115 protein-coding genes, 4 tRNA genes, 1 other RNA gene and 1 pseudogene (2 of these 121 only partly in view) are annotated in these 107,919 nt (G+C 67.6%); 58 read left to right on the top strand and 63 right to left on the bottom strand.

Annotated elements, in window-relative coordinates; translation table 11 throughout:
- The 10 genes in view from DEQ92_RS15965 to DEQ92_RS15920 are tightly spaced (at most 8 nt apart) and all read left to right on the top strand, a layout consistent with a single transcriptional unit that may run on beyond the window.
- Window positions 1-694, top strand: partial view of an ABC transporter permease gene (locus tag DEQ92_RS15965; RefSeq protein ID WP_004976505.1) — the 3' portion only. 212 nt of this gene lie to the left of the window's left edge; the window shows 694 of its 906 coding nt (coding positions 213-906); its start codon lies beyond the left edge, outside the window; its stop codon occupies window positions 692-694.
- Window position 695: 1 nt separating this feature from the next.
- On the top strand, window positions 696-1,823 hold the full coding sequence (locus tag DEQ92_RS15960; RefSeq protein WP_115821114.1) for an ABC transporter ATP-binding protein: 1,128 nt from the start codon (window positions 696-698) through the stop codon (window positions 1,821-1,823).
- On the top strand, window positions 1,820-2,884 hold the full coding sequence (locus tag DEQ92_RS15955) for an ABC transporter ATP-binding protein (RefSeq protein ID WP_004976503.1): 1,065 nt from the start codon (window positions 1,820-1,822) through the stop codon (window positions 2,882-2,884). Before DEQ92_RS15960 ends, DEQ92_RS15955 begins: the two co-directional genes overlap by 4 nt.
- Window positions 2,881-3,243, top strand: a complete 363-nt coding sequence (locus tag DEQ92_RS15950; RefSeq protein ID WP_004976501.1) for a hypothetical protein — start codon at window positions 2,881-2,883, stop codon at window positions 3,241-3,243. Before DEQ92_RS15955 ends, DEQ92_RS15950 begins: the two co-directional genes overlap by 4 nt.
- A complete protein-coding gene (locus DEQ92_RS15945; RefSeq protein WP_004976499.1) occupies window positions 3,240-4,409 on the top strand; it encodes a DUF917 family protein in 1,170 nt (389 codons plus the stop codon). Before DEQ92_RS15950 ends, DEQ92_RS15945 begins: the two co-directional genes overlap by 4 nt.
- Window positions 4,410-4,417: 8 nt before the next feature.
- The gene (locus DEQ92_RS15940) at window positions 4,418-5,335 is read left to right on the top strand and encodes a DUF1177 domain-containing protein (protein WP_004976497.1); all 918 of its coding nucleotides are present in this window, start codon (window positions 4,418-4,420) and stop codon (window positions 5,333-5,335) included.
- 1 nt (window position 5,336) lies between these two features.
- Entirely contained in the window at window positions 5,337-5,996 is a 660-nt protein-coding gene (locus DEQ92_RS15935) for an AroM family protein (protein ID WP_115805397.1), read from the top strand.
- 1 nt (window position 5,997) lies between these two features.
- Window positions 5,998-6,945 carry an aminopeptidase gene (locus DEQ92_RS15930; RefSeq protein ID WP_115805396.1) on the top strand — a complete coding sequence of 316 codons (948 nt, stop codon included), beginning with the start codon at window positions 5,998-6,000 and terminating at the stop codon, window positions 6,943-6,945.
- Window positions 6,942-7,865 carry a nitroreductase family protein gene (locus DEQ92_RS15925; protein ID WP_115805395.1) on the top strand — a complete coding sequence of 308 codons (924 nt, stop codon included), beginning with the start codon at window positions 6,942-6,944 and terminating at the stop codon, window positions 7,863-7,865. The genes DEQ92_RS15930 and DEQ92_RS15925 overlap by 4 nt, the downstream gene beginning before the upstream one ends.
- Window positions 7,865-8,524, top strand: coding sequence for an aspartate/glutamate racemase family protein (locus tag DEQ92_RS15920; RefSeq protein ID WP_115821113.1), 660 nt, complete (start codon window positions 7,865-7,867; stop codon window positions 8,522-8,524). Before DEQ92_RS15925 ends, DEQ92_RS15920 begins: the two co-directional genes overlap by 1 nt.
- Before the next feature lie 178 nt (window positions 8,525-8,702).
- On the opposite strand, the gene DEQ92_RS15915 is transcribed toward DEQ92_RS15920, so the two are convergent.
- Window positions 8,703-9,503, bottom strand: a complete 801-nt coding sequence (locus tag DEQ92_RS15915) for a TrmB family transcriptional regulator (protein ID WP_008096652.1) — start codon at window positions 9,501-9,503, stop codon at window positions 8,703-8,705.
- A gap of 385 nt (window positions 9,504-9,888) precedes the next feature.
- On the opposite strand from DEQ92_RS15915, the gene DEQ92_RS15910 reads away from it, so the two are divergent.
- A complete protein-coding gene (locus tag DEQ92_RS15910; protein WP_115821112.1) occupies window positions 9,889-10,683 on the top strand; it encodes a TrmB family transcriptional regulator in 795 nt (264 codons plus the stop codon).
- A 50-nt stretch (window positions 10,684-10,733) separates the two neighbouring features.
- Here DEQ92_RS15910 and DEQ92_RS23250 read toward each other — a convergent pair whose 3' ends face one another.
- Window positions 10,734-11,099: a hypothetical protein gene (locus tag DEQ92_RS23250; RefSeq protein ID WP_147299500.1), complete on the bottom strand. Its 366-nt coding sequence runs from the start codon at window positions 11,097-11,099 to the stop codon at window positions 10,734-10,736.
- A 327-nt stretch (window positions 11,100-11,426) separates the two neighbouring features.
- Between DEQ92_RS23250 and katG the strand changes: the two genes are divergently transcribed.
- Window positions 11,427-13,583, top strand: a complete 2,157-nt coding sequence (gene katG / locus DEQ92_RS15905) for a catalase/peroxidase HPI (RefSeq protein WP_004976488.1) — start codon at window positions 11,427-11,429, stop codon at window positions 13,581-13,583.
- Between the two features lie 177 nt (window positions 13,584-13,760).
- Here katG and DEQ92_RS15900 read toward each other — a convergent pair whose 3' ends face one another.
- Window positions 13,761-15,224: a methyl-accepting chemotaxis protein gene (locus tag DEQ92_RS15900; protein ID WP_233510399.1), complete on the bottom strand. Its 1,464-nt coding sequence runs from the start codon at window positions 15,222-15,224 to the stop codon at window positions 13,761-13,763.
- 576 nt (window positions 15,225-15,800) lie between these two features.
- On the opposite strand from DEQ92_RS15900, the gene DEQ92_RS15895 reads away from it, so the two are divergent.
- Together DEQ92_RS15895 and DEQ92_RS15890 are read left to right on the top strand one after the other, a co-directional pair.
- Entirely contained in the window at window positions 15,801-16,946 is a 1,146-nt protein-coding gene (locus tag DEQ92_RS15895; RefSeq protein WP_115805392.1) for a Fic family protein, read from the top strand.
- Window positions 16,947-17,172: 226 nt separating this feature from the next.
- Window positions 17,173-18,315, top strand: a complete 1,143-nt coding sequence (locus DEQ92_RS15890; protein WP_233510397.1) for a hypothetical protein — start codon at window positions 17,173-17,175, stop codon at window positions 18,313-18,315.
- A gap of 259 nt (window positions 18,316-18,574) precedes the next feature.
- On the opposite strand, the gene DEQ92_RS15885 is transcribed toward DEQ92_RS15890, so the two are convergent.
- Together DEQ92_RS15885 and DEQ92_RS15880 are read right to left on the bottom strand one after the other, a co-directional pair.
- Window positions 18,575-18,904: a type II toxin-antitoxin system PemK/MazF family toxin gene (locus DEQ92_RS15885; RefSeq protein WP_004976484.1), complete on the bottom strand. Its 330-nt coding sequence runs from the start codon at window positions 18,902-18,904 to the stop codon at window positions 18,575-18,577.
- Window positions 18,905-19,276: a hypothetical protein gene (locus tag DEQ92_RS15880; RefSeq protein ID WP_049905178.1), complete on the bottom strand. Its 372-nt coding sequence runs from the start codon at window positions 19,274-19,276 to the stop codon at window positions 18,905-18,907.
- A 361-nt stretch (window positions 19,277-19,637) separates the two neighbouring features.
- Here DEQ92_RS15880 and DEQ92_RS15875 point away from each other — a divergent pair, with 361 nt between their 5' ends.
- Together DEQ92_RS15875 and DEQ92_RS15870 are read left to right on the top strand one after the other, a co-directional pair.
- The gene (locus DEQ92_RS15875) at window positions 19,638-20,153 is read left to right on the top strand and encodes a hypothetical protein (RefSeq protein WP_199522743.1); all 516 of its coding nucleotides are present in this window, start codon (window positions 19,638-19,640) and stop codon (window positions 20,151-20,153) included.
- Between the two features lie 85 nt (window positions 20,154-20,238).
- On the top strand, window positions 20,239-20,598 hold the full coding sequence (locus DEQ92_RS15870) for a hypothetical protein (RefSeq protein ID WP_233510396.1): 360 nt from the start codon (window positions 20,239-20,241) through the stop codon (window positions 20,596-20,598).
- Between the two features lie 167 nt (window positions 20,599-20,765).
- Here DEQ92_RS15870 and DEQ92_RS15865 read toward each other — a convergent pair.
- From DEQ92_RS15865 to DEQ92_RS15845, 5 genes are all read right to left on the bottom strand, one after another.
- Window positions 20,766-20,838, bottom strand: a tRNA-Arg gene (locus DEQ92_RS15865).
- A gap of 62 nt (window positions 20,839-20,900) precedes the next feature.
- Window positions 20,901-22,367 (bottom strand): MATE family efflux transporter, encoded by a 1,467-nt coding sequence (locus tag DEQ92_RS15860; RefSeq protein WP_304999705.1) that lies wholly within the window; start codon window positions 22,365-22,367, stop codon window positions 20,901-20,903.
- Window positions 22,368-22,576: 209 nt separating this feature from the next.
- Window positions 22,577-23,158 carry a 2Fe-2S iron-sulfur cluster-binding protein gene (locus DEQ92_RS15855; RefSeq protein ID WP_049905177.1) on the bottom strand — a complete coding sequence of 194 codons (582 nt, stop codon included), beginning with the start codon at window positions 23,156-23,158 and terminating at the stop codon, window positions 22,577-22,579.
- 183 nt (window positions 23,159-23,341) lie between these two features.
- The gene (gene gnd, locus DEQ92_RS15850) at window positions 23,342-24,241 is read right to left on the bottom strand and encodes a phosphogluconate dehydrogenase (NAD(+)-dependent, decarboxylating) (RefSeq protein WP_004976480.1); all 900 of its coding nucleotides are present in this window, start codon (window positions 24,239-24,241) and stop codon (window positions 23,342-23,344) included.
- 95 nt (window positions 24,242-24,336) lie between these two features.
- The gene (locus DEQ92_RS15845; protein WP_115805390.1) at window positions 24,337-25,209 is read right to left on the bottom strand and encodes a RimK family alpha-L-glutamate ligase; all 873 of its coding nucleotides are present in this window, start codon (window positions 25,207-25,209) and stop codon (window positions 24,337-24,339) included.
- A gap of 141 nt (window positions 25,210-25,350) precedes the next feature.
- Here DEQ92_RS15845 and DEQ92_RS15840 point away from each other — a divergent pair, with 141 nt between their 5' ends.
- Together DEQ92_RS15840 and DEQ92_RS15835 are read left to right on the top strand one after the other, a co-directional pair.
- The gene (locus DEQ92_RS15840) at window positions 25,351-26,445 is read left to right on the top strand and encodes an aminopeptidase (protein WP_004976478.1); all 1,095 of its coding nucleotides are present in this window, start codon (window positions 25,351-25,353) and stop codon (window positions 26,443-26,445) included.
- 116 nt (window positions 26,446-26,561) lie between these two features.
- A complete protein-coding gene (locus tag DEQ92_RS15835; RefSeq protein ID WP_049905176.1) occupies window positions 26,562-27,074 on the top strand; it encodes a high-potential iron-sulfur protein in 513 nt (170 codons plus the stop codon).
- A 4-nt stretch (window positions 27,075-27,078) separates the two neighbouring features.
- Here DEQ92_RS15835 and DEQ92_RS15830 read toward each other — a convergent pair whose 3' ends face one another.
- Window positions 27,079-27,381: a rubrerythrin-like domain-containing protein gene (locus DEQ92_RS15830; protein ID WP_050459214.1), complete on the bottom strand. Its 303-nt coding sequence runs from the start codon at window positions 27,379-27,381 to the stop codon at window positions 27,079-27,081.
- 155 nt (window positions 27,382-27,536) lie between these two features.
- Here DEQ92_RS15830 and DEQ92_RS15825 point away from each other — a divergent pair, with 155 nt between their 5' ends.
- The 3 genes from DEQ92_RS15825 to DEQ92_RS15815 are packed head-to-tail and all read left to right on the top strand — an operon-like array spanning window position 27,537 to window position 28,883.
- Window positions 27,537-27,938, top strand: a complete 402-nt coding sequence (locus tag DEQ92_RS15825; RefSeq protein WP_004976475.1) for a 30S ribosomal protein S6e — start codon at window positions 27,537-27,539, stop codon at window positions 27,936-27,938.
- A 24-nt stretch (window positions 27,939-27,962) separates the two neighbouring features.
- Entirely contained in the window at window positions 27,963-28,400 is a 438-nt protein-coding gene (locus DEQ92_RS15820) for a hypothetical protein (RefSeq protein ID WP_008096630.1), read from the top strand.
- 54 nt (window positions 28,401-28,454) lie between these two features.
- The gene (locus tag DEQ92_RS15815) at window positions 28,455-28,883 is read left to right on the top strand and encodes a DUF5807 family protein (RefSeq protein ID WP_004976473.1); all 429 of its coding nucleotides are present in this window, start codon (window positions 28,455-28,457) and stop codon (window positions 28,881-28,883) included.
- Between the two features lie 63 nt (window positions 28,884-28,946).
- Here the strand turns inward: DEQ92_RS15815 and DEQ92_RS15810 are convergent, their stop codons facing one another.
- The gene (locus tag DEQ92_RS15810; RefSeq protein ID WP_004976472.1) at window positions 28,947-30,185 is read right to left on the bottom strand and encodes a DHH family phosphoesterase; all 1,239 of its coding nucleotides are present in this window, start codon (window positions 30,183-30,185) and stop codon (window positions 28,947-28,949) included.
- 103 nt (window positions 30,186-30,288) lie between these two features.
- Complete coding sequence (locus tag DEQ92_RS15805) at window positions 30,289-30,750, bottom strand: universal stress protein (RefSeq protein WP_004976471.1); 462 nt, start codon at window positions 30,748-30,750, stop codon at window positions 30,289-30,291.
- A gap of 101 nt (window positions 30,751-30,851) precedes the next feature.
- Between DEQ92_RS15805 and DEQ92_RS15800 the strand changes: the two genes are divergently transcribed.
- Window positions 30,852-31,307, top strand: coding sequence for a universal stress protein (locus tag DEQ92_RS15800; protein WP_004976470.1), 456 nt, complete (start codon window positions 30,852-30,854; stop codon window positions 31,305-31,307).
- 27 nt (window positions 31,308-31,334) lie between these two features.
- Here DEQ92_RS15800 and DEQ92_RS15795 read toward each other — a convergent pair whose 3' ends face one another.
- Both DEQ92_RS15795 and DEQ92_RS15790 read right to left on the bottom strand, forming a co-directional pair.
- Window positions 31,335-31,889 (bottom strand): GNAT family N-acetyltransferase, encoded by a 555-nt coding sequence (locus DEQ92_RS15795; protein ID WP_004976469.1) that lies wholly within the window; start codon window positions 31,887-31,889, stop codon window positions 31,335-31,337.
- Window positions 31,886-32,254 carry a universal stress protein gene (locus tag DEQ92_RS15790; protein WP_004976468.1) on the bottom strand — a complete coding sequence of 123 codons (369 nt, stop codon included), beginning with the start codon at window positions 32,252-32,254 and terminating at the stop codon, window positions 31,886-31,888. Before DEQ92_RS15790 ends, DEQ92_RS15795 begins: the two co-directional genes overlap by 4 nt.
- 121 nt (window positions 32,255-32,375) lie before the next feature.
- Between DEQ92_RS15790 and DEQ92_RS15785 the strand changes: the two genes are divergently transcribed.
- A complete protein-coding gene (locus DEQ92_RS15785) occupies window positions 32,376-33,134 on the top strand; it encodes a DUF5806 family protein (RefSeq protein WP_004976467.1) in 759 nt (252 codons plus the stop codon).
- Between the two features lie 49 nt (window positions 33,135-33,183).
- On the opposite strand, the gene DEQ92_RS15780 is transcribed toward DEQ92_RS15785, so the two are convergent.
- Window positions 33,184-33,705 carry a hypothetical protein gene (locus tag DEQ92_RS15780; protein ID WP_004976466.1) on the bottom strand — a complete coding sequence of 174 codons (522 nt, stop codon included), beginning with the start codon at window positions 33,703-33,705 and terminating at the stop codon, window positions 33,184-33,186.
- A 124-nt stretch (window positions 33,706-33,829) separates the two neighbouring features.
- On the opposite strand from DEQ92_RS15780, the gene DEQ92_RS15775 reads away from it, so the two are divergent.
- Window positions 33,830-34,282, top strand: coding sequence for a hypothetical protein (locus DEQ92_RS15775; protein ID WP_115805389.1), 453 nt, complete (start codon window positions 33,830-33,832; stop codon window positions 34,280-34,282).
- A 33-nt stretch (window positions 34,283-34,315) separates the two neighbouring features.
- Here DEQ92_RS15775 and DEQ92_RS15770 read toward each other — a convergent pair whose 3' ends face one another.
- Both DEQ92_RS15770 and DEQ92_RS15765 read right to left on the bottom strand, forming a co-directional pair.
- Window positions 34,316-35,605 carry a dihydroorotase gene (locus tag DEQ92_RS15770; RefSeq protein WP_115805388.1) on the bottom strand — a complete coding sequence of 430 codons (1,290 nt, stop codon included), beginning with the start codon at window positions 35,603-35,605 and terminating at the stop codon, window positions 34,316-34,318.
- A gap of 111 nt (window positions 35,606-35,716) precedes the next feature.
- On the bottom strand, window positions 35,717-36,403 hold the full coding sequence (locus DEQ92_RS15765) for a lipoate--protein ligase family protein (RefSeq protein ID WP_115805387.1): 687 nt from the start codon (window positions 36,401-36,403) through the stop codon (window positions 35,717-35,719).
- Window positions 36,404-36,457: 54 nt separating this feature from the next.
- On the opposite strand from DEQ92_RS15765, the gene DEQ92_RS15760 reads away from it, so the two are divergent.
- A complete protein-coding gene (locus tag DEQ92_RS15760) occupies window positions 36,458-37,369 on the top strand; it encodes a hypothetical protein (RefSeq protein WP_115805386.1) in 912 nt (303 codons plus the stop codon).
- A 221-nt stretch (window positions 37,370-37,590) separates the two neighbouring features.
- A complete protein-coding gene (locus tag DEQ92_RS15755; protein ID WP_004976461.1) occupies window positions 37,591-38,283 on the top strand; it encodes a helix-turn-helix domain-containing protein in 693 nt (230 codons plus the stop codon).
- Between the two features lie 200 nt (window positions 38,284-38,483).
- Here the strand turns inward: DEQ92_RS15755 and DEQ92_RS15750 are convergent, their stop codons facing one another.
- Window positions 38,484-39,611: a hypothetical protein gene (locus DEQ92_RS15750; RefSeq protein ID WP_050459222.1), complete on the bottom strand. Its 1,128-nt coding sequence runs from the start codon at window positions 39,609-39,611 to the stop codon at window positions 38,484-38,486.
- Between the two features lie 83 nt (window positions 39,612-39,694).
- Entirely contained in the window at window positions 39,695-42,283 is a 2,589-nt protein-coding gene (locus DEQ92_RS15745) for a PAS domain S-box protein (RefSeq protein WP_115805385.1), read from the bottom strand.
- 114 nt (window positions 42,284-42,397) lie between these two features.
- Here DEQ92_RS15745 and DEQ92_RS15740 point away from each other — a divergent pair, with 114 nt between their 5' ends.
- The gene (locus DEQ92_RS15740; RefSeq protein WP_004976458.1) at window positions 42,398-42,883 is read left to right on the top strand and encodes a PaaI family thioesterase; all 486 of its coding nucleotides are present in this window, start codon (window positions 42,398-42,400) and stop codon (window positions 42,881-42,883) included.
- Between the two features lie 48 nt (window positions 42,884-42,931).
- On the opposite strand, the gene DEQ92_RS15735 is transcribed toward DEQ92_RS15740, so the two are convergent.
- Window positions 42,932-43,504 (bottom strand): cysteine hydrolase family protein, encoded by a 573-nt coding sequence (locus DEQ92_RS15735; RefSeq protein ID WP_004976457.1) that lies wholly within the window; start codon window positions 43,502-43,504, stop codon window positions 42,932-42,934.
- Window positions 43,505-43,603: 99 nt separating this feature from the next.
- Between DEQ92_RS15735 and DEQ92_RS15730 the strand changes: the two genes are divergently transcribed.
- From DEQ92_RS15730 to DEQ92_RS15715, 4 genes are all read left to right on the top strand, one after another.
- Complete coding sequence (locus tag DEQ92_RS15730; protein WP_115805384.1) at window positions 43,604-45,049, top strand: Hvo_1808 family surface protein; 1,446 nt, start codon at window positions 43,604-43,606, stop codon at window positions 45,047-45,049.
- Window positions 45,050-45,094: 45 nt separating this feature from the next.
- Window positions 45,095-46,525, top strand: coding sequence for an Hvo_1808 family surface protein (locus DEQ92_RS15725; protein WP_115805383.1), 1,431 nt, complete (start codon window positions 45,095-45,097; stop codon window positions 46,523-46,525).
- 36 nt (window positions 46,526-46,561) lie between these two features.
- Window positions 46,562-46,879, top strand: coding sequence for a hypothetical protein (locus DEQ92_RS15720; RefSeq protein WP_115805382.1), 318 nt, complete (start codon window positions 46,562-46,564; stop codon window positions 46,877-46,879).
- Between the two features lie 90 nt (window positions 46,880-46,969).
- On the top strand, window positions 46,970-48,127 hold the full coding sequence (locus DEQ92_RS15715; protein ID WP_004976453.1) for a nicotinate phosphoribosyltransferase: 1,158 nt from the start codon (window positions 46,970-46,972) through the stop codon (window positions 48,125-48,127).
- 88 nt (window positions 48,128-48,215) lie between these two features.
- Here DEQ92_RS15715 and DEQ92_RS15710 read toward each other — a convergent pair whose 3' ends face one another.
- The gene (locus DEQ92_RS15710; RefSeq protein WP_004976452.1) at window positions 48,216-48,818 is read right to left on the bottom strand and encodes a TIGR00296 family protein; all 603 of its coding nucleotides are present in this window, start codon (window positions 48,816-48,818) and stop codon (window positions 48,216-48,218) included.
- Window positions 48,819-48,968: 150 nt separating this feature from the next.
- Between DEQ92_RS15710 and rnpB the strand changes: the two genes are divergently transcribed.
- The 4 genes from rnpB (at window position 48,969) to DEQ92_RS15690 (ending at window position 52,484) form a co-directional block, all read left to right on the top strand.
- An RNA gene (rnpB, locus tag DEQ92_RS15705) (RNase P RNA component) lies at window positions 48,969-49,400 on the top strand.
- An 85-nt stretch (window positions 49,401-49,485) separates the two neighbouring features.
- On the top strand, window positions 49,486-50,604 hold the full coding sequence (locus DEQ92_RS15700; RefSeq protein ID WP_115821111.1) for a matrixin: 1,119 nt from the start codon (window positions 49,486-49,488) through the stop codon (window positions 50,602-50,604).
- Window positions 50,605-50,704: 100 nt separating this feature from the next.
- On the top strand, window positions 50,705-51,016 hold the full coding sequence (locus DEQ92_RS15695) for a hypothetical protein (RefSeq protein WP_004976450.1): 312 nt from the start codon (window positions 50,705-50,707) through the stop codon (window positions 51,014-51,016).
- A gap of 235 nt (window positions 51,017-51,251) precedes the next feature.
- Window positions 51,252-52,484 (top strand): digeranylgeranylglycerophospholipid reductase, encoded by a 1,233-nt coding sequence (locus DEQ92_RS15690; RefSeq protein WP_004976449.1) that lies wholly within the window; start codon window positions 51,252-51,254, stop codon window positions 52,482-52,484.
- A 91-nt stretch (window positions 52,485-52,575) separates the two neighbouring features.
- Here DEQ92_RS15690 and DEQ92_RS15685 read toward each other — a convergent pair whose 3' ends face one another.
- On the bottom strand, window positions 52,576-52,938 hold the full coding sequence (locus tag DEQ92_RS15685) for a hypothetical protein (RefSeq protein WP_004976448.1): 363 nt from the start codon (window positions 52,936-52,938) through the stop codon (window positions 52,576-52,578).
- An 85-nt stretch (window positions 52,939-53,023) separates the two neighbouring features.
- Here DEQ92_RS15685 and DEQ92_RS15680 point away from each other — a divergent pair, with 85 nt between their 5' ends.
- Complete coding sequence (locus DEQ92_RS15680; protein ID WP_004976447.1) at window positions 53,024-54,256, top strand: MBL fold metallo-hydrolase; 1,233 nt, start codon at window positions 53,024-53,026, stop codon at window positions 54,254-54,256.
- Window positions 54,257-54,306: 50 nt separating this feature from the next.
- Here the strand turns inward: DEQ92_RS15680 and DEQ92_RS23945 are convergent, their stop codons facing one another.
- Together DEQ92_RS23945 and DEQ92_RS15675 are read right to left on the bottom strand one after the other, a co-directional pair.
- Entirely contained in the window at window positions 54,307-54,447 is a 141-nt protein-coding gene (locus DEQ92_RS23945; protein ID WP_004976446.1) for a hypothetical protein, read from the bottom strand.
- Window positions 54,448-54,628: 181 nt separating this feature from the next.
- Window positions 54,629-55,003, bottom strand: a complete 375-nt coding sequence (locus DEQ92_RS15675) for an SHOCT domain-containing protein (RefSeq protein WP_004976445.1) — start codon at window positions 55,001-55,003, stop codon at window positions 54,629-54,631.
- A 242-nt stretch (window positions 55,004-55,245) separates the two neighbouring features.
- On the opposite strand from DEQ92_RS15675, the gene DEQ92_RS15670 reads away from it, so the two are divergent.
- On the top strand, window positions 55,246-57,354 hold the full coding sequence (locus DEQ92_RS15670; RefSeq protein WP_049905173.1) for a PAS domain-containing sensor histidine kinase: 2,109 nt from the start codon (window positions 55,246-55,248) through the stop codon (window positions 57,352-57,354).
- Between the two features lie 16 nt (window positions 57,355-57,370).
- On the opposite strand, the gene DEQ92_RS15665 is transcribed toward DEQ92_RS15670, so the two are convergent.
- The gene (locus DEQ92_RS15665) at window positions 57,371-57,646 is read right to left on the bottom strand and encodes a hypothetical protein (protein WP_004976443.1); all 276 of its coding nucleotides are present in this window, start codon (window positions 57,644-57,646) and stop codon (window positions 57,371-57,373) included.
- Between the two features lie 44 nt (window positions 57,647-57,690).
- A complete protein-coding gene (locus DEQ92_RS15660; RefSeq protein ID WP_004976442.1) occupies window positions 57,691-58,179 on the bottom strand; it encodes an Lrp/AsnC family transcriptional regulator in 489 nt (162 codons plus the stop codon).
- Between the two features lie 202 nt (window positions 58,180-58,381).
- Between DEQ92_RS15660 and DEQ92_RS15655 the strand changes: the two genes are divergently transcribed.
- The gene (locus tag DEQ92_RS15655) at window positions 58,382-59,329 is read left to right on the top strand and encodes a DMT family transporter (RefSeq protein WP_115805380.1); all 948 of its coding nucleotides are present in this window, start codon (window positions 58,382-58,384) and stop codon (window positions 59,327-59,329) included.
- A 44-nt stretch (window positions 59,330-59,373) separates the two neighbouring features.
- Here DEQ92_RS15655 and DEQ92_RS15650 read toward each other — a convergent pair whose 3' ends face one another.
- From DEQ92_RS15650 to DEQ92_RS15635, 4 genes are all read right to left on the bottom strand, one after another.
- On the bottom strand, window positions 59,374-60,294 hold the full coding sequence (locus DEQ92_RS15650) for a DMT family transporter (RefSeq protein ID WP_004976439.1): 921 nt from the start codon (window positions 60,292-60,294) through the stop codon (window positions 59,374-59,376).
- Between the two features lie 318 nt (window positions 60,295-60,612).
- Window positions 60,613-60,897, bottom strand: a complete 285-nt coding sequence (locus DEQ92_RS15645) for a DUF6360 family protein (RefSeq protein WP_004976438.1) — start codon at window positions 60,895-60,897, stop codon at window positions 60,613-60,615.
- 85 nt (window positions 60,898-60,982) lie between these two features.
- Window positions 60,983-62,761 carry a nitrite/sulfite reductase gene (locus DEQ92_RS15640; RefSeq protein WP_050459232.1) on the bottom strand — a complete coding sequence of 593 codons (1,779 nt, stop codon included), beginning with the start codon at window positions 62,759-62,761 and terminating at the stop codon, window positions 60,983-60,985.
- 88 nt (window positions 62,762-62,849) lie between these two features.
- The gene (locus tag DEQ92_RS15635) at window positions 62,850-63,173 is read right to left on the bottom strand and encodes a hypothetical protein (RefSeq protein ID WP_004976436.1); all 324 of its coding nucleotides are present in this window, start codon (window positions 63,171-63,173) and stop codon (window positions 62,850-62,852) included.
- 304 nt (window positions 63,174-63,477) lie between these two features.
- Between DEQ92_RS15635 and DEQ92_RS23940 the strand changes: the two genes are divergently transcribed.
- Window positions 63,478-63,648: a hypothetical protein gene (locus DEQ92_RS23940; RefSeq protein WP_004976435.1), complete on the top strand. Its 171-nt coding sequence runs from the start codon at window positions 63,478-63,480 to the stop codon at window positions 63,646-63,648.
- A 191-nt stretch (window positions 63,649-63,839) separates the two neighbouring features.
- On the top strand, window positions 63,840-64,514 hold the full coding sequence (locus DEQ92_RS15630; RefSeq protein ID WP_004976434.1) for a hypothetical protein: 675 nt from the start codon (window positions 63,840-63,842) through the stop codon (window positions 64,512-64,514).
- On the opposite strand, the gene DEQ92_RS15625 is transcribed toward DEQ92_RS15630, so the two are convergent.
- Window positions 64,502-65,746 (bottom strand): M20/M25/M40 family metallo-hydrolase, encoded by a 1,245-nt coding sequence (locus tag DEQ92_RS15625; protein WP_004976433.1) that lies wholly within the window; start codon window positions 65,744-65,746, stop codon window positions 64,502-64,504. The two genes, DEQ92_RS15630 and DEQ92_RS15625, sit on opposite strands and share 13 nt — an antisense overlap.
- An 86-nt stretch (window positions 65,747-65,832) precedes the next feature.
- Between DEQ92_RS15625 and DEQ92_RS15620 the strand changes: the two genes are divergently transcribed.
- Window positions 65,833-65,906, top strand: a tRNA-Lys gene (locus DEQ92_RS15620).
- A 78-nt stretch (window positions 65,907-65,984) separates the two neighbouring features.
- On the opposite strand, the gene DEQ92_RS23455 is transcribed toward DEQ92_RS15620, so the two are convergent.
- Together DEQ92_RS23455 and pepF are read right to left on the bottom strand one after the other, a co-directional pair.
- Entirely contained in the window at window positions 65,985-66,158 is a 174-nt protein-coding gene (locus DEQ92_RS23455; RefSeq protein WP_158546588.1) for a hypothetical protein, read from the bottom strand.
- Between the two features lie 394 nt (window positions 66,159-66,552).
- The gene (gene pepF / locus DEQ92_RS15615) at window positions 66,553-68,352 is read right to left on the bottom strand and encodes an oligoendopeptidase F (RefSeq protein WP_004976432.1); all 1,800 of its coding nucleotides are present in this window, start codon (window positions 68,350-68,352) and stop codon (window positions 66,553-66,555) included.
- 378 nt (window positions 68,353-68,730) lie between these two features.
- Between pepF and DEQ92_RS15610 the strand changes: the two genes are divergently transcribed.
- On the top strand, window positions 68,731-70,068 hold the full coding sequence (locus DEQ92_RS15610; protein ID WP_115821110.1) for a M28 family metallopeptidase: 1,338 nt from the start codon (window positions 68,731-68,733) through the stop codon (window positions 70,066-70,068).
- A gap of 9 nt (window positions 70,069-70,077) precedes the next feature.
- Here the strand turns inward: DEQ92_RS15610 and DEQ92_RS15605 are convergent, their stop codons facing one another.
- From DEQ92_RS15605 to DEQ92_RS15560, 10 genes are all read right to left on the bottom strand, one after another.
- A complete protein-coding gene (locus DEQ92_RS15605) occupies window positions 70,078-70,401 on the bottom strand; it encodes a hypothetical protein (RefSeq protein ID WP_115821109.1) in 324 nt (107 codons plus the stop codon).
- 81 nt (window positions 70,402-70,482) lie between these two features.
- Window positions 70,483-71,130, bottom strand: a complete 648-nt coding sequence (locus tag DEQ92_RS15600; RefSeq protein ID WP_008096568.1) for an HAD family hydrolase — start codon at window positions 71,128-71,130, stop codon at window positions 70,483-70,485.
- Between the two features lie 64 nt (window positions 71,131-71,194).
- Window positions 71,195-72,088: a tRNA pseudouridine(38-40) synthase TruA gene (gene truA, locus DEQ92_RS15595; protein WP_115819760.1), complete on the bottom strand. Its 894-nt coding sequence runs from the start codon at window positions 72,086-72,088 to the stop codon at window positions 71,195-71,197.
- A gap of 98 nt (window positions 72,089-72,186) precedes the next feature.
- Window positions 72,187-72,633 carry a universal stress protein gene (locus DEQ92_RS15590; RefSeq protein WP_008096566.1) on the bottom strand — a complete coding sequence of 149 codons (447 nt, stop codon included), beginning with the start codon at window positions 72,631-72,633 and terminating at the stop codon, window positions 72,187-72,189.
- 117 nt (window positions 72,634-72,750) lie between these two features.
- Window positions 72,751-74,046, bottom strand: a complete 1,296-nt coding sequence (gene hisS / locus DEQ92_RS15585) for a histidine--tRNA ligase (RefSeq protein ID WP_008096565.1) — start codon at window positions 74,044-74,046, stop codon at window positions 72,751-72,753.
- Between the two features lie 121 nt (window positions 74,047-74,167).
- Window positions 74,168-75,073, bottom strand: a complete 906-nt coding sequence (locus tag DEQ92_RS15580) for an EamA family transporter (protein ID WP_004976423.1) — start codon at window positions 75,071-75,073, stop codon at window positions 74,168-74,170.
- Window positions 75,074-75,147: 74 nt separating this feature from the next.
- A complete protein-coding gene (locus DEQ92_RS15575; RefSeq protein ID WP_115805375.1) occupies window positions 75,148-75,738 on the bottom strand; it encodes an alpha hydrolase in 591 nt (196 codons plus the stop codon).
- A gap of 3 nt (window positions 75,739-75,741) precedes the next feature.
- On the bottom strand, window positions 75,742-76,107 hold the full coding sequence (locus tag DEQ92_RS15570; RefSeq protein WP_004976420.1) for a DNA-binding protein: 366 nt from the start codon (window positions 76,105-76,107) through the stop codon (window positions 75,742-75,744).
- 105 nt (window positions 76,108-76,212) lie between these two features.
- Window positions 76,213-76,668, bottom strand: a complete 456-nt coding sequence (locus tag DEQ92_RS15565) for a 30S ribosomal protein S19e (protein ID WP_004976418.1) — start codon at window positions 76,666-76,668, stop codon at window positions 76,213-76,215.
- A gap of 115 nt (window positions 76,669-76,783) precedes the next feature.
- On the bottom strand, window positions 76,784-77,812 hold the full coding sequence (locus DEQ92_RS15560; protein WP_004976416.1) for a lysylphosphatidylglycerol synthase transmembrane domain-containing protein: 1,029 nt from the start codon (window positions 77,810-77,812) through the stop codon (window positions 76,784-76,786).
- A gap of 166 nt (window positions 77,813-77,978) precedes the next feature.
- Here DEQ92_RS15560 and thiL point away from each other — a divergent pair, with 166 nt between their 5' ends.
- Entirely contained in the window at window positions 77,979-78,869 is an 891-nt protein-coding gene (thiL, locus tag DEQ92_RS15555; protein ID WP_115805374.1) for a thiamine-phosphate kinase, read from the top strand.
- Window positions 78,870-78,896: 27 nt separating this feature from the next.
- Here the strand turns inward: thiL and DEQ92_RS15550 are convergent, their stop codons facing one another.
- The 4 genes from DEQ92_RS15550 to DEQ92_RS15535 form a co-directional block, all read right to left on the bottom strand.
- Window positions 78,897-80,036 (bottom strand): site-2 protease family protein, encoded by a 1,140-nt coding sequence (locus DEQ92_RS15550; RefSeq protein WP_050459239.1) that lies wholly within the window; start codon window positions 80,034-80,036, stop codon window positions 78,897-78,899.
- A gap of 452 nt (window positions 80,037-80,488) precedes the next feature.
- Complete coding sequence (locus DEQ92_RS15545) at window positions 80,489-80,734, bottom strand: hypothetical protein (protein WP_008096551.1); 246 nt, start codon at window positions 80,732-80,734, stop codon at window positions 80,489-80,491.
- Window positions 80,735-81,041: 307 nt separating this feature from the next.
- Window positions 81,042-81,863 (bottom strand): molybdopterin synthase, encoded by an 822-nt coding sequence (locus DEQ92_RS15540; protein WP_115821108.1) that lies wholly within the window; start codon window positions 81,861-81,863, stop codon window positions 81,042-81,044.
- Window positions 81,864-81,887: 24 nt separating this feature from the next.
- Window positions 81,888-82,232 carry a hypothetical protein gene (locus tag DEQ92_RS15535; RefSeq protein WP_004976410.1) on the bottom strand — a complete coding sequence of 115 codons (345 nt, stop codon included), beginning with the start codon at window positions 82,230-82,232 and terminating at the stop codon, window positions 81,888-81,890.
- Between the two features lie 93 nt (window positions 82,233-82,325).
- On the opposite strand from DEQ92_RS15535, the gene pyrH reads away from it, so the two are divergent.
- Together pyrH and lysS are read left to right on the top strand one after the other, a co-directional pair.
- Window positions 82,326-83,039: a UMP kinase gene (gene pyrH, locus DEQ92_RS15530; protein ID WP_004976409.1), complete on the top strand. Its 714-nt coding sequence runs from the start codon at window positions 82,326-82,328 to the stop codon at window positions 83,037-83,039.
- A gap of 1 nt (window position 83,040) precedes the next feature.
- Complete coding sequence (lysS, locus tag DEQ92_RS15525; RefSeq protein WP_115821107.1) at window positions 83,041-84,714, top strand: lysine--tRNA ligase; 1,674 nt, start codon at window positions 83,041-83,043, stop codon at window positions 84,712-84,714.
- 42 nt (window positions 84,715-84,756) lie between these two features.
- Here the strand turns inward: lysS and DEQ92_RS15520 are convergent, their stop codons facing one another.
- Both DEQ92_RS15520 and DEQ92_RS15515 read right to left on the bottom strand, forming a co-directional pair.
- Window positions 84,757-85,272 (bottom strand): BGTF surface domain-containing protein, encoded by a 516-nt coding sequence (locus DEQ92_RS15520; RefSeq protein WP_115805371.1) that lies wholly within the window; start codon window positions 85,270-85,272, stop codon window positions 84,757-84,759.
- Window positions 85,273-85,369: 97 nt separating this feature from the next.
- Window positions 85,370-85,909, bottom strand: a complete 540-nt coding sequence (locus tag DEQ92_RS15515; protein ID WP_004976406.1) for a hypothetical protein — start codon at window positions 85,907-85,909, stop codon at window positions 85,370-85,372.
- A 131-nt stretch (window positions 85,910-86,040) separates the two neighbouring features.
- Here DEQ92_RS15515 and DEQ92_RS15510 point away from each other — a divergent pair, with 131 nt between their 5' ends.
- From DEQ92_RS15510 to DEQ92_RS15500, 3 genes are all read left to right on the top strand, one after another.
- Window positions 86,041-86,493 (top strand): hypothetical protein, encoded by a 453-nt coding sequence (locus tag DEQ92_RS15510; protein WP_004976405.1) that lies wholly within the window; start codon window positions 86,041-86,043, stop codon window positions 86,491-86,493.
- 139 nt (window positions 86,494-86,632) lie between these two features.
- Window positions 86,633-88,420, top strand: coding sequence for a site-2 protease family protein (locus DEQ92_RS15505; protein ID WP_004976404.1), 1,788 nt, complete (start codon window positions 86,633-86,635; stop codon window positions 88,418-88,420).
- Between the two features lie 105 nt (window positions 88,421-88,525).
- Window positions 88,526-90,034, top strand: coding sequence for a heme-binding protein (locus DEQ92_RS15500; protein WP_115821106.1), 1,509 nt, complete (start codon window positions 88,526-88,528; stop codon window positions 90,032-90,034).
- Window positions 90,035-90,217: 183 nt separating this feature from the next.
- On the opposite strand, the gene DEQ92_RS15495 is transcribed toward DEQ92_RS15500, so the two are convergent.
- From DEQ92_RS15495 to DEQ92_RS15480, 5 genes and pseudogenes are all read right to left on the bottom strand, one after another.
- Window positions 90,218-90,466, bottom strand: a complete 249-nt coding sequence (locus tag DEQ92_RS15495; protein ID WP_049905183.1) for a hypothetical protein — start codon at window positions 90,464-90,466, stop codon at window positions 90,218-90,220.
- 139 nt (window positions 90,467-90,605) lie between these two features.
- Window positions 90,606-91,073 (bottom strand): SHOCT domain-containing protein, encoded by a 468-nt coding sequence (locus tag DEQ92_RS15490; RefSeq protein WP_004976401.1) that lies wholly within the window; start codon window positions 91,071-91,073, stop codon window positions 90,606-90,608.
- A gap of 49 nt (window positions 91,074-91,122) precedes the next feature.
- Window positions 91,123-91,418, bottom strand: a pseudogene (locus DEQ92_RS15485) (cell surface protein); the annotation flags it as partial.
- A 102-nt stretch (window positions 91,419-91,520) separates the two neighbouring features.
- Window positions 91,521-91,691, bottom strand: a complete 171-nt coding sequence (locus tag DEQ92_RS23935; protein ID WP_004976399.1) for a hypothetical protein — start codon at window positions 91,689-91,691, stop codon at window positions 91,521-91,523.
- Complete coding sequence (locus DEQ92_RS15480) at window positions 91,691-92,764, bottom strand: aldo/keto reductase (RefSeq protein WP_004976398.1); 1,074 nt, start codon at window positions 92,762-92,764, stop codon at window positions 91,691-91,693. Before DEQ92_RS15480 ends, DEQ92_RS23935 begins: the two co-directional genes overlap by 1 nt.
- 174 nt (window positions 92,765-92,938) lie before the next feature.
- On the opposite strand from DEQ92_RS15480, the gene DEQ92_RS15475 reads away from it, so the two are divergent.
- Window positions 92,939-95,116 (top strand): GH32 C-terminal domain-containing protein, encoded by a 2,178-nt coding sequence (locus tag DEQ92_RS15475; protein ID WP_115805368.1) that lies wholly within the window; start codon window positions 92,939-92,941, stop codon window positions 95,114-95,116.
- A gap of 13 nt (window positions 95,117-95,129) precedes the next feature.
- Here DEQ92_RS15475 and DEQ92_RS15470 read toward each other — a convergent pair whose 3' ends face one another.
- Window positions 95,130-96,419, bottom strand: a complete 1,290-nt coding sequence (locus tag DEQ92_RS15470) for a glycoside hydrolase family 68 protein (RefSeq protein WP_115821105.1) — start codon at window positions 96,417-96,419, stop codon at window positions 95,130-95,132.
- A 228-nt stretch (window positions 96,420-96,647) separates the two neighbouring features.
- On the opposite strand from DEQ92_RS15470, the gene DEQ92_RS15465 reads away from it, so the two are divergent.
- The 3 genes from DEQ92_RS15465 (at window position 96,648) to DEQ92_RS15455 (ending at window position 98,208) form a co-directional block, all read left to right on the top strand.
- Window positions 96,648-97,565 (top strand): acyltransferase, encoded by a 918-nt coding sequence (locus DEQ92_RS15465; RefSeq protein ID WP_004976395.1) that lies wholly within the window; start codon window positions 96,648-96,650, stop codon window positions 97,563-97,565.
- Between the two features lie 116 nt (window positions 97,566-97,681).
- A complete protein-coding gene (locus DEQ92_RS15460; RefSeq protein ID WP_004976394.1) occupies window positions 97,682-97,978 on the top strand; it encodes a hypothetical protein in 297 nt (98 codons plus the stop codon).
- A gap of 50 nt (window positions 97,979-98,028) precedes the next feature.
- Window positions 98,029-98,208 carry a hypothetical protein gene (locus tag DEQ92_RS15455; protein ID WP_004976393.1) on the top strand — a complete coding sequence of 60 codons (180 nt, stop codon included), beginning with the start codon at window positions 98,029-98,031 and terminating at the stop codon, window positions 98,206-98,208.
- A gap of 14 nt (window positions 98,209-98,222) precedes the next feature.
- Here DEQ92_RS15455 and DEQ92_RS15450 read toward each other — a convergent pair whose 3' ends face one another.
- Complete coding sequence (locus DEQ92_RS15450; protein WP_115805367.1) at window positions 98,223-98,417, bottom strand: hypothetical protein; 195 nt, start codon at window positions 98,415-98,417, stop codon at window positions 98,223-98,225.
- Window positions 98,418-98,750: 333 nt separating this feature from the next.
- Window positions 98,751-98,821, bottom strand: a tRNA-Gly gene (locus tag DEQ92_RS15445).
- Window positions 98,822-99,091: 270 nt separating this feature from the next.
- On the opposite strand from DEQ92_RS15445, the gene DEQ92_RS15440 reads away from it, so the two are divergent.
- Window positions 99,092-99,922, top strand: a complete 831-nt coding sequence (locus tag DEQ92_RS15440; RefSeq protein ID WP_050459251.1) for an NAD+ synthase — start codon at window positions 99,092-99,094, stop codon at window positions 99,920-99,922.
- A gap of 30 nt (window positions 99,923-99,952) precedes the next feature.
- Here the strand turns inward: DEQ92_RS15440 and DEQ92_RS15435 are convergent, their stop codons facing one another.
- Window positions 99,953-100,648 carry an enoyl-CoA hydratase/isomerase family protein gene (locus tag DEQ92_RS15435; protein ID WP_115805366.1) on the bottom strand — a complete coding sequence of 232 codons (696 nt, stop codon included), beginning with the start codon at window positions 100,646-100,648 and terminating at the stop codon, window positions 99,953-99,955.
- A 60-nt stretch (window positions 100,649-100,708) separates the two neighbouring features.
- Between DEQ92_RS15435 and DEQ92_RS15430 the strand changes: the two genes are divergently transcribed.
- Entirely contained in the window at window positions 100,709-101,386 is a 678-nt protein-coding gene (locus tag DEQ92_RS15430; protein WP_004976389.1) for a hypothetical protein, read from the top strand.
- Window positions 101,387-101,464: 78 nt separating this feature from the next.
- Window positions 101,465-101,536, top strand: a tRNA-Thr gene (locus DEQ92_RS15425).
- A gap of 185 nt (window positions 101,537-101,721) precedes the next feature.
- Here DEQ92_RS15425 and DEQ92_RS15420 read toward each other — a convergent pair.
- Entirely contained in the window at window positions 101,722-102,708 is a 987-nt protein-coding gene (locus tag DEQ92_RS15420; protein ID WP_115821104.1) for a pectinesterase family protein, read from the bottom strand.
- 183 nt (window positions 102,709-102,891) lie between these two features.
- Between DEQ92_RS15420 and DEQ92_RS15415 the strand changes: the two genes are divergently transcribed.
- The gene (locus tag DEQ92_RS15415) at window positions 102,892-104,214 is read left to right on the top strand and encodes an MFS transporter (RefSeq protein ID WP_115821103.1); all 1,323 of its coding nucleotides are present in this window, start codon (window positions 102,892-102,894) and stop codon (window positions 104,212-104,214) included.
- Window positions 104,215-104,243: 29 nt separating this feature from the next.
- On the opposite strand, the gene DEQ92_RS15410 is transcribed toward DEQ92_RS15415, so the two are convergent.
- Entirely contained in the window at window positions 104,244-104,855 is a 612-nt protein-coding gene (locus tag DEQ92_RS15410; protein ID WP_004976385.1) for a class I SAM-dependent methyltransferase, read from the bottom strand.
- Window positions 104,856-105,017: 162 nt separating this feature from the next.
- Window positions 105,018-105,629, bottom strand: coding sequence for a metal-dependent hydrolase (locus DEQ92_RS15405; RefSeq protein ID WP_172795736.1), 612 nt, complete (start codon window positions 105,627-105,629; stop codon window positions 105,018-105,020).
- A gap of 98 nt (window positions 105,630-105,727) precedes the next feature.
- Here DEQ92_RS15405 and DEQ92_RS15400 point away from each other — a divergent pair, with 98 nt between their 5' ends.
- Both DEQ92_RS15400 and DEQ92_RS15395 read left to right on the top strand, forming a co-directional pair.
- The gene (locus DEQ92_RS15400) at window positions 105,728-106,345 is read left to right on the top strand and encodes a hypothetical protein (protein WP_004976383.1); all 618 of its coding nucleotides are present in this window, start codon (window positions 105,728-105,730) and stop codon (window positions 106,343-106,345) included.
- A 41-nt stretch (window positions 106,346-106,386) separates the two neighbouring features.
- Window positions 106,387-107,040: a TrkA family potassium uptake protein gene (locus DEQ92_RS15395; RefSeq protein ID WP_004976381.1), complete on the top strand. Its 654-nt coding sequence runs from the start codon at window positions 106,387-106,389 to the stop codon at window positions 107,038-107,040.
- Between the two features lie 292 nt (window positions 107,041-107,332).
- Here the strand turns inward: DEQ92_RS15395 and DEQ92_RS15390 are convergent, their stop codons facing one another.
- Window positions 107,333-107,919 carry the 3' portion of a phosphate ABC transporter ATP-binding protein gene (locus tag DEQ92_RS15390; RefSeq protein ID WP_115805356.1) on the bottom strand. 280 nt of this gene lie beyond the right edge of the window, so the window shows 587 of its 867 coding nt (coding positions 281-867); its start codon lies off the right edge, out of view; it ends in the stop codon at window positions 107,333-107,335.

Here is a 107,919-nt window from a genome sequence, read left to right as displayed (position 1 = left end):
CCAGGCGAGCGAGCCGCCGAGCGCGACGCACCTGATGGGCACCGACACGACCGGCCGCGACATCTTCAGCCGCGTCCTGTTCGGGGCTCGCCTGTCGCTCCTGATGAGCGGCATCGTCCTCTCTATCGCCATCTCCATCGGCGTGACGCTCGGGCTCATCGCGGGCTACCTCGGCGGGACGACGAACACCGTCATCATGCGGGTGACGGACATCTTCCTCGCCATCCCGCCCACGCTCCTCGCCATGGCGGTGGTCGCCGCGACCGGCGCGTCGCTGTTCAACGTCATGGTCGCCATCGCCTTCTCGTGGTGGTCGTGGTACGCCCGCCTCGTGCAGGGCGAGGTGCTCTCGATAAAGGAAGACGAGTTCATCGAGTCGAGCCGGGCGCTCGGGTCGGGGTGGGTGCGGACGACGTTCAAGGAGATTCTCCCGAACGTCGTCAGCCCCATCACGGTCAAGGCGACCCTCGACATGGGCTTCGTCATCCTCGTCGGCGCGGGCCTGTCGTTCCTCGGCCTCGGCGCGCAGCCGCCGACGCCGACGTGGGGCGCGATGATTGCACAGGGCCGCAACTACGTCACGAGCTTCTGGTGGATCGCCGTGTTCCCGGGGCTGGCGATTTCGTTCGCCGTCCTCGGGTTCAACTTCATCGGCGACGGCCTGCGCGACGTGCTCGACGTGGAGGTGGACTGAGATGGCGGACCCCATCTTAGAGGTCAAGAACCTCCACGTCCACTTCGAGACCCACGACGGGACGGCCGAGGTGATAAACGGCATCGACTTCAGCATCGACCGCGGCGAGACCGCGGCGCTCGTCGGCGAGACGGGCTGCGGCAAGAGCGTCACCGTGAAATCCATCATGGGACTGCTCCCCTCGGCGACCATCCCCGAAGGCGAGATTCGCTACAAGGGCGAGGACGTGCTCTCGCTCTCCGACGCCGAGCGCCACTCGCGGCGCGGCAAGGAGATGAGCATGATAATGCAGGACCCGATGACGAGTCTCAACCCCGTCTTGACGGTCGGCGAGCAGATGATGGACGTGCTGAAGTGGCAGGGGCGACCGCGCCTGTCGCTGTCGAAGCTCGTCCGCGACGCGCTGTCGACCGGCGCGAAGGCCGAACACAGGAAACGGGCCATCGAGATGCTCGGCGAGGTCGAAATCTCGGCGCCCGAGCGCGTCTTCGAGAGCTACCCGGTCGAGCTCTCCGGGGGGATGCGCCAACGCGTCCTCATCGCCATCGCGCTCCTGTCGGAGCCGGACCTGCTCATCGCCGACGAACCGGGCACCGCCCTCGACGTGACGACCGAGGCGAAGGTGCTCGACCTCCTCGACGAACTCGTCGAGGAACGCGACACGAGCGTCCTCTACATCACCCACGACCTCGGGGTCGCCCGCGAGGTCAGCGACCGAATCAACGTGATGTACGCGGGCAAAATCGTCGAGCAAGCGCCGACCGTCGACCTGTTCGCGAACCCCCAGCACCCCTACACCCGCGGGCTGTTGGAGAGCATCCCGACGCTCTCGACCGGCATCGGCGACGGCATCGAGGGGCACCTGCCCGACTACACGAACCCGCCGGCCGGCTGTCGGTTCGCCGACCGCTGTCCGCACGCCGAGGCGGCCTGCCACGAGGCGTACCCGTACCCGCGGCGGACCGGTCCCGACCACGCGACCGCGTGTCACCTGTTCGACGGGCTCCCGGCCCGCGAGCGTCACGAATCGCTCGCCGCCGACCCGGTCGACATCGGCACCGCGCCGTGGCTGGCCGGCGGCGGCGACGCCCCCGGCGACATCTCCGCCGACGGGGGGACGGACCAATGAACGACTCAGCGTACACGACCGAATCGACGGCGGCGGCACAGCGCGACCGGGACCTCGACGATCCGATGGTCACGGTCGAGAACCTCAAGAAACACTTCCCGCTGTTCGAGGGCATCTTCCAGAAGAAGGCGGGGGAGGTCCGCGCCGTCGACGGCGTGAGCTTCTCCATCGCGGAGGGCGAGACGTTCGGACTCGTCGGCGAATCGGGCTCCGGCAAGACGACGACCGGCCGGTCGATGCTCCGCCTGACGGAGCCGACAAGCGGGCGGGTCGAAATCGACGGCCAGAACGTCGTCGACCTCTCCGACGGCGAGCTCAAGCGGTTCCGCCGGAACATGCAAATCGTCCACCAGGACCCGGCGTCGAGCCTCAATCCGCGACACCGCGTCAAGTCGATTATCGAGGCTCCCCTGAAGATTCACGACTACGGCGACTCCGAGGCCCGGCTCGAACGGGTCGAGGAACTCTTGGACATGGTGGACCTCCCACGGGAGTTCATGTACCGCTACCCCGGACAGCTCTCGGGCGGCCAGAAACAGCGCGTCGGAATCGCCCGCGCCGTGGCGCTCAACCCGAAGTTCGTCGTCCTCGACGAGCCGACGAGCGCGCTCGACGTGAGCGTGCAGGCCCGCATCATCAACATCCTCGAGGAGATACAGGAGGAGTTCGGTATCACCTACCTGTTCATCACCCACGACCTCTCGCTCCTGAAGAACGTCGCCGACCGCATCGGCGTCATGTACCTCGGTCGGCTCGTCGAGGTCGGCGACGTGGACTCGGTGTTCGGGTCGCCGCAACACCCCTACAGCCGGGCGCTCCTCTCCGCCATCTCGACCATCAGCGAGGAGGACGAACTGGCGAAGCCCGACCGAATCACGCTCGACGGCGAGGTGCCGGACCCGCGGGAGAAGCCGAGCGGCTGCGCCTTCCGTTCGCGCTGCGCCCACGAGTTCGACGCCTGCGCGGTCGAGGAGCCCGAACTGTACGAGCGCGGCCCGGATCAGGTCGCCCGGTGTTTCCTCCACGACGACCGGTTCGAGGAGGGCGCGGAGTGGGAATGACCGCAGAGCGCGCAGCGCGCCTCGCCGCCCTCCGGCGGGCGCGACGGAACCGCCCGTGGACCGACGAACTCCTCCGGTCGTGCGCGTCGGACCCGGCGGCGTTCAAGACCGCCCAGCCGGCGTGTTCGGCCTGCGACCGGCCGTGCCGCGACGACGAGGTCTGCGCCACGGCGGTGGCGAAGTCCGACGGGCTGTTCGAATCGATGGGCCGCGACCAGACGTACCACCTGCTCGCGGCGGGCATGAAGCGACTCCGGGCGCGGGGGACCGCGACGCTTCGCAACGCCGACAGACAGCGGCCGAACGCCTTCCTCAGCGTGACGGCCGACGACGCAGACTCCCCCGAGGCACCCCAATGACGACAGACGACACGCGGACACAGACGGACGGAACGCAGCGCGCGGCAAGAGACGACGCCGCGCCGACAGACGAGACACGACCCGAGCCGACGGGCGGCGAGCGGACGATAACGGCCGAATGGGTCGAAGACGTCGCGGTCGGCGGCGCGGTCCTCGGCGGCGGGGGCGGCGGCTCGCTGGCCAAGGGCATCGAGTTCGGCGAACTCGCCGTCGAGTACGGCCGGCCGACAATCGTCTCGGTCGCCGACCTCGACCCGACGGACGTGGTGTTGACAGTCAGCGGCGTGGGCGCGCCCGCCGCGACCGACAGCCACGTCGACCCCGCGGACTACGTGCGCGCGGTGGAACTGTTGGTGGACAGACTCGCGGCCGACGGAACGACCGTCGGCGCGCTGATGACGAACGAGATGGGCGGGTTCGCCACGGTAAACGGGCTGCTCCAGTCCGCCGTGACGGGCCTCCCGCTCGTCGATGCCGCCTGCAACGGGCGGGCGCACCCGACCGGGCCGATGGGCTCTATCGGGCTGTCGCAGGACTCCGAGTCGGTGCAGGCGGCGGTCGGCGGCGTGCCGGGCACCGCGGCCCGACTGGAGACGGTCGTCGAGGCCGAACTCGGCACGGCGGCGTCGCTCGTCCGGCACGCGGCCGAAGACGCCGGCGGCCTCGTCGCGGTCGCCCGCAACCCGGTTCCCGCGAGCTACGCCGAGGCGCACGCGGCGCTCGACACGTACGACCAGGCCGAGGCGGTCGGTCGCGCGGTCAGGCTCGCGGACGACGGCCGCGACGCCGCCGAACGCGTCGCCGACGCCGTCGGCGGCGAGGTCTCGCTCGTCGGTCCCGTCGAGTCGTTCGCGCTCGAAACGACCGGGGGATTCGACGTGGGCGAGGTCGAAATCGAGGGCCGCGAACTCACCTTCTGGAACGAGTACATGACGCTCGAACTCGACGGCGAGCGCCTCGCGACGTTCCCGGACCTCATCACGACGCTCGACGCCGAGACGGGGATGCCCGTCTCGACGGCGGAACTCGCGGAGGGCCGGTCGGTTGCGGTCGTCGTCGCGCCCGCGGCGAACCTCTCTCTGGGCGCGGGGATGGCCGACCCGGCGCTCTTCGACCCGGTGGAACAGGCGGTCGGAAAAGCGGTCAAATCACACGTATTCAACTAACGCAACTCATGTTCGACAAGATTCAGCAAGCATACGACATCCTCAGCCGTCCCGACGCGGACGGCGAACTGGTACGCGACGCACTCGAAACGTACGGTCTCGACACGGAAGTGACGACCATCTCGACCGACGAGGGGTCGACCGACTTCGTCAAGACGGTCGTCCCCGGGGCCGACCCGGACGCGCCGACGCTCGGCGTCATCGGTCGCCTCGGCGGGGTCGCCGCCCGGCCGGCCGAACTCGGACCGGTCTCCGACGCCGACGGGGCCATCGTGGCCCTCGCGGTCGCGCTCCACCTCGGCGAGATGCGCGCCCGCGGCGACGTGCTCGCCGGCGACGTTCGCATCGCCACGCACGTCTGTCCCGACGCGCCGACCTCCCCCCACGACCCGGTGCCCTTCATGGGCAGTCCGGTCGATACGAGCACCATGAACGAACACGAGGTGGACGAGGAGATGGACGCCGTCGTCTCCGTCGACGCCACGAAGGGCAACCGCGTCCACTGCGAGCGCGGCTTCGCCATCACGCCGACCGTCAAAGAGGGGTGGGTGCTGAAGGTGAGCGACAGCCTCCTCGACATCCAAGAGCGGTCGACCGGCCGCCCGCCGAGCACGCTCACGCTCACGATGCAGGACATCACCCCCTACGGCAACGACGTCCACCACATCAACAGCATCCTCCAGCCGGCGACGGCGACCGACGCGCCCGTCGTGGGCGTGGCGACGACGAGCGTCTCGCCCGTCCCCGGCTGCGGGACCGGCGCGAACTACCTCACCGACCTGCTCGACGCGACCGGGTTCGTCGTCGAGACGGCCAAGGACTTCACCCGCGGCCGCGCGTCGTTCTACGACGAGACCGAGTACGACCGACTCACGTCGCTGTACGGCTCGATGGGCCGTCTCCAGACCCTCGGCGAGGGCGTCTGAGATGTCGACGCTCGGACTCGTGACCATCGGACAGGCACCCCGGAGCGACGTGACGCCCGACATCGCGGCGGCGCTCCCGCCCGAGGTGGACATCGTCGAGGTCGGCGCGCTCGACCGGTTCGACTCGGCGGCCGAGGTCGAAGCGGCGGTCGGCCCGCGAGAGGGAGAGCCGGTGTACGTCTCCCGACTCGCCGACGGGACGCCCGTCACCGTCGACCGCGAGTCGGTCGTCGAACTCCTCCGCGAACGCATCCGCGCCCTCGAATCGGAGGTCACGGCCATCGGCGTCCTCTGTACGGGCCACTTCCCGCCGTTCGACGCCAGCGTGCCCGTCTTCGAGCCGAGCGACCTGCTTTCGGCGTGGGTCTCGACCATCCTCGACGGCGGGACCCTCGGCGTCATCATGCCCAAGGAGGAACAGGAGGCCATGACGTTCGAGAAGTGGGCCGACTACGACCTCGTCACCGCCGCGGGGTCGCCGTACGCCGACGAGGACGAGGTGTCCGCGGCCGCCGCCGAAATCGGCACCGACGCCGACCTCATCGTGATGGACTGCATGGGCTACACGCCCGAGATGAAAGCGACTGTCCGCGAGATTACGGACACGAGCGTCCTGCTCGGGCGGTCGGTGCTGGCGAAGACCGCGGAGGAGGTGCTCTGACGTGGCCGACCACCGCGCCGTGGCGAAGCGACTCCTCGCCGAGAACATGAACGCCCATCCCGGGGAGACGCTCCTCGTCGTGACCGACACCGACACGAACCACATCGGACGGGCGCTGTTCGATGCGGGGGTCGAACTCGGGCTGGAGTCCGGCCTGTTCGAGATTCCGCCGATGGAGCGAAACGGGATGGAGCCGCCCGAGTCGGTCGCCCGCGCGATGGAGTCGGCCGACATCGTGGTCTGTCCGACCAGCGCGTCGCTGACGCACACGCGGGCGCGGGAGGCCGCGACCGAGGCCGGCGCGCGCGTCGCCACGATGCCCGGCATCACGGACCAGATGTTCGGCGCGGGCGCGATTACGGCCGACTACGAGGAGGTCGAACGCCTGACGGCGGCGCTCACGGAGAAGCTCACCGCGGCCGACGAGGCCCGCATCGAGGCCGGCGGCGCGTCGGCGACGATGTCGCTTTCGGGCCGCGACGGCATCCCGAGCGACGGCATCATCGCCGACTCCGGCGACTCCGGTAACCTCCCGTCCGGCGAGAGCTACATCGCGCCGGTCGAGGGAACGGCGACCGGCACGCTCGTCTTCGACGGCGGCCTCGCGGGCGTCGGCGTCCTCGACGAGCCGCTGACGGTCGAACTCGACGAGGGGCGCATCACGGCCGTCGAGGGCGCGGCCGCCGACGAGTTCCTCGACGCGACGAGCGGCGACGACTGCGCCCGGCGAGTGTGCGAACTCGGCCTCGGGACGAACCCGGCGGCGAGCATCATCGGAACCGTCCTCGAAGACGAGAAGGTGTACGGCACCTGCCACGTCGCCTTCGGCGACAACCTCGGCTTCGGCGGGACCATCGACTGCGACTCGCACCTCGACGGCGTCATCCTCGAACCGACGGTCTCGCTCGACGGCGAGGTCGTCGTCGCCGACGGCGAGGTGCTCGTGTGAGCGACCGCACGCCCGCAGGCGGTGACCGCGCCGGCACGGACCGCACGAGCCGCACAGACCGGCCCGCGCTCGCCGCGGCGGTCGCCGACGTGCCGGACCTCGCCCCGTGGCTGGCGCGTCGCGCGACGGTCCGCCAGTTCGACACCGACGCCGAAATCCCCGACGACGAGGTCCGCGCGCTGGTCGACGCCGGGCGGAAGGCCCCGACCAGCGGGACGACCCAGATGTACAGCTTCGTCTGGATACGCGACCCCGACCGCCGCGAGCGGATTCACGAGCTGTGTAGCCGCGGCACCGTGCAGGTCGAGGAGGCGAGCCACTTCCTCCTCGTCTGCATCGACCTCCGCCGGATTCGACTGCTGTTGGAGCACCGCGACCGCGAGTTCCGGACGACGCCCGCGATGGGGCTGCTGGAGGGAGCGATAGACGCCTCGCTGGCCGCGATGGGCGTGATGCTGGCCGCAGAAAGCCGCGGTTACGGCGTCTGTCCCATCGGCAACATCCTGAACAACCTCACCGCGGTCGCCGCGACGACCGACCTCCCCTCGGGGGTCCTGCCGATTTTCGGCCTCTGTCTCGGCGTCCCGAGCCACGGCGAGGCGACCGAGCACGCCCCGCGGGTCCCGCTCGACGCGGTCCTCCACGAGGGCGGCTACCGCGACGCCACCGACGACCAGCTCGACGCCTGTTACGACGCGATGAACGAGATGTACGGCGACAGCGTCTACGGCGACGACCGCCGCGAGTGGCAGGAGACGCTCGAACGCTACTGGGGGCCGAACGGCTTCATGAACCGCCGCGAGGGCGAACTGCTCGACGCGCTCCGCCAGCAGGGGTTCTTCGAGGCCCGCGGTATCGACGAACCGGCGGATACGGACGCCGGCACGGACGCCGACCGGAACACCGGAGGTGCTGTCTGATGGTCGAACTCGGCGTCCTCCGCGTGCTCACGCTCGACGACCCCGAGGAGGTCGCCCTCCACGGGCGGCTCGTCGAGCGACACTACCCGCACGTCTCGACGCTGTCGCGGTGTATCCCCGCCCACCCCGACGGGATTCCGAACGCGGCCGCCGAGGCCGACGCCCTCCCGCACATCGAGGCGCTCGGCCGCGAGATGGCGACCGAGGTCGACGCGCTCTGCGTCAGCTGCGCGCTCGACCCCGGCGTGGAGGCGCTCGGCGACGCGCTCGACGTCCCGGTCGTCGGCGCGGGCGCGAGCGTGGCCGCCGTCGCGTCCGCCCGCGGCGAGCGCGTCGGGACGCTCGGCCTCGAAAACGGGGCCGGGTCGAGCATCCGACATCTGCTCGGCGACCGGCTCGCGGCCGAGGAGGTCGTCGAGGGCGCGGCGACGACGAACTACCTCACGACCGACGAGGGTCGGGCGGCGATTCGTGCGGCGGTCGACCGCCTCGTCGACGCCGGCTGCGACGTCGTCGCGCCGAGCTGTACCGGCATCTCCTCTTCGGGCGCGATTCCCGACGTGCGGGCCGACGTTCCGATACCCATCGTCGACCCTGTCGTGGCGATGGGCGCGGTGGCGACGACCGCGGTCGCGCCGCCGCGTCCACTACGGCAGTAGGTTGCCGGACCCGCCCCGATGGCATTCCGCGCCGCTCGCGCCGCGCTCGGGGCGACTCGCGCGAGCGTTTTTCTCGACAGTCGTCGGCCGATTGTAACGGGTCGCAGTAAGGAGTCCCAGGCTTCGAAGGCTTCTATCCCCGTGTTTCGAGTCGCCCACGGCTCCGGAGCCGTCCGCCTCAGTCGGCGGGGTCAGCGTTTTCGAGCCGCCACGTGAATATCGCACGGAGCACCGCGACGAGGCTGTTCGTCTCGCCCACACCCCAAATCGCCGTCTCCGAGCGAGGGTCGGACGGAGTCGCGTCCCTGCCGTTGACGAGCACGCTCGCGAGCGTTTGATTCCCGTCGACCATCATGAGGCGTCCCGCGGGCGTGTCCGACCACATCCAGAGCGTGTCGAACAGCTCCGCGTCGGGGATTTCGTCGCGAATCATCCCCTGAACGTCCGGCGAGATTCCCGCCACCCGAATCGAGACGCCCCGGCGTGCCGCCTCCCCCAGCGCCTCGACGATGTCCTCGGTGAGCAGTCCCTCGACGGTCATGTAGACGATTTCGTCCTCCGCGCCGCCGATAAATTCGAGGACACGGTCCGTGACGGCAGGCTGGCCTTCAACCGTCCAGACGCCACGCTGTTCCTGCTTGCGCTGGGTAGTTCCGAGTTCCTGAAGCGCCGTCGTCAGAAGGGAGGTCCGCTGTCTCATCTCCTGTTCGAACTTCTGGCACGTCGTCTCCGCGGATACCACCCAGAACTTCTTCGGTGAGGACTGTTGGATGTCGACGAGTCCCCGCTCGCGTAACTCGTCGACCGCGTCGTACACCCGAGTTCGTGGGACTTCGGAGACCTTGCTAATCTCCGTTGCCGTGCCGGTACCGAGGCTGGTGAGTGCGACGAAGGTCCGTGCGGCGTACGTGCTGAGGCCGAGTTGTTTCAATTGTTCGATTGCGACAGAACGGAAGTCGTCGCCCGAATCAGTACTCATAATGGGTGCCTCGATGTCTGCGAAACTCAGCCACGACGAGTGGCTGAGGCGGCACGTGTCAGTTGTGGTTGGGACACAGTACTCCACTGTGTGCCGCAGTCGCGATTCGTCCCGGCGCCGTATAGTTGTTTGTGATTATCTGAGTGAATTCATTACGTGTCGATTATCCGCGCGTAACGTACGAAAACTATGGAAAGTTACCGTGTCACTAAGAACATAACAACACCGTGTTCAGACCCACCGTGAAAACACGGTTTTAACCCCGAATTAACTCAGTTGGCTAACCTTGACGAAACGTATTCACTCGAAAAGTAACAATTGTTATCCGTTCGCCGATACAAGCGTTCGTGAGGAGACGGGACGCCTCGGAGTTCGGTTGAGACATATGAGCACGGGAGATCCACAAGAGGACGCTATCGACGTACTTCAGCAACTCGGACTCAAAGAGTACGAGGCAAAGTGTTTCGTCGGTCTCACTCGGGTCTCGACGGGCACGGCGAAGCAACTCAGCGAGATTACCGACGTACCGCGGACTCGCGTGTACGACGCCGTTCGCGTGCTGGAGGCACAGGGGCTCGTCGAAGTCCAGCACTCGAGTCCGCAGCGGTTCCGGGCCGTTCCGCTCGCGGAGGCGACCGAGACGCTCCGTGCGCAGTATCAAAACCGAATCGACCGGCTCACGAACGCGCTGGAGCGGACCGACAGAATCGACTCGGGCGAACAGGGCTCGGTTCAGGAAATCTGGGCGATGTCCGGGGCCGAGGCCATCGCGAACCGGACGCACAAGCTCATCGACGACGCGGACGACGAAATCGTACTCGTCCTCGGCGACGACTCGCTTCTGACCGACCGGTTCGCCGATGACCTGAACGTCCGAGCCGAGGATGTGGACGTGATCATCGGGGCGGCGACCGAATCCCTGCGACAGCAGGTGCGGGCGGCCGTCCCGAGCGCGACGACGTTCGTCTCCGGTCTCGAATGGCTCCGCGGCGAGAACACCGCCGAGAACCTCGCTATCGGCCGGCTCTTACTCGTCGACCGCTCGTCGATTCTCGTCAGCACCATCGTTCCCGCCACCGGCGAAGAACACGCGATTTTCGGCAGTGGATTCCAGAACGGACTCATCGTCATCTCGCGTCGGTTGCTGTCCCAAGGATTGCTCGGCCGCGACTCGGAGTAATCCGCTAGCGGCGCTGCCGTTCGTTCGCACGTCGGTTCGCTCGACGACGCCTACAGTACGTCGCCCGGCAGTTTCTTTCGGTGGTCGTCGATGACGCGCAACAGCGGTTCGATATCGTCGAAGCGCGGACCTCTGCGGATGTCGTACCAGTTCCCGTTCGGCTCGATGAGGCCCATCCGTTCGAGCTTCGGGAGGTGCACGTGGTACATCTGTAGTTTTAGTTCCCGCACGTCGGTTCCCGGAGGTGTGTGGTCAGCGTCGAACGCGGTGCTGTCGGGCCCCGCTCTGAGAAGCGTGAGAAGCAGTAGACGCCGTTCGACGTGTTGAATAGCCGCAAGTTGCGTGTCAAACGAGAGTGCCGTTGCTCCATCTTCCATGGTGCATGCGAATACAGCGGCGATATTCTTCAATGCCACACAAATTCACGTGGTAAGTATTTTTGATTATCCGAGTGAGATGTGGGTACCTCAGTGCGGTTGGACTCCTTTCGAGGACCCGAAACCGGCCGCTTCCGACCACCCACCCGCTTTCACCTCCGTTTCGGCGGGCGGGCGGCCGGAGGCGGACGCGTCGAGTCCACAACTTGTCACACCGTTTGCTAGATGTGTTTTACTGATAGACTACGTGCCAAACGCGAGCCCTCCGGAGAATTATTCATAAAGTAAAAAGATTGCTTTGGCTATAACCAAGAGTTAATTCAAAATCAGTCAATTTTATCACCCAAAAGCGGTAACCGTTGGCGTATGAATGGCTCCGACCATGACTGGTGGCCGAACCAGTTGAAACTCGAAATCCTCGACCAGAACGCACAACAGACCGACCCGGTGGGCGAGGAGTTCGACTACGCAGAGGAGTTCCAGAAGCTCGACTACGAGCAGGTGAAAGCCGACCTCGAAGAGCTGATGACCTCCTCGCAGGACTGGTGGCCGGCGGACTACGGTCACTACGGTCCCCTCTTCATCCGAATGGCGTGGCACAGCGCCGGAACGTACCGCGCGCACGACGGCCGCGGCGGCGCCTCCGGCGGGCACCAGCGCCTCCCTCCGATCAGCAGTTGGCCTGACAACGTGAACCTCGACAAGGCGCGCCGACTCCTCTGGCCCGTCAAAAAGAAGTACGGGAACCAGCTCTCGTGGGGCGACCTCATCGTCCTCGCCGGCAACGTGGCCCTCGAATCGATGGGCTTCGAGACGTTCGGCTTCGCGGGTGGCCGCGCCGACGACTACGTCGGCGACAAGGCACCCAGTTGGGGCCCCGAAGAGGAGTGGGAGACGACGTCTCCCGACCGCTTCGACGAGGAGGGTAACCTCAAAGAGCCGCTCGGAAACACCGTGATGGGCCTCATCTACGTCAACCCCGAGGGTCCCAACGGCGAACCCGACCTCGAAGGCTCCGCGAAGAACATCCGCCAGACGTTCAGCGGCATGGCGATGAACGACAAGGAGACCGTCGCGCTCATCGCCGGCGGCCACACCTTCGGGAAGGTCCACGGCGCGGACTCCGGCGACAACCTCGAAGCCGAGCCCGAGGCGGCACCCATCGAGGAACAGGGTCTCGGCTGGAAGAACGAGTTCGGCTCCGGGAAGGGCCCCGACACCATCACAAGCGGCATCGAAGGGCCGTGGACGCAGGCCCCCACGAAGTGGGACATGGGCTACGTCGACAACCTGCTCGACTACGAGTGGGAGGCTCACAAGGGCCCCGGCGGCGCGTGGCAGTGGCGGCCGGCCGACGAGTCGCCCGCGGACAAGATTCCGGACGCGGCGCCCGACGCTCACCTCCCCGACCAGCTCGTCGACCCGATGATGCTCACCACCGACATCGCCCTGAAGAAGGACCCCGACTTCCGCGCGGTGCTCGAGGAGTTCCAAGAGGACCCCGCGGAGTTCCAGGAGTCGTTCGCCAAGGCGTGGTACAAGCTCCTCCACCGCGACATGGGCCCGCCGTCCCGACTCGTCGGCCCCGAGGTCCCGGACGAAGCGATGCTGTGGCAGGACCCAATCCCCGACGCCGACTACGACCTCATCGACGAGGACGACGTCGAGGAACTCAAAGCCGAACTTCTCGACTCGGGCCTCTCGGTGTCTCAGCTGGTCAAGACGGCGTGGGCCTCGGCGTCCACGTACCGCGACAGCGACAAGCGCGGCGGCGCGAACGGCGCGCGCATCCGGCTCGAACCCCAGCGTAGCTGGGACGTCAACGAGCCCGACCAGCTCGACGACGTGCTCGGCACCCTCGAAGGGATTCAGGAGTCCTTCAACGGCGCGCAGTCCGACGACACTCGCGTCTCGCTCGCGGACCTCATCGTGCTGGGTGGCGCTGCGGCCATCGAGCAGGCCGCGGTCGACGCCGGCTACGACGTCGAAGTGCCGTTCGAGCCCGGTCGGACCGACGCGTCGCAGGAACAGACCGACGTCGAGTCGTTCGAGATGCTCAAGCCCGACGCCGACGGCTTCCGGAACTACATCGCGGACGACGCCGACGAGCGCCCCGAGGACCTGCTCGTCGACAAGGCGGACCTGCTCGACCTCTCGGCGCACGAGATGACCGTCCTCGTCGGCGGCATGCGCGCGCTGGGCGCGAACTACCAGGACTCCGACCTCGGCGTCCTCACCGACGAGCCCGAGACGCTCACGAACGACTTCTTCGTGAACCTGCTCGACATGGACTACGAGTGGGAGCCGGTCTCGGACGACCAGTATCTGTACGAGGTGCGCGACCGCGAGACGGGCGACGTCGAGTGGGAGGCCACTCGCTTCGACCTCGTCTTCGGTTCGAACTCCCGCCTGCGCGCCATCGCGGAAGTGTACGGCGGCGACGACGGCGAAGCGGAGTTCGTCGAGGACTTCGTCGAGACGTGGCACAAGATCATGAGCCACGACCGCTTCGACCTCGAATAACCGCGACGCCCGCCCTCGGCTGAGGCGCGGAATCGGTTCCCGCGGCGGATGCGACCGCCGCCGCCGGCTGACTTTTTTGCTCGCGTTCTCGCATTCGCTCCCCGAGCGACTGCAGACGCGAGTCGGCAGTCGTTCGTCGGTCCCGACTCGACCGGACCCGGCCCGACCCGACCCGGCTCAGCCGCCGGACGGAACCTCGCAGTCGAACGTTTCGAGCTGCTCTTGCAGGCCGCCGGTCTGGCCCCTGAGGTCGTCGAGTTGCGCTCGAATCTCCGAAATCGTCGCCGCTCTGGACTCGGCTTGGCTCGCCAGCGCGTCGCTCTGTTCTGCGATGTCCCGCGAGTGGTCGGCGATGCCGATAATCGCGTCGACAACTTCCTCGGTCGTCCGCGCGCCGTCGTCGGTCGCCGTGGCGACCTCGTTGACCGACATGTCGACGCTTTCGACGATTTCCGAGACCGCCACGAACGCCTCGGCGGCGTCGGTCGTCGTCGACCGCCCGGTTTCGAGTTGCGCCTTCGTCTGTTTCATCTCCGCCTGCACGCGCGCCACGTCCTCGACCGTCTCGGTTATCGTCCGCTCGATGGCCGCCGAGTGGTTCTGCGTCTCGTCGGCGAGGGACTTCACCTCGTTCGCGACGACGGCGAACCCCTCGCTTCCGTCCGAAGCGCGGGCGGCCTCGATGTTCGCGTTGAGCGCGAGCGTGTTCGTCTGCTCGGCGATCGACTCGATGAGGTCGGTGCTCTTCGAGACGTCGTCCATCCGGTCGTCCAGCGATTCGACGAGCGACGCGAGTTCGTCGACGCTCTGCTCGATGTTCTCTATCGCCTCGATGGCCGCCGCCGCGGTTCCCGTGCCCTCGTCGGCGGCCGTCGCCGCGTTACTGGCTTCGTCTGAGACCTGGTCGGCGTTCGCGGCGATTTCCTCGATTGTCGCCGACAGGCTGCTCAGTTCGTCGGTCGTGGATTCGAGGTCGTGGGCCTGTTCGCGTACGTCTGTGGCGAACGCCCGCACGTCGGCCGCGAGCTGTCGTTGCGTCCGTTCGAGCGTCTCCGCGTCGTCGTGGGCCGACCGCGTCGTCCGCTCGACGGTCGCCGCGAACGCCCGGAGGTCGACGATGGTCGATGAGAGGTCGCGCTTCATCGCCACAAACGCGTCGCTGATGGCTTCGATAGCCTCGATATCGGTGTTCTCGGGCGGGTTCGCGGTGAAATCCCCTTCCGAGACCGCGTCCATGGCCGCGGCGAGTTCGTCGGCCTGCACCACCAACTGCTCGTTTAGGCGCTCGACTTCGGCCTTCGCCTCCTCGCTGTCTTCGAGGCTCTGCATCTTCTTTCTGGTCTCCTCCCGAGAACGCTCGACGGAAAACCAGTTCGTGACTAACGCCGACGCGAGCATGAGGATGAACACCGCGTGGACGAGCCCCCAGCCCATCGGGTTGGCGATGGCGTCCGGGTGGTTGTACACCGCCTCGGGGTGCGCCATGCCGAAGATGCCGTGCTGGACGGCGACGTACAGGATGCCCACGACGAACGGGAGCCAGTCCTCGTACACCGCGAGGACGCCCACGATGACGAAGAAGTGGAAGTGCGCCTCGATGTATCCCCCCGAAAAATAGACGAGCAGGGCCGAACACGTCATCAAGCCGATCGACGCGAACCCGCTCCGAACCCGGCGCGGAAGCCATGGCAACCACGCGAACAGGGTCAACCCCACGACTGCGCCGACGCCGAGCAGGACGTGCTGGGAGAGTTCGTCATGGTGCGTGACGAAACCGGTTGGTGGTGAAAATGCTAAATCGGTGGCTACAGCGCTCGCTCTTTGGTTCTAAAGCGTTCCAGAACTGTACGGACCCAACGGGCTTTCGTTCGGTGGACGAACGGGGTCTAGATTTCAGGCGAATGAGGGACTGCACGGCGCATTTTCAACGTGACCGACAGGTCGCATTTTTGGATTCATTTCGTTCGAAATCTGAACGTTGGTAGTTGTCTCCCAGCCAGAACGGTTCGTTGTCAAATCGTCTCCTTGTTAGTCGACGACGGGTGACTCGAACACGTTTGTTTGTTTAGTGGTTTAAATGATAGTTTTACAAGGGCCGATATCAACGACTGTTATTTCAAATTTCCCGGGTTGCTCTGTACATACCGGGCTTCATCCCGATCTTGTTCAATTGGTATATGAATAGTTATACATGGGTACCCCATGTACTGCGTAGAAATGCGGAGGAAGAAGCTCCCGAAGGAGGCACCGGGGAAGTACGTCGAGTATCATCCGCGTCCGTATTACTCGCCAGACCCGCTTCCGCCAGAGCCCAAAATCGAACTCCCCGACGAGACACACGACCTCGTCGCCGACGCAGCCTACCAGATTGGTCGTGTCGACGGCATCAGTTCGACAGTCGACTTCGCGGCCGTCCTGTACACGACGCTCATCCGAATCGAGGCAGTCGAGTCCGCCCGAATCGAGGGTGCAGAAGTCGACTACCAGGACGTCGCCGCATTCCACACGAAACACGAAGACAGCGCCGATGCAGAGGCACAAAGCAAGGACTTGCGTGAGGCCCTGAACTACGAGGAGGCGCTCCTGTACGGCATCGACCACGTCGGTGGCGGTGGCGAAATCACGCTCGACCTGCTCAAACACCTCCACGAGATGCTCCTCGACGACGTGCGTAACGAGGGCGACGTCGTCGGAGAGTTCCGCGACCACATGGTCCGGCTCAACAGTCCGAACCCAGCCAAAGACCCGTTCATCCCTCCATCGGCATCGTCTCTCGATGACCTCATGTCCTCACTCGTCGAGTACGTTGGGATGAATGGTGAGTACCACCCACTCGTCGACGCCGCGATTATCCACTACTTCTTCGAGACGGTTCACCCGTTTTCAGACGGGAACGGGCGTCTCGGCCGACTCGTCATCATCCTCTATCTGGTCGACCAAGGCTACATCGAGAGTCCGTACATCTATCCGAGTGCCTACTTCAACCGAAACAAGGTCGAGTACGTCGAGAAGATGCGCGCCGTGAGTGAGCAGGGCGAGTGGGTCGAGTGGATCGGCTTCTTCCTCGAAGCACTTCGGTCGCAGGCCGAAGAGTCGTACGACCGGACGTGGGCACTCAAAGAACTGCAATCGAAATACGAGACGGACTACGCGGGGAACACGTCGACAGACAGATTCGCCCGCAAATTACTCGAAGTTCCGTACTTCACGGCGAACGACATCGTCCGGGAACTCGACGTGTCACGTGGAACTGCCTACAACGTCATCGATAATCTCGAAGACGCCGGCCTCATCGAAGAAGTGACTGGGGCCGAGTGGGGTCAAGAGTACAAGGCAGTGGAAGTGTTCGACGTGTTCGAGTAGGTCGCTTCGGCGCGAAGGTTTAAGTCATAAACCGGGACCATCCCGGTTTATGCACCGTCGAACGTTCCTCACCTCGCTCGCACTCGCATCGACTGCTGGTTGTACGACGAAGACTGACTCGTCCGCTGCATCGTCTAGGACGGAAGCGACACCAACTCCTGAGGCGAGTGGACCAGTACAACGTTCGGTCGGAGAGTCGTACTCACGGTCCAATGGTGCCACCATTGTGGTTGCATCCGCTCGGTTCAGCGGCGCAGCGCGGCTGGACGATGGAACCACAATCAGCCCAGAGCCGGGTAACGCTTTGATCTTAGCTGACGTCCGGTCAGCGAATACAGGCGAGTCGGTCGTCAACCTCCCTTCCCGTGACTCTCTGGCACTTATCACCGGTGGGAGCCAGTACCGGCCTCTCAAACCGAAGGGGAAACCGGGTGGTGAACCGACGCTGTCGTTCCCGCTCGGTGGGACACTTTACGAAACAGCCGAAGACGCGCATCCTAACGTCACCGCGTTGGGCTGGGTTTTCTTCGAGGTCCCGGCTGACTCGACGGATTTCCGTATTTCGCTCTCCGATTCACAGTCGTCGACTTTGGAAGCGTATTGGGAGGGAACGGTCGACCCGAGTTCGCTTCCAGATGTGGAACTCACGTCTCTCGATGTCCCCGAAGAACACGTTAACGGTGACCCAATAGAGTTCTCGGTGTCGGTGACGAACACCGGTGGGAGTGCTGGATTGTTCAACCAGCGGTTCTCTGTCGCACGGAGCACCGAGCCGAATGCACCGGGCGGCGTACTTGATACCACAGTTGAGCCTGGTGAGACGGTGACAATCGAAAGAACGGTCCCAGCAAAAGGGGTTCAAGACGTAACGATTGCAGTGCCTCCGGCGTTCGAGAAAACGACTCACGTCGTTCCCACGAAGGCACAGTTTGGAAGCTCTCACGAGCTACCGAATGGTGTCAAACTTCGGGTGAGCAAACCGACAGTCAGTGATACGGTCTGGGTCGACGAAAACGGAAGTGGCTTCGAAAACCACTCTCTCGACAGGCGTTCGTTCGCTGTCTTCGAGATAACTGCGTGGAACCCGACGGATTCGACTATCTCAGAACCTGACAAAGACTGGTTCGAAGTCGAAGGGAACGGATTTGTCGATTCAAATTCGAACCGTGGGTTCGCACGTGGACTGCGTGAACCGGTCGAGATGCCATACTTCCGTGGCTCGCGTGAGCTTGCCCCCGGAGAAACGACGAATGGTGTCCTCTACTTCGACGTTCCGAAGAACACGAGTGTTGACGAGATCGCTTGTCGAGTGAAATGGCCTGTGACGGAACGTTCGAACAAGGTCTGTGAATGGAAGATGAGTGAATAACCACGCGTACAGGCCTGTTCGTCTTCCAAGAGTTGGTGTAGAGTATCTCGATACGGTCTGGTTCGATAGGTACCATTCCCTCTCGGCGAACGAAATCTACGGTAGTTCGTTCGTCCAACTGTCGAGGAACCTTCTGTGGCCTCTATGCACTGAATATGTGGTTTTAGAAAATGACGGACCCGAAGGGAATGCGTCATCGTGTGTGACGAATTTGGTTTAATCGGTTCGTTGTCTGGCGATTAGCGACTCTCAGTTCTGGCTACCTCAGATACTGTTCAACCTGCTCGACGACGCGGTCGACAAACGTCTCTTCGAGACGTCCCTGCCACGCCACGAAATCCTCTTTGCGAGGTGAGTGAACTGCCCACGGAGAGACGAACGAGTCGCGAGGAACACCACCGATTTCCCAGAGGCCATCGGTGAGCGGGAGTGAGTCGTCGTACTCTTTCGTCGAGATAGCGACCGCAATGTACTGCTGGCCACCGAACGGGTGAGAGTCGTTGTTGACGATGAGCCACGGTCGTTGCTTGTCATCACCGAGTTTGAAGGGGTCAGAACTCCGGACGACGTCTCCGCGCTCTGGCTGCATCTACTGTCGGTCCTCGTCTCGTTCGCTCGGATGTGGTGTCTCCGGAGCGACTGAGTCCCACTCGTCGGCGTCGATGCCACTGTCTTCGTCGTTGAGTCGCTCGCTCGTGGTGTGGAGGTCGTAGGCGGCAGCGACACGCTCTTGGTCCTCTGCGATTGCCCAGAACTCTCCCTTGTGGCGAACGAGGTTGCGGTCCTTCAAGCGGGAGAGTGCAGTCCCGACGGTATTCGGGTTCTCGCTGATGGCAGTCGCAATCTCAGAGCGGGTGAATGCTTGGTCGCTGTGAGTGTAGAGGTACGTGACCACCTGTTCGGGGACGCTTGGCCCTCGTGGAAGGTCACCAGATTCGAAGTCGTCGATGCTCACGGGCATACTGTGAAATATGTGTACTGATGTAATGAGTGTACTGCTGTACTTTGTGTTCTGAAGATTGTAGTGAGTTCGTCATGCTACGTGACGAAATCTGTCGACAGGAAAATATGCGATTCGACGGGTAGAGAGCCCGCTCTTTGGTTCTAAAGCGTTCCAGAACTGTACGGACCCGACGGGCTTTCGTTCGGTGGGCGAACGGGGTCTAGATTTCAGGCGGTTGAGGGGCTGTACGATACATTTCCAGCACGACCAGTAGACTGCATTTTTGGATTCATCTCGTTCATCAGACGAACGCTATCCTTTGTCAGACCCATATTTCCAACCTAGTGGATATATGTTTTACCACTTCGTAGAACCGAGTATGCCCGACGAAACCCAGAACGACCCTCGTGCTTCGATGACCCGAGGCGAGCGCATCCGTGCCGCCGCCCGCACCCTTCGAACGCCTCGAACCGCGTCGTGGGTCGCAAACGAGACTGATGTTTCCGTCAAGACGGCCCAGAAGTATCTGGACCAGCTCGTTGAGGACAACGTCCTCCGCAAAATCGAACAGGGCGACCAGACGCTCTACTGCGTTGACCAGCTGATGGCGACCTACCGAGAGGTCGCGGCACTCCAGCGAGAACATAGCCGGGAGGAGTTGACGAACGCCCTCGATTCGATGCGGAGCAAGATCACGGACTGGAAGCAGTCGTATGATGTCGAGACACCAGGCGAACTTCGGGCGAGTATCGCGGACCTCGACGACGCCGACGAAGTCGCGGAACGCCGGGAAGTCGCCAGCGAGTGGGAACACCTCGCCGACCGAATTCCGGTCGTTCGAGCAGCGCTCAACGAGTACGACTGGGCGACCAAACGGGACTCCATCTCCGCGTGATCAAATGGGCTTATCCGGAACTATCGACAGTTCGGTCTACGAGGGACTAAAGGACGTTCTGCAGCGACATCCTGCAGTCACGTCGGTGTCCTACGAACCGGACAGCATCGTCAAGAAGTACATCCAAGCAGAACTTGACCCCAATCGAGTCGTGCCGGCGACTGGGCCAGAGTCTCCAACACTCGACGTGGAGTGGCGGTTCGCCGGAGACGAGTCACAATTTCGGATTCATTACGCAGACCCGAATACAGAGTTCAATTGTGGATGGCATCGGGACGACGACCATCCCGAACTTGGGGCGGTTCATTTCCAGTATTATCTGCCCGACGAAGGAGAGACCAATCACGAGGCGGCTCAGTTCGAGAAGCAGATTCCGACAGAGATTCTGTGGACGGTTCTGGATAGGTTGTTTCAGGAGCGGCTTCCGGAACTCACGATGGAATAGGTAGCGTTGGGAACGAACGAAATCTTGGACAGTTTGTTCATTGAAGCGGTGAGGGAACTTCTGGGGTCTCTCTGCGTCGAATATGCCGTTTTAGAAAATGACGGACCCGACGGGATTCCCGCGAGCGCAAGCGAGCGGGAAGTCGTCGGGGGAGTGAGCGGAGCGAACGGACCCGACGGGATTTGAACCCGCGACATCTTGGTCCGGAACCAAGCACTCTGTCCACTGAGCTACGGGCCCTCAGCGGAGAGAGCTACACGGCACCGACGTAAAACCGTTGTGGAACCCACGCCGGCGGCCGATTACGTTCCGGTCGCGTCGGCGTCGACGACGCTGTGTTTCCACGTGCCACGGGTGAACCACGCCGTGGCCGCAATCGCGCCGAGAATCTGCCCGACGGCCATCCCGAGCCAGATGCCCGTCTCGGCGAACCCGAACTGGAACGAAAGCAGGTAGACGATTGGCACGCGGCCCAACCAGAGCGCGAACAGCGAGAAACCGAGGGCGGTCTTGGTGTTCCCCGCGCCGCGGTACGCGCCGAGGACGACCTGGAGGACGCCGATGAAACCGAATTCGAACGCCCGGATGCGGATGTACTCGACGCCGAGGTCGATCGTCTGGGCGGCCGACGCGGTCCCGGTTTGGAGGAAGAACGCGACGATGGGTTCGGCGAAGACGTAGGCGAGCACGCCGGTGACGAGCATGACGCTCGCGCCGACCTTGGCGGCGAGCCAGACGGCGCTCTCGGCGCGGTCGGGTTTCTGCGCGCCGAGGTTCTGGCCGACGATGGTGTTCGTCGCCCGTCCGAGGCCGAGCGCCGGGAGGAACACCAGCGACGTGAGTCGGTTGCCGAGGCCGAACGCGGCGACGACCTCGGGCTTGAACGTGACGACCATCGCGGTGAGGGTGATGAAACCGAGGGCGGTGGCGGACTGCTCGATGGCGCTCGGGACGCCGATATCGACGATTTTCTTGATGTACTCGAACTGCGGGCGGAAGTCGGCGAGCTGCACGTCGGGGCCGGCGCTCGTCCCGAAGATGACGTAGATGCCGATGATGGTGGCGACGGCGCGAGAGAGGACCGTCGCGTACGCCGCGCCGGCGACTTTGAAGCCGTCAAAGCCCGTGGCGGTGAAGAGGCTCGCCTGAAGCCCCTCTAATCCGAGCATCGAAAACAGCGGATTGGCGTCGAAGCCGAAGATGAACACGGGGTCGATGACGATGTTGATGACGACGCTGATGAACATCACGACCATCGGGGCGCGGGTGTTGCCGTAGCCGCGCATGAGCGCGGAGAAGACGAAGAAGCCGAAGAGGAACGGTAGGCCGAGGAAGAACACGCGCATGTAGTCGCCGGCGAGGGGGATGACCTGCCCGGCGGTCGCCTCCGAACTCGGGAGGACGCCGAGCATCGCGTCGGTGGCGAAAAAGCCGATGACGCCGACGACGACGGCGATGACGGTGATGAACGTGAGCGTCTGCCCGGCGACGGTCCCGGCGGAGCCCTCGCTTTTCGCGCCGGTGTACTGGGCGACGAGCGTGCTCCCGGCGACGGTGAAGCCGCCGCCGACGGAGATGAGTAGGAAGATGAGGGGAAACGCGAGGCTGATGGCGGCGACGGCGTCGGTCGAGAGCCGACCGAGCCAGACGGTGTCGGCGAGGTTGTACGCCACCTGGAGGAGTTCGGTGACGATAATGGGCCACGCCAGTTCGAACATCGGCCGTTTGAGGTCGCCTTCGGTGAGGGAACCTCCTTCGGGGAGGGACACTGAACAGGTGAGACACGCGGAGACCGTTTGAAAGCGTCGATAGGCGTCTTCGCCCCTCGGATTCGCCTCGCCGACAAGCGGGAGCGACCGGGGGCGACAGCCGCGAACCGTGAACCGCGAACCGCGAACCTCGGGGCCGAACGGGACGGGCGCGGCTCACCGAAACGGGTGGCGTCGAGAGAAACGGTGGGTGGTTGCGGTTCGTCGCGTTACGGCGCTTCGCCGGTCTCGATGGCGAAGTCGGCCTTCGGGTAGGCGACGCAGGTGAGCGTGTAGCCGTTGTCCATCTCCTCGTCGGAGAGGGTCTCCTGCGTGTGGTGCGTGATGTACTCCTCGGCCGGGCCGTTGGTAATCTTCGCGGCACAGGAGACACAGGAACCCTGCCGGCACGCATAGGGGAGGTCCATCCCGGCGTCTTCACCCTGGTCGAGCACCGTCTCGTTGCTCGCCAGTTCGATGGTCTCGCCCTGCTTGACGAACTCGACTTCGAAGTACTCGACTTCGTCTTCGGGCATGTCGGCGGGGCTCGGCTCTTCTTCCGCCTCCTCGCCTTCGAGCTCGGCGCCCTCTTCGCCGCCCGCGACCGCGGCGACGCCGCCGCCCCCGCCGATGGAACGGTTCATCGGCTCGGGGAAGTCGGTCTCTGCGACGGTCGCCGCGCGGCGTTCGAGGACTTCCTGTGTGATGTCGGCGGTCGGCTCCCAGCCGGTGCCCTTCGAGTAGTGCAGGGCGACGGCGAGGAGTACCAGGACCAATCCGGCCCCGACACCCACCAGACTGATGACTGCCATACCGGCGGATATGGAGGGAGGGGTTAAGGAAATTGTGATTGTGGCGGCACCCGCGGGCGGTCGATTTCACCGCCGAGACGCGGGTCTCACGCGGGTTCCCACAATATCGAGGTGGCCCTCGGTATCATATCGAGGCCGCCCCCGGTATCGCGCTCGCGCCGACGGGGGCCGCGTCAGACCCCGTCAGTCGTCCTTCCGAGCGACCTCGTGGCGGCCGAAGCCGTACCGGAGCCGGTTGGCGAGGCGACGGGAGAAGCGGTCGTCGGCGCGGGAGCCGAACCGCTCGGCGAGCGACTGGTAGATGAGCGGGACCGGGACCTCCTGTTCGAGCGCCTCCTGGACCGTCCACGTGCCCGTCGAGCCGCCCGCGACGTGGTCGTCCACGTCGCCGAGGTCGCTTCCCTCCTCGCGGAACGCCTCCTCGCAGAGTTCGAGAAGCCACGAGCGGATGACCGCGCCGTTGTTCCACGTCTGCGCGACCGATTCGAGGTCGAGGTCGTAGCGGCCCTCGGCGAGCAGTTCGAAGCCCTCGCCGTACGCCTGCATCAGCGCGTACTCGACCCCGTTGTGGACCATCTTCACGTAGTGGCCGGAGCCGGAGTCGCCCATGTGGCCGTGGCCGGCGGGGCCGGTCGCCACGGCGTCGAAGACGGGAGACAGCTCGTCGTAGGCCCACTGCGGGCCGCCGACCATGAGCGAGAAGCCGAGTTCGGCACCGGCGGGGCCCCCGGAGGTGCCGCAGTCGAGGTAGGCCGCCGAGCACGCCTCGGCGCGCCGCACGGACTCCTCGAAGTGGGAGTTGCCGCCGTCGACGACCACGTCGTCCCCGTCGAGATGCGGGTCGAGGTCGTCGAGGGTCGCGTCCACCGCGTCGCCCGCGGGGACCATGAGCCAGATTCGCTTGTCGTCGCCGAGCCGGTCGACGAGGTCGGCGACGCTGTCCGCGGGTTCGGCACCCGCGTCGGCGGCCGCCGCGACGGCTTCCGCCGAGAGGTCGAAGGCCACGACCTCGTGCCCGGCATCGAGCACTCGGTCGACTACGATGCGCCCCATCCGGCCGAGGCCGATGACGCCTAATTGCATGCGTCGGCATCGTCCGCGGGGGGTGGTAGTGGTTGTGGTTTGGCGCGTGCGCGGTCGCCGCCGAGACCGACCGTTCCGCCGACGGTACCGACCGCTCAGAGCCGCGCCAACAGCGCCTCGGCCAATCGGTCGCCGGCGGCGTCGTCGGTCCGGAAGAAGAGCTCTGGCTCGATGAGTTCGACTTCGAGGAGGAGGAAGTCGTCGCCGCGCTCCACGCCGTCGACGCGGGCGTACAGCGGCGGGTCGCCGCCGAGGTGGGCCGAGACGGCGTCGACGACGCGCCGGGCGTTATCGAGCAGCGTTTCGCTCGGCTCCTCGACGTGGACGCTCCCGCCGTGTTTCTCTTGGACGCGGTAGTCGCCCGGCTCGGGGCGCTTGACCACCGCGTGGCTGAACTCGTCGCCGAAGAAGACGAGCGACCACTCGCCGTCTTCGATGTCCGGCGCGAACTCCTGAACCAACACGTCTTTTTCTGCCACGAGGTCGTCCACCCACGGCTGGGCGTCGGCGGCCTCCGCGCGACTCAACTGTCTCGTCTCGAACGCGCCCGCGCTCACGGCGGGCTTGACGACGAGCTCGTCCCACCCTCGCGTCTCGAAGACGGCTTCGAGAGACACGTCGCCGCCGCGTTCGACGTACTCGGTCGGCAGCGTCGACACGCCGGCGTCGGCGAGGTCGCGCAGGTAGAACTTGTGGCTGTTCCAGTCGAGCGTCGTCGGCGGGTTCCACACCGCGCAGTCGGCGTCGGAGAGGCGGTCGACCCACGCGGCGTAGGCCCTCGGATGCCGGTAGTAGTCCCAAATCGACCGGACGACCACGGCGTCGAAGTCGCTCCAGTCGACCGACTCGTCGGACCAGACGACCGGCTCCGCCGCCACGTCACGCTCCCGGAGCGCCGCGAGGAACGAGGCGTCGTCGTCGACGAGTCCCGGGAGGTCCTCGGCGGTGGCGAGTGCGATGGAAGTCACGGGAGATGATGGCGGACATCGGGCGATAAGCGTTCTGTAACGCTCGGTCCGTTCGCCGCAATCACCGCTTTCGGGGCCGCGGTCGGGCGGCGTCGCGGCCGCAGACGCCGACGTTTTTACCGCCGCGCGCGAGGCTCGGGTATGGACGAACGCATCCACGAGCACGCCGCGGTGCTCGTCGACTGGAGCGCGCGAATCGAGGCCGGCGACGACGTGGTCGTCTCCGTCGGCGAGGGGGCCCACGACCTCGCGGTCGCCGTCGCCGACGCCCTCGGCGAGCGCGGCGCGAGCGTCGTCACGACCTACGCCTCCGAGGAGGTCCAGCGGGCGTACCTCCGCGCGCACGACGGCGACTTCGACCTCCCCGAACACGAACTCGCCCTCTACGAGGCCGCCGACTCGGTGCTCTTCCTCGGCGGCACCCGCAACACGGCGGCGACCGCGGACGTGCCGATCGAGACGCGGCAGGCCTACGGCCGCGCCACGAGCGAGGTCAAAGAGGCGCGCATGGACACCGACTGGGTCTCGACGGTCCACCCCACCCGCGCGGCGGCCCAGCAGGCGGGCATGTCGTTCGAGGAGTACGCCGACTTCGTCTACGACGCGATTCTCCGCGACTGGTCGGAACTCGCCGACGAGATGGCGAACATGAAAGACGTGCTCGACGCCGGTTCGGAGGTCCGCATCGTCAAGGCGGACACCGACCTCACGATGTCAATCGAGGGCCGCACCGCGGTCAACTCCGCGGCCTCCGTGGCCTACGACTCCCACAACCTCCCGTCGGGCGAGGTGTTCACCGCGCCCGTCGAGGACGCGGTCGAGGGCGAGGTGTTCTTCGACGTGCCGATGACGCTGGAGGGCCAGCGCGTCGAGAACGTCCACCTGACGTTCGAGGGCGGCGAAGTGGTCGACTTCTCCGCGGGCACGGGCGAGGACGCGCTCGCCGGCATCCTCGACACCGACGAGGGCGCGCGCCGCCTCGGCGAACTCGGCATCGGCATGAACCGCGGTATCGACCGCTTTACCGACAGCATCCTCTTCGACGAGAAGATGGGAGACACCATCCACCTCGCGGTCGGGCGGGCGTACGGCGCGTGTCTCCCCGAGGGCGAAGACGGCAACCAGTCCGCGGTCCACGTGGACATGATCACCGACATGAGCGAGGACTCGCGCATCGAAGTCGACGGCGAGGTCGTCCAGCGGAACGGCACGTTCCGCTGGGAAGACGGGTTCTGAGCCGTCACAGCGACGGATTCTGAACCCGCCGTCCGACGGGGTTGAGACGGTTAAGATACCATGTCCAACGGTAACTCTGCGCTTACTAAAACGGTCTGAGGACGTAGCTGTCGGCTATGGCGCGATTCGGCCGAACGAGGCGGCGGTTCCTCGAACTGGTGGGGAGTGGTGCGGTAGTGGGTGTCGCTGGCTGCCTCGGCGGTGGTGGCGGCGAACAGGAGACGGAGACGGAGACGACAACGACGGCAGAGGAGTCGGACGACGACCACGACGAGGAGCGTCCCGAGGGGGTCTCCGCGGAGGAGTTCGAACACGGCCCGGTTCCGGAGGCCTACCGGACGGCGCTCTCGCAGGCGAACGAGCAGCGGGACCCCGAGAACCTGTTCACGAAGGAGGCGGTCAAGTTCCAGGAGGCGGACGACGCCGTCGAGGCGGGCCTCACCGAGGCCGGACGAGACTGCGGCAACTGCGCGGAGTACATCCCCGACAAGAACGGCGACGGCTTCGGTGCCTGCGCGAAAGTCGAGGGCTACGTCGACCCCGCAGACTGGTGTTCGCTCTGGGAGTCCATCGAGGAAGCGGAGGCCGAAGGCGAGACGGGCGGAGACGAGACCGAATACGTCGTCTGAGGGGTCACTCCTGGGCCACGCCGATGTTCTTCAGCGACCCGCCGCACCGCGGACAGACCTGCTCGTAGACGCCGTGTCCCGAGCGGTGGCCGCAGGCGGTACACTCGTACCACGAGCGCTCGACGAGCGTCGTCGGCTCGGCCTCGACTAACATCTCCGTCCGGCGCTCGACGAGCGCGTCGGTCCGGCGTTCGACCAACTCCGCCGGGGGGCGCTCGACGAGGTCTGTCGGTTCGGGGCCGACCAGCGCCCTGGATTTGGCTTTGACGAGGTCTGCAGGCTCACGAGTGGTGATATCGTTGCTCATGAGACGGTGTACGTCGTGTCAGGTGTTAACTCTTACCAGTACGTGTCGTTCCTCCCTGACGCCGCCGAATTCGGCCGTTTCGCCCCGATTCGGCGGGTACGGTCCCGAGACGCGCTTTCGACGTACTTTTTATCCGCGACCGTTTTCATCCGCGCATGGCAGAATTCATGGTCGTCGTCGCCGACCCCGACACCGGTGCGACCTACCAAGTCGACGTCGAAGGACAGGACGCAAACCGATTCCTCGGCCGCGACCTCGGTGACGAGGTCGACGGTGCGGCCGTCGGTCTCGACGGATTCACGCTCGAACTGACGGGCGGTTCGGACAAGGCCGGCCGACCGATGCACCCCGACGTGCCCGGCGGCGCGCTCAAGGAAATCCTCGCCAAAGACGGCATCGGCTACAAGCCGTCCCGCGACGGCGAGCGCAAGCGCGTCACCGTCCGCGGCCGCGAGGTCTCCGGTGAGACCGTCCAGATCAACGCGAAGGTCGTCTCCGGTGAGGGCGACGTCGCCGCCGCCTTCGGCGAGGGCGACGACGAAGAAGCGGACGAATAACGCCGTCTCACTCCTCTCTTTCCCGTGCCAGAGCAACTGCCCTCCGACCATCCGTCGGTCCAGACGTTCCGCGCGAACATCGCCCGGAGCGGCGGTACCCGTCGCCCCTGCTTGCGCGTTCCGGACGACGTGACCGCCGAAGACGGCGATTTCGTTCGGCTCCACCTCGACGGCACCGCCTACCACGCCCGCCTCTCGGCCGACGCCTCGGGACTCGTGATTCGCGGCGCGTACGACAACAAGCGCCTCGCTCGCACCCCGAACAACGGCGAGAATCGGCTCGTCGAGTGGTGCCGAGAACACGACCGGGCCGACGGCGACGCCGTCGAACTCGACGAACTGGACGACGGCTACCAGTACGGCCTCCGCGTGCCGGGCGTCAGGCAGGTGTACCGCGTCACTGAGCGGCCGAACGACTCGCTTTCGAGCATCGCCGAGAAGTTCGGCCTGTCCGACGAGTGACCGGTCGCACTCCGAGACACGCCGCTTTTACGCGCCGACCGCCCTAGGCGGGGTATGAGCAAGGTAACGGAGTACCTCGCAGGCGAGCGCCTCGACGACGTGGCGCTCTATCTCACCCACGAGTACCTCGACAGCCAGGGCAAGCTCCCGAACATGGGCGTCGAAGTCGAAAACGGCTACGTCCTCGTCGTCCCCGGCGACGACGGCCGCCGGGCCTTCGCGGCCGGCACGGGCATGGACGCCATGGAGTTCGCCCAGACCGCCATGGGCAACGACGGCGACATCGACGACGACCTCAGCGGCGGCACCTGCCCCGAGGCGGCCGCCGACGAGAACCACGAGGTCAAGTTCATCTTCTCGTTCGCCGAGGCGCAAAACGAGGAGGTCGGCGGCATCTACGAGGAGGGCGACGTGGTCCACGCCTACGCCAAGTGTACCTGCGGAACGACGTACTCCGACCGCTGGGTCGTCGACGACGCGTAATCGACCCCCGCTTTTCGACGCTGGTTTTCCGCTTCGGAGTCGGTTTCGGAGTCGCGTTCGTCGTTAGCGCTCGGTCTCGACGCCTTCGTCGTCCGCCTCGTCCTCGTCGTCGGTTTCGGCTTCCGCTTCCGCGACCGCGTCTGCGACCTGTTCGAACGCCCGGAGGATGACGCGCTTCGTCGTCGCGCCCTGCGTCGTCCAGTGGTGGGCGTAGTCGAGCATGTCGTCGTAGATGTCGGGCTTACAGCCGGCGGCCTTCGGGTGGCCGCCGCCGTTGACGAGGTCGGCGACCTCGTGACAGCGCTCGAAGTCGTCGGAGCCGCGGATGCTGGCGCTCCCGGCGGGCTTGACGACGACCGCGGCGTCCGCGCCCGCCTCGCGGAGGGCGTCGGCGACCTCGTTCTGGGAGCACCGGCCGTAGGTGACGCCGACCGTCCAGTCGCCGACGGTCTTCAGTTCGGCGCGGTCGACGGCGGCCTGGATGAGGTTCTCCTTTTCGACGCGGCGGTGGGCGATGTACTCCTCGACGACCGGCGGGAGGTCCGCGCCGTACGCGCCGACGACGGCGACGTACTCCTCTTTCGAGGTCCAGTAGGCGTAGTCCGCGAGGTCCTGACTCCGCTCGTCTTCGTTCAGCCAGAGGTCGTGGTCGCGGGTGACGGCCGCGAGTTCGGAAAAGCGCTCGTCGAACTCGTAGTCGAGTTCGCGGAGCGTCACGTCGGTCGAACACTCCTCGTCGGACTCGCCGACGACGAGGTCGACGCCGGCCTCGCGGACCGCCTCGGCGACCTCCGGCTTCCACTGGTGGTGGTCGTACCAGTGAATCTCGCCCGCCGTCTCGACGAGCGCGGCGAGTTCCTCCTCGACGTACTCGAACTTGTCCGGACAGAGGTCACAGACGTACACCTCGACGCCCTCGGGGGCGTAGTCGGCCACGCGCTGGAGGTCGTCTTCGAGCGAGTACGGGCTCGACCCCATCAGCGCGACCGGCGACTTCGGTCGCTCTTCTTCCTCCTCGTCGTCTTCGTCCTCGTCCTCGTCGCTGAGTTTCTCCTCGATTCGCGCTTCGAAGTCGGCCACGTCGAGGGCCGCGTCGTAGGCCTCCCGGAGGAGGGCGACGCAGCCGAGGCCGTCGGCGTCGGTGTCGGTGACGACCGCGACCGACGCGTCTTCGAGCTTCTCCTTGGCGCGCTCTTCGGCGCGTTCCTCGTCGAACGAGTCGGGGTAGAAGAATCCGGCACCGGGGAGCACGGACTTGCGGGGGAGCGAGAGCTGAGAACTGTCGATGAGCTCGTCTTCCATACGCCGAACTCGGGCGCGACGGGGAAAACTCCTCCCGATTCCGTCGGCGGCGACCGCGTCGAACGGCTCGCGGCCCGCGACCGAACCGAGTCCCGCAGCCCGCTCAGGCGGCCTCGTCGCTCAGTAAGGAGTCCGTCGTCCCCTCTTCCAACTGGCGGACCGTCAGCACCGGCACCGGACAGGTCCGGACGACGCGCTCGGCGACGCTCCCGATGAGAAAGCGGTTCTCGCCGTGGCGGCCGCGGGTGCCCATGGCGACGGCGTCGGCGTCCACCTCGCGGGCGTAGTTCGAAATCTCGGCGGCGGGGCGGCCCTCTCGAACCGCGAGGGTCACGTCGCGGTCGGTCGCGGCCTCGACCTCGGCGAGCGCCTCCTCGCCGCGCTCGGTGAGCGCGTCGCGCATCTCGTCGCGGAGTCGCTCCGGCGCGGTCTCCACGTCGCCGGCGTCGACGACGTACAGCGCGTGGACCGACGCGTCGAACCGCTCTGCGAGGTCGACCGCGACGCGGACCCCCCGGCGGACGCTCGCCGAGCCGTCGGTGGCGATGACGATGGTGTCGAACATGCCTACGGGTTCACAGTGGGGCGGCATAAAACCAGTCTGGGACGACCGACCGTCGGGACCGTGGGGTGAGTTTTTTGTCGTCGCCCGACGCAGGTGGGGACATGTCACCGCGCCCGCTCTCTATCGACCTCGTTCTCGTGCCGGTCGACCAAAGCGACGAGGCGACGCGCGCGGCGGAGTACGCCGCCGCCGTCGCGGCCGAGTACGACGCCGCGGTCCACGCCGTCCACGTCCTCGGCGAGGACGTCGTCCGCGCCATAGAGCAGGGCGTCGTCGACGAGGACGCCGTCGCCGAGGACAGCAAGGCCGTCACCGACACGGTCTCGGCCCTCGCCGACGAGGCCGACGTCCCGGTCACCTCGTCGGTCGCCTACGGCTTCTCGCGGACGAGCAAGCTCCGCCACCCCGGAAGCGTCGTCCTCGACACCGCAGAAGAGCTGAACGCGGACTTCATCGTCGTGCCCCGAGAGCCGGTCTCGGGCGACCCCGGCGAAGTGCTCGCCAAGGCCGCCGAGTACGTTCTCCTGTACGCCAGCCAGCCCGTGCTCTCGGTCTGAGTCGCAGGTCGCCGTGGTCTGCCGCCTTCAGCCGCCCTCCTCGTCCGGGGGTTCGGCGAGCCGGATGGTCATCTCCAGTTCGAAGCTCTCGGCGTCGCTCGTCTCGAAGCCGACGGTCTGGTAGAGCCCGACCGCCGCGCGGTTCCAGCGCTCGACCGTGAGCCACACCTTCTCGACGCCGGACACTCGGCCGTAGCCGAGCAGCGCCTTGATGAGCCGCGTGCCGATACCGGCGCGCTGGTACGTCTGGTGGACGAAGATGGCGAGTTCGTAGGCGTCGCCGTCGGGGACGAGCGTCGCGTGACCGGCCACCTCGCCGCCGTCCCACGCGATGACGTTCAGGCAGTCCTCGTCGAGGATGTTCTCCAGCCAGTCGCGGATGCGGTCCTCGCGTCCCGGCGGGATGCCCTGCGCGCGGTCCGAGGGGTCGAACGCGTCGTACATCTCGACGAGCGCCTCCATCTCCTCGTCTGAGCCGTCGTAGGCGCGCACCTCGATGGTGCGGTCTTCCCTGTCGGTGAACGACAGCGGCGGCGCGTCGTACGGGTCGGCGACGGCGTCGGAGAACGTTCGGTCGCTCATCGTACTAGGGTGACGGTCACGTGGGAGTTCAAGAGGACGAACTCCGCGATGCTACCGATCTGTATCTTCCCCATCGGACTCGTCTCGCCGCCGCCGAGCACCAGTTGGTCGAACCCCTCGTTCTCGGCGAGGTCCACGAGGGCGCTCCCCGCGTCGCCGTCGAGCAGGCGGACGGTCGCCTCGACGCCCCGTTCGTCGAGCAGTTCCGTCACCCGCGTTTCGATGTCCTCGCGCGAGCGCTCGACCGACGGGTTGTCGACGATGGCGACCGTGAGGTCGTCGTCCACGTTGGCCGTCCGTTCGACCGTCTTTTCGAGCGCTCGGATGGAATCGTCGCTGCCACCGATTCCGAGCAGTACCTTCATGATTCCCAATCTCGCGGTCGCGATAGAAAACCCTTGCCCGGAATCGGGGGGCGACACCCCCGCCGGCGGGGGGACCGCGCGTCGCGGAACCCTTTTCGGCCGTGCCGCGGTAGCCCGCGGTATGACAGACGAGTCCGACGAGTTCGAGACCGGCGCGGGCGACGCCGAGGAGGCGACTCGCGCCGACGCGGACCCGGGTGCGGAGGCGGACGAAACGGCGGCAGACGCGGCGACGGCAACTGCGGAGACGACAGACGCGGAACCGACGGACGCGGAGGCCGCCGACGCGGCCGAGGCCGGCCCGGCCGACGCTGACGCGGCCGACCCCGAGGCCGACGCCGACGGTGCAGATTCCGACGCCGAAGACGTCGAAGACGCTGTTCCGGAGGACGTACAGAAGTACGCCCGGTTCAAGAAAGTCGACGGCGCGCAGTACGACCGCGTCAACGACTTCCTCCGCCAGCGGACCTACGTGACGGCCCGCGAGTGGGCCATCGCGCGACTCTGCGCCGACTTCCGGACCGAGACGGGCGTCGAGATGACGAAAATCGGGAACAACCTCCCCGAGCTCGTCCCCTTCATGACCGACACCTACACCCCGCAGGCGGTCAATCAGGCCCGCTCGGCGTTCCGAGACAAGGTCCGGAAGTCGGGCGCGACGTTCCTCTACGGCGCGATGTCGGGCTTCTTCACGGCCGAGGAACTCGACGAGATGATGTACGAGGTGACGGAAATCGCCAAGTTCCTGCTCGAAGTCGAGGGCGTCGACCTCTCGGTCGAAGAGGAACTCGAAGCCGAAGAGCGCATCTCCAGCGTCATGCGGGAGGTCCGCGAGGCGAGCACGGAACTGCGACAAGAAGAGCTGTCGGACGAGGAGTGAGCCCTCGCGGCCGGGGTCGGTTCAGAGCCGACTCCGCGCCGACTCGGAGTCAGGGGAAAAGCGGGTCCGGCTCCGACTGGACTAACTCGACGCGTCGGTCCGCCTCGACCGGCCGGACGTAGAGGCGCAGTTCGCCCCGTTCTCGCGCCTTCGTCGCCATCGCGTCCACTTTGTCCAGCCCGTAGTACAGCGGGACGACGACGGCCTTCGACGCCGCGGCGTCCTGGACGACCGAGACGACGAACACGGTGTCGTCCTCGCGGGCGCGGTACACGTCGTAGCGGTCGAAGGCGGCCGACTCGACCCACGTCGACAGCGACTCGAACTCGCTCCCGGGGACGAGCACGTCGAAGCCGACGCGCTCCGTCGCCTCGGGCAGGTTCGCCGGCGGCAGCACCGTCACGTCGCCCGGGTGGAGCACGAGCGTCTCCCAGCCCTCGTCTTCGTACTCGGCCGCGGTCGCCTCGGCGTCCTCCACGACCGTCTCCCAGAACGACAGCAGTCCCGTGAGTGCGTGCGGTTCGTCCGCGTTCGGGCCGCGACCTCGGGGCGGCGTCTGCTCGTCGGTCATGCGTGTCACTCCCTCGGGGTGTCGGACGGGAAAAGGATTCGCTTGCATCGGGGTCGTCCGACTCCCGGCCGACGCCCCGGCCGCGACGGAACTGCTATCTGTCTCCCCGCCGACAGTCGGCCCGATGCGATGGTCGCTCCGCGCGGTCCTCGGCTCGCTCCAACTTCCCGTCGCCGGTGTCGGGGCCGCGCTCCTCGCGTTCGTCTGGCGGACCGCCGTCACGATGCCCCCACCGCCGCCCGGAAGCGACGGCTTCGTCCACGGACTCGCGGGCTTTTTCCTCCTCGTGTTCGGACTCGTCGGCTTCGTCCTCCTCGCGGGCGGCCTGCTCATCCCGCCGGGACCGGGCTACGGCGTCGAGTTCACTCGCAACCAGCGCTGGCTGTTCGCCTACGCGCTGGTCTCGCCGGCCCTCGCCGTGGGCGGCTTCCTCGCGGCCGTCGTCGCGTCGTCGGCGCTCGGCGGACTCGGCGGTCTCGCCGGGTCGGCCGTCTCGCTCGTGGTCCTGACGGCGCCGCTCGCGGTGCTCGTCGGCGTCGGCTGGAAAGGCGCGCAGGTCGCGGCCGCGCGGTTCTGAGCGGGCCGCCCCCCGGTCGGTTCCCGTCTCCGGTCAGTCGCGAACGTTCTCGCCTGCGACTTCGCCGAACTCGTCGCCGTCCCAGACGAACTCGCCGCGGAGCATCGTCCACTCGGGGAAGACGCCGGTGTGGCCCTCGAACGGGGTCCAGTCGCACTTCGAGTGGAGGTCCGCGCCGCGAATCTCGCGGGCGGCGTCGAGGTCGTAGAGCGCGAGGTCGGCGTCAGCGCCCGCCTCGACTCGGCCTTTGCGCGGCAGGTCGAACACCTCGGCGGGGGTCGCCGCGACCACGTCGCGGACGCGCTCGGCGGTGAGGTCGCCGGCGACGACCGCGCCGAGAAGCAGGGGAACCATCGTCTCGACGCCGGGGACGCCGCTCGGGGCGTCGAGGAGTGACTGTTCTTTCTCCTCGCGCGTGTGCGGCGCGTGGTCCGTGGCGACCATGTCGATGCGGCCGTCGGCGAGGCGCTCGAACATGGCCTCGCGGCGCGCCTCGGACCGGAGCGGCGGGTTCATCCGGCCGTAGGTGCCCAACTCGGCGAGGTCGTCGCGGGACAGAAACAGGTGGTGCGGCGTCGCCTCGCAGGTCGCGCCGCCGTCGCGGGCGGCGTCGACGCCCTCGGGCGTGCTCGTGTGGGCGACGTGAATCTGCGCGCCGGTCTCGCCGCCGACGCGGACGGCGCGCTCGACGGCGGCCGCCTCGGCCTCGGCGGTGCGGTAGGCGCTCCACGCGTCGGCGTCGGCGTCGCGGCCGACCCCGCCGAGGTCGCCCTCGATGGCGGACTCGTCGAACAGGTCGGCGTCCTCGGCGTGGACCGTGACGGGCACGCCCGCCTCGCCGGCGCGCTCCGCGGCCTCGGAAAACAGGTCGGCCTCGATGCCCATGTCGCCGGTCGAGTCGGCGAGGAACACCTCGCCGAGGGCGAAAAGCGGGCGGTCGAGGAGGCTGTCGGGGTCCCAGTCGGCGGTGACGCCGCCGTTGATGCCGTAGTCGATACACGACTTCGCGGCGCGCTCGGCCTTCGCGTCGAAGCTCGCGCCGTCGGTCGTCGTCGGGTCGGTGTTCGGCTGGTCGGCGACGGTCGTCACGCCCCCCGCGGCGGCGCTCCGCGCGCCCGTCTCCCACGTCTCCTTGTGTTCGAATCCCGGTTCGCGGAAGTGGACGTGCACGTCGATAGCGCCCGGTAGAAGCAGGTTCTCCTCGGCGTCGACGGTCTCCTCGTCGGCGACGGGGTCGAGGTCGCCGACCGCCTCGACGGTCCCGTCCTCGACGCGGACATCGACCACGCGGCCGTCGGCCAGCGTCGCGTTCTCGATTCGCATACGAGGGGGTGCGACGCGCCGGGTGCTAAGTCCGGCGGTTCGGGTAGTCGCGGTTCGGGGAGCGGCCGCGGCCGGGTGCGTCGCCCCGCGGGCGGTCGTGGCTGAGGACGCTCACGCGAGGTCCGCCGCGTCTTCGACTCGCGTCTCCGCGTCGCCGACGAAGACGGCTTCGAGGGCGTCGCAGACCGCGTCGGGGCTTCCCGGGCCGCCGGCGTCGGCGACGCTGCCCACCGAACCCGGGTCGAAGGGGACCTCGATGGCCTCGTAGACGGGCGCGAGCACGTCGGCGATTTCGTCGCGGTCGGCGACGACGACCACGCCGGAGACGAGCGCGCTCTCTTTTCGGACCCGCTGGGCGATGCCGCAGAGTTTCCCGCCCGCTTGGACCGAGTGGTCGCCGGGGCAGTACGACTCCGGAGGCTCGCCCCGCCGCGCGGGCACGCCGAGAGTTCGCAGGGCGCGGACGACGGCGGTCGTTCCGGCCTCGTACCGCGCGTCGAGTCCGGCCCGGGCGTCGTCGAGCGGGAGCGCGTGTGCGAACGCGACGGTGGTTCCCGTGTAGGCCACGGCCCGGCCGCCGACGGAGCGCTCGACGGCCGGGAAGCCCCGCTCTTCGGCGGCGGCGACGGCCTCGTCGTACCGCGGGGCGCGGGTGTCGCGCCTGCCGAACGCGAGCTGTCGGTGCGGCGTCCACGCCCGGAAGGCCGGTTCGCCCGTTTCGCCCGCCTCGCGGAGCATGGCCGCGGTGACCGCCCGGTCTGCGTCTCGGTCGGGCCCGCGGCCGCGGATGACGCGCATGCCCGAAGGAAGCACCCCGACGTACCTAAGAACACCCGTCCCGTCCCGACGACCATGCTGCGACTGCCGCGGTCGATGCTCTCGCGCTTCGAGCGCTTCTCGCTCTACAACTCGCCGTACCCCGCCCACGACGGCGGCTGTGCCATCGACCTCTACGTCGCCGACGACGACCCGGTGGCCCGCTCGCCCGTCGCGGGCGTCGTCCGCGAGACGCGGACCGTCCGCGCGCCCGACAAGCCCTACGCCCACGACGACGAGTACCTCGTGCTCGTCGACGTCGACGCCGAGGCCACCGGGCTGGACTGGCTCGGCGACGCCGTCGACGACCCCCGCGACGGACTGGTGGCGCGAATCCTCCACGTCCGACCCGACGTTGCCGCGGGCGACGAGGTCGCGGTCGGCGACTCGCTGGGACGACTCGTCCGCTCCGGCTTCTTCGCCCCGTGGGTCGCGAACCACGTCCACCTCGGCTTCCGCCCCGCGGACGCGAATCAGCACCGCGCCCGGGGGTCGCTCCCGGTTTCGACCGACGTGACCGTCTCGCCGCTCGACTGGGACGGGACGGGAACCGTCGTCGAGACGGCCGAGACGTTCGTCGTCCTCGACGCCCCGACCCGCGCCGACGCGGGGGTCGGACCGGACGAGTTCGTGGGCCTCGGCAGCGACGAGGGCGTCGTCCTCGACGGCGGCCTCGCCCACTACGGGTTCGGTGGCACGCTCTCTTCCGTCGCGGACGGGCAATCCCTGTCGCTCCTCGGCGAGCGAGTCGGTCGGACCGCCGGCCGGGACGTTCCGTGGGCCGACTTCGACGTGCTCGTCGACGGAATTCGTGTGACTGGAATGTCATTATTCGCGTCCCGAACCGACTTCGGGACCAAGGTCGTCTGTCCCGGCCACGACCTCGCCGTCGGCGACGAGGTGTCGGTCGCGATTCGCCCCAGCGACGACCCGGTGCGCCTCGACTGATTCGACAGAAATGATTTAATACTAACACGAACGCGCCGCCCGATGGCGACCGACCGAACCCCTCCATTCTGGGGGGTTAGTTTTTAAATGCCTTTACTATGAAAGGCCGAGTCTCCGCAAAAAATATCCTTCGCTCACTCGTATTTTTCTCTGTTTGTGAGACTCGATATACGAACGTGCACCGTCGTTTCAGTCTTCGACGCCGCCGTCTCCGCGCCGCGATGACTGACGACCGCGACACCGGGTACGAGGTCGAACTCGGTCACCCGCTGGCCGGCGCGTCCCCCGATGCGACGCTCGAAGACCCCGAATTCGAACTCACGTTCGTCGGCGGTATCCCGGTGTCGGGCGAGCCGGTTCCCTACTTCGTCGCCCGCGGGAGAGACCGCGAGGAGCTCGACGACTTCCTCGACGACCACGTGAACATCGAGTGTTTCGAGCCGGTCTCCGACGGCCCCGAGGGACGGCTCTACCGCTGTGAGTGGGCGACTCACGAGGGCGACATCATCTCGGCGATTCGCGAGTGCGACGGCATCGTCCGGCGGATGGTCGGCACGAGGTACGGCTGGTCGCTGTCGGTGTACTTCGCGTCGAACGAGCTGACGACCCGGTTCCACGACGCGTGTCTCTCCCGCGACATCGATATCGACGTGCGCCGGGTCGAACCGGCCCGCCTCGACGAGCGCCACCCGCCCGACAGCGACCTCTCGGAAAAGCAACTCGCGGCGCTTCGGCTCGCCTTCGAACGGGGTTACTTCGAGACGCCGAAAGAGACCGGCCTCGACGACATCGCGAGCCGATTGGGCATCACCGAACAGGCGCTCTCACAGCGACTCCGGCGAGCGCTCCGACACCTCGTCGGCTCGGCGATAGACGATATCGACGACATCGACCGCGACTCGCGGTCCGAGTGAAGAGCCGACGACGCGTCAGAACGGGACCGTGGTGGGGATGTGGCAACCGGGCGCGGATTGCCACGGTGGTGTCGAAAGTGGACCGCGACGGAGGCGACCTGCGGTCTCTCCGGCGGTGCGCCCGTGTGGGGGGTGCCACCGACGCATATCGGTACGCTGATTCTAGTAATATATCTGACCCTTGTGTGGACAATCGGTATTTAAGCGGCGTCGAAGTAATCGAGGTACTCCGAGGCGAACGCACGGACCTCGTCGTACGTCGGCGGCGACCCGTTTCGGACGAAGTGTCCCGCGACGGCGTTGCCGACGACGAGCGACTCCGCGCGGCCGAGGTCGAGGACGTGCGCGAGCGCGAGTCCGGCGTTGAAGTGGTCGCCGGAACTCGTCGTCAACACCGGGTCGTCCGTCCGGGGAACGCCGACGGTCGCGGCCCCCTCGTCGTCGATGAGGTGGGCCGCTTCGATGCCGTGGCCCGCGAAGCGACTGACGCCAAGGTGCTCGAACGCCGCCTGCGACTCGCGGCCGAAGTCGTCGCTCTCGACGCCCGCCAACCGCGCGAGATAGCGCGTCTCGTAGCGGTTCGCCGACGCGACGACGCGCACCGCGTCGTCCAGCGCGGACACCTGTTCGACGCCCGCGGCGACCACCTCGGGCTCCCGCTTTCTGAGGTCGCCGGGGTCCAAAAGCAGCGTCTCCGGCGGGTCCGACAGCGTCGGCCACAACTCCTCGCGGAGGCCGCGGGCCACGTCCGGTAGCTCGGGCATCTCCGACCAGTAACCCATCCCGACGAGCTCGGTCCCGTCGACCAGCTCGGCCAGTCGGTCGAGGCCGACCCGCGACTCGATTCCGGCCCAGTCGAGCGTCATCAGCGCGCCGATTTCGGTGAGCATCAGCTTCCCGTCGTCGAACTCGACGGCGTCGGTGTAGCCGGGCGACCCGAGCGTCTCCAGCGGGAGGTGGCCGAACTCCTCGACGAACGGCTCTTCGACCGGCTCGCCGAGACAGCCGACGACCCCGGGCTCGAACCCCAGTCGGTCGAACGCGCGGGCGAGGTGACTCACGTGTCCGCCGGTTCGGACGTTCGACTGAATCCACTCGAACGAGAGCGAACTCTCGGCTTCGACCGAGTCGTTCACGCGGTCGGCGAACGCTTCGAGCGTCGGCACCCGCTCGTAGGCGTCGGCCGACTGCCGCTCGGAGACGAACTCCCGAACGCGGTCGATGTAGCCGTCGAACCCGAACAGCACCCGCCCGCCGTCGACGGTCTCCGGGAGCGCGTCCCGACACGACTCTACCGCACGGACCGTCGTCTCGTCTGGGGTTTCCATGGCGCTTCGTTCGGACGACCGCCAATTAGTGTTGCCGCCGCCGGCGACACTCTCGCGGCGTCAGCGGTCGCTTTCAGAGGCCGTCAACGGTCGCTCTCCGTCGTGATTTCGAACCGCGCGCCGCCGGCGTCGCTCTCGACGAACCAGACGCTCCAGCCGTGGGCGTTCACGACGCTCATGACGACGCTGAGTCCGAAGCCGGTCCCCTCCGAACTCGTGGTGTAGCCCGCCTCGAAGATGCGGGGGCGGTCGTCCGGCGGAATCCCCGGGCCGTCGTCTTCGACGTAGAACCCGTCGCGGTCGGCGAGGGGGCCGACGCCGACGGTCACGTCGTCGCCGCCGTGTCGAATCGCGTTCGAAAAGAGGTTTTCGAGGAGCTGTCTGAGCCGCCCGCGGTGGGCGTCGACCGCGACGTCGCCCTCCACGGTGAGCGTCGCTTCCGGCGCGTCGCTCGCGGCGGTCGTCCACGCTTCCTCGGCGACGGCCCCGAGCGACAGCCGCTCGGCCTCCTCGACCGTCTGGCCGTTTCGCGCGAGCGCCAGCACGTCCTCGACGATGCCCGCCATCCGCTCGTGGGCGTCGGAGACGCGGTCCAACTCGTCGCCGTCGTACCGCTCGCGGGCGAGTTCGAGGTAGCCCATCGCCGCGTTCAGCGGGTTCTTGAGGTCGTGGGAGACGACCGACGCGAACGATTCGAGCTGCTCGTTCTGGCTGGCGAGTTCGCGCTCGCGCCGACGCAGCAGCTGTTCGCGCTCGACCCGGTCCAAGACCGCGCGGGTGTTGGCGGCCAGCACCTTCGCCAGCGCGATGCGCTGGTCGGCCAGCGACCCCTCGTCGAGGGAGGCGACGAAGAACACGCCGTGGTCCGGAATCGGGACGATGAGTTCCTCTGTGACCCCGGCGTCGACGATGAACCGCTTCGGGTTCGACTCCACGTCCCGGTAGAGGTTGTGCTCGCCGCGCTCGAACACCTCCCACGTCAGGCCGGTCCCCCGCGGAATCGGCGGCACGTCGCCGAACACCTCCCACGCCTCGTCGGTGAACGCCGCGGGGACGAGCGCGTCCAGCGACTCGTCGTACAGGAGGACGCCGCTAATCCCGTAGTCGAGGACCTCGGTGGCGGCCTCACGGACGATTTCGGCGACCTCTTCGCGGCTCGTCGCGCCCGTCAGCCGCCGGGTCGAGGCGTGGAGCGCGTTGAGCCGCTGTTCGTACCGCTTTCGCGCCGTGACGTCCGTCGAGATACCCACCGCGCCTTCGACGGCGCCGTCGTCGCCGAGGATGGGCGAGACGGTGAACTCGACCACGTAGTTCATCGACGGAAGCGACAGCTCGATTTCGAACCGCTCGCGGTCGCTCTCGCCGTCGAGGATGGCGTCGAGGGCCGCCCGGGCGCGCTCGTACTGGTCGGCGGCCAGATACCCGGCGTCGCGGAGCGCAGAGATGTGCCGGCCGACGAACGCCGACATGGGGATGGTCGTCCGCGACAGCGCCGCCTCGTTGATGAACTGGACGACGCCTTCGTCGTCGACCACGTACGCGCCCTGCCCGATGCTCTCGACGATGGTCTCGTACCGTTTGAGCCGCTGTTCGTAGCTCCGCTGTTCGGTCACGTTCCGCGAGGTGACGACGAACCCACCGACCGAGGTGTCCGCCTGGTTGCTTCCGATGGATTCGAGCCACGTCCACGACCCCTCGGCGTTGCGGTGGCGGTACCGGACGGGGTCGGTCCCGTCGGCCCCCGTCCGGAGGGCGCGTTCGAAGACGGCCTCCACGCGCTCCCAGTCGTCGGGGTGAATCAGGTCGGAGACGCGTCTGCCGACCAGTTCGCCGGGCTCGAACCCGAGCACGTCGGTAACCGAGGGGCTCTGGTACTTGATTCGCCCGTCGGTCCCGACGAGGGTCACGAGGTCGCGCGCCAGCTCCACGAGGCCGCGGAACTGCGCCTCCGTGGCGCGCTGTTCGGTCACGTCGCGCATCGAGACGAGCACGCCGTACGAGCCGTGATACTCGATGTCCTTGACGTTCGCCGCGCACTCGCGGACGTCGCCGTCGGCGTCGACGAGGCGGACCTCGTAGCTCACGGGCGCGTCGCCGCCCCGCCGCCGCGTCTCGGAGATGCGTCTGACTTTCTCCCGGTCGTCGGGGTGGATGACGTCCAAGAGCGCGGTCTCGGCGAGTTCGTCGTCGCTCCGGCCGGTGAGTTCGGTCAGCCGACGGTTCCAAAACCGGAAGTCGCCGTCCTGCGCGATGAAGATGGCGTCGTGGCTCTGCTCGACGACCGTCCGGTACAGCGAGTCCGAGTCCCGCTCGCTCGACGCCCACCGGGAGAACTCGATGGCGCGCTCGATTCGCGCGGCGACCGCGGCAACCGCCTTCTCCGTCTTCGGGTAGTCGATGACGATGGCTCCGTTCCCGTGGGCGGACTTGGCGGAGCCTTGGGGTCCGTCACGGGCGAGAAAAAAGACCGGTATCACGCCGATTCGATTCCGGACGCGCGAGACGAGTTCGGTGTCGACGTCGCCGCAGAAGACGACGCCGTCGACGGCGTCGAGGCCCTCGACCACCGCGTCGAGGTCCGCGCACGTCTCGGTCGTGAAACCGCGTCGCTCGACGGCCTCGACGAGACCGTCGGGGCACTCGTCGACGAAGACGACGCGGGAATCGCTCATACGCCTATCAGTCCGGGAAACTGTATATATCTCACGTGATACCGACCTGACGAGTGTCCGACGAGACCGTCCCCGACCGTCGGTTACATGCCATTTGACACACTCGTTCGTGACATGACCGACGACTTTCCCGCCGAGGCCGCGGCAATCGTCCAGCGGCACATCGAGGACGAACACGGCTACCTGTCGTGGCTCAACACCCGCGTCGACGCCATCGAGCGCGGCCGCATCGTGATGACCATCCCGTACGACGAGAAGCTCACCAACACCGTGTCGCCGCCGACTATCCACGGCGGCATCGCGGCGACGCTCATCGACACCGCGGGCGGCATCGCCCTGCGGACGATGCTCGACGACCCGCTCGCCGGCGGCGTCGCCACCATCAACCTCAACGTGAACTACCTGCGGCGGGCGTCGGGCGACCTGACCGCGGTCGCCGAGGTCGTCCGCGCCGGCGGGTCGGTCGGCGTGAGCACCATCACCGTCGTCAGCACCGACCCCGAGGAGGACTCGGACGTGGCCGCCCGGCAGTCGCCGTCGAGCGACTGGAACGACGCCGTCGCCACCGGACAGGGCGCGTACCGGCTCTTTCGGGAGTGAGGAGCGGCTCCGGTCGCGGCTGCAGTCGTGCCCGGCGGGGCCGTCGGCCTACTCGAACGCCACGTCCGCGAGCGTCGCCGTCTCGCCGAACAGCCAGTCGGCGTGGTCGACGGCGTACTCCTTGTGTTCCTTCTCGATGTAGCCGAGCGCGTCGGTGACGAGAATCGGCCGGTAGTCCCGCAGGCCGGCGCTCCCGGCGGTGTGGAGGACGCAGACGTTCGCCAGCGTGCCGCAGATGAGCAGGTCGTCCACGCCGTGGCTGTCGAGCCACCCCTCCAGTTGCGTCCGGTAGAACGCGTCGTAGGTGTGCTTCTCGACGACGAGGTCCTCGTCGCGGACGTCGAGGTCGCCGTGGAGGTCGGCGTCCCACGTCCCCTCGACGACGTGTTCGCCCCAGCGCTCGAACTCGTCGTAGTAGTGATTGCCGTCGAACTGCTCCGGCGGGTGCACGTCACGGGTGTAGACGACGCGCGCGCCGGCGTCGCGGGCGGCGTCGACGAGGTCCGTGACGGGTTCGATTGCTGATTCGCTCCCCGGCGCGAACAGGCTCCCGTCGGGGTGACAAAAGCCGTTCTGCATGTCGACGACGACCACCGCGGTTCGGTTCGGGTCGAGTGCCATACGCGTCGGTTGCGCCGGGACGACCAAAACAGTACGCGCCGGCCCGTTTCGACGCCCGAACCCGACAAGGTACTTCACTCCGGAGTCCAAGGGTACGATATGCGAACGACCGGTCTCCGCGCCGTTTTCGCCGCCCTACTCTTGGTTCTCGCCGGCTGTGCCGCCCCCACGGCCGCGCCCGGCGGCGACGCGCCGCCCGCGACGCCCGACCCGGACAGAGACGGATTCGACGACCCCGACCGGGACGTGCTCGGCTGGGAGGACGGCTACTGGTACGACGAGGCCATCGACGTCGACCAGTCCGACGGCCTCAACGAGTCCGAGATGGAGGCGTACGTCGCCCGCGGGATGGCCCGCGTCGAGCACATCCGACAGTTGGAGTTCGACGAACGCGTCCCCGTGGACGTCATCTCCCGCGCCGACTACCGCAGCGGCAACGCCGGCGGCTCCGGCTCGGCCGACTCCGAGTTCAACCGCTGGAACGACCAGGTGTGGGAGGCGCTGTTTATCACCGGCGAGTCGACCGGGAGCGCGAGCGCCATCTCCGAGACGACCGGGAGCTCGGTCCTCGGCTTCTACTCGCCGTCCGACGACGAAATCAAAATCGTCACCGACTCGACCGACGAGCCCACCATCGACAACGCCACGCTCGTCCACGAACTGGTCCACGCCCTGCAGGACCAGCACTTCGACCTGACCGACGCCCGCTTCCGCGGCGAGACGCAGGACGGCGACCTCGCCATCGACGGCATCGTCGAGGGCGACGCCAAGTACGTCGAACGGCAGTACGTCGAGCAGTGCGACGCCGGCGCGTGGGACTGCGTCGTCACGCCCGCCGCGGGCGGCTCCGGCGGCGGGTCGGGCGGCGGCGGTCCGAACCTCGGCATCCTGCTCACCATCTACCAGCCGTACTCCGACGGTCCGGTCTACGTCCACGACCTGTACGAACGGGGCGGCTGGGAGGCCGTCAACGACGCCCTGCGCAACCCGCCGGCGTCCACCGAACAGACCATCCACGTGACCGACGAGTCGCCCCGTCCCATCTCCTTCGCCGACGAGGGGACGAACGGCTGGACCACCTTCCCCGAACAGGGCGTCGAGGGCTCCGACACGGTCGGCGAGGCGTCGATGTTCTCGATGTTCTGGTATCAGGCCCGCACGTCCGGCGCGCAGACCGTCCGCGTCCAGTCCATCCTCGACACGAACTCGCGGTACGACACGTACAACTACGACGCCGCGCCGTCGAACGGGTGGGCGAACGACCGCCTGTTCCCCTACCGCAACGAGGCCGGCGCTGAGACCGAGTACGGCTACGTCTGGGTGACCGAGTGGGACACCGACGGCGACGCACAGGAGTTCCACGACGCCTACCTGAACATCCTCAGCGCCAACGACGCCACCCAGCGGGACGACGGCATCTACGTCATCGAGGACGGCTCGTTCAACGACGCCTTCCGGGTCGTCCGGACCGGCGACCGCGTCGTCATCGTCAACGGGCCGGCACCCGCCGACGTGGACGAGATTCGGCCGGGACTCGCGTCGTAACCCCCGCGCCGAGACGCTTTTTCGTCTCCCGCCCCTGCATCCGCTATGAATCGCCGCCGCCTCGCCGCCGTTCTCTCCGCCCTTCTCCTCGTCGTCGCGGGCTGTGCCGCCCCCATCGCCGACCCGAATGCCGCGGGAGACGCGTCCAACGACGCGGACGGGACCGCGGACCCGGCCGAGGACTGGGCGTGGCCCGACGACCCGCCGACCGACCGGCTGGGTTGGGAGGCCGGCTACTGGTACAACGAGTCCATCGCGGTCAACCAGTCCGACGGCCTGAACGCGACGGAGCGCGAGGCGTTCGTCGCCCGGACGATGGCCCGCGTCGAGGTCGTGCGCGAACTGGAGTTCGAGGAGTCCGTGCCGGTCGAGGTCATCTCGCGCGCCGAGTACCGAAACCAGTCCGAGGAGCCCGCAGACCCGGTCCACAGCGACTGGAACGACCAGGTGTGGGAGGCGCTCCTGCTGGTCGGCGAGGACCGGACCATCGACGAGGTGTTCGACGAGCTGTACGGCGGCGCGGTGCTCGGCTACTACTCGCCCTCGGAGGACCGCATCGTCCTCGTGAGCGACGACGACCGACCGACCATCGACCGGCGGACGCTCGCTCACGAACTCCACCACGCCCTGCAGGACCAGCACTTCGGGCTGGACGGCTCGCCGCCGACGCAGGACGCCCAACTCGCCGAGAACGGACTGGTCGAAGGCGACGCCCGCTACGTCGACCGACTGTACGAGGAGCGCTGTGAGACCGACTGGGAGTGCGTCCCCCGGCCGCCGGCCAGCGGCTCGGGAAGCGGGTCGTACGACTACCCGGTCTTCTTGACCATCTACGCGCCCTACAGCGAGGGTCCGACGTTCGTCGCCGACCTGCGCGAGCGCGGCGGCTGGGCGGCCGTCGACGACGCCTACGCCGACCGCCCCGCCTCGACCGAGCAGGTGCTCCACCCGAAGCGATACCCCGACGAGCGCCCCGTCGAGGTGACGGTCGAAGACCGCTCGTCGGCCGCGTGGACGCGCTACGACACCGACCCCGTCGCCGACACGGTCGGCGAGGCGTCCATCTTCGCGACGTTCTGGAAGCACCGCGCCATCGACCGGGGGCGACTCCAACAGGACACCGGCGCGTACTCGCCGTACAACTACACGGCCGGTCCCTCCGAGGGCTGGGCCGGCGACGCGGTGGTTCCCTACCGCCCGGCGTCGGACGAGACCTACGAGGCGAACCCGCACGAGCGCGGCTACGTCTGGAAGACGGTCTGGGATTCCGAGGCGGACGCCGAGCAGTTCGAGCGGGCCTACGTGACCTACACGCTGAAGCTCCGCCTCGGCGGGTCGTACGCGGGCGAGAACACCTACCTCGTCGACGACGGCCCCTTCGCGGACGCCTACCGGGTGACGAGAGACGGCGACACCGTCACCGTCGTCAACGCGCCGACGGTGGAGCGGTTAGACGAGGTTCACCGTCAGAGGTAGGAGAAAGCACTTGTGTCATAACTGACATTAGGTTGTATGCCCCGTCGGCTCGGTCTGTTCGCTATCGTCTCCCTCTCGCTCGTCCTGTTCGTCGTCGTCTTCCTCTTCGCCACCGGAACGCTCGTTCCGTGGTCGAACAGTTGCGGTCAGTCTCTGGGAGTCGACCCAGCCGACGACGTTCCTGCGGACGCTGACGTCGTTCCGTACGACTCGCTTTCGCCAGAGGAGCAAGCGCTGTTCGACGACGCGCTTTCCGAGTCTCCCGCGGGCTTTCACGACCGTCGGTGGAGTGTCGGCAATGGATACGTGAAAAAAGACGACACCACCTACCGCACGAGCATCCTCGTTTGCTGATCGGCCCGTCCATCGCGGTGAAGAAAATTCCTCTTCGACGCACGTGACCGATTATACACCTTTTTCATCGGCCGGGTGGAATCCGCGCCAATGAGTGACTTCGATATCGTCGGTCCCGAGGCCATCCGCGAGGGCGTCGCGACCGACGCCTACTTCGAGCGGACCGAGGCGACCCTCCGACACGCGGGCAAGAACCCCCGCGTCGTCGCCGAGGTGACGGCCGACCAGTTCCCCGACGGCGACTTCGAGCTGTTCGCCGGCGTGAAAGACGCCGCCGAACTGCTCTCCGACCGCGATATCGACGTCGACGCCATGCCCGAGGGCCTGCTGTTCGACGGCGGTCCGGTGATGCGAATCGAGGGCGACTACCTCGAGTTCGCTCGGCTCGAAACCTCGCTGCTCGGTTTCCTCTCGCACGCCTCGGGCTGTGCGACGGCCGCCCTCGAAGCCCGCACGGCGGCCCCCGACTCGACGGTTCTCTCGTTCGGCGCGCGCCACGTCCACCCCTCCATCGCCGCGATGGTCGAGCGGAGCGCCCTCGTCGCCGGCCTCGACGGCTTCTCGCACGTCGCCGCCGGCGAGATTCTCGGGAAGGAGGCGTCGGGGACGATGCCCCACGCGCTCCTCATCGCCTTCGGTCGCGGCAACCAGGCGGAGGCGTTCCGTGCCTTCGACGAGGCCGTCGACGAGGACGTGCCGCGGGTCGCTCTCTGCGACACCTACGGCGACGAGACCGAGGAGGTGCTGCAGGCGGTCGAGACGCTCGGCGACGACCTCGACAGCGTCCGCCTCGACACCACGTCCTCGCGGCGGGGGGACTTCCGACACATCGTCCGGGAGGTCCGCTGGGAACTCGACGCCCGCGGCCACGAGGACGTGGGCATCTTCGTGAGCGGCGGCCTCGGCCCGGCGGAACTCCGGCACCTCCGCGACGTGGTCGAGGGGTTCGGCGTCGGCGGCTACATCTCGAACGCCAACCCGGTGGACTTCGCGCTCGACATCGTCGAAGTCGACGGCGAACCCGCGGCCAAGCGGGGCAAGCTCTCCGGCGTGAAGGAGGTCTACCGCACGGCCGACGGCGGCCACCACGTCGGCCTCCGCGGACGCCCCGGCCCGACCGACGGCGAGGCGCTCCTCGAACCGCTCATCCGCGACGGCGAGGTCGTCTCGGAGTTCGAGTTCGACATCGACGCGGCCGCGACGCGGGCCAGAGAGGACGCCGAGTTGGTCGGCTTCGGCGACGAGTAAGACGCGTTCTCGTTTTGCGGCGACGCTCGAAGCCGTCGCTCGCCAGTTCGGTTCTCCCCCCAAGGAGTCGAGTCGTCGCCGCGACGACTTACAGCGCTTCGACGCTCCCGCCGTCGTCGCGCTCGCGGAAGACCTGCCCTTCGAACAGGGTGATCATGGTGTCGTCGTCCTGCCACGCCAGCGGCGACAGGCCGGCCTTGCGACAGGCGTTCGTGAGGAACTCCTCTTTCGACCAGCCGAGCTCGATGGGCAGGGTCGGGTACATCCAGCCGTGGGTGCCGCCGGCGTCGATGGCGACCCCGTGCGTGCCGAGTTCGATGTCGGCGACTGGGTCGTTAGTCAGCGTGTAATTGTTGACGATACAAACAGAGATGTTCAGATTCGGGAGTTCGGGTGCTTCGATTTCGGTTTGGCACGAGTCGCCCGACGCGGCCTTGATGGCCGCGTCGACGATGGCGTGACCGAGCTGGTCTTTCCCCCGATACGCGCCCGCACAGCCCCGCAGTCGACCGCGCCCACGTGTCGACTTGATGCGGACAAACGCCCCGGTTCGGGCGTAAAATGCGTCGCGCATGCTGCCCGGTTGCTCTCTCTGTCCGTGAAGAACGTACGATTCGACCGATTCCCGCGCTAGTTCGACCGCCCGCGCCCCATCCTCGTAGGTGAGGTGTACGGTCTGCGCCTCGGACATATTATCATTCAAGTCCTGTGGTGACTTCAACGCTTCCCTCGAATGTTATCGGGTTGTTATGTAGAATCGGTGCCAAATAACGGGCGACTAAACCCGCGTATGACCCCGTTAATCGAACCGCTTATCCGACCGACCGGACTAGGGTAGGTCGGCAGAGAGAGCCCAGTTCCCGTGCCCGAGACGGGCATGAGGAAAGTCCCCCCACCGTCCGAACGGGTGACCGGGCGCAAGCCCGGAGTCGGAGACGGCTGGCGCTGGAACAGAAACGAGACCGCTCGACTTGACCGATGATGCGCGCGCGACGGCTCCGCCGTCGCCGGCGCGGACGGGAGACTCGTCCGCGTGCGAACCGACCCGTAAGGGAAGGGAGTTAACCCGCAGAGGGAGTGAGATGGCGTCGCCATCTCTGACGGTCGAGAACGGATGGAACGGCGAATCCTCACCGGTGCAAGTCCGCGCCGCGAAGGTAGTTCGGACGGCGCGTCGGGTTCGCCCGTCGCGCCCTCGGGGCTCGCCCCGAGAAGGACGCGGACGCTGAGCCGAATGCTGGGACGAACAGAAGGGGGCTTACTCCTCTCAGCCGCTTTCGAACGCCCGAGCGGCCGCGCCGTCGGTCGGGTCGCGGCGTCGGGAAACGCTCTTGACCGTTCGCCACCGCAGTCTCGGTATGCGCGGTTCGACCCTCCTCGTCGCGGCGCTCGTCGTCCTCGCCGGCTGTGCCGCGCCGGTGTCGCCGGGAGACGACGCGACGACTTCGACGACCGCTCCGACCGCGGCGACCACCGAAACGCCGTCGACCGCAGTCTCGACTACGGCTCCGTCAGCGACCGCGACTGCAACGCCCACCGCGTCGCCGACGCCCGAGCCGACGCCCGAGCCGACAGAGACGTTCACGCCCGCCTCCGGCTACGGTCCGTGGGGCTCCGAGCCGGTCGTCGTCGCCGTCGAGGCCGCCGCCAACGACCGCGACTACGCCGCGCTCGTGAGCGAGGCGACGACGTTCTGGGAGGCGAACGACGCGCGGTACCTCGGCTACGAGGTCGACTACGAGGTCGACGCCGACGCCCGCGACCCGGACATGGTGGTCCGCTTTTCCGACACCATCCCCGAGTGTAGCGGACAGGCCGACGCGGTCGGCTGCGCGCCGCACATCACCGACGCCCGGCAGATTGACCGCCCCGAGACCGTCTACATCCGAACCGGGTTCAGCGACGACTCGACGGTCGAAATCATCGAACACGAACTGGGCCACACGCTCGGTCTCGCCCACGGCGACGAGCCCGCGGCCCTGATGAACGCCACGGGCATCCTCTACACGCTCCCGCGGACGAACGCGACCGAGAAGGCGTTCCCGTGGGACGACCCGAACTTCACGGTCTACGTCGACGACGCGAACGCCTCGGACCCCGACGCGGCCCGCGAGCAGGTCCGTCACGCCCTCGATTACTTCGCCGACGGCGCGCCGGGGATGCCCGACAACCTCACCTACACCTACGTGGACGACCCGGCGGACGCCGAGGTTCGCATCTCCTTTGCTGACTCCTCGCCGTGCGCCCCGGGCGCGGTCTCCTGTGCCGCCGTCAGCGGCTACGACCCGGACGGCGACGGCGCGTTAGAGACGTACGGTAGCTATCGGGTCATCCTCGTCGACCTCGACACCGAAGCCGTCGGCTGGCACGTCGGCTACTGGACCGCACACTACCTCGGCGCGGAGGCCGACGACGAAAAGCCAGAGCCGTTCCGGAACGCGACGTACAACGAGCGCCGGAGCGAGTGGTGGACGTAGCGCCGTCGCCCGCGCCGGCGCGCTTCGCGCCGAAAACGACGGTTCTCGCCCGGTCGAATCGGCCGAGTCCTTCTTTGGGACGGCCCCCGTAGGAGCAGTCGTGATTCCCACCGATAGGCACGGTGACGCCCACGCCGCCTTCGACGAGGAGTCGTTCCGCGACGCGCTCGCCGAGTTCGGCGGCACCGATGCGGAGCGTCGGGTCGTCGCGCGTCAAGCCCGCGACCTCGCCGACTCGGGGCAGGCCGAAGCCGACCGCGGCGCGGCGCTCACGGGCGACGAAATCGTGCGGAACATGCGCGACGCGCCGGAGGGCGGCCCCGCGACGCGCTGGAACTGGTGGCTCGGGGCGCTCGAAGCCGCCTACGGCGGCTACCGCGAGTTCCAAGTCCGCCGCATCCCGAAAGCCTGACCCGAGTTTTAGCCGCGCCGTGGCCGCGTTTGCCACCGTCTCTCCCCGTGTCGAGCGACGTGTCGCGCCCTCCATCGTCCGCCGTCTCTCCGCCGTATCTGTCGCCTTTGAGCGGTCGGGATACGTCGAACGCCCCCGTATTTCCGACCGTTCAAAACCAAAGCAGATTACACGCTTGTTACAGAAAGGGTGTGTAACGCGTACGACCAACCCTACCGGTGATGCCTACTCTACAATGACAGACAACTACGACGTGATTATCGCAGGCGCGGGCCCTGCAGGTGGACAGGCGGCACGAGACCTCGCCGCCCGAGGCTACGACGTGTGCGTCCTCGAAACCGAGTCCGAAGACGAGTTCCCCTCCAGAAGCAACAAGTCGACCGCCGGGACGTTCCCGTCGGCGATGGCCTCGTTCAACATCCCCGACGAGGTCGTGATGAACTTCACCGACGATGTCGTCTTGGAGTCCCCGAACCACCATTACTACCGGCACCAGCCCGGTGCGGTCCTCGAGTTCGCGGACTTCAAGAACTGGCTCGTCGACGAGGCGGAAGCCGACGGCGCGGAGTACCGCTTCGACGCGCGCGTCTCCAAGCCGATCATGGAGGGCGGCGAAATCGTCGGCGTCCGGTACAACGGCGACAAGGAAGTGTACGCCGACATCGTCATCGACGCGACCGGACCGAGCGCGCCGCTCGCCAAGGCCCTCGACGTGTGCGACCTCAACCGACAGAAGCAGGCTATCGGCATCGAGTTCGAGTTCGAGGGCATGGACCTCGCGCCCGAGGGCTACGGCGACCTCACCGACGCGATGATGCTTCGGCTCGACCACGACATCGCGCCCGGCGGCTACTCGTGGATATTCCACACCGGCGGCGACACCGCGAAGGTCGGCGTCTGCTACATCCAAAACGAGGGACACCGCCACAACGCCAAGTCGGGCTACACCATCGACGACTACCTCCAGTACTGGCTCGACACCGACCCGCGCTTCGCGAACGCGGAGCGCATCGCGGGCAAACAGCACCGCGGCTCCGCACACATCCAGCTTCCGGGCCGCATGAGCACGGACAACTTCATGGCCATCGGCGACACGGTGCCGACCGTCGACCCGCTGTGGGGCGAGGGCATCGACAAGTGCATGCGCTCGGGCCGGGTCGCGGCGGCGACCGCCGACCGCGCGCTCACGAACTCCGAGCGCGACACCTCCGCGTCCGAACTCGCCATCTACGACCAACTGTGGCACGAGCGCGTCGCGCCGAAGGTCAAAAACCGTCTGTTCATGACGGAGATGCTCTACCGCGCCTCCAACGAGCGCTACGACAAACTGCTCGAAGACCTCCATCGCCTCCCCAACGAGCAGTTGGACGCCGCCAACGGCGGCAGTCCCCTCGCCATGTTCCGCATGCTCAAGTTCGAAGACCTCTCCATCCTCGCCTCGACCGCGAGGGAGTGGTTCTCGAACTGAGCGCCGGGAAGCGCGCGCGTTTCTTTCGGTCCCCGCGCTTCGCTGTGTATCTCTCGCAGTTCCCGTCTCGCCTCTCTTTGTCTCCCCAAACTCACTCGCCGCCGCCGTCACCGAGCGTCGCCAGCGCGTCGGCCAGCGCCGCCCGCGCCGACGCGACGTGTTCGTCCGCCGCCTCGTCTTCGGTTTCGCCGACGTTCGACAGCAGGTGTTCGACGTGGCCGAGTCGCCTCCGAACCACCTCGTCGTCCGGGAGCGGGCCGACCGCGAGGTCGCCCGCGACGGCCTCCGCCTCGCCGAGCCACCGGCTCGCCTCCTCGCGGACGGGGCGGGTCGCCGTCGCGGCGAGTCGGTCGTGGAGCGTCGTCACCAGTCGGTCGAGGTCGTCGCGGTCGGCCTCGGTGTCTGGTTCGAGGTCGTCGCCACCGCGGTCGGATTCGGGGTCGGAGCCGGTCACACCTCGGGAGACGGCGGCCGGCGTGAAAAGCGTCGAGTGCGGCGGGACCGACGAGCAAAAGCCCCTCCGGTCGGTACTGCCGGCAATGAAACTCCAGTTCCTCGGCGGGGCCGAGGAGGTCGGGCGCAGCGCGATTCTCGTCAACGACTCGCTGCTGCTCGATTACGGGATGCTGACCGGGAACCCCCCGCAGTTCCCCGTCGGCTCCGTCGACCCCGACGCCGTCGTCGTCTCGCACGGCCACCTCGACCACGTCGGGACGGTCCCCTCGCTCCTCTCTGGCGACGACTGGCCGGCGGTCCATTGGACGCCGCCGACCGACGAACTCGCCCGGACGCTCGCGCGCGACACGCTCAAACTCCACGGCGGGAGCTACAACTGCCCGTTCACCGAGACGCACGTCCGGCGGATGACCCAGCAGTCGGAACACCACGACTACGGCGAGCCGTTCGAGGCCGCCGGCCACGAGGTCACGTTCTACAACGCCGGGCACATCCCCGGCAGCGCCCACGTCCTCGTCGACGACGGGGAGACGCGTCTGCTCTACAGCGCCGACTTCCACACCGACGACCAGCGGTTGGTCTCGGGCACGACCGACCGCCCGGACGCCGACGTGGTCATCTGCGAGTCCACCTACTCCGACGTGGAACACGACGACCGCGCGACCGTCGAAGAGCGCTTCGTGGAGTCGGTGCGGACGACCGTCTGGGAGGGCGGCACCGTCGTCGTCCCCGCGTTCGCCATCGGCCGGACCCAGGAGATTCTCATGGTGCTCGACGCCCACGACATCGACTGCTACGTCGACGGCATGGGGACGCGCGTGCTGCGGATGCTCCGGAACCACCCCGACTACGTCCGCGACGCCGCGGCGCTCAAGCGGGCGAAGTCGAACGCGCGAATCGTCTCGGGTCGAGACGGTCAGCGAAAGCGCATCGCCCGGCAGAACTCGGTCATCGTGACGACGAGCGGGATGCTCTCGGGCGGGCCGGCGATGACGTACATCCCCGAGATTCGGCGAGACCCGACGAACAAAATCTGTCTCACCGGCTATCAGGTCGAGGGGACGCCGGGCAGAGAACTGGTCGAGCGCGGCCGGTGCGAACTCAACGGCGGGGTCGTCCCCGTGGCCGCCCGCGCCGAGATGTACGACTTCTCCGCCCACGCCGACCGGCACGGGCTCCTGTCGTTTCTCGACGACTACCGCGGCGCGCCGGTGTTCGTGAACCACGGCGACCGCTGTGCGACGTTCGCCGAGGAACTCCGGGCCGACGGCTACGAGGCCGCGGCTCCAGAAATCGGAGCGACGGTCGAGGTCTGAGGCGCGCGGCGACCAGCGCGGAGCGACCCGACGTCGCCGGTCTCCGGCGCTCAGTCGCGCTCGTCGTCCGTCTCCGGGACCGCTATCGACCGGCTCGCGGCGACGCACGCGGACACGCGAAGTCGCGTTCGCCGCGACCGAAAGCGACCGAGGAACGAACCGAACGACCCATCGGATGAATCCGAACTCATGGTTTTAGGTTGGCCTAAATAATTATAGTCGTTGCGGTCGGCGCGCGCACTCTCTCCGACGGAGGCGGCCGCGCGCCGACTCCCCGGGACCGCTTCTCGCCGACCGCCTTTCGCCGACCGCTATCCGGCCGAACCCCTTCGTTTCGCCTGCAACGCGGCGACTGTCCCGAGTTTCGACGCGTCAGTCGCGTTCGAGTCGCTCGCGGCGGCGGTCGAACTCCTCGTCGTCGATGTCACCGCGGGCGTAGGCCCGGCGGAGTTCGTCGAGCGCGTCGTCGCTCCCGCCGCGCAGGGCGCGGAACAGGAGGACGCCGCCGCCGACGACGGCCGCGAGGACGAGCAGTTGGCCGAACAGTCCCATCCCCCACATCCACCACGGGACGGTCCCGCCGGTTCCGCCGTGCATCCACGTGTCGTGCATCCAGCCGCCGCCCCACCCCATCGGCATGCCGCCGCCGAGGCCGGCCATCCCGAAGAGGACGGGGAGCGCGAACAGCGCGGCCAGCGCGAGCAGGACGATGCCCGCGAGTCGCGTCGAGTCGTTTGTCGTCGTCATGGTGTTCACCGAGGCGGTGGTGTCCGCCCCACAGGTGTCAGTACGCGCTCCACGTTTAGGTCGATTGTCGCTTCGACGCTTCGGGTCCGACGGGGGATGAAGGTTCGATTTCGTCGGTTTCTCCTCGCCCGAACTTTGGAATCTTCGACGCGGGCGAGTCCGACGGTCGGTCGGACCGCGGCTCGTGATTCCGAACCGACAGCTGTCGGTTCATACTTGAACCTCGCTCTCTTCTCGCCGGTATGCCTGGTCGGTTGACTGTCCTCGTCGTCAGCGAGGACGCCGCCGTTCGCGAGCGTCTCGCGACCGAGCTCCCCGATTCGATCGGCGACGCGACGACCGACGTCCGCGTCTCGGCCGTCGACGACCTCGACGCGGTCCACGCGGAACTCGAACGCGCTCGTATCGACTGTCTCGTCGTCTCCACTGGGATCACGGACTCGGAGGGTCAGCCGCTCGTCTCGAAGCTGCGGGTCGACGGCGTTCCGCTCGTCTCGTTCGAGCGGCCCGCCCCCGACGAACACGACCTCGACAACCTCGGCCGCGTCGTCTACGACGCCGCCCGGAACACCGTCGGCTCGCTCGACCACCGCGCGCTCTTCGAGGCCGTCAACGTCGGTCTCGCGGTTCGAAACCTCGAAACGCTCGAACTCGTCGACATCAATCAGCACTACCTGGACATCCTCGGCGTCGGCCGCGCGGCGGTCATCGACACGAGTCCGACGCACGTGACCGCGGACCTCCCCGGCTACGACGACGAACGCGCCCTCGACGAGGTCGAGACCGCCCGCGAGGAGGGCGGGTCCGTCTTCACGTGGCCCATCGAGAACGCGTCGGGCGACACCGTCTGGATTCGCGTCAGCCTCACCGTCGCCGAGATATCGGGGCGGGACCGACTCATCTCGACGGTCGAGGACGTGACCGAAGAGCGCCGGCGCGAACGCGACCTCGAGGCGTTCAAGGGCGCGGTCGACGCCGTCGACGCCGGCGTCACCATCACCGAGAACGACCGGCACACGTACGTCAACGAGACCGCGGCCGACATCTGCGGCTACTCGGACCCCGAGTCGATGCTCGGGACGGGCTGGAATCACCTCCACGACGAGTCGGAGCTCGAACGGCTCAGAGAGACGATTCCGCCCGCGCTCGAAGCCGACGGCAAGTGGCAGGGCGAGGTGGCGATTCGCCGGCCCGACGACGAGCTCGTCCCGGTTCGGTTCTCCATCACGTCCCTCGAAGGCGACCGCAACGTCATCGTCTTCCAGAGCCTCTCCGAGCAGAAGGCGCGCGAGGACGAACTCGAACGGAGCCGTGACTTCCTCGAACGCACCCAGCGCATCTCGAAGGTCGGCGGCTGGGAGCTCGACCTCACGACCGACACGCTGGCGTGGACCGACCAGACCAAGCGCATCCACGAGGTGCCGCTCGACTACGAGCCGAACGTCGACGACGCCATCGAGTTCTACGCCGCCGAGGAGCGAGACCGGGTCCGCGAGCTGTTGGACCGCTGTCGGTCCGAGGGCATCCCGTGGGAAGACGAGTACCGACTGGTGACCGCGGAGGGGTCTGAGCTGTGGGTCCGCACCCGCGGCGAGCCCGTCATCCGCGACGGGCGCGTGGCGGCGCTCAGAGGGACGATTCAGGACGTGACCGCCCGCCGCACCCGCGAGCGCGAACTCGAACGGACGAACGCCGAACTGGAGGCGCTCAACCGAATCGTCCGCCACGACATCCGAAACGACATGGCCGTCGTCGTCGGCTGGGCGGAGCTACTCCGAGAACACGTCGACGGAGAGGGCGCGGACATCCTCTCGCGCATCCTCTCGACGGGTCGCCACACCATCGAGATAACCGAGGTCGCCCGCGACCTGATGGAGACGATGAGCGGCGGCGGCGTCGAGACGCGCCCGATGTCGCTCGTGAACGCCGTCGAGCGCGAACTCGCGGTCCGCCGCGAGGCGTTCCCGCACGCGACGTTCGAGGTCGACGGCGAGATACCCGACGTGGCGGTGCGCGCGAACCCGCTCATCGCGTCGGTGCTCGGTAACCTCTTCAACAACGCCGTCCAGCACAACGACGGCAGCACCGTCGTCACCGTCTCGGCGACCGTGGACGACGACGCCGACATGGCGGTCATCCGCATCGCCGACGACGGTTCGGGTATCCCCGACGCGCGGAAGTCGGTCGTCTTCGGGAAGGGCGAAAAGGGACTGGAGAGTACCGGCACCGGCCTCGGACTCTACCTCGTCCACCAACTGGTCGACTCGTTCGGCGGCGAGATTCACTTCGAGGACAACGAGCCGACCGGCACGGTCGTCGTCGTCTCGCTCCCGCTCGCGTCGGCGGACTGAGCCGACCGCGACGCTCTCAGACCGTGTCGGTCGGCTCGTGCGACTCGGCCATCTCGGTCGCGGCGGCCGCGTACGCCGCTCTCGTCTCCTCGTCGGAGACGCGGCCCAGTTCGTCCTCGGGCACGTCGACGGCGGCGTAGGTGTCGCGCACGTCGGACTCGAAACTCGTCAGCGAGCGCTCTTTGCGGTGGTAGCGCGTCCCGTCGGTGGTCGCGTACACGAGGATGATGATGTTCTGTTCGTCGTCCGAGTAGGTCCGTTCGACCAGCCACGTTCGCACGTCGTTCGACATGGTCGATAGTACGCGACGAACCGTGATACGTCCCCGGCCGATTCTCAGTCCTCGATGCCGAGCTCGTCGAGGAGCGTCTCCAGCGTGTAGCTCTGGAGCGCCCGGTGGCTGTCGCGCATCGCGGAGATGACGAACGTCGAGTTCGTCCGCTCGACCTCCGGCGTCGCCTCGAAGTCGCTGATGAGGCGCTCCACGCGGTCGGAGTCCGCGAGGTGGGCGACGACGATGAAGTCCGTCTCGCCCATGGTGAAGTAGAGCTGCGTGACGCCCTCTATCTCCAGCAGTTTGTTCCCGACTTCCTCGTACGACCCGCTGTAGTCCGCCAGCACCTCCACGACCACGGTGACGCCGAGTCCGAACGCCTCTAGGTCGATGTCGTAGAGGTCGTTCTCGATGACGCCGTCGTCCTTCAGGTTGTTCAGGCGGTAGTGGATGGTCGACACAGGGATGTCTGTCGCTTCGTGTAGCTTCTCGGGACTGCCCGTCCCGAGGTCCGCGATGGCCTTCAACAGGCGCACGTCGCGTTCGTCCATACCCTCTCGTTGCGGTCGGTGACGTAAGTCCTTGTTCTGTCCGCCGTTTTCGCCACCTCTCTCGAGCTCTCGAATCATCACGAATTATAGAAACTTTAGAACAGCAAAACCACGAATCGTTCCTCTAAAATTCAATTCAAACCCAATCTCTTGTAGAAGGATTTAACAAGATGTGTCTCTGAGAACTGAAACAGATTCGACCATGACGCGAACCACTTGGAGAAACATTCCGACGACGCCCCTGCTTTTCGTCGCGCTCGCGGCGATGTGGGGCACCTCGTTCGTCGCCATCGAGGTCGGCTTGGAGTTCTTCCCGACGCTCTCTTTCGCCGCGCTCCGCTACGAACTCGCGGGGCTCGTGATGCTGGTGTACGCCTGCTACTCCACCGACCGCTGGCGACCCGAGACCAGAGACGAACTGCTCGCGACGGCCATCGGCGCGGTGTTCATCATCGCCGCCTACCACGGCCTGCTCTACCTCGGACAGGAACACGTCCCCGGCGCGGTGGCCTCTATCATCATCAGCCTCTCGCCCATCCTGACTGCGGTCTTCGCCTCGGCCATCCTCACCGAGGGGTCACTGGGGAAGACCGGGACGCTCGGCCTGTTCGCCGGTTTCGCCGGTGCCGTGCTCGTCGCCGACCCGGTCTCGGCGTTCTCGGGGTCCTCCGGGTCGGCGCAGGGACTCGGCATCGTCCTCATCTTCCTCGCGGCGGTGTCGTTCGCCCTCGGTGCGGTCCTCACCCGCCCGCTCCGGAGCGACCTCCCGGTCCAGTCGATGCAGGCGTGGTCGATGCTCGGTGGCGGTGTCCTGCTTCACGGCTGGGCACTCGTCCGCGGCGAGTCGCTTTCGACCATCGAGTTCGCCCCCGCCGGCATCGCGTCGTTCCTCTACCTGACGCTCGTCTCCGGCGCGGTGGCGTTCCTCCTCTACTTCGAACTCTTAGACCGCCTCGGGCCGACCGAACTCAACCTCATCGGCTACGTCGAGCCCGTGGTCGCGGCGCTCATGAGCTGGGCGCTCCTCGGACACGTCATCGACACGACGGCGCTCGTCGGCTTCGGAGCCATCTTCTTCGGCTTCGCGGCGATGAAAAAGGAGACGCTGGTGTCGGTCGCCGTCGCGGTCCGGCGGCGGGTCGCGGCCTGAAATCGGTCCGCGTTTCGAGTTCTGTTCTATGCTGTTCTCTTCGCTTATTCAGCTTCCGCGGGGACGCTTCCCCGCAGGCCGACCACCCGGGCCACGCTGTCGCGCTGGACCAAGATGAACCCCGAGAGGATGACCCCGAAGCCGAGGACGGTCGCCGGCGAGACGGACTCACCGAGGAACGCCCAGCCGGTGACGGTGGCGACGACAGGCATCGCGTAGGCGACGAGGTTGCCGCGGACCGGGCCGGCCTCCGCGAGGAGCGCGAAGTAGACCGGGTAGGCCGCGGCGGTCGCGGGCATGCCGACGTAGAGAATCGCGGCGACGAGTTCCGGCGACCACGCGACCTGCGCGATTGATTCGCCGAGACCGAGGCTGGCGGCGTGGATGCCGACGGCGGCGGCCGCCATCGCCCACGCGGTCTGCGGGAGCGTTCCGATAGAGGGGCCAACGCGCTTGAGCAGCACAGTCCCGAAGGCGACCGACAGCGCCGAACAGACGATGAGCGCCTGTCCGACGCTCCCGCCGCCGAGGACGCTCTCGGGGCCGACGATGACGACGACGCCGACGAGTCCGAGCAGGATGCCGGCGGCGTCGACCGCGGAGATGCGCGCGTCGTCGAGGAGCAAGACGGCGAACACCGGGGAGGCCACGGGCATGATGCTGTACATGACGGCCGCCGCGCCCGTCGTCGCGTGCTGCTGGCCGAGGAACAGGAACACGTTGTTCGCCCCGAGGACGAACGCGGCGCTGGCGAGGATGCCGAGCGCGTCCGCGCGGGTCCGCGGGAGCCAGTAGCCGCCGCGGACGGCGACGAGCGTCAGGAGGACGACGGCGGCGACGTCGACGCGGAAGGCCGCAAAGAGCACCGGCGGGACCGAGCCGATGGCGGCCTTGATGCCGACGAAGGAGGTGCCGAACAGCACCGCGGCCGCGACGAAGAGGACGAGGGTCCGGTGACGGCTCACGCCACCACCCCCCGCGCTGTGGCCGGCGTTCGATTCGCCGGGTGGGCGCGGGAGGTGGAGTGCGGTCGACGCTCGGTGCGTGGACGGCGTAAGGGCGTCGTCTGTATCACAACACATCCTGCGACTTCCGAAGGCATATGTCTAACGATTGGGCTTGTTGCAACACAATTCGAGCATTCGAGACACAGATTCACACGATTCGTTGACTAAATCGGGATAGAAGTTCTCATGGGTGGTGTTGCCACGAACCGTCGGGCTCGCGCGGGCGGTCGCGCCGCTCGGGGCGTCGAACGGTCGTCGAAAATCGGGGGGCCGCGGTCAGTCGCGCTGTTCGGCTTCGACGCGGTCGGCGTGCTTTTCGAGGTCGGCCGCGAGGGTTCGAGCCTCCTCGGGCGACAGCGTCAGTTTGTCGGCGTGCGGCGGGAGCGCGTCGAGCTGCGTCCAGTCGAGTTCGAGTTCGAGGGTAATCTCGTCGGGGTGCTTCCGCGGCGAGGTGACGTTGCACACCGCGAACGCCGACTCCTCGAAGTCGTGACCCGTCGCCGACGCGTCGACGAGGTCCAGCGTCGTGTAGGCGTTGACCTTCAGGATTCGGTCTGGCATCTGTGATTGAGTATCGGCGTCGTCGTAAATAGGTAGCGCGGCGGCGAGTCGTCACCGACGCGGATCGGTCCCGAGACGGGCCCGCTCAGTCGTCGCTCGTGATGGGCGTGCCGTCACCGTGGGTCGGCGCGGGACTCGCGTCCATCGAGTCGTCTTCCGCGTAGGGGTACCACGTGCGCTTCGTGTTGTGCATCATCGGGTCCTCGTAGCTGGTCTCTTCGGGTTCGACCAGTTCGGCGAGGTCTTCCTCGTCCGTCCGGGCGACGAACTCGCGGAACGTCTCGTCGCCCTCGCGGCGCGCTTCGAAGTTCGCGAGCAGGTTCTTGATGGCACCCGGCACCTCGTCGACGGGGACGCGCTGGGTGACCCACTCGGCGAAGTTGGGGTTCTCGCCGAGACCGCCGCCGAGACCGATGTCGAGCGCCTCGACCGGCTCGCCGTCCTTGCGGGTCTTCATGCCCCGGAGGCTGATGTCCGCAATCTGCGGCTGGGCGCAGGAGGCCGTACAGCCCGAGAGGTGGATGTGGAAGTCCTCGACGCCCGCGGGGAGTTCGACGTTCTCCTTGAGCCAGCGGGCGTAGCGGACCTGCCGGTTCTTCGTCTCCACGATGGAGAGCGAACAGAACTCGGTGCCCGTACAGGCGATAGAGCCGCGCATGAACGGGTGCGGGTCGGGCGAGTAGTGGTCGAGGAGTTCCTCGTCCTGCAGCGCGTCGAGCTTCTCTTCGGGCACGTCGGTGATGATGACGTTCTGGCGCTGCGTGACGCGAACCTCGCCGGAGCCGTACTCGTCGGCGACGCGGGCGAGCTCTTTCGTCTCGTCGACGCCCATGCGGCCGACGAGGACGTTGAGCCCGACGTAGTAGTTGCCGTCGGCCTGCTCGTGGATGCCGACGTGGTCGGCGTGGCCGCCGTTGGCGTAGCCGGAGTTGTAGGAGTACTCCGAGCGCAGGTCTTCGCCGGCGGTCTCCAGTTCGAAGTCGACGAACTCCTCCTGGAGGACGTTGCGGAACTTCTCCGCGCCCCACTCGTCCATCAGGAACTTGATGCGGGCGTTGTAGCGGTTGTCGCGGTCGCCGTTCTCGCGGAACAGCGCGGAGATGGCTCCCGAGACCTCGGCGGCCTGCTCGGGCGTCACGAACACGTCGATGTCGCGGGCGAGCCGCGGCTCGTTCCGCGAGAGGCCGCCGCCGATGCGGATGTTGAAGCCCTTCGTCTCCTCGCCGTCTATCTCCTTGGTCGCGGGTTCGAGCGCGAGGTCGTTGATGTCGCCCTGTCCGCAGCCCTCGCGGCAGCCGGTGATGGAGACCTTCCACTTCCGCGGGAGGTTCGAGTGGTCGTCGTTGCCTTTGAACGTCTCGTTGAGCTCCATCGCGACGGGGAGCGCGTCGACGTGCTCGTGTTTGTCCTTGCCGGCGACGGGGCAGCCGACGATGTTCCGCCACGAGTCACCGCAGGCCTGCTGCGTCGAGAGACCGACCGATTCGAGCTTCTCGAAGATTTCCGGGATGTCCTCCAGTTTGATCCAGTGGAGCTGAATCGACTGGCGGGTCGTCCAGTCGACGTAGCCGTTGCCGAAGATGGGGTTCTCGGCCGGGCCGCGGGCGTACTCGTCGGCGACTTCCGCGACGACTTCGGTCTGGCCGGGCGTCAGCACGCCGTTCGGCGTCCCGATGCGCATCATGAAGTAGCTCTCTTGGCCGTTGCGCTGGTGGTACAGGCCCCACCATTTGAAGCGCTCGAACCAGGCGTCTCGCTCGTCTTCCGGGATGGTGTCCCAGCCCTGCTCGGCGAATTCGAGCAGGTGCTCTCGTATCTCGTTACCGTAGACCTCCGACTTCCAGCGTTCGACGTCCGTGGGCATTCGTATGAATGTCCATATACGTGCCCACGTAAGGCCCCGAGCGTACCGTCAACCCTTCCCGGTGCTGCCCAAAAGCGGAGAATGTTGCCTATTCGTCGTCGTCGCCGCGTCGAACCGGGAGGACAACCCGCTCGCGGTCGATATCGACGAATTCGCCCTCGCGGAGCCTCCCGACCGGAACCCAGCCGGGCACGCCCGCGTGGCCGCAGGCGATGCACTGGCCGTACACCTTCGCGGAGACGGTTCTGCCGTCCGCGCCGACGTCGAGGACGTTCTCGACGACGAAGTCGGGAAGCTCGCACCCACAGAATGACGGGTCGTCGAGCCGCCAGAGTTCGCTCACGCTCACTTCTCTGGCGTCGTTCACGGAGACCCACGCCCCGTCGTCGAGGACGCGTAGGGAGACGCTCATACCTCACCCTCCGCGCTCCGGCTACCTATGCGGGGCGGCGCCCGCAATCCCCGCGGGGGAGCGCGACGCGCGTTCCGGCGGTCGTTCCGGCGTAGTCGTGCGATTGTGGCCGAAATCGGCCGTCAGAGGTAGGGGCAACCCGTTCCGGTAGCCGGGAGTGGGGGTACACATTACAGGTGCGGATTCCCTTATGCGGGTCCGCCCGGTACGTGGTGGTGATGAGTGACCACCGCACCGCCGTCCGACAACACGCCTCCGCCGACGTCGCCCCAGAGCTGTTCGAACCGTCACGGGAGGGCGACGCATGACCGGCGAGGCAGAACTCGAACCCGAACGCGACCGCGAGGCCGACGCCGAGGTCGAGTCGTCGACTGAGGTAGACGAAGAAGACCCCACGGCTCACCTCAAAGACCTCGAAGACGGTGCGGGCTGTACCGAAATCTGGTCGCACCTCTCGGAGTCCCGCGAGGAGTAACCGCCCGTCGACCGGCCGCTGACCATCTACCGCCCGCCCGTAATCGGTCGGCGTCGGCGTATCCCCGCCCCGGCCGTCCCTCGTTTGCCGGCCTCCAGCCGCTCGCCCGTGTGCCGCCCAGCGACCGGTCGCGCGCGAATCTCGCCTCTCGGGGGGACGTTTTTAAGCCAGAACGCGTTACCGATTCGTAGATGACGAACGACGAACGCCGACGAACGACTGAGGTCCCGGCCGACCGACGGGAACCGGTCGGTGAACCGGTCGTCCGCGGCGACCCCGCCGTCACGGGCGACCGCGCCCGCGAGGCCGTCGGCTTCGACCCCACCGACCCCGACAGCCTCGCCGAGGCCGCCAGAACGGTCCGCTCGTTTTCGGAGTCCACCGCCGGCGACGACGACCACGTGTTCATGCTCCGCGGCGCGGCCGCCTGCGCCGCGCTCGTCCGCGGCGTCGGCTCCTACAAGCGCGCCGCCGAGCGCGCCGGCGGCGACGTGTCCGTCTCCTTCATCCGCAAGTGGGCCCGCGTCCACGACCTCCCGCAGTCGGTCCGCCGGCACGTCGCCCGCGGTAGAATCGCTCCCACGGCCGCAAAGCACATCGCCCGCGTCTCCGGCGACGCCAGACTCCACCTCGCGTGGGCCACGCTCGACGCCGGGTTGACCGTCCGCGAGGTCCGTCGCCTCGCCAGCGAGGTCAACGACGGCACGCCCGTCGTGGACGCGCTCTCGGCCCACGGCGTCGATATCGGCACGCTCGAGGTGACGCTCCCGGCCGACGTCTACCTCGAACTCCGCCGCCGCGCCTCGCTCGAAGACGCCGCCCCCGGCGACGTGGTCGCGGACGCCCTCGACGACTACCTCGACTGAAGAAAGCGCGTCGCCGTCTCCCGAATCACGTCCCGCGCGACCCCGACTTCTTCCCACTCGACGGTCTCGTCAGGGAAGTGCGCCTGGTCGATGTCGCCCGGTCCGAACAGCACCGTCGGGATGCCCGCTTCGACGTAGTGCCGCGAGTCCGCCCCGTAGGTCACGCCGACCGGTTCGTCGTCGCGGCCGTCCGCCCGCAGCGCCCCGCGCAACGACTCCACGACCGGTTCGTCGGCGTCGATTTCGGCCGGCTCGAACTGCACCGAAAAGCGCTCGAACACCGGCGGGTGCGCCGAGAGCCATTCGTCGTCGGCGACGACGCGCGCCAGCCGTTCCTCGAATGCGGCTTCGACCTCGGCGACCGTCTCGCCCGGCGCGACGCCGAGTCGCCACTCCGCGGTGAGCGTCCCCGCGACGCTCGACGCCCACGTCCCCGCCTCGACGCGGCCGACGCAGACGGGCCACGGAATCGGGTAGTCGAAAAGCGGGTGGGTGACCGCGTCGGTCCGCTCCGATTCGAGGTCGAAGAACGCTCCGCGAATCGCCTCGAACTTCTCGATGACGTCCACTCCGCGCCAGCGCGAGGCCGCGTGCGCCGTCCGCCCGGTCAGGCGGAGTCGCTTCATGACCGAGCCCTCGGTGGCGACGACCGGCTTGAGCCGCGTCGGTTCGGCGACGAGCGCGGCGTCTCGCTCGAACGGGTAGGGGGTGTCGAGCGCGGCCGCCGCGGCCCCGATGCCGCCTTCCTCCTCGCCGACGACGCTCTCGACGACCACTCGCCCGTCGAGGTCGAGGTCGCCCGCCTCGACGGCGTCTCGGAGGTCGAGCGCGGCGAAGACGCACGCCGCGAGCCCCGCTTTCATGTCGGCCGCGCCGCGGGCGCTGACGGTGCCCGCGTCGTCGTCCCAGTCGGGTAAAAACGGGTCGTGGGTCCACAGTTCCCTGTCGGCGGGCACCACGTCGACGTGGCCGTTGAGGACGAGCGTCCGGCCCGCGTCGGGGTCGCCGAACTCGAACGCGCCGGCGACGCTCGGGCGGTTCGCCGCGTCGATGTCGTCGGGGTCGTCGGGAAACGACGGGTGTTCGGCCAGGCGCGCCGGGTCGGCGGTCCACTCGTAGGTGTCGAAGCCGAAGTCGTGTAGCCGGTTTTTGACCCACTGCTGGGCCGGGGCCTCGGCGCGGGCGACGCTCTCGAACCGGAGCAGGGTGTCCGCGAAGTCGCGCAGGTCCATATTATGGGGGACGGCAACAGGGTACAAAGCAGGCGGGGGCTGTGAAAATAAACGCTTATCAGTATCCCCATTTAAAGAAACTCCGAGGGCTGGTAGCTCAGTTAGGCAGAGCGTCTGGCTTTTAACCAGACGGTCGGGGGTTCAAGTCCCTCCCAGCCCGTTTCTGCGACGAACTTCGTGCGGAGTGCAACGGCTCTGGAGTCGTCGAATCTGGTGGCGAGTCGCGCGGAACGTAAAGCTACGCTTCGCCGTCCTCACCGGTCGCGTCGTCTTCTCGCTGCCTGATTTCCGCCTCCACCGGCGGCTCGAGACTGATGAGCTCGTAGAACTCCCCGTCTTTTCGAAAGCCGAGCACCACCTCGTCGACCCCCGTCGCCTCGTCCAAAGTTAGCGTTAGATACTCTTCTGCCACGTCTGGTAGCCCCCCGAAACGTGTTACTCATCCAACCACACAAATGTTCTGGCAGACGCACGGTTCCGTGCGAAATTCGGACACGGCCGATAACCGTCACTCCGTGTTCATGCGAGAATCCTCGGAACTCGCGAATGGGACGTGCAGTTCGCCCACACTGCTGACGCGTCCCCGCGCGGGCGACACTGTGCGCTCACGTCGTCGGCGCAGTCGGTCGCAGTCCGGAAGCGGCGAACATCCTCCGTCCCGTGGCAGCCGCCGACGGGTGGCAGGGGGCGACCGAGCGCCCGAAGACGTTCGCGACGGCACCGGCGAGTCCGACGTCCGCACCGACAGCGCGTCCGGGCAGGCCACGCTCGCTCAGGTCGGTTGCGGCCGCCCGCGGCTCTTGGGGTTATTCGAGGTCGAGGAGCGTCGCGGCCTCGTCGAGGAACTCCGCGTAGACCGACATCGCGTCCTCGATGGGTTCGGGCTCGGTCATGTCGACGCCGGCGGTTCGGAGCACGTCGAGTGGGTACTCGCTGCCGCCGAGCGCGAGCGCCTCGCGGTAGTCCGCAGCGGCGGACTCGCCCTCCTCGCGGATGCGCTCGACGATGGCCGCCGCCGCGGAGATACCCGTCGCGTACTGGTAGACGTAGTAGTTGTAGTAGAAGTGCGGAATACGCATCCACTCGCGGGCGATGCGGTCGTCGGTCGCCGCGGGCTCGTAGTACGCCGCCTTCAGGTCGCCGTACAGCTCGTCGAAGCGGTCGGGCGTGAGCGCGCCGTCGTCCTCGATTATCTCGTGAATCTGGAGCTCGAAGTCGGCGAACATCGTCTGGCGGAACAGCGTCGAGCGGAACCGTTCGAGGTACTCGTCGAGGACGTGCGTCCGGAGTTCGTCGTCGTCGACGTTCTCCAGGAGGTACTCGGTCAGGAGCGTCTCGTTGACCGTGGAGGCGACCTCGGCGGTGAAAATCTCGTAGCTCGCGTCGTGCCACGGCTGGGCGTCGTTGGCGAGTTCGGAGTGCATCGAGTGACCCAGTTCGTGGGCGAGCGTGAACATCGACGCCGCGTCGTCCTGGTAGTTCATCATGATGAACGGCTGGGTGTCGTAGGTGCCCGCGGAGTACGCCCCGGAGCGCTTGCCGCGGTTCTCGTACACGTCGACCCAGCGGTCTTCGAGCCCCTCGGCCATCCGTTCTTGATACGCCTCGCCGAGCGGTTCGACGGCCTCGACGATGTACTCCTTCGCCTGCTCGTACGGAATCTCGGGGCCGTGGTCGCCGGTGAGAGACACGTACAGGTCCCACATCCGGAGTTCGTCCGCGCCGATGGCCTCGCGCTTCAACTCGGCGTGGCGGTGGAGGTGCCCGAGGTTGTCGCGGACGGTGTCGAGCAGGTTGTCGTACACCTCGACCGGGACGTTGGGGCCGTCGAGGGCGGCCTCGCGGGCGGTCTCGTAGTCGCGGATGCGCGCGGTCTTCACGTCCTTCTTGACGCTGTTTTTCAGCGAGGTACCGACGGCGTTGCGCACGTCGGCCCAGCGGTCGTAGAACTCCTCGTGGACGGTCCGGCGGAACTCGCGGTCGGGGTGCTTCTGGAGCTTCGTGAAGTTGCCCTGCGTGATTTCGACCGACGTCCCGTCGGGCTTTTCGACGGTCGGGAACTCGAGGTCGGCGTTGGCCAGCATGGAGTAGATGTCGCTGGACGCGCCGGTCACGTCAGAGAGGTCGGCGAGTACCTCTTCGACCTCCGCGGAGCGGGTGTGTTCTTTCGTCCGGAGCACGTCGTCGAAGTAGTGCTCGTAGGCGTCGAGTTCGGGTTCTTCCTCGACGAACTCGGCGACGCCGTCGCGGCCGAGTTCCTGCAGTTCGGGGTCGAGGTAGCTGACCGCGCTGCGGGCCTTCGACGCCAGCGCCTCGGCGCGGCCGGCCTGCGCCTGGTACTCCTGGTTCCGGGTGTCCTGGCTGCTGCGGAGGTTCGCGTAGGAGACGACCATCGACACCTCGCGGAGCACCGACTCCATCGTCTCGAGGAGTTCGAGGAGGGTCTCGGGGTCCTCGGTGGCGCGGCCCTCGTAGCTCGCCAGCTCGGGAACGCGCTCTGCGACGTCCTCGTACGCCGCCTCCCACTCCTCGTCGGAGGCGTAGATGCTGTCGAGGTCCCACTTGTACTCCTCGTCGATGTCGCTCCGCTCGGGAACCGAACTCATGTCGGGTGATTCGACGCACGCGCGGGTGGTAAGCCTTATCAATCGACGGGCGAAGCGGGGTCGAGGAGGGCGGTCGCGTCGCGGTTAGTGTCGGGTCGCTCTCGCTTCTCGGACCTGCGAGCCGTCCCGGACTAAATCCTCGCAGTGCGGACAGACGCGGGGGGCGTCCATGCCCTCCGGGGCGAACACCCTGACGTAGCCTTCCGTGACGAAAGAATTGCAGTTCTGACATGTAGGCATGGCGGTCGTGCGTACCACGTCAACTGAGTTAGATGTTATGGGCGATTTTCGCCAGCCGACACCGGAATCGGATGCGAGGCTCGCCCGGCGAGTTCCGGCGGCGCAAACCACTTTGACCGGCGGGCGTGTGGAAGCCCCATGGACGACCTCTCCCCCGCAGTCCGCGAGGCGTTCGCCCGGACGTGGGTCGACGACCGCCCGTGGGCGTTCCTCACCGACCTGACCGCCATCGGCGACCGGATGGCCGGCGGGCCGGGCGACCGTCGCGCGAGCACGCTCGTCGCCGACGCTTTCACCGACGCGGGCGTCGAGCGCGTCGAGTTCGACCCCTTCGAGATGGCCCGGTGGAGTCGCGGCGACACGGCACTCGACCTCACCGCGCCCGACGAGCGGCGCTTCGAGGCCGTCGCGCTCCCGTACGCCCCGCCGGCGGCCGTCTCCGGCCCGCTCGTGGATGTCGGCTACGGCACGCCCAGCGAAATCGACGCCGCCGACGTGGACGGCGCGCTCGCCGTCGCCAGCACGACGACCCCCGCCGGCGGCCGGTTCGTCCACCGGATGGAGAAGTTCAACTACGCAATCGACGCCGGTGCGGTCGGCTTCGTCTTCGTCAACCACGTCCCCGGGCAACTCCCGCCGACCGGGGCGCTCCGCTACGACGAGGAGGCCGCCGCCCCCGCGGTCGGCGTGAGCGCCGAAACCGGGTCGTGGCTGACCGACTACGCGGCCCGCGGCGGCGAGGCGACCCTCGCCGTCGACGCCGAAACGACGCTCGGCGAGAGCCGGAACGTCGAGGGTCGCGTCGGCCCCGACACCGACCGCGAACTCATCTTGTGCGCCCACTTCGACGCCCACGACATCGCCGAGGGCGCGCTCGACAACGGCTGCGGCATCGCGGTCGTCGTCACCGCGGCGCGGCTCCTCGCCGAGATGGACCTCGACCTCGGCGTCCGCGTCGTCGGCGTCGGCGCGGAAGAACTCGGGCTGACCGGCTCCGAACACCTCGCCGACCGCCTCGACCTCGACCGCGTCGCCGCCGTCGTCAACGTCGACGGTGCGGGGCGGTTCCGCGACCTCGTCGCCCACAGCCACACCTCCGAGGCGACCGCCGAGGTGGCCACCCGGGTCGGGAACGAGACGCGCCACCCGGTCGAAATCGAACCCGAGCCGCACCCCTTCAGCGACCAGTGGCCGTTCGTCCGCGCCGGCGTCCCGGCGCTCCAACTCAGGAGCGAAAGCGGCGAGCGCGGCCGCGGGTGGGGCCACACCCACGCCGACACCCGCGACAAGGTCGACGACAGAAACGTCCGCGAACACGGGATGCTGACCGCGGTCGTCGTCCGCGAACTCGCGGCGGCGGCCGCCGACGGGGAGATTCAGCGGCTCGACGACGACGAACTCGCCGCGGCGTTCCGCGACGCCGACTTCGAGACGGGGATGAAGGCCGCGGGTATCTGGCCCGACGGCTGGGAGTGAGAACCGCGGTCAGTCGCCTGCGGACGGGTCGGAGCCTCCGTCGCGGTCGACGCCCGAGTCGTCGCGCCCGTTTGCCTCGCCGTCGACGACTTCGACCGTCAGGTCCGCGGCCGACAGCGCGCTTTTCGTCGCGGCCTCGACGACCATCCCGGCCCCGATGACGACGTAGTACATCCCGTAGACGAACGTCGGGACGGCGACGAGGAGGTAGAGCGCGAGGCCGGCGATGCCCGTCGTGCTGGCGAGGAAGCCGCCGACGGCGTTGCCGACGCCGATGATAAACAGGCCGAAGACGATGCGGAGGGTGGCGTCCCACGCGGCGGACCGGTCCATGCCTGAGCCGACGGCGAGCCGCGTGATGTGTCTACTGGTCGATACGCGGCGCGGACCCGCGGGAAGTCAGTCTCCCGCGCGTCAGCACACCGCGAGGAGTTCGTCCAGCGAGTCGAGTTCGTAGGTCGGTTCGGCGGCTAACTGGTAGCCGTCGCGGTGGGGTCGGCGGATGAACGCCGAGTCGATGCCGGCGCGGTCGGCCGCGACCACGTCGACGTTGCTGTCGCCGACGTAGAGCGCCGAGCCGACGCCGAGTTCGCCCATCGCGCGCTCGATGTAGTGGGGGTCCGGCTTCTTCACCCGAGCGCCCTCGACGGTCGGGTCGCGGCCGTAGGCCACCTCGAAGCGGTCGTCGATGTCGAACACGTCGAGGATGTGTTCGATGGTCGCGTGCTGGTTGTTGCTCACGACCGCCAGCGGGTGGTCGATGTCGTCGAGGGCGACCACGTCGTCGTACAGCGGCTTCGTCCCGTTTTCCAGACACGCCCGCTGGGTCGCCGCGGCGTGACTCTCGTGGTGCGACCAGAAGTCGTCGACCGGCACGTCGTGGACCGCACAGATGCGGCGCAGGCGCGTGAGTCCGCCGTTGATGACGCCGTCGACCGTCTCGGTCGTCGGCTCGACGTCGAACTCGGCGAACGCCCGTCTGACCGCCTCCCGTTGGACTTCGAGGAGCGTCGGCTTCGTCAGCACGCCGTCGTTGTCGAAGATGACAGCGTCGTAGCACATGGTCGGGGTTTCGCACCCGGGCCAGGATAACGTTACTATGTGCGACCCCAACCGCTCCGGAGAGCTATTGACTCCTTGCGTCTCCGCGGCTCCTCCCGACGCCGCCGTTTTCGCCGGCGGCGTCGGCGTTCCCGTCGCTGAGGTCGCCCGCCCGCTCGACCCCGTTGCGGATGCGCGAGCCGACGCGCCAGCCGATGCGGTCCGCGAGGGCCTGTTCGCCGAAAGCCGCGGCGGTGCTCTCGGCGGCCATCGAGTCCACGTCGAACTCGACGTTCGGGTAGTCGACCGCCGTGAGAAGCAGGGGGGTCGGCGGCGCGGCCGGGACGCCCTCGGGGCCAGCGAGGTGGCTGGGACCGAGCACGTCGTCCACCTTCGACGGCGGGGCCGCGCCCGACCCCACGGCGCGGACGAGCGAGACGAGTCTGCGGACGAGTTCGCGGGCGAAGCCGCCGGCCTCGACGCGGACGAGGAGGAAGTCGCCGTCGCGGGTCAGGTCGCCGTCGATGGCCCGGGCCGTCCCGTGGGCGTCGGGGGTGAGGTTGTGGAAGTCGTGTTCGCCGCGGCAGGCGTCGAAGGCGTCTCGCGCCCGGTCGTCGTCGAATCCGTCGCTCGGGGCGTGGAGGTCGTAGACGTACTCGCGGCGGGTCGGTCGGTGCCGGGCGTGGAAGTCGTCGGGGGCGTCGGCGTCGGCCCACGCTCGGACCGTTCCCGGTAGCTCCGAGTTCAGCGCCCGCGGCGTACACCAGTCGGGACACTCGAATGCGACGGTCTGGGCGAGCGCGGAGACGCCGGCGTCGGTCCGCCCGGCGGCGGCGTAGTCGGTCGGCTCCTCGTCGTCGTCGCAGACGCCGAGCGCGCGGCAGGCGTCGAAGAGGGCGTCTTCGACGGTCGGCACGTCCGGCTGTCGCTGGAACCCGTGGTACGGGCGTCCGTCGTAGGCGACGCGGAAGGCGCGCATGCCGGCTGCTTTCCCGGCGGACTACTTAACCGACTCCACCCGGTTCGACGGCTCCGACCCCGCGGTCATCCTGCGGTCGCCGCGCGCTCATCCGCGAGTCACTCCTCTTCGACCGGGGAGTCCTCGCTTCGGATGGTGAGCACCGGCACGTCGGCCATCCGGAGCACGCGCTCCGTGACGCTCCCGAGCAGGTAGCGCTCGATGCCCCGGCGGCCGTGGGTCCCCATCACGATGAGGTCCGCGTCGACCTCCTCGGCGTACCGGAGAATCGCCCGGTGCGGCGAGCCGTGTTCGACGGCCGTGACGACCTCGACGCCGACCGGTTCGGCCGCCTCCACGGCTTCGGAGACGATGCGCTCGCCTTCCTCCTCGTAGGCGCGGACGAGGCCGCCGGCGTCGAGTTGGGTCGCATGGAGGACGCGTTCGTCGACGACGTAGAGTGCGTACACCGTCGCGTCCGCCGTCGCGGCGAGGTCGATGGCGCGGTCGAGCGCCTCGTCGGCGGGGGCGCTCCCGTCGAGCGGGACGAGAATCCTGTCGTACATGTCACTCGTCTGTACGACGGGCGGGAACAAAAGGGCGTGCGCCGGTTCCGGGGCGCGGGAACGCGGCGGGAGTCTGCCGGTACGAGGACCGGGTTTCCCGGTGCGAGCCGGCGTTCGCTACTCGTAGTCCTCGTAGGTCGGCGCGTCGCGGTCGCCGGGGAAGTCGTCGACGGGGACGGTGGTCTGGTCGCCGCTCGCCATGTCCTTGACCGTCACCTCGCCGTTTTCGAGGTCGCGTTCACCGACGATGACGACCGTGTCGGCGTTGACGGAGTCGGCGTAGGACATCTGCGCGCCGAAGCTCCGGCCGGACACGTCGACCTCGACGACGTTGCCCGCGGTGCGGAGGTCGCGGGCGATGTCGGAGGCGACCGCGCGGGTGTCGCCGACGGTGAGGAGGTAGTAGTCGGTCGCCAGTTCCTCCTCGGGCCAGACGCCGGCGCGCTGGCAGAGCAGTTGGAGCGTCGCGCCGCCGATGCCGACGCCGACGGCGGGGGTCGGCTGGCCGCCGAACGACTCGATGAGGTCGTCGTAGCGGCCGCCGCCGAAGGTCGCCCGCGACACGTCGCCCGTGGAGTCGAAGCACTCGAAGACGACGCCGGTGTAGTAGTCCAGCCCGCGGGCGGTCGAAAGCGACACCTCGCAGAACTCGCCCGCGCCGAAGTCGTCGGCGGCGGCGAGGACGTTCCGGAGGTTCTCGACCGCGGCTTCGACGTCGTCGCCGCCGAATTCGGCGATTTCGTCGAGGTCGCCGCGCTCGATGAGGTCGGCGAACTCGCCGGCCTGGTCGTACGAGAGCCCGGCGTCCGAAAGCAGGCCGAGGTACTCTTCGCGTTCGACCTTCTCGGACTTGTCGACGGCGCGGACCGCGTCGGCCACGTCCACGTCGGCGTCGAACGACCGAAGCAGGCCGCCGAGGATGTCGCGGTGGGAGACGCGGAACTCGAAGTCGTCGGCGGTGAGGCCGAGGTCGGTCAGCGCGTCGGCGCAAAAGGCCAGAATCTCGGCGTCGGCCTCCGGCTCCGAGGAGCCGAAGATGTCGGCGTTGGTCTGGTAGAACTCGCGGAAACGGCCCTGTTGGACCTGTTCGTAGCGCCAGAAGGGTCGCGTCGAGACCCACTTGATGGGCTTCGACAGCGCCTGCTGTTTGGCGACGACCATCCGGGCAACCGTCGGCGTCAGCTCGGGCGTGAGGGTGACCTCGCGGCCGCCCTTGTCCTCGAAGGCGTACAGCTCCTCGACGATTTCTTCGCCGGACTTGTCGACGTACATCTGGGTCCGTTCGAGGTGGGGCGTCCCGATTTCGCGGAAGCCGTAGCGGGCGGCGGCGGTCTCGACGGTGTCGACGACCTCGCGCCGGGCCGACATCTCGCCGGGATAGAAGTCACGAAATCCCTTGAGTCGGTCGTACATGCGCGTTGGTTGGCGAAGGTCGCGCTTGAAACCTGTTGTTCGGGTCGGCGGGCGGTCGTCTGTTCGCTGTCGGTTCGCCGTCGAGTCGCCGGCGCGGCGCGGTTCGTCGGGCCGCGCCCGACTACCCGACCAGCGCCGCGAGCGCCGAGAGGTCGCCGAGGGCGATGAGCGAGACGCCCGCGACCGCGAGGACGGCCGCGGCGAGGCGGAGCCCGAACTGGGACTCCTTGAGGACGACCCCGCCGAGGACGACGGCGACGATGGCCTGCGTGTTGACGATGGGGGAGGCGATGCTCGCCGGTACCAGTCCGAAGGCGGTCGAGGTGACGTGCTCGCCGACGGCGACCAGCGCGCCCGCCGCGACGAACTTCGGAACGTCGCCGCGAACGCTCGTCCAGTTGCGGGCCGCGACGGGCAGAACGGCGAGCGCCGCGCCGGTGAACAGCACCGGGACGAACACGCTCGTCGGGATGCCGAGTTCCTGCAGGGCGACGCGCTTTCCCACGTCGCTGGCGGCGTAACAGGCCGCGCTCGCCAGCGCGAGTTGGGCGGGCCGCGAGCGGACCGCGCGCCGCAGCGGGTCGAGGAACGCCCCGCCCTCGTAGTTCGCCACGTAGACGGCGACGGTGGCGACCGCGACGCCGAGGACCTGTAACCCGGTCAGAAACTGGTTCAGAAACAGGATTTCGATGGGGAGGACGAACACCGGGACGAGCTTGTTGATGGGCGCGACGTAGGACACGTCGCCGGCGGCGAGCGCGTCGACGAACAGGATGAACGCGACGCCGACCAGAACGGCCGTGCCGGCGACGATCAGCACGCCGGTCGCGCCGAGTTCGGCCAGCGAGGGCACGGCCGCGGGGTCGTACGTCACCGCCGTGACCGGGAGGTACAGGAGGACGGCGAAGGCGTTGACGACGACCGTGATGACCGCGCCGGAGTACCCCGGAAAGTACCGCTTCAGGGCGAAGATGTAGACGCCCCAGACGAACGCGGCGAGAACGGAGTAGGCGATGCCGGGGTCCATGATTCATCCGGCGCGCGGCGGGGTGAAAAACGACGCGATACGGAGCGAGCCGGCGAGTCCCGGCCGGGGCGTCCTCAGCGCCGACCGTGGACGTAGCTCTGGATGTGGTCCGGGAACACCTCGTCGACCGCCGCCTGCCCGTGCTCGGCGGCGATGAGTCGGCGGAGTTCGCCCTCGTAGTCGGCCTTCGGAATCTCCTCGGACGGACCGGTTTCCACGTCGAGATGCGACTCCACGAGGCGGTCGACCGCACCGCGGCCGAAGCCCGAAAGCGGCGAGAGATAATCGACGCCGTGGCGGTCTTCGAGGCTCTGGGCCTGCGCCCGGGAGATGGACGGGACGCGGTCGTCGCGGCGGGTGCCGTCGGCGACGGCGTCGAAATCGAGGCCGCAGACCGCTTCGAGAGCGTGTTCGTGGACGCGCTGGATGCCGCCGCGGGGGTAACCGTCTTCGACCATGCGGGCGGTGGCCTGCGCCGCGACCTCGCGGTCGAGTTCCAGCGTCTCGAAGGCGTAGCCGAGTTCGGCCGCCGCGTCGCGGGCGTGCGTCCAGTCTTCCGTGACCCCGAAGTGGGCGGTCACGAGCGTCACGTTGTAGAAGGTATCGAGAAGCAGCGCGGCGAGCGAGGAGTCCTTGCCGCCGCTGTAGAGGAGCGCGAGTTCCACGTGTTACCGGCGTCGGATGTTGAAGCTCTTCGACTCGGGCTGCAGCTCTTTCAGGAGCGCCTTCATCTTGTCGTCGTCGATGCGGCCCTGGATGCGTCCGCTCTGGGCGAGGGCGACAATTTGGCGCTCGACCTGCTCTGCGAAGTCCGGCTTGGACATCTGCACCGCGTTGAGGCGCTGGCGGGCCTCGTCGGTCAGGTGCTGTTTGAGAAGCGCCTGTTTCTGCTGTTCGGCGCGCTGTTGGGCGGCCTCCTCGGCCTGCTGTTGCTCGGCGGAGCCCTGTCCGCCGCCGCCCCGCTGTTCTTGGAGTTCCTGCATCTTCTTCTTTCGAAGCTCCTCCAGTCGCTCATCGTCGGGACTGCCACTCATACCCTAGCGCACGGTCCGATGTCTGAAAACCATTACGGACCCGCATACAGACGGCTCTCGGGGAATCCGCCGTCGAAGAAGAACTCTCGGTGTGTGTCGGCGGCTCTACGCGTAGCGTTCGAGTTCCGGACGGTCGAGGTCGGAGAGCACGTCGGACGCGGCGTTGTCGAGGAAGCTCGTCCCCTCGGCGGTGATGCGGCGACCCTCGCCCTTGGCGGTCTCGACGAGGCCTTCCTCTTCGAGCTGCTGGAGGAGCGTGCGGATGATGTTCTTGCTGCCGGCGTCGCTGTGCGCACCGGAGACGCTGTAGCGGTTGGAGCCGCGCTTGAGGCCGCCGTACTCGGTGGAGAGGCGGTCGACACCGACGGGGCCGTTCATGGCGACCTTGCGGAGCAGGCTCGCGCCGCGGACGAACCAGAAGTTGTCCTGCTGGGGCGGGAGTTCGCGGGTCTGGCCGCTCTTCGCGAAGGCCATCCAGTCGGGTTGCTCGATACGGTCCTCGAGTCGTCCGGCGACCTCTTCGATGAGGGCGTCCGCCGGGACGTCATAGATGGTTACCATGGCTATTGGTTCATAATCGCGGCGTTTAAAGGCATCGTATTCGCCCGATACGGGCGGTTGGAGGCTCCTGCGCCCCGACCGGCGTCTGCCGGGCCGACAGCCCGCGTCCGCGCCGTCAGGACCGCCACCCGCGCGCGCTCTCCGTGCTCATCACGAGGCCGCCGAGGACGACGGGCACCCAGTAGACGAACCCCCGGAAGACGACGACGCCCGCGGTCGCCACGTCGAACGAGACGGCGGAGCTCGCGGCGGCGACGAGGATGGCGAGCGTCCACTCGATGCCGCCCGCGCCGCCGGGGAGCGGCGTGACGCCGGCTATCGCCCCGATGGGGACGACGAACAGCGCGATGGAGAAGGCGATGGGCGCGCCGATGGCGTGAAACGCCACCCAGAGCGCGACCATCTGGCAGAACCAGCCGAACCCCGACAGGCCGAGGGCGACCGCCAGCCCCCGCGGGTTCCGGCCGACGCGTTCGATAGAGCGGAAGAAGCCGTTGATGCGGCGCTCGATGCCGTCGTTCGTGGGCACCGACACCCGCGGGACGTATCGCGCGATGGTTCGGATGAACGGCGTCAGGGCACCGATGAGCCGGCGTTCGAGACCGTAGCGGCGCTTCCACGCGGTGTAGACGGCCGCCGGAACGCCGACGGCGAGGGCGATGACGGCGACGAGCGCGATTTCGAGGTTGCGGCCGAGCGTCACTTCGGTGGCGTAGTAGCCCGCGCCGATGAGCGCGATGGTGATCGAGGGGACGAAGTTGATGGTGTCGACGCTGGCGATGGCGGCCAGTCCGGTCTCGTACTCGGTGTCGGCGCTCCGGGAGATGAGGAGCGCCGTCACGGGCTCGCCGCCCGCCTGTCCGAACGGGGTGATGTTGTTCGAGAACGTCGCGCCCGTGAAGATGAGAAACGAGCGGACGGTCGAGACGTTCACGCCGAGCACGCCGAGGACGGTCTTCAGCGACGCGCCCCACGCGACGAGCCAGACGAGCGTGATGGCGAGGATGGCGACCAGATAGGTCGGCTCGGCCATCGTCACCCTGTCGACGAGTTCGTCCACACCCGCGAAGTAGAACAGGACGGCGAAGACGACGACCGCCGCTGCGAAACCGAGCACCGTCGCGCGGAGGTTCTCGCGGGCCATTTGCTGGGGATGCGTCTACGACGGGCATTAAGTCACCGGATTCGACGGCCGAGAAACAGGTCTCGCGTCGCCGCCGTCGCGGATTCGGTCGTGCTCCCCCGGTCGGCGACACCGCCGCTCACTTTCGGATAGATGGACATTTCCGCTCCGCCCGACACGTCCGCATATGGACGAGCGCGCCGCCCTCAGACTGCTCGCCGCGGACCTGCCGGACGCCGGCGACGACGCCGCCGTCGTCGACGACCTCGTCGTCACGACCGACATGCTCCACGAGACGACGGACTTCCCCGCGGGGACGACCCGCTACACCGCCGGCTGGCGCGCCGTCGGCGCGTCCCTCTCTGACGTGGCCGCGATGGGCGCGAGCGCCACCTGCGCCGTCGCCGCCTACGCCGCCGTCGAACTCGACGAGACGGAGCTCGGCGACTTCGTCCGGGGCGCGCGGGACGTGTGCGAGGCGGTCGGCGCGGCGTACGTCGGCGGCGACCTCGACACCCACCGGGAGTTCACGACGGCGACGACGGCCATCGGCCGCACCGACGACCCGGTCCGCCGCTCGGGCGCGGAGCCGGGCGACCTGCTCTGCGTCACGGGCGAACTCGGCAGGTCTGCCGCCGCAGTCCGCCTGTTCGAGGCGGGCGAGACCGACCGCGCCAACGACCTCTTTCGGTTCACGCCCCGCGTCGCCGCCGGCATCGCCCTCCGCGGGTCGGCCACGGCGATGATGGACTCGAGCGACGGCCTCGCCCGCTCGGTCCACCAGCTCGCGGAGGCCAGCGACTGCGGCTTCGAACTCGACTTCGACGCGCTCCCGGTCCACGACGGCGTCGCCGAGGTGGCGACCGATTCCGACGACAGACGCGACCTCGCGGCGTTCTTCGGCGAGGACTTCGAACTCGTGTTCACGCTCCCCGAGTCGGCGCTCGCGGACGCCCGAGCCGCGACTGACGTGCCGCTCACGGTCGTCGGGAGCGTCGTCGAGGAATCCGCCGAGGCCGCCGTCGTCGCCGACGGCGAGCCCGTACCGGACCGCGGTTACACCCACGGCGACGGATAGCGTCGCCGTTTTCTCCGCCGTCGCGCCTCAGCCCGGAATGACCTGCACCGGCACGAGAAGGAAACACGCCGCACCGAGGGCGAACGTGAACAGGCCGACGGCCATCCGTGCCGGTCCGAGCGGCGTCTCGTCTATCGGTTTCGCCGGGCCGTTGTAGGCGATGAACGTCGACATCAGTCCCCAGAAGAACCACAGGCCGACGGACTGGTTGAGGCCGAGGCCGCGAACGTAGTGGAGGTAGCCGGCGATGCCGAACAGGACGAGCGGCACGGCCGCCGCGAGCGACTCCTGGCGCTCGCCGAGCATCGCCCGGACCATGTGGCCCCCGTCGAGTTGGCCGACGGGGAGCAGGTTGAGGACGGTGAAGAACATCCCGACCCAGCCGCCGATGACGACCGGGTGGACGACGGTCCGGGGGTCGGCGTACTCCGTCGGCCGACCGAGCACGGTCGCGATGGCGTCGAGGAGCGGCGGATTGTTGAACACGATGACGTCGCCCGACCCCGCGAGGACCCGGCTCGGGACGGTCATCGGTTCGAGCGAGAGGCCGATGACGGTGACGACGACGGTCGCCGCGAGCCCGGCGAGCGGGCCGGCGACGCCGATGTCGAACAGCGTTTTCCGGTCGGGCATCTGGCCGCGCATGCGGATGATGGCACCGAGCGTGCCGAACGGGAAGATAAACGGGATGAGGTAGGGCAGCGAGACGTTGACGCCGTGGTACCGGCCGACCGCGTAGTGGCCGAGTTCGTGGACCGAGAGGACGCCGAGCACGGCGGCGGTGAACGGCCACGCCCGAAGCAACACGAGCGGGTTCGCGACGATGTCGGACAGGGGGATGTAGTACCACGCGTACGCGCCGACGAAAAGCGTCGAGAGGACCGTCAGCGCGAACAGCGTGATGTTCTTCCACGGGATGCCCTCGACGCCCTGCGAGGCCGGTTCGACGATGACCACGTCAGTCTGTCCGAGGTCGCCGACCTGCGCCTGCACGTCGTAGCCGGCCCCCCGGAACGACGGCCAGATTTCGCGGACGAGCATCTGCTCGGGGACGAGCGACTCGCCGTAGTAGATTCGTCGGCGACCGTCTGACCGCACTTCGTGAACGTCGAAGACGGCGCGAAGTGCTTCCACCGGCGGTCCGTCCGCCGATTCGGGCTGCTCCATCGACGGCAGGTAGGCGCGGGACGTTGATAAACCCCGTGACGGTCCCGTCTCTGAGCCGACGGCGGCGATCGAGACGGCTCTCGCTCCGGGCGTCTGCGACCAACTTGAGAATCCGGAGCGTCGGCGAAAACGTGCGGTCGTCGCCGCGGAGCGGGCGGGCCGTCACCGGGGGAGTGTGGTGGAGGCCGTTCCAGCGGGCTTACGCGGGGGTTCGGTTACGCTGCGCCGTGGGAGGGACATCGGTTCGTCGGCGTCACGATCCGGGCGGGGCAATCGGGCAATCGGGCAGTCGGGCAGTTGAGTCACGTCTCGGCTTGGGTTCCGAGCGCGCTCGGTGTGGGCTGTGGGGCTGTGGGTCGTTTCAGGGCTGCGTTCAGTTCGTCCGGGGACCGTCCGGGCGGTGCGCGGTGTTGCGCTGGCGTCGGTCGGGACCGGGGCGGGCAATGCGGGTTTCAGGCGGTCTCGACGCGCCACGTGGTCGCGCTCGTGTACGACCACTTCTCGATGGTCAGGTCCGTCGCGGAGTCGCGGAGCTTGACCATCAGTGCGCCGATTTCCTTGGGAGACAGGCCGACGTCGTCGGCGATGAATTTGCTCTTGAAGTACATCTCGCCGTCCTTCGCACGGTCGAGCAGGTACTGCTTGAGGCGGTCTTCCTTGGAGCCACTGTCGGTGGAGGGGGATACTGTTGCGCTCATCTGGTACACCTCACTTCCACCTAATGGCCCATCACCTGTTATAAAGGAAGGTCCGTTAGAATTAGTTCGGCCGCTTTCAGCCTGAATCGACTCAAATGGTACATTTTAGGAATCTTCGAAATCGGCTTAGATTTTTTAGAATCGGTTTTGAGGAATCCTTTCTGCAAATCATCTTTTGAATATATGGGGGCAAATACGCCCCGTTTTGCGCCGTCAGACGCCGCATTTTGCGGCAACAACATCCGCAATATCGGCCGATTTTCGCGCCTTCGCGACTATCCGCGTATTCTGAATAATCCGCCCCGCCTCAGCGGTCGTGGACCCAGAACTCCTCGTCGGAGGTCGTCTCCTTCTTGAATATCGGCACCTCGTCTTTCAGGCGGTCGATACCGTCTTCGACCGTTCTGAACGCCTCTCGCCGGTGGCCAGCGAGGACGACGACGAACACGATGTCCTCGCCGTCGCCGACGACGCCCACCCGGTGGTGCATGAGGACGCGGAGGACGCCGTCGCGCGCCTCCAGTTCCTCCGAAATCGCGGCCATCTTCGACTCCGCGACGCCGTCGTACTTCTCGAATTCGAGGCTGAGCGTCGGGTCGTCGTCCTCGGACTCCTTCGCGCGCACCCGTCCGGTGAACGTCGCAATCGCTCCGGCGTACACTTCGAGCGGGTCCGCCTTCGCGCGCTCGACCAGCGTTTCGAGCGTGACGTGCGGTTCGTGCGAGTCGACTTCGGCGGCGAGAGACCCCACGTCCGCCGCGTCGGCCGTTTCGACCTCCGCGACGACGTTCGCCGCGTCGGCCGTTTCGACCTCCGCGACGACGTTCGCCGCGTCGGCACCCGCGAGCGCGACGGTCGGGACGCGCGCGTCGGGGAATCCCGAGAGGAGCGCGTAGTCGTACTCCGCCGAGAGGTCGTCGAGGAGGCCGTCGAGGTCGCGGTCGTCGCCGGTTCCGACCCAGTTGCCGTCCGGCGAGAGCCCGTACGCGGCGGCGGCACCGTCTGTCGACTTCGGTTCGGTCGCGCTCTCGGGGAGCGATTCGACGGTGGCGACGCGGCCGTCCAACTGCGCGGCGAGTCGGTCGCAGAGCGTCGTCGCGCCCGCGCCGACGATTCCGAGGACGTGCATACCCGAAGGACGGCCCGCGGCGGTTTAAGATTGCTCCGTGCCGGTCTCGTCAGACTCGGCCGGCGGCTCCGCCTCGTCCGCCTCGGGGCGCGGGCGGGTCCGATAGAGGTGGACGGCGAGGGCCACGCCGGCCAGACTGAGGAGCGTCGCCAGCCACGGGGCCGCCGCGCCGACGGGCGTGTCTGCCGTCGCGGGCAGCGTGTCGAACTGCCAGAGCGCCCAGCCGACCGAAAAACAGGCCACCAACGCCCAGTTGAAGACGGTCCGCCGGTCGAACTCGCCGCGTCGGTGGCGGGCGAGAATCGCCCCGAGGGCGAGCACCCAGCCGACGACGATGAGCGTGACCGTCTCCACGGTGACGAGTCGCATACCGGTAGTCGCCGCGAGAGTGGTTTAAACCCCCCGACACGGGCGTCTCGCACTTGATAACCCTTAAGATGCGCTCACGGATATCCGTGTGCAATGAGAGTCGTCATCTCCATCGGCGGAAGCGTGCTCGCGCCGGACCTCGACGCCCGACGCGTGGAGGGTCACGCCTCCGTCGTCGAAACGCTCGCGCGAGACGGGTGCGAAATCGGTGCGGTCGTCGGCGGCGGCGGCGTCGCCCGCGACTACATCGGTGCCGCCCGCGACCTCGGCGCGAACGAGGTTCAACTCGACCAGATCGGCATCGACGTGACCAGAATCAACGCCCGCCTGCTCATCGCGGCGCTCGGCTCGCAGGTCGACCCCAAGGTCGCCCACGACTACGAGGACGCCGGCGACGCCATCCGACGCGGCGACATCTCGGTGATGGGCGGCGTCATGCCCGGCCAGACCACCGACGCCGTCGCGGCCGCGCTCGCCGAGTACGTCGACGCCGACCTGCTCGTCTACGCGACCAGCGTCGACGGCGTCTTCAGCGCCGACCCGAACACCGACCCCGACGCGACGAAGTTCGAGGAGATGACCGCCGCGGAACTCGTCGACGTCATCGGCGACATCGAGATGAACGCCGGCTCGTCCGCCCCGGTCGACCTCCTCGCCGCGAAGCTCATCGAGCGCGCGAAGATGCGCACCATCGTCCTCGACGGCACGGACCCCGACCGCATCACGCCGGCGGTCCTCCGCGGCGAGCACACGGGCACCGACATCATCCCCGAGGGCGGCGACGAACCGACCTACTGGGCCCCCTGAGATGACGACCGACGACCCCTCCCGCGGCGACGCTCCCGCCGCGGACGCGACCGACGGCGACGGCGACGCGGTCGCCAATCACCACGGCTTCTGGGCCGACGAGGTCGCCGACGAAATCGAGGCCCGCGACCCCGACGAGCCGGTCGTAATCAAGGGCGGCGTCTCGCCGTCCGGCGTGGCCCACCTCGGCAACTTCAACGAGATTATGCGCGGCTACTTCGTCGCCGAGGTGCTCCGCGAGCGCGGCCACGAGGTCCGGCAGGTGTTCACCAGCGACGACAAGGACCCGCTCCGAAAGCTCCCGCGGAAGCTCGCGGACGCCGACGGCAACATCGTCGGTCTCGGCGAGGTCGACGCCGGCGCGCTCGGCCGCAACCTCGGCAAGCCGTACACGTCGATTCCGGACCCGTTCGGCGAGGCCGAGTCGTACGCGGCGCACTTCGCGGCGCTCCTGAAGGCCGACGCCGACCGCCTCGGCGTCCCGGTGGAGATGATTTCCAACACCGAGCTGTACGAAAACGGCGACTTCGACCCCGTGGTCGAACACGTCCTCGAACACGCCGACACCGCGCGCGAGGTGCTGAGCGAGTACCAGTCGAAGGTCGACGAGGACTACGTCCCGTTCAACCCCGTCTGCGCCGAGTGCGGCAAAATCACCGAGACGGTCACGGACATCGACCTCGACGCCGGCACCGTCGACTACGTCTGCACCGACATGACCGTCGGCGACAACACCATCGACGGCTGCGGCCACGAGGGGACCGCGACGTTCCGCGAGGGGAAGCTCCCGTGGCGCTTCGAGTGGCCCGGCCAGTGGCAGGTCCTCGGCGTCGACTTCGAGCCGTTCGGGAAGGACCACGCCGAGGGCTCGTGGCCCTCCGGCACGGACATCGCCGAGAACGTCCTCGGAATCGAGCCGCCGGTGCCGATGGTGTACGAGTGGTTCACGCTCAACGGCGAGGCGCTGTCGTCGTCCGCCGGCAACATCGTCACCGTCGCGGAGATGCTCGACCTGCTCGAACCCGAGGTGCTCCGGTACTTCTTCGCGCTCAACCCGCGGAAGGCCCGCGACCTCGACCTCACGCGGCTCGACCAGCTCGTCGACGACTTCGACCGCTTCGAGCGCGCCTACTTCGGCGAGGTCGACGACGAGAGTCTGACTCGCTTCGCCGAGCGCGCCTACCCGTTCGTCGTCGACGAGGTCCGCGAGGACCGGGTTCGGCTCCCGTACACGTTCGCGGCCGTCCTCGGCATGACCGACGACGAGGACCTGCGCGTCAAGATGGCCCGCAACGAGGGCTTCTTCGACGAGGACACGCCCGACGAGGTGGTCGACGAGGCGCTCGCTCGGGTCGAACGCGCCCGCCGCTGGGCCGAGAAGATGGACAACCAGTACAACTACCGCCTGCAGGTCGACCTCCCCGAGTTCGACTTCGAACCCGCGGTCGAGGCCGCCCTCGACGACCTCGCGGACTTCGTCGCCGAGGGCCACGACGGCGAGGCGATTCAGGGCGAAATCTACGAGACGGCGCGCCGCCACGACATCGAGATGGGCGACTTCTTCGCCGCCGGCTACCGCCTGTTCTTCGACGCCGAACAGGGCCCGCGGCTCGGCGAGTTCCTCGGCGAGCTAGAGCGCGACTTCGTCGTCACGCGGCTCCGCCGCGAGGACTGACCTCGCGCCCCGCAGGGCGCGGTTCGCTGTTTACTTCGATTCTCACGCCCGACGACCCGCGAGCAACGCCGCCGCGCCGAGCCCCGCGACCGCGAGCGCGCCGAGACCCGCGCCGAAGCCGGGGATTCCGGTGTCGGTCGTCGATGCCGAGGTGGTCGTCGTCGCTGCGTCCTCGACGACGACGCCCTCGGCCTCCGCGAGCGCGCTCGACTCGTTGCGGACCGAGACGGAGAACGTCGAGCCCGGCGGAATATCCGAGAAGTCGAGGGTCGCCGAGAAGTTCCCGTCATCGCCGACGACGGCCTCGCTCGTCTTGAGGAACCGCGGGCTCGTGTCGCCGGCCGACTGGACGCGGACCGAGACCGTCGTCCCCGCTTCGAGGTCGCTCGTCCCCCGAATCGTCGCGTCTTCGGCCTGCGTGACGGTCACGTTCCCGCCGGTCGTCGCGAGGCTCACCGACGGGGCGTCCTGTGCTGCGGCCGCGGTCGCCCCGCCGACGAGCGCGGCGCAGACGACGGCGGCGACGACGAACCAACGGAGTCGGATTCGTTCGAACATGCCATCCGACACTACTCGAATTCGGGAGAAATAGATACTCAAATGTCAAATAGCTCTTTGAGTTACCGGCGGCGCGGGGGCGATGACTCGGTCGGTCTCAGTTCTCCTCGATGGCGTCTATCACGACCGCACCGACGACGGCGAGTCGCGGGTCGAGACGCTCGCGGTCCACGTCGATAGTGTACTTGTCCCGGAAGGAGAACCGCTCGTCCACCGCGCCGACCGGCTCGCCGGCCGCGTCCTCGATGCGGTACGAGAAGGGAATGAGCGTCGTGAGGAGCCGTCTGGCGACCGCCATCGGGACGTTGTCCTCGACGATTCGCCCCACGACGGAGCCGTCGGGGCCGAGCAGTTGGTAGGTGTGTTTGGCGAACGAGAACGCGCCGCGTTTGACCGCGCCGACGCGCTCGCCGGTCCGGCTGTCGACGATGTCGTAGGCGGTCGACACGTCGAGGACGCTGTCGGCCTTGACGCGGAAGCGCTCCTCGCCGGTGTCGTGGTCGTCCAGCCGGAAGTCCTCTTTCAGCTTGAACTTCTTTTGCTTCGCCGAGAGGATGGGGTCGTCGCCCTCGTAGACGACGTACTTGTTGCCGATGGACACCTTCTGTCGGACCTCGTAGCGGGAACTGTCGAACACGGTACTCGATGGTCGCCGGGGTGGCTAAAACCCTTCTGGGGGACGACTTATGTCCCCGACGCGCGTACGGATGGACGGGCTCGTTCCCCCGCGAACGACGCCTACCGCGGCCTCGCCGCACCACACTTCACATGTCTCTCATCGACTTCATCCGGTCCGTGGAGGAATCGCAAGACGAATTCGACGTCGAACTGGAGGAGTTCGACGCCGACTCCGAACAGGAAGCCGTCGACGACGAGTCCTCGGGCGGCCGCTCGTACGGCCGGCTGTTCCTCGTCGCCTTGCTCCTCGTGGGCGTCGCCTACGCCGTCTCCCGGCTTCGCTCGTCGTCCGGCGACTCCTTTACCGACATCGCGCTCGCCGACGACGACGCCGAGAGCGAGACGGCGACCGACGACGACGCGGCCGACGACGAAGACGCCACGGTCACCGTCGAACACGACCCCGAAGACGAGACGGAAGACGCGGCGTCCGACGACGAAACTGACGAGGCCGACGGCGACGAAGCGGCCGATGCGGACGACGACGGCGCGGTCGAAGTCGAAATCGAGTCGCCCGGCGACGACGGCGACGAAGACGAGTAATCCCATTCGTGACGGCCGGCTGGCGGCGGCGCTCGCGGCCGCCGACGCCCGCCCGCGGTCGTCGAACAGCGGTACCGTGACCCGAACGGTGGTACCGTAACCCGAACGCCTTTTGGCCCGCGCCGCTTCCCTTCGGGCGATGAACACGCTGCTTTGGGTTCTCGCCGGTTTCATCGCCTACTCTCTCCTCGCGGCGCTGTTGCGTGCTCGCGGGATTCTCCCCGAGTACGTCCGCGTCCAAGGTCCGCTCACGACGGTCCACACCCGTCGCGGCCGCGAACTCCTCGACAGGCTCGCCGCCCCCAAGCGGTTCTGGCGGGCGTGGAGCAACGTCGGCCTCGGCATCGCCCTCGTCATCATGGCGGGGACGTTCGTCCTCCTCGTCTACCAGGCGGTCGTCATCCTCCAGAACCCGCCCGCGCCGACGCAGGTGAACCAGCCGCAGAACTTCCTCGTCATCCCCGGCGTCAACGACTTCCTCCCGCTTTCGGTCGCTCCGGAAATCCTCTTCGGCCTCCTCGTCGGTCTCGTCGTCCACGAGGGCGGCCACGGCATCCTCAGCCGCGTCGAGGGCATCGACGTGGAGTCGATGGGCATCGTCCTCCTGACGATACTCCCCATCGGAGCGTTCGTCGAACCCTCCGAGGAGAGCCAGCGCCGCGCCGACCGCGGCGGCAAGTCGCGGATGTTCGCCGCCGGCGTGACGAACAACTTCGCCGTCACGCTGGTCGCGTTCGCCCTGCTTTTCGGCCCGGTCATCGGCTCTATCACCGTCGCGCCGGGCGTCGCCGTCTCCGGCGCGTACGCCGGTTCACCTGCGGACGCGGCGGGCATCTCGGGCGGCGACCGCGTGACCGCCATCGAGGGCACGCCGGTCAACACGACGCAGGAACTCGACGCCGCGCTCCTCGCGACCGACGCGGGAACGGTGTCGGTCGAACTCGACGGCGAACGGACCGTCTCGGTCACGCGCGAACTCGTCGTCGCCGGCTCCGTCGAAGGCAACCCCGCGAACCTCACCGTCGAGTCCGGGACCGACCCGATTCGCGTGACCGCGGTCAACGGGACCGCCGTCTCGACGCGCGCCGGCTTCGAGTCGGCCGTCGGCGACTCGCGGTTCGCCCGCCTCGACACCTCAGCCGGCGAGCGCACCATCCCGGTCGGTGCCTACATCACGAACGTCGCAGAAGACGGCCCGCTGTACAACGCCACGGGGACGACGCAACCCCTCATCGTCTCGTCGTTCAACGGCGAGCGCATCACCTCATCGACGGGACTTCAGGAGGCGCTCGACCGGACAGCGCCCGACCAGACCGTCGCCGTCGAAGTCTACCGCGACGGCGGCTTCGAGACGGTGCAGGTGACGCTCGGCGAGAACCCGCAGGACGGAAACGGGTTCCTCGGCGTCAACATCTTCCAGGGGACGAGCGGCCTCCTCCTGACGGACTTCGGCACGCAGGAGTACCCCGCGGGGACGTACCTCTCGCTTCTCGGCGGTGACGGCGGCGACGGCGGCGGCCTCGGCAGCGCCTTCGCCGGGTCGCCCCTCCAGCTCGTCTACGTGTCGCTCCTGTTGCCCCTCGCGTCGGTCGTCCTCGGGATTCCGAACTTCCCCGGCTTCACCGGCGAGGTCATCAACTTCTACCAGGTCGGCGGCCCGCTCGGCTTCCTCGGCGGCGGCGTCTTCATCGTCGCCAACGTCCTGTTCTGGACGGCGTGGATAAACCTCCAGCTGGGGCTTTTCAACTGCATCCCCGGCTACCCGCTCGACGGCGGTCGCATCCTCCGGACCTCGACCGAGGCCGTGGTCTCGCGGCTCCCGGTCGACGACCCCCACACCGTCGTCCGGACCATCACGACCTCGATCGGGCTCACGATGCTCGCGTCGCTCGTGCTCATGATATTCGGGCCGACGCTCCTCGGCTGAGCGCCTCGGCCGCCCCGGTCGGGGTCGACTCGCCTCCCTTCGACGGTTCTCGAACCGCGAAAACGACTCGCAACTTCAATACCGGATGACTCCCTAGGCCCCCGTATGGTAGAGGCCCCACAGACCGACGAGGGCTGGTTCGCGCTGCACGACTTCCGAACCGTCGACTGGGACGCGTGGCGTGACGCGCCCGACCGCGAGCGCCGCCGCGCAATCGAGGAGGGCGTCGCGTACCTCGACGCCCACGAGGCGGTCGAGGACGCCGAGGCGGGCGCGTCCGCCGTCTTCTCCGTGCTCGGCCACAAGGCGGACTTCGTGGTCGTCCACTTCCGGCCGACGCTCGACGACATCTCCCGCGCCGAGCGGCAGTTCGAGCGGACCGCGCTCGCGGCCTTCACCGAGCAGCCGACCTCCTACGTCTCCGTCACCGAGGTGTCCGGCTACGTCTCGGACGACTACTTCGAGGGTAACGAGGAGGACATCGACACCGGGCTGCTCCGCTACATCGAGGGCAAGCTCAAGCCCGACATCCCGGCGGACACCTACATGTCCTTCTACCCGATGTCGAAGCGCCGCGGCGAGGAGCACAACTGGTACGACCTCTCGTTCGACGAGCGCCGCGACCTGATGTCCACCCACGGCGACACCGGCCGGAAGTACGCCGGGAAAATCAAGCAGGTCATCGCCTCCTCGGTCGGCTTCGACGACTACGAGTGGGGCGTCACGCTCTTCGGCGACGACCCGACCGACATCAAGGACATCGTCTACGAGATGCGCTTCGACGAGGTCTCCTCGAAGTACGGCGAGTTCGGCCAGTTCTACGTCGGCCGGCGCTTCCCGCCGTCTGACCTCGGCGCGTTCCTCGCGGGCGACGGCGTCCCGACCAGCGAGTTCGAAGACGAGTCCCACCACGGCGCGCACGCGCACGGCGAGGGTGGTCACCACCACGGCGGCGACGGCCACCATCACGGCGGCGAGAGCGACGACGGCGGGCACCACCACGGTGACGACGGCGGCGACGAAGCCGGCGACGAGGACATCCGCGGGCAGCTCGAAGACCTGAACATCTACGCCGGCAAGCCCCACGGCGAGGACGTGTACGCGACGGTCCTCTACTCCGAGGCCGACGCCGACGAGCTGTTCGACGAGGTCGAGGGCCTCCGCGGCAACTTCGACCACTACCCGACGCACGTCAAGACGGCCGTCTACGAGGCAAACGAGCGCGGTCGGGTCGCCGTCGTCTCCATCTGGGAGACGGCGTCGGCGGCCGAGACCGCCGCGGGATTCCTCTCGGAACTCCCCGGCATCGTCGAGCGCGCCGGCGAGGAGTCCGGCTTCGGCACGATGGGGATGTTCTACACCGTCAAGTCCGAACACCGCGGCGACTTCGTCGAGAAGTTCGGCACCGTCGGCGGCCTCCTCGAAGAGATGGACGGCCACTTCGACACGGACCTGATGGTCAACGTCGAAGACGAAGACGACATGTTCATCGCCAGCCAGTGGCGCTCGCAGGACGACGCCATGGAGTTCTTCCGCTCCGACGCGTTCCGCGACACGGTCCAGTGGGGTCGCGACGTGCTCGCGGACCGGCCGCGACACGTGTTCTTAGCGTAGCTCCGCGACCATCGGGAGCGGGGTGAGGAATCCCCATCGGGGGTGACGAACCTTTTTGTCCAGGTTTTGCCAGTGAGCGGAGCGAGCGCAGGAAAAGGTGGCGTGTACGTGCTCGCGGACCGGCCGCGACACGTCTTCCTCGCCTAACGCGGTCGAACGCCCAAAATCAGACTGCAGCTTTTTCTACGCGAGCGCGGCGCGAACGTCCCGGAGCTTCGGGCGGACCTTGTCGGTTCCGACGTTGTACGCGAAGTACAGCGCCACCGCGCCCATCACGACCGCCCACGCGGCGATTTCGACGTTGCCCTGTTCGAAGGTGATGAGCGCGAAGCGCTCGATGTACGCGCCGGCGAGCGAAAGCCCCGCACTCCCGAGACTGAAGACGAGAAGTTCGAGGAGGTCCGGAAGCAGGTCGACGAGTGAACTACGCATGGTCGTCCCGGACTCGGTCGAGCGTTGTGTCTCTTTTGGTCCCGGCACGCGGGTCGCCCGCGAGGCGCGCTCCGACTCCGACTCCGACTCGGTCACCGGTCGCCGCGGCCGTCCCTGCGTCCGGCCGACTCCCGTTCCGTCAGTTCTGCTCGAAGGCTCGCTCTCTCGCGTTTCCGGAGGGCGACTGCGACCGCGATTGCGACCCGGCGACGTAGCTCTCGGTTTCGACTAGCTTGTCGAGGCGGCGTTCGAACTCCTCGTCGGAGAGGTCGCCGGCCGCGTAGCGCTCTCGCAGCCGCTCGATGGCCGACTCGTCGTCCACGGGGTCGTAGGTCCCTCGGTCCGCCCTCCGCGCCCACTCGTCTTCGCCGTCGGACTCGCCGCGGTCACCGCGGAAGCGACGCAGGACGCGCCGCCCGCCGTAGGCCACCACCGCCGTCGACGGAGCGACGGCGAGGAACCAGACGACTGCGAGATGCACTTCGAGGCCCATCATCAGCGCGATGAGCATCATCCACACCCCGGTAACCACGCCTAAGAGCGGTGGGCTTCGGGCGACGGCGCGGGCCTCACGGGAGAGCGCCGAACCGAATCGTTCGAGGACCATTGGTCGAACGTGTCTCTCGAAATACAAAAAACTGCGTGAGCGGGTCGGGTTAGTTTCCGTCGCCGTTCCCGCGACCCGGAGCGTCGTCGCTTCGTCCCGGGTTATCGGCGTCGTCGCCGTCGGGGTCGTTCCCGTGGCCGCGGTCGTCGTCCTCCGGCGTGTAGACGTACAGGCAGTCGTTCTTGTACGAGCGGCCGAACTGGTCGGCGTCCTCGCAACAGAGCACGCGACCGTCGTCCATCACGGCGAGGTTGTCGACGTTGATGAGCGCGTCGTCGACCCGCTGGAGCTGGAGCCGCCGGTGGCGTTCGACATGTCGTCGTTGAGTTCGGCGGCGGCGGTGTAGTAGGCTGCTAAGTGCGATATATATCGAAGGGGAGCCCTCGTGAGCGTCGGTGACCGAACGGACAGAACGGAAAACAGCCGGGGTCGACCGCGGACGCGCCGTCAGCGCCCGTTTCGGACGTAGTCCACGGCGCCGACGACGCCGGTGAGGAGCGTCAGCGCTATCCAGCGACCGGCGTCGTCGCCGCGCTTCTTGGCGTCGAGGCTGACCAGCCACGCGAGCGCGACGTGGGCAACCGCGGTGACGCCGAGGAGGGTCTTCAGGCGACCCATCAGGCTTCGTTGCGCGCGCCCTTCGCGACGCGCTTGTCGAGGCCGGCCGCGCGGATGTCGTCGCCGTCGACCGACGAGCGGAGCGCGTCCATGCCATCGAAGCGGTCGATGCCGAAGTTGTCCGCGTACAGGTCCTCGACGCGGGTTAGCTCCTCGTCGGTGAGCTTCGGCACGTCGGAGGCCTTCGCCCACTCGTCGATGTCGTCTTTCGTGCGGAACGTCGGCGTGACGGCCGCGGTCTCGTCGTAGCCGAGGAGGTAGGCGATGGACGCCTGTGCCATGGTGCGCTCGCCGTCGCGTTCGAGGAAGCGGAGTTGTTCGAGCTTCTCCCAGCCCGTCTCGTACCACTCGTCGGGGCGGAAGCCGCGGTGGTCGCCGGAGCCGAGTTCGGTCTCGGGGCGGACCTGCTCGTTCAGGAGGCCCGAGGAGTGCGGCACGCGGGCGATGAGGCTCGTCGAGGAACCGGTCTCGCGGATGGTGTCGAGGAAGTGGTTGCCCACGTCCTGTTCGAAGGCGTTCCAGACGATTTGGAGCGCGTCGAACTCCTCTTCGATGGCCATGTCGCCTTCGGCCAGCCAGCCGATGGAGGGGCCGAGCGCCCAGCCGGTGGCCTTGATGAGGCCCTCCTCTTTCAGTTCGTCGAGGGCTTCGAGCACGTCGGGCGTGACCTCGTCGACGTTCGCGTTGTGGAGTTGCAGGAGGTCCACGTACTCCATGTCGAGGCGTTCGAGGCTCTTTTCGGTTGCCTCGCGGACCCACTCGCCGGTTATCTCCTTGGGGAGTTCGCCGTGGCCGGCCTGCGGGTTGTTGTAGAAGTCGTAGCCGATTTTGGTGGCGACGGTGACCTCGTCGCGGTAGTCGGCGAGGGCCTCGCCGACGACCTCCTCGGAGTGGCCGTGGCCGTACACGTCACCCGTGTCGAAGAAGTCGATGCCCCGGTCGATGGCGTGGTGGAGCATCTCGATGGAGTCTTCGTCCGAGCGGTCGCCCCACCAGTCGGTCCCGACGACCCACGCACCGAAGCCGACCTCGCTGACTTCGATTCCGGAGGTGCCGAGTTCGCGGTAGTGCATGGCCGGCCCTACGAATTGGGGCGACTTATTGGGTGTGTTTTGTTTTCGTCTCGTGGGAATCCCCGGCGTGAGCGGCGCTCGCGGCCCGCGGTCGCTCTCTGGATGCTGTGTGTATTTGCTCGCTACCGAGTGAATCCGCAGATTCATGCACGGTGATGTCGAACCACGCCAGCAATGGACGTGATTCCGGTTCGAGTCGGATTTCTCTTCGCGACCGAGCGTACGGAGGAACAGCGAGTGGCGTTCGAGTGGGCCGAGTCGATAGCGAGCGTCGAAACAATCTCTCTCGACGCCGTCGCAGCCGGGGAGACCGACCTTTCCGAGTTCGACGTGCTGTGGTGGCACTCCGACCGCCACGTCGACGCCGACGTGCGCTCCCTCGCGGCCGAGTGTGTGCCTGCACTGGACGCGTACCTCGCCGACGGCGGCGGACTCCTCCTGACGCTCAACGCCCTCTCGGCGGTCGACGCGCTGGGAATCGACCCCGTCGCGCCCGACGCGGTCGGGACCGAGAACTCGCCGCACCCGACCGGACTGCTGACGAAGTCCATCCACGCGGACCACCCGCTGTTCGACGGGTTCGACACGCTGGGCGTCCACCTCCAACCACCCGAAGCGCCGCGCCCCTTCGCCCGGTACGAACACGTCCTCCCCGAGAACGGGCAGGTCCTCGCCAGCACGCTCCACGGCGACGACTTCCTCGTCGCGCTCAAGTCCGTCGTCGCGTGGGACCGCGGCGCGGGCGCGGTCTACGGCATCGGTGCCGAGGTCGCCTTTCTCACCCACCACGGCAACGACTTCGAGACGATGGGCGCGAACGAGCACCTCCTCCGCAACGCGCTCGCGGTCCTCGGCGGCCCCGTCCACCGCAGACCGGCGTTCACCGACCGCCCCGCGGACGCCGAGGGGTTCGCCGCGATGCGCGAGCGACTCGGCGACGACCATCTCCGACCCCGGTACCACCTCGCCGGCCCCGCAAACTGGCTGAACGACCCGAACGGCGTCATCCAGCACGACGGGACCTACCACCTGTTCTACCAGTACAACCCCGGCGGGCCGTTCCACGGGTCGATTCACTGGGGCCACGCGACCAGCGAGGACCTCCTGCACTGGACGGACCGACCGGTCGCGCTCGCCCCGGACCCGGACGGTCCGGACCGCGACGGCTGTTGGTCCGGGTGCGCCGTCGTCGACGACGAGGGCGTGCCGACGATTATCTACACGGGCGGTCGCGACCACCACCAGCTTCCCTGTCTGGCGACGACGAGCGACCCGCTGCTCCGGTCGTGGGACAAAGCGCCCGACAACCCAGTCATCGAGACGCCCCCGGACGACCTCGACATCCTCGAGACCGACGACTGGGCCGCGGAGTTCCGCGACCACGCCGTCTGGAAGGTCGGCGACGACTGGTACCAGCTCATCGGCTCCGCAATCGCGGCGGTCGGCGGCGTCGCGCTCCTCTATCGCTCGCCCGACTTGCGCGAGTGGGAGTACGTCGGTCCGATTCTCTCCGGTAGCGAGGGTCACGGAACCGTCTGGGAGTGCCCGGAGCTCCTCGACTTCGGCGACCACCAACTGCTGCACGTCTCGAACTACGAGGACGTGCGCTACTTCGTCGGTACCGCCGACCTCGACGCCCCGGAGTTCGCGGTCGAACGCGAGGGCCTGCTCGACTACGGCGACTTCTACGCCCCGCAGTCCACCGTCGTCGACGACGGCCGGACGCTCGCGTGGGGGTGGGTCAAAGAGACCCGCGGCGTCGACGCGCAGTGGCGCGCCGGCTGGTCCGGGATGCTCTCGCTCCCGCGCGAGCTTTCGGTGACCGCCGCCGGCGAGTTCCGACAGCGACCCGCCGGAGAACTCGCCACCCTCCGCGGCCGTCACGTCGAACTCGACGCGAGCGCGCTCGACGCCGACGAGCACGCGTCGCTCGACCTCTCGGGCAACGCCTACGAACTCGCCGTCGACGTCGCGGTCGACGGCGACGGGGCGTTCGAACTCGGGCTGTTCGAGTCGCCGGCGCTTGGCGAGCGGACCGTCCTCCGGTACGACGGCGACCGCGTCACGGTCGACCGCGAGCGGAGCACCCGAGCCCACGACGCGGACCGAGAGCCCCGCTCGATGCCCGTCGAGGGCGAGTCGGTGTCGCTCCGCGTGTTCGTCGACTGTTCGGTCGTCGAGGTGTTCGCCGACGAGCAGCGCTGTCTGACGACCCGGGTCTACCCGACGCGCGCGGACGCCGACGGCGTCTCGGTCGCGGTCCGACGCGGCGAGGGCGACGGCCGGGTCGACGTCCGCTCGCTCGACGCGTGGGAACTCGACGCGACGTTCGAGGCGCGAAAACGAGCGTGACCGCCGCGTTCGTTCAGTAGTCGCCGCCGCGGGTGGCGTCCCCGTCTCGCTCCCACCACGGCGTCGGCAGTTCCTCGCGCGGCAGCGGCAGGTGTCCGTGGCCGAGGGTGTCGACGAGGTCGGTCTCGTCGCCGTCGAGAGCGACCCGGACGGTCGGCGCGAGCGTGCCGCCGAAGCGGCGCTGCTGTTCTTCGGGCGGGAGGAGTCCCACGTCGTCGAGGCTCGGTCGGTCGTAGTCGAAGTAGTTGAAGAACGACGAGACGAGGAGGTCGTCGCCGTGGTCGTAGACGAGCCACGAGTACGCCTGGAAGGGCGCGCCTTTCGGGTTCGTGAGAACCATCCCGTGGCCGTTCAGGGGTTCGTAGTCGCCCGCGAGGTCGTCGGCGACGAACCCGTAGAGGGCATCGTAGCCCGTCAGGCCGGGCGCGAACGTGTGGACGTGGCTGGAGACGAACAGGTGGTACGTCCCGTCGCGGACGACGAGGTGCGGGCGCTCCAGTTCCTGATTGACGCAGACGGCGTCGAGAAGCGGCGGCCGGAGTTCGAAGTCGGTCGGGTCGCCGGTCGGCGAGTGGGCGATGCCGACGCTCCCGTTGAACTCCTCCCAGACGGGGTCGTCGCACTCGCCGGTCCCCTCGGGGACGGGCGTGTTCGCCTCGAAGAGGAGGTACGTCTCGCCCGACGCGGGGTCCTCGAAGAACCACGGGTCGCGGAAGGTGTATATCATCCCGCGCGACTGGTCCTCGCGCTCGTACCAGTCGCCGTCCGGCGTGAGGATGATTCGGTGGTTCCACGACCCCTCGATGCTGAATCCGGCGTCGTCGGTGCGGACGGTCCCCCCGGTGGCGACTGCGATGCGCTGGGTGTAGGTCAGCTCCTCGGCGCCGTCCTCTCCGGCCGCGGTGTAGTAGAGATAGACGTCGTCGCCGTCGCCGTCCGGGTCGTACATCGCCGACCCGGCCCACTGACGCTGGCCGAGCGCGCCGCCGTCGAAGACGACGACGCCGGTGGTCCACTCCTCGCCGTCTCGGGAGTAGAAGTAGCGAATCGTCGCCACGTCGTGGCGCTTGCCGGGGAGGAGGTCCGACGACGACGTCAGCGAGAAGATGACGCGATAGCCGTCGATTTCGGCGACGGAGCCGTCGCGGTTCCGGAGGAACCACGTGTCCCAGATGTGCAGGTCGTCGTCAAGTCGCTCGTCCGGGGGATAGATGACCGGCGCGACGTTCGAGTCGTCGCGGCGGAGGCCAGCGGCGTGTTCCCGCGTCCACGCCGGAATCCCTTCTCTGAATTTTTCACTCATTATCGTGTAAACTCGGGCGACTGTGATAGGTTTCACCATTCGTATCACCCATCGGAGAGACACCCCACTCGGTCCGTTTCGGGTTCCGTTCGGCGCTAGCGACGGGTCGAACTTGTTCCATCAGACACGCGCCCGACCCCCGAAACCAGCTAATATTGCCCGGAGGAGGCCTGACGCGCGGTTCGCACAACCGAATCCCTTTGAATCTCGACGGCTTACGACGGTGCAATGACAAAGGTCCGCGTTTCGCTTCCGGAAGACGCCGAAGACGGCTTACAGGCGTTTATCGACGAGGTCGACGCTCGTCTGGCCTCGGACGAAGACACCTGCACGGTCGTTCGGGACACCCTCATCGACCTGTTCGGCGACCGCGAGGCGTGGGAGCGCTGGCAGAACGGCAAGCCCGTCTCGCCCGCGACGCGGGTCCGACTGCAGGGGTACGACCCCTGCAACGCGACGCTCGAAGCCGAGTACTACGCCGAGAAGGACGACGAGAAGTTCAAGCGCTCGAAGCATCTCCAGTGGCTCTGGCGGCAGTTCGACGCGACGCCGATGGCCGACAACGTCGCGTTCGCCCTCCGGTTCCGACAGATGCTCGCCAACCACCTCTTCGAGGAGGCCGGGGACAACCTCCGCATCTTCAAGGGCGTCACCTTCTCGTACGGCCACAACATCTCCGTCGGCGACAACACGGTCATCCACGACGACGTGCACCTCGACGACCGCGGGAAACTCACCATCGGCGACCGCGTCTCCATCTCCGACAGCGCCCACATCTACAGCCACTCCCACGACACCGTCGACCAGACCGAGGTCAGAAACTACCACACGACCGTCGGCGACGACGCGCGCATCACCTACGACGCGATGGTGAACGCCGGCGTTTCGGTCGGCGAGAACGCCATCGTCGGGGCCCGGTCGGTCGTGCAGGGCGACGTGCCCGCCCACCACATCGCTGTCGGCTCGCCCGCCAAGAGCGTGAAAGTAAAGCCCGGCTTCGAGGACGCGGCCGAACCGCTCGACGCCGGCGGCGAGCGCCGCGCCGACGAGCGCGAGATTCCTTACGAGCTCCCCGACGACCTCGACGCCTTCGACGAGTTCGACCGCGAACTCGACGGACCGGTGAATTCCCACCGACGCGAGTAACTCCCTTTTCGGTGCCAGACCGCCGCGCCGGCATCGCCCGCGACCACCGTCGAGAGCGTCAGCAGACCCGTTCGACCGAAGAACCGATATAGCATGCTAACGTAAGTCAATGTGTGATGGACATCTGGGGTTGGATCGTCGTCTACGCCCTCGGGTTGACCCTGCTCCAGCTCCTGGTCTATCGGTACCTCGTCAACGGCGGTGAGCCGACGATGGGCGAGGGGACCGGTCGGGACTCCGCCCGGACGGACCGCTACGCCCACCCCGAAATCGCGGCGTCGTTCGACGACGGCTCGCAGGCCGGCGTGCAGACGACGCCGACGGGCGAGCGCATCTGCCCGAACTGCGGGGTCGAAAACGAGGCCGACACCACCTTCGACCTCTGCTGGAACTGCACCCGACGGCTCCGGTGACGACTCGCGGCCGAGCCCGTTTTACCAGCCCTCGACTAACTACGCGTATCATGGCCGACGACGACGAACTCCACGGCGAAATCGACGCGCTGGCCCGCGATATCGAGCGGGCGATTCTCGAATTCGACTCGGCCCTCGAACGCCACGCGATGCTTCGGCAGACCGCCCGCGAGCCGGTGTTTCGCTCCGAATCGCCGGAGCTCGACGACGTGCAGAACCTGTTTTTCTGAGTCGGTGACGCGTGCTATTCTTCGAAGAAGGTGAGAAGCAACGCGATGACGACGTAGACTCCCGCACCTATCAGTGCGAGTCTCACTGGCTGGCCGGGGGCGTCGAGTGCGCCGGTGTCGGTGACGCTGGCGTACACTTGGACCGTGAGCAACAGCGAGAGGACCATCAGCCACCGCCGAATCGACAGGAGGGGCGTCTCGGTGTCCATATGCCCCGTTCGGACAACTGTCAATAAAGCCGGCTGTACGCCGACCGGGAGTGCCGCGAGTGAAACGAGCGGCACGTTGGCGAGATAGCATCTCGCCAGAACTGAGCAAACCGAAGGTTTGCGAAGGTCGGTCGGCAAACGACCGAAGGGAGTACCGCGAGTGAAACGAGCGGTACGTCGGTGAGACAGCGTCTCACCGGAAGTGCGCCGACCGGGAATTGAACCCCACTCGCAACGCTTCGCGTTGCTCGCTGCTTCAATTCCCTCAGGTCGCATCTCTTCACTCCATGGACTCGGAGCCTCTCGGCTCCTCGTCTGGCTCCGTTCAGAAGATGCGCCGACCGGGAATTGAACCCGGGCTCCGAGCTTGGGAAGCTCGTGTCCTACCACTGGACCATCGGCGCGCTACGCTTTGCTTGCGCCCCTGACTCGACCTCGCTCCGCTCGGTCGACCATCGGCGCTCACATTCGTTCGCCCCGCGCGTTGTCTCACTTCGTTCGACAACACATCGGCGCGCTGCGCTTCGAACCGCGTTCCGAAGCAAAAATCCGTAGACTGCGGGGGCACTTGAACGTAGCGCTTCACCCCATCGAACCCCCGCGAAAACTGGACGGCCGTCCATTGTTTTCGCGTGACACGTGACTATTTGGGCCCCCGGTTCCAACCGGCGCCCATGACATCCGTCGACGTTCTCTCGGAGGACGCCCCGTTCGACCTCCTGTTCTCCGAAGCGGAACTCGAAGCGCATCGCGAACACATCACGACCTTCATCGAAGACACCGTCGAAGCCGCCGGAGCCGACGGGGCCGTCCTCGGCCTCTCCGGGGGGATTGACTCGACGCTCACCGCCTTCCTCGCCGTCGAGGCGCTCGGGAAGGAGAACCTCCACGGGCTCGTCATGCCGAGCGTGGCGAATGCCGAGGACATGATGAGCGACGCCGAGGGGGTCGCCGAGATGCTGGGAATCGAGTACGACGTGGTCGAGATTCAGCCCATCGCCGAGACGTTCTTCGACACGTTCCCCGAGGCGGCCGACGACCGCATGGCCGCCGGGAACGTCTACGTCCGCACGCGGGCGGTGCTCAACTACTTCGTCGCCAACCACGAGAACCGCATCGTGCTCGGGACGGGCAACCGCGCCGAGGCGATGACCGGCTACTTCACGAAGTACGGTGACCAGGCGGTCGACTGCAACCCCATCGGGAACCTCTACAAACAGCAGGTCCGCCAGCTGGCCGCCCACGTCGGCGTGCCGGAAGAACTCGTGTTACAGACCCCCTCTGCCGAGATGTGGTCCGGCCAGACCGACGAGGGCGAACTGGGGCTCACCTACGACGCGCTCGACGCGATTCTCGCGCTCCACGTGGACGGCCCGCTCTCGAAGTCCGCGACGGTCCGCCACCTCGGCGTGACCGAAGAACAGGTCGACCGCGTGGTCGGCCTCGTCGCGGGCAGCGCCCACAAGCGGTCGATGCCCCCCGCGCCGTCGGCGCTGGACGTGTAACCAGCCGTCGAACCGGTCCGTTCGCAGCACTCACTTTTCGCGCGACGCCGCGATGTCGTCGACGTTCGCCCGATGAAGCTCCGCGAAGCCGGCGGCTTCCCGTTCGAGTCGCGCTTCCCACCCGTCGCGGTCGCGCAGTCGCTCCTTGATGATTCGGAGCGACCGGTGGTCGTTGTTGGCCATCGAGGCCGCGACCGCGCGCGGGTCGTCGACGATTCGGGAGACGAGGCCCATCCGGAGCGCCTCGTCGGCGTCGACGACGCGGCCCGAAAGCGAGAATTCGAGGGCGTGACCCTCGCCGACGACGCGCGGGAGACGGACGGTCCCGCCCCACGCGCCGAACAGGCCGAGTCGGACGCCCGGTTCGCCGAGGGTCGCCCGCGAGGTGGCCACCCGCACGTCGCAGGCGAGCGCGAGTTCGACGCCGCCGCCGCGGGCCGCTCCGTCGATGCCGGCGACGACGACCGATTCGGCGGCTTCGATGGCGTCGGCGACGCGCTGGCCGTGTTTTGCGAACGCTTCCGGATCGTCGAGGTCGGCGACGCTGTCGAGGTCCGCGCCGGCGCAGAACGCCGGGCCGTTCCCCCGGAGGAGGACCACCGGCGCGTCGGCCTCGACGACCGCGGCTTCGAGGGCGTCGAGGTCGGTCGGTCTGAGCGCGTTCCGTCGCGCCGGGCGGTCGATGGTCACGACCCGGAGGTCGCCGTCGTCCGTCGTCCGTATCATACGCCCGTTGTGCCGTGGTTTTCCAAAGGTCTTTGCCCTCCCAACCGTAAGTCTCGGCCGATGGACGACGCCGTGCGAGCCCGCGAGGCCGCGCGCGAGGCCCTCTCCGATATCGAGCCCGAGGCCCTCCGTGCGGCGCTGGACGAACGCCTCGACGCCGCCTCCCTGACGCCGGCAGTGCTCACGTTCGTGAGCGCGCGGGCCGTCGAACCGAAGGTCGACCTGAACGGGATGGCCTCCCGCGCGGCCGGAGTGCAACTCATCTACGAGGGCCTCCGGCTCACTCGGTCGCTCGCCCACGACGAGCCGTGGACGCATCTCGATAGCCCCGAGGAGGACACCGACGCGGACCTCGACATCCTCGCGGCGGACGTGCTCGTCTCGCGCGGCTTCTACCTCCTCGCCCGAACCGAGGCCGCCGACCACGCCGTCGAGACGGTCCGCGCCTTCGGCCGCGACCAGACTCGCCGCCGCTCGGCAGACGAAGCGGCACGCCCGGACCTCGACGGCGAACTCGAAGTGAACATCTGCACGCTCGCCGTCGTCGCCGGCACCACGGCCGTCGGCTCGGCCCCGCCGACCGCCCTCGTGGAGTACGCCGCCGGACTGGCCGACACCCACGACGGCGATTTCCCCCCAGCCGACGAGACCGTCTCCGAGGGGACCGTCGAGCGCATCGCGGCCCTCTATCAGGGCGGCGGTGGCGACGACGCGGTCACCTCCGCGGCGGACCGCTAATCGACATACGCTACCACGGTTCCGGGTCGGTTCGAATCGAAACCCCTAAAGAGTAACCCGGACAACCAAGGAATGCCTGCCTGGGTAGCTTAGCGGTAAAGCGCGTCCTTGGTAAGGACGAGACCCCGGGTTCAAATCCCGGCCTAGGCTTTCTGTGAGGAACAACGTGACGAGCGGAAGCCGTAGCCGGATTTGAGCAGCGAGCAAATCTCTGATTTGCGAGTGAGTTCAAATCCCGGCCTAGGCTCTTCTCGGAATCTAACTATCGAGCGAGGCGTCTCGTCGCCGAGCAGTTACTGGATTCCGGTTGAGACTGAACCGCCCCACTCGCACTCTCACTCCTCCCAGTCCCACCACTCACCAGCATCCTCCGAACCCAACACGTTCGCCTTCGAGTACCTCCCGACCTCGTCCTCGGCCAACGCCGTCGCCCACGAGACCCGCTCGCCCTCCGAACCCGGGCCTCGGCTGTCGTACTCCGCGTATTCGACCGTCTCCTCGGCTTCCGGACGCGACCAGTTGTGCCAGCCGGCGGGGAGCACGTGCGAGCCCATCCGCGTGCGAATAAACGCGGTCCGGGCGTGATTCCGCCACGGCCGGCCGAGATACACCTCGGACACGTCGGCGTCGGCGGTCAGTTCGCAGTCGAGAAAGACGAAGCCGAAGGGCTCGTTCGCCGGCGTCGAGGCCGCCGTCACGTACGAGTCGGCTTTCGAGTGGACGCGGCAGTCCTCGAAGACGGCGGTCGCACCGCCGAAAATGAAGTCGGCCGTCCCCTCGACGTAGCAGTCCGAGAAGTACTGGCGCGCGCCCTCGCCGGCGGCGTAGACGGTGTCTTGGTGGCCGAGGAAGCGGCAGTTCTCGAAGCTCGCCCGGTCGGCGTCCACGTGGAGCGAAACGGCCTGTCCGACCGGGCCGGCGCTGTTCTCGACGGTCAGGTCGCGGGCGCGGAAGTCGTTGCCGCGGACCTTCAGCGTGTAGGTGAAGAAGGTACTGTTGCGGCCGCGGTCGATTCTCTCGAAGTGGTCGTCGTGGGTGATGACCGTCCCCTCGGCGCTCTCGCCGACGAGGGTGATGTCGGGGTTCCACGCGTGGACTTCGACCTTCTCGTCGTACACGCCGTCCCGGACGAGGATTCGGATTCGGTCCGGCGGGAACGACTTCGCGCCGTCGATAGCGGCCTGAATCGTCTCGTAGTCGCCGGTGCCGTCCTTCGCGACGACGTAATCGTACTCGTCGGGGTCGTCGGCCTCGGCGAGCGTGCCGAGCAGTCCGACGGCGACGCCGAGCGAAATCAACGCGAGAGTGAGAGATGCGAGCATGGCACGTACGTAACGTGCCGCCGATATACGCTTGGGGGATAGCGGAGGAACTCACGGCCGGGTCGGGTCGGGCCGGGTCGGGTCGGGTCGGAAACGGGAACGGGAACGGACCACCGCTCACCCGCAGCATCTCACACGAATATTCACGATAGACATTTACACGCACGCGATGTCGCCTGAGCCATGACACGGCTTTCGCGGTTCGGACCGACCCGCGTCCGGTGGGCGCTCTGGGCGCTCCTGACGACGGGCTTTCTCCTCGTCAGCTTTCATCGCGTCACCTCGGCGGTCCTCGCCGACGACCTCGCGCGGACGTTCGACACGACCGGCGCGGAACTGGGTATGCTCCACGCCTCCTTTTTCTACATCTACGCCGGCCTGCAGCTCCCGGCGGGAATCCTCGTGGACCGCGCGGGGTCGCGCCGGGTCGCCGCCGGCGGGCTCGCCGTGATGGCGCTCGGCGTCTTCGGCTTCGCGCTCGCGCCGACCTACGGGGTGGCGTTCGCCTCGCGGGCGCTCCTCGGTCTCGGCGGGAGCGTCCTCTACACGGCCACGCTTCGGTTCCTCGCCAACTGGTACCGGCCGGACGAGTTCGCCACGATGACCGGGTGGACCGTCGCCGCGGCGGGCATGGGCGGCGTGCTGGCGACGACGCCGCTCGCGGTCGCAATCGACTCGGTCGGCTGGCGTTCGGTGCTCCTCGGGGTCGGCGTCGGCGGCGTCGGCCTCGCCGTCGTGACGTACCTCGCGATCCGCGACCGACCGCGAGACGCCGGGTTCGACCCCCTCGACGGCGTCCGCCCGCCCGCGTCGTCGGTCGAACTCGGGACGGTCGTCGAGAACACGAAGCGCGTCCTCCGCGAGGGCGAGACGTGGCTGATGGGGACGATGCTGTTTCTCGTCTTGGGCACGAACTTCACCGTCACCGGCCTGTGGGGCGTGCCCTACATCGCCGACCTCTACGACGTGTCGGTCCGGACGGCCTCGCTTTTCGTCTTCGTCGGCAACGTCGGCTTCCTCCTCGGGTCGCCCGTGCTGGGGACGCTCTCGGACCGCATCGGCTACCGCACCGAACTCATCGTCGCCTCCTGTGTCGTCTTCACCCTCGCGTACGGGCTCGTCTTCCTCCTCGTGACGCCGCCGCTGTTGGTGGTCGGCGTCCTGCTGTTTTCGGCGCTGTTCGTCATGGGCGGGGCCGTCATCGCCTTCACGGTCGCCAAGGAGCGCCACGACGCCACCGCGAGCGCGACGGTCACGGGCGCGATAAACAGCATGGGCTACTTCGGCGCGGCGCTGTTTCCGGCGGTGATGGGTCTCGCCCTCGACGCCTACTGGACGGGCGAGACGGTGGCCGGCGCGCGGGTCTACACGCCGACCGGCTACCGCGTCGCGTTCGGCATCGCCACCGCCGCGGGCGTCGTCGCGGTGTGCTGTGCGTACCTGCTCCATCGGCGGGAGGCCCGCGCCGATGCGGCCCCGTCTCCGACCGCGAAACCGACCGACTGAGACGCGTCTTCCCCGCTAAAATAGCCATCTCAGCTCTCGTATCGCGCTAACACGAACGGGTACTGGCTCCCCAGCTCGTCGTCCACGACGAACTCGGATTCGACCGCGAACCCGGTCGAATCGAGCGTCTCGTAGGTCTCGTCGATGTCGGGGAAGCTCCAGCGCATCTCGACGCCGCTGTCGAGCCAGTCGGGGTTCGACCCGGTCCACGCCTCGCCGCCGACGGTCGAAAGCAGGGTGCCGCCGGGCCGGAGGACGCGGGCGAACTCCGCGAACACCCGCTCGTGTTCCGCGATTGGGACGTGGATGACGGAATAGAACGCGCAGACGGCGTCGAAGGAGTCCGACCGGACCGGAAGCGCGGTCATGTCTCCCTGTGCGAACCGCGCCGCCGGCACGTCTCGGCGGGCGCGGCGCAGTTGCTCGCGGGAGAAGTCGACGCCGACCACGTCGAAGTCGGCCGCGAGAGCGTCCGTCACGGGCGTTCCCTGCCCGCAGCCGGCGTCGAGCACCCGCGCGTCCGGGTCGAGGGCGTCGGCGAACTCGTCGAGCACCGCGGGCGCGTCGTCGCTCCGCTGGTCGAGGTAGTCGTCGGCGAGGCGGTCGTACGCGTCTCTGACGGCGCGTCGTTGGTCTGTCATTCTGGAACTCGGGTGAGTTCGACCGCGCGGCCGTCAGATAAGTGTCTTGTCCCGGTCGGCCCCCTCGCGGGCTGTCGGTTCGAAACGGCTGTCGGCTCGAAACGGAAGCGGCGCTGAAACCCGGAGAATCGGCGGTCGAGACGCCTCGAAAACGGGAGCCGCTTACCGGAGGTCGCGGACGAACCGCTCCGGCACGTAGTCGACGACGTGGTCGGGTATCGCCGCGACGGCGGTCTCCGCGATGGCGACCATCGGTTTCCGGAGCAGGACGTAGACGCCGGAGACGGCGACCGCGGCGATGACGAGCGTCTCCGCGAGGCCGTCGAAGGCGAGGACCGGCGGGACGGCGAAGGCGAGCGTCAGCGCGAGGTCCTCGGGCGCGCCGTCGTAGCGAATCAGGCGCTTCGGGGCGAGCCACCGGCCGTTCCAGTGGTCGTAGACGGCGCGCTCGGAGGTGCCGAGCCACGGCTTGAGTTCGAGGCCGCCGCCGAGCACGTCGGACGCGGAGTGGAGCGCGGCCGCCGCGAGGAACAGCGCGACGGCGAGCGTCGTGGTCGTCGGGTTCAGCGCGGCGACCGCTACCGCGGGCACGGCGAGCGCGCTGAAGTACACGGGGAAGTGGAGGGTCTTCCGGTGGCCCGCGTAGAGGTCGAAGTCGGGGAACAGGCCGCCGAGTGCGGCCGCGAGCACCGGGAGCATCCCGGCCTCGGGGACCAGCGCCCACACGGCGGTGCCGAGGACGACACCCGCGAGGGCGTGAGTGGTGGCCATCATCGATGGGGCGTATGCAATCTGGAGGAAAAACGATGTCGGTGGTCGTGCTAGCTAGTCTCACGGTCGAATTTAGGCTGCTCAGGTCATAGCACACCGCAATGGTCCCCAGTCGAATCGAGCGACTCGCGGGGCGGGCGATTCAGGCCATCATCGTGTGTATCTTCCTCGTCGGTCTCTACACGCGGAACCTGAGCGTCGCCGTCAACGCCGTGCTCGCGCTGGCGGCGACGTTCCTCCCCGCGGTGCTCCGCCGCGACTGGCAGATTCGGCTCCACCCGCTTCTCGGCCTCTGGCTGGCGCTGGCGGTGTTGCTCCACGCCATCGGCATGCTCGGCCCGTACCACTACATCGACTGGTGGGACCACGTCACCCACACGCTCTCGGCGACCGTGGTCGCGGCGGTCGGTTACGTCACCGCGCGGGCCGTCGACGAGTACACCGAGACCGTCTACCTCCCCGACCGCTTCATGTTCGTCTACATCCTGCTTTTCACGCTCGCGGCCGGCGTGTTCTGGGAGGTACTCGAGTTCGGTGCGCGACTCGCCGCCGACGCCGTCGGCTCGGAGGCCGTCCTCGTTCAGTACGGTCTCGGCGACACTATCGTCGACCTCGTCTTCGACACGGTCGGCGCGGTGCTCGTCGCCCTCTTCGGGACGCCGTCACTCGCGGACACCATCGATTCGGTCACGGAGCGACTCGAACGGACTCGACCCTGACGGGGGCCATCTTTTAGCCATCCGGTGTGCATACTACTACCATGAAATTCGTTATCGTTGGCTACGGCCGCGTGGGTTCACGGACCGCCCGCGTGCTCCGGGAGGAGGGCCACGACGTGACGGTCGTCGACAACAACGACAAGAAGGTCGACCGCGCCCGCGACGAGGGCTTCGAGGCGGTTCTCGGCGACGGCGGGACCGAGAGCGTCCTGCGGGAAGCGGGCGTCGAGGGCGCAGACGCCGTCGGCGGGCTGACCGGCGACCCGAACATCAACTTCGCGGCCTGCATGCTCGGAAAGGAGTACGACTGCCGGACGGTCATGCGAATCAGCGAGGACTACCGCCAGGAGATTTACGAGCGCTACGCCGACGACGTGGACGAGATTATCTACCCCGAACGCCTCGGCGCGGCCGGCGCGAAGACGGCGCTCCTCGGCGGCGACTTCAACGCCATCGGCGACCTCACCGACCAGCTCCGACTGACGACGGTAACCGTCCCCGACGGCGCACCCGTCGTCGGCGACCACGTCGCCAACATCGACCTCGGCGCGGACGGGCGCGTCTACGCCCACGGCCGGGAGCGCGAGCCGATGACGATTCCGCTTCCGGGGACCGTCGTCGAACCCGGCGACCAGCTCGCGCTCCTCACGGAGCGAAACGCGCTGGAACGGGTTCGGTCGAAACTACTCGGCTGACGCCGCGACGACGTTCGGCGGGTCGAGAGGTCTCTCTGCGGTGTAGTCCGTCTCGGAAAACAGCGCCGTGGTGGCGGCGCCGCATGTCGTACCGGGGGAACCAGAACGACGATGGTGGTGGTGGTTTCGTGCCGGGCGCGCCGGTGGGAGGATGGGAACTGAGGCCGAGTGCGCGCCCCATACTCGGGTACGTACGGGGAACCTTAAATCTGCGTCAGACAGGGGTCACACGCTATCTACGTGCAATATCTGCTGTTATACCACTGCCGGGATTGCCGTTCGCCTCCCGCGCTCAGTAGACGAGTTTCCCCTCGACGAACTGGCGGACCCGGTCGTCGTCCGGCGACTCGAACACCTCGTCGGTCGGTCCCGATTCGATGCACGTCCCGCCGAGGATGACGGCCGTCCGGTCTGACACCCGCCGGGCCTGCTGCATGTCGTGAGTCGCGAGCGCGACGGCGATGCCGCGGTCCCGCGCCGCCCGCATCGCCGACTCGATGGCGGCGGTGTTCCGCGGGTCGAGGTTCGAGGTCGGTTCGTCCAGCAGTAACACGTCCGGGTCGGGTGCGAGCGCCCGCGCGATGGCGACGCGCTGGGCCTCGCCCGCCGACAGCGACCCGGCGTCGCGGTCGACCTTGTCGAACATCCCGACGGTCCGAAGCGCCTTTTCGACCGTCTCCGACGGCTCGTCGCGGCCGAACAGCCCCTCGACCGCGTCGCGGACGCGAGCGCCCCACGACCGGCGGACTCGAAGCCCGTAGGAGACGTTCTCTTCGACCGTCGTCGAGAAGAGACTCCGTGTCTGGAACGCCATCCCGACTCGCCGTCTGACCGCCAGTCGGCGCGCTTCGGAGAGGGTCCACACGTCGTCGTCGCCGA

Source organism: Haloferax sp. Atlit-6N, from assembly GCF_003383195.1.
In the GTDB taxonomy this organism is placed as follows: Archaea; Halobacteriota; Halobacteria; order Halobacteriales; family Haloferacaceae; genus Haloferax; species Haloferax gibbonsii.
The sequence above is the reverse complement of the archived record's forward strand: the minus strand, read 5'-3'. Positions and strand labels throughout refer to the sequence as shown.

What these genes read in the sequence shown, in the direction of transcription:
- DEQ92_RS15960 (WP_115821114.1), top strand. Translation starts at nt 696, where the DNA reads ATGGCGGACCCCATCTTAGAGGTCAAGAACCTCCACGTCCACTTCGAG.
- DEQ92_RS15955 (WP_004976503.1), top strand. Translation starts at nt 1,820, where the DNA reads ATGAACGACTCAGCGTACACGACCGAATCGACGGCGGCGGCACAGCGC.
- DEQ92_RS15950 (WP_004976501.1), top strand. Translation starts at nt 2,881, where the DNA reads ATGACCGCAGAGCGCGCAGCGCGCCTCGCCGCCCTCCGGCGGGCGCGA.
- DEQ92_RS15945 (WP_004976499.1), top strand. Translation starts at nt 3,240, where the DNA reads ATGACGACAGACGACACGCGGACACAGACGGACGGAACGCAGCGCGCG.
- DEQ92_RS15940 (WP_004976497.1), top strand. Translation starts at nt 4,418, where the DNA reads ATGTTCGACAAGATTCAGCAAGCATACGACATCCTCAGCCGTCCCGAC.
- DEQ92_RS15935 (WP_115805397.1), top strand. Translation starts at nt 5,337, where the DNA reads ATGTCGACGCTCGGACTCGTGACCATCGGACAGGCACCCCGGAGCGAC.
- DEQ92_RS15920 (WP_115821113.1), top strand. Translation starts at nt 7,865, where the DNA reads ATGGTCGAACTCGGCGTCCTCCGCGTGCTCACGCTCGACGACCCCGAG.
- DEQ92_RS15915 (WP_008096652.1), bottom strand. Translation starts at nt 9,503, where the DNA reads ATGAGTACTGATTCGGGCGACGACTTCCGTTCTGTCGCAATCGAACAA.
- DEQ92_RS15910 (WP_115821112.1), top strand. Translation starts at nt 9,889, where the DNA reads ATGAGCACGGGAGATCCACAAGAGGACGCTATCGACGTACTTCAGCAA.
- katG (WP_004976488.1), top strand. Translation starts at nt 11,427, where the DNA reads ATGAATGGCTCCGACCATGACTGGTGGCCGAACCAGTTGAAACTCGAA.
- DEQ92_RS15900 (WP_233510399.1), bottom strand. Translation starts at nt 15,224, where the DNA reads ATGACGTGTTCGGCCCTGCTCGTCTATTTTTCGGGGGGATACATCGAG.
- DEQ92_RS15895 (WP_115805392.1), top strand. Translation starts at nt 15,801, where the DNA reads ATGCGGAGGAAGAAGCTCCCGAAGGAGGCACCGGGGAAGTACGTCGAG.
- DEQ92_RS15885 (WP_004976484.1), bottom strand. Translation starts at nt 18,904, where the DNA reads ATGCAGCCAGAGCGCGGAGACGTCGTCCGGAGTTCTGACCCCTTCAAA.
- DEQ92_RS15880 (WP_049905178.1), bottom strand. Translation starts at nt 19,276, where the DNA reads ATGCCCGTGAGCATCGACGACTTCGAATCTGGTGACCTTCCACGAGGG.
- DEQ92_RS15875 (WP_199522743.1), top strand. Translation starts at nt 19,638, where the DNA reads ATGCCCGACGAAACCCAGAACGACCCTCGTGCTTCGATGACCCGAGGC.
- DEQ92_RS15855 (WP_049905177.1), bottom strand. Translation starts at nt 23,158, where the DNA reads ATGGCAGTCATCAGTCTGGTGGGTGTCGGGGCCGGATTGGTCCTGGTA.
- gnd (WP_004976480.1), bottom strand. Translation starts at nt 24,241, where the DNA reads ATGCAATTAGGCGTCATCGGCCTCGGCCGGATGGGGCGCATCGTAGTC.
- DEQ92_RS15840 (WP_004976478.1), top strand. Translation starts at nt 25,351, where the DNA reads ATGGACGAACGCATCCACGAGCACGCCGCGGTGCTCGTCGACTGGAGC.
- DEQ92_RS15835 (WP_049905176.1), top strand. Translation starts at nt 26,562, where the DNA reads ATGGCGCGATTCGGCCGAACGAGGCGGCGGTTCCTCGAACTGGTGGGG.
- DEQ92_RS15830 (WP_050459214.1), bottom strand. Translation starts at nt 27,381, where the DNA reads ATGAGCAACGATATCACCACTCGTGAGCCTGCAGACCTCGTCAAAGCC.
- DEQ92_RS15825 (WP_004976475.1), top strand. Translation starts at nt 27,537, where the DNA reads ATGGCAGAATTCATGGTCGTCGTCGCCGACCCCGACACCGGTGCGACC.
- DEQ92_RS15815 (WP_004976473.1), top strand. Translation starts at nt 28,455, where the DNA reads ATGAGCAAGGTAACGGAGTACCTCGCAGGCGAGCGCCTCGACGACGTG.
- DEQ92_RS15810 (WP_004976472.1), bottom strand. Translation starts at nt 30,185, where the DNA reads ATGGAAGACGAGCTCATCGACAGTTCTCAGCTCTCGCTCCCCCGCAAG.
- DEQ92_RS15805 (WP_004976471.1), bottom strand. Translation starts at nt 30,750, where the DNA reads ATGTTCGACACCATCGTCATCGCCACCGACGGCTCGGCGAGCGTCCGC.
- DEQ92_RS15800 (WP_004976470.1), top strand. Translation starts at nt 30,852, where the DNA reads ATGTCACCGCGCCCGCTCTCTATCGACCTCGTTCTCGTGCCGGTCGAC.
- DEQ92_RS15795 (WP_004976469.1), bottom strand. Translation starts at nt 31,889, where the DNA reads ATGAGCGACCGAACGTTCTCCGACGCCGTCGCCGACCCGTACGACGCG.
- DEQ92_RS15790 (WP_004976468.1), bottom strand. Translation starts at nt 32,254, where the DNA reads ATGAAGGTACTGCTCGGAATCGGTGGCAGCGACGATTCCATCCGAGCG.
- DEQ92_RS15785 (WP_004976467.1), top strand. Translation starts at nt 32,376, where the DNA reads ATGACAGACGAGTCCGACGAGTTCGAGACCGGCGCGGGCGACGCCGAG.
- DEQ92_RS15780 (WP_004976466.1), bottom strand. Translation starts at nt 33,705, where the DNA reads ATGACCGACGAGCAGACGCCGCCCCGAGGTCGCGGCCCGAACGCGGAC.
- DEQ92_RS15775 (WP_115805389.1), top strand. Translation starts at nt 33,830, where the DNA reads ATGCGATGGTCGCTCCGCGCGGTCCTCGGCTCGCTCCAACTTCCCGTC.
- DEQ92_RS15770 (WP_115805388.1), bottom strand. Translation starts at nt 35,605, where the DNA reads ATGCGAATCGAGAACGCGACGCTGGCCGACGGCCGCGTGGTCGATGTC.
- DEQ92_RS15765 (WP_115805387.1), bottom strand. Translation starts at nt 36,403, where the DNA reads ATGCGCGTCATCCGCGGCCGCGGGCCCGACCGAGACGCAGACCGGGCG.
- DEQ92_RS15760 (WP_115805386.1), top strand. Translation starts at nt 36,458, where the DNA reads ATGCTGCGACTGCCGCGGTCGATGCTCTCGCGCTTCGAGCGCTTCTCG.
- DEQ92_RS15755 (WP_004976461.1), top strand. Translation starts at nt 37,591, where the DNA reads ATGACTGACGACCGCGACACCGGGTACGAGGTCGAACTCGGTCACCCG.
- DEQ92_RS15750 (WP_050459222.1), bottom strand. Translation starts at nt 39,611, where the DNA reads ATGGAAACCCCAGACGAGACGACGGTCCGTGCGGTAGAGTCGTGTCGG.
- DEQ92_RS15745 (WP_115805385.1), bottom strand. Translation starts at nt 42,283, where the DNA reads ATGAGCGATTCCCGCGTCGTCTTCGTCGACGAGTGCCCCGACGGTCTC.
- DEQ92_RS15740 (WP_004976458.1), top strand. Translation starts at nt 42,398, where the DNA reads ATGACCGACGACTTTCCCGCCGAGGCCGCGGCAATCGTCCAGCGGCAC.
- DEQ92_RS15735 (WP_004976457.1), bottom strand. Translation starts at nt 43,504, where the DNA reads ATGGCACTCGACCCGAACCGAACCGCGGTGGTCGTCGTCGACATGCAG.
- DEQ92_RS15730 (WP_115805384.1), top strand. Translation starts at nt 43,604, where the DNA reads ATGCGAACGACCGGTCTCCGCGCCGTTTTCGCCGCCCTACTCTTGGTT.
- DEQ92_RS15725 (WP_115805383.1), top strand. Translation starts at nt 45,095, where the DNA reads ATGAATCGCCGCCGCCTCGCCGCCGTTCTCTCCGCCCTTCTCCTCGTC.
- DEQ92_RS15720 (WP_115805382.1), top strand. Translation starts at nt 46,562, where the DNA reads ATGCCCCGTCGGCTCGGTCTGTTCGCTATCGTCTCCCTCTCGCTCGTC.
- DEQ92_RS15715 (WP_004976453.1), top strand. Translation starts at nt 46,970, where the DNA reads ATGAGTGACTTCGATATCGTCGGTCCCGAGGCCATCCGCGAGGGCGTC.
- DEQ92_RS15710 (WP_004976452.1), bottom strand. Translation starts at nt 48,818, where the DNA reads ATGTCCGAGGCGCAGACCGTACACCTCACCTACGAGGATGGGGCGCGG.
- DEQ92_RS15700 (WP_115821111.1), top strand. Translation starts at nt 49,486, where the DNA reads ATGCGCGGTTCGACCCTCCTCGTCGCGGCGCTCGTCGTCCTCGCCGGC.
- DEQ92_RS15690 (WP_004976449.1), top strand. Translation starts at nt 51,252, where the DNA reads ATGACAGACAACTACGACGTGATTATCGCAGGCGCGGGCCCTGCAGGT.
- DEQ92_RS15680 (WP_004976447.1), top strand. Translation starts at nt 53,024, where the DNA reads ATGAAACTCCAGTTCCTCGGCGGGGCCGAGGAGGTCGGGCGCAGCGCG.
- DEQ92_RS23945 (WP_004976446.1), bottom strand. Translation starts at nt 54,447, where the DNA reads ATGAGTTCGGATTCATCCGATGGGTCGTTCGGTTCGTTCCTCGGTCGC.
- DEQ92_RS15675 (WP_004976445.1), bottom strand. Translation starts at nt 55,003, where the DNA reads ATGACGACGACAAACGACTCGACGCGACTCGCGGGCATCGTCCTGCTC.
- DEQ92_RS15670 (WP_049905173.1), top strand. Translation starts at nt 55,246, where the DNA reads ATGCCTGGTCGGTTGACTGTCCTCGTCGTCAGCGAGGACGCCGCCGTT.
- DEQ92_RS15665 (WP_004976443.1), bottom strand. Translation starts at nt 57,646, where the DNA reads ATGTCGAACGACGTGCGAACGTGGCTGGTCGAACGGACCTACTCGGAC.
- DEQ92_RS15660 (WP_004976442.1), bottom strand. Translation starts at nt 58,179, where the DNA reads ATGGACGAACGCGACGTGCGCCTGTTGAAGGCCATCGCGGACCTCGGG.
- DEQ92_RS15655 (WP_115805380.1), top strand. Translation starts at nt 58,382, where the DNA reads ATGACGCGAACCACTTGGAGAAACATTCCGACGACGCCCCTGCTTTTC.
- DEQ92_RS15645 (WP_004976438.1), bottom strand. Translation starts at nt 60,897, where the DNA reads ATGCCAGACCGAATCCTGAAGGTCAACGCCTACACGACGCTGGACCTC.
- DEQ92_RS15640 (WP_050459232.1), bottom strand. Translation starts at nt 62,761, where the DNA reads ATGCCCACGGACGTCGAACGCTGGAAGTCGGAGGTCTACGGTAACGAG.
- DEQ92_RS15635 (WP_004976436.1), bottom strand. Translation starts at nt 63,173, where the DNA reads ATGAGCGTCTCCCTACGCGTCCTCGACGACGGGGCGTGGGTCTCCGTG.
- DEQ92_RS23940 (WP_004976435.1), top strand. Translation starts at nt 63,478, where the DNA reads ATGACCGGCGAGGCAGAACTCGAACCCGAACGCGACCGCGAGGCCGAC.
- DEQ92_RS15630 (WP_004976434.1), top strand. Translation starts at nt 63,840, where the DNA reads ATGACGAACGACGAACGCCGACGAACGACTGAGGTCCCGGCCGACCGA.
- DEQ92_RS15625 (WP_004976433.1), bottom strand. Translation starts at nt 65,746, where the DNA reads ATGGACCTGCGCGACTTCGCGGACACCCTGCTCCGGTTCGAGAGCGTC.
- pepF (WP_004976432.1), bottom strand. Translation starts at nt 68,352, where the DNA reads ATGAGTTCGGTTCCCGAGCGGAGCGACATCGACGAGGAGTACAAGTGG.
- DEQ92_RS15610 (WP_115821110.1), top strand. Translation starts at nt 68,731, where the DNA reads ATGGACGACCTCTCCCCCGCAGTCCGCGAGGCGTTCGCCCGGACGTGG.
- DEQ92_RS15605 (WP_115821109.1), bottom strand. Translation starts at nt 70,401, where the DNA reads ATGGACCGGTCCGCCGCGTGGGACGCCACCCTCCGCATCGTCTTCGGC.
- DEQ92_RS15600 (WP_008096568.1), bottom strand. Translation starts at nt 71,130, where the DNA reads ATGTGCTACGACGCTGTCATCTTCGACAACGACGGCGTGCTGACGAAG.
- truA (WP_115819760.1), bottom strand. Translation starts at nt 72,088, where the DNA reads ATGCGCGCCTTCCGCGTCGCCTACGACGGACGCCCGTACCACGGGTTC.
- DEQ92_RS15590 (WP_008096566.1), bottom strand. Translation starts at nt 72,633, where the DNA reads ATGTACGACAGGATTCTCGTCCCGCTCGACGGGAGCGCCCCCGCCGAC.
- hisS (WP_008096565.1), bottom strand. Translation starts at nt 74,046, where the DNA reads ATGTACGACCGACTCAAGGGATTTCGTGACTTCTATCCCGGCGAGATG.
- DEQ92_RS15580 (WP_004976423.1), bottom strand. Translation starts at nt 75,073, where the DNA reads ATGGACCCCGGCATCGCCTACTCCGTTCTCGCCGCGTTCGTCTGGGGC.
- DEQ92_RS15570 (WP_004976420.1), bottom strand. Translation starts at nt 76,107, where the DNA reads ATGAGTGGCAGTCCCGACGATGAGCGACTGGAGGAGCTTCGAAAGAAG.
- DEQ92_RS15565 (WP_004976418.1), bottom strand. Translation starts at nt 76,668, where the DNA reads ATGGTAACCATCTATGACGTCCCGGCGGACGCCCTCATCGAAGAGGTC.
- DEQ92_RS15560 (WP_004976416.1), bottom strand. Translation starts at nt 77,812, where the DNA reads ATGGCCCGCGAGAACCTCCGCGCGACGGTGCTCGGTTTCGCAGCGGCG.
- thiL (WP_115805374.1), top strand. Translation starts at nt 77,979, where the DNA reads ATGGACGAGCGCGCCGCCCTCAGACTGCTCGCCGCGGACCTGCCGGAC.
- DEQ92_RS15550 (WP_050459239.1), bottom strand. Translation starts at nt 80,036, where the DNA reads ATGGAGCAGCCCGAATCGGCGGACGGACCGCCGGTGGAAGCACTTCGC.
- DEQ92_RS15545 (WP_008096551.1), bottom strand. Translation starts at nt 80,734, where the DNA reads ATGAGCGCAACAGTATCCCCCTCCACCGACAGTGGCTCCAAGGAAGAC.
- DEQ92_RS15540 (WP_115821108.1), bottom strand. Translation starts at nt 81,863, where the DNA reads ATGCACGTCCTCGGAATCGTCGGCGCGGGCGCGACGACGCTCTGCGAC.
- DEQ92_RS15535 (WP_004976410.1), bottom strand. Translation starts at nt 82,232, where the DNA reads ATGCGACTCGTCACCGTGGAGACGGTCACGCTCATCGTCGTCGGCTGG.
- pyrH (WP_004976409.1), top strand. Translation starts at nt 82,326, where the DNA reads ATGAGAGTCGTCATCTCCATCGGCGGAAGCGTGCTCGCGCCGGACCTC.
- lysS (WP_115821107.1), top strand. Translation starts at nt 83,041, where the DNA reads ATGACGACCGACGACCCCTCCCGCGGCGACGCTCCCGCCGCGGACGCG.
- DEQ92_RS15520 (WP_115805371.1), bottom strand. Translation starts at nt 85,272, where the DNA reads ATGTTCGAACGAATCCGACTCCGTTGGTTCGTCGTCGCCGCCGTCGTC.
- DEQ92_RS15510 (WP_004976405.1), top strand. Translation starts at nt 86,041, where the DNA reads ATGTCTCTCATCGACTTCATCCGGTCCGTGGAGGAATCGCAAGACGAA.
- DEQ92_RS15505 (WP_004976404.1), top strand. Translation starts at nt 86,633, where the DNA reads ATGAACACGCTGCTTTGGGTTCTCGCCGGTTTCATCGCCTACTCTCTC.
- DEQ92_RS15500 (WP_115821106.1), top strand. Translation starts at nt 88,526, where the DNA reads ATGGTAGAGGCCCCACAGACCGACGAGGGCTGGTTCGCGCTGCACGAC.
- DEQ92_RS15495 (WP_049905183.1), bottom strand. Translation starts at nt 90,466, where the DNA reads ATGCGTAGTTCACTCGTCGACCTGCTTCCGGACCTCCTCGAACTTCTC.
- DEQ92_RS15490 (WP_004976401.1), bottom strand. Translation starts at nt 91,073, where the DNA reads ATGGTCCTCGAACGATTCGGTTCGGCGCTCTCCCGTGAGGCCCGCGCC.
- DEQ92_RS23935 (WP_004976399.1), bottom strand. Translation starts at nt 91,691, where the DNA reads ATGGGTCGCCTGAAGACCCTCCTCGGCGTCACCGCGGTTGCCCACGTC.
- DEQ92_RS15480 (WP_004976398.1), bottom strand. Translation starts at nt 92,764, where the DNA reads ATGCACTACCGCGAACTCGGCACCTCCGGAATCGAAGTCAGCGAGGTC.
- DEQ92_RS15475 (WP_115805368.1), top strand. Translation starts at nt 92,939, where the DNA reads ATGGACGTGATTCCGGTTCGAGTCGGATTTCTCTTCGCGACCGAGCGT.
- DEQ92_RS15470 (WP_115821105.1), bottom strand. Translation starts at nt 96,419, where the DNA reads ATGAGTGAAAAATTCAGAGAAGGGATTCCGGCGTGGACGCGGGAACAC.
- DEQ92_RS15465 (WP_004976395.1), top strand. Translation starts at nt 96,648, where the DNA reads ATGACAAAGGTCCGCGTTTCGCTTCCGGAAGACGCCGAAGACGGCTTA.
- DEQ92_RS15460 (WP_004976394.1), top strand. Translation starts at nt 97,682, where the DNA reads ATGGACATCTGGGGTTGGATCGTCGTCTACGCCCTCGGGTTGACCCTG.
- DEQ92_RS15455 (WP_004976393.1), top strand. Translation starts at nt 98,029, where the DNA reads ATGGCCGACGACGACGAACTCCACGGCGAAATCGACGCGCTGGCCCGC.
- DEQ92_RS15450 (WP_115805367.1), bottom strand. Translation starts at nt 98,417, where the DNA reads ATGGACACCGAGACGCCCCTCCTGTCGATTCGGCGGTGGCTGATGGTC.
- DEQ92_RS15440 (WP_050459251.1), top strand. Translation starts at nt 99,092, where the DNA reads ATGACATCCGTCGACGTTCTCTCGGAGGACGCCCCGTTCGACCTCCTG.
- DEQ92_RS15435 (WP_115805366.1), bottom strand. Translation starts at nt 100,648, where the DNA reads ATGATACGGACGACGGACGACGGCGACCTCCGGGTCGTGACCATCGAC.
- DEQ92_RS15430 (WP_004976389.1), top strand. Translation starts at nt 100,709, where the DNA reads ATGGACGACGCCGTGCGAGCCCGCGAGGCCGCGCGCGAGGCCCTCTCC.
- DEQ92_RS15420 (WP_115821104.1), bottom strand. Translation starts at nt 102,708, where the DNA reads ATGCTCGCATCTCTCACTCTCGCGTTGATTTCGCTCGGCGTCGCCGTC.
- DEQ92_RS15415 (WP_115821103.1), top strand. Translation starts at nt 102,892, where the DNA reads ATGACACGGCTTTCGCGGTTCGGACCGACCCGCGTCCGGTGGGCGCTC.
- DEQ92_RS15410 (WP_004976385.1), bottom strand. Translation starts at nt 104,855, where the DNA reads ATGACAGACCAACGACGCGCCGTCAGAGACGCGTACGACCGCCTCGCC.
- DEQ92_RS15405 (WP_172795736.1), bottom strand. Translation starts at nt 105,629, where the DNA reads ATGATGGCCACCACTCACGCCCTCGCGGGTGTCGTCCTCGGCACCGCC.
- DEQ92_RS15400 (WP_004976383.1), top strand. Translation starts at nt 105,728, where the DNA reads ATGGTCCCCAGTCGAATCGAGCGACTCGCGGGGCGGGCGATTCAGGCC.
- DEQ92_RS15395 (WP_004976381.1), top strand. Translation starts at nt 106,387, where the DNA reads ATGAAATTCGTTATCGTTGGCTACGGCCGCGTGGGTTCACGGACCGCC.